This is a genomic window from Flavobacterium tyrosinilyticum (assembly GCF_023656565.1).
Taxonomy (GTDB): Bacteria; Bacteroidota; Bacteroidia; order Flavobacteriales; family Flavobacteriaceae; genus Flavobacterium; species Flavobacterium tyrosinilyticum.
Genome location: NZ_JAMOKG010000003.1, coordinates 115,343 through 230,685 on the forward strand (window position 1 = coordinate 115,343; position 115,343 = coordinate 230,685).

At 35.2% G+C, this 115,343-nt stretch carries 76 protein-coding genes (2 of these 76 running past the window's edge); 20 read left to right on the forward strand and 56 right to left on the reverse strand.

The window, feature by feature from the left end; translation table 11 throughout:
* The 27 genes from NCC77_RS15135 to NCC77_RS15265 form a co-directional block, all read right to left on the reverse strand.
* Positions 1–736: the beginning of a glycoside hydrolase family 78 protein gene (locus NCC77_RS15135; RefSeq protein ID WP_250836331.1), read on the reverse strand. Its footprint begins 2,015 nt before the window's first position; the window shows 736 of its 2,751 coding nt (coding positions 1–736); its start codon is at positions 734–736; the stop codon falls past the left edge of the window.
* Positions 737–907: 171 nt separating this feature from the next.
* A complete protein-coding gene (locus tag NCC77_RS15140) occupies positions 908–2,476 on the reverse strand; it encodes an MGH1-like glycoside hydrolase domain-containing protein (protein WP_250836332.1) in 1,569 nt (522 codons plus the stop codon).
* A gap of 360 nt (positions 2,477–2,836) precedes the next feature.
* Positions 2,837–5,287, reverse strand: coding sequence for a glycoside hydrolase family 95 protein (locus NCC77_RS15145; protein WP_250836333.1), 2,451 nt, complete (start codon positions 5,285–5,287; stop codon positions 2,837–2,839).
* A gap of 177 nt (positions 5,288–5,464) precedes the next feature.
* Positions 5,465–6,883: an acetylxylan esterase gene (locus NCC77_RS15150; RefSeq protein WP_250836334.1), complete on the reverse strand. Its 1,419-nt coding sequence runs from the start codon at positions 6,881–6,883 to the stop codon at positions 5,465–5,467.
* Positions 6,884–7,032: 149 nt separating this feature from the next.
* On the reverse strand, positions 7,033–9,813 hold the full coding sequence (locus NCC77_RS15155) for a glycoside hydrolase family 78 protein (protein ID WP_250836335.1): 2,781 nt from the start codon (positions 9,811–9,813) through the stop codon (positions 7,033–7,035).
* Positions 9,814–10,001: 188 nt separating this feature from the next.
* Complete coding sequence (locus NCC77_RS15160) at positions 10,002–11,867, reverse strand: exo-alpha-sialidase (protein ID WP_250836336.1); 1,866 nt, start codon at positions 11,865–11,867, stop codon at positions 10,002–10,004.
* 132 nt (positions 11,868–11,999) lie between these two features.
* Positions 12,000–12,917: a glycoside hydrolase family 43 protein gene (locus NCC77_RS15165; RefSeq protein ID WP_250836337.1), complete on the reverse strand. Its 918-nt coding sequence runs from the start codon at positions 12,915–12,917 to the stop codon at positions 12,000–12,002.
* 79 nt (positions 12,918–12,996) lie between these two features.
* Positions 12,997–14,565, reverse strand: a complete 1,569-nt coding sequence (locus NCC77_RS15170; RefSeq protein ID WP_250836338.1) for a glycoside hydrolase family 28 protein — start codon at positions 14,563–14,565, stop codon at positions 12,997–12,999.
* Positions 14,566–14,756: 191 nt separating this feature from the next.
* A complete protein-coding gene (locus tag NCC77_RS15175; protein WP_250836339.1) occupies positions 14,757–16,160 on the reverse strand; it encodes a glycoside hydrolase family 140 protein in 1,404 nt (467 codons plus the stop codon).
* A 156-nt stretch (positions 16,161–16,316) separates the two neighbouring features.
* Positions 16,317–19,469: a DUF6298 domain-containing protein gene (locus NCC77_RS15180; protein ID WP_250836340.1), complete on the reverse strand. Its 3,153-nt coding sequence runs from the start codon at positions 19,467–19,469 to the stop codon at positions 16,317–16,319.
* 260 nt (positions 19,470–19,729) lie between these two features.
* Positions 19,730–21,436, reverse strand: coding sequence for a polysaccharide lyase (locus NCC77_RS15185; RefSeq protein ID WP_250836341.1), 1,707 nt, complete (start codon positions 21,434–21,436; stop codon positions 19,730–19,732).
* A gap of 55 nt (positions 21,437–21,491) precedes the next feature.
* Positions 21,492–22,181, reverse strand: coding sequence for a DUF3826 domain-containing protein (locus NCC77_RS15190; protein WP_250836342.1), 690 nt, complete (start codon positions 22,179–22,181; stop codon positions 21,492–21,494).
* Between the two features lie 281 nt (positions 22,182–22,462).
* Entirely contained in the window at positions 22,463–24,175 is a 1,713-nt protein-coding gene (locus NCC77_RS15195; protein WP_250836343.1) for a polysaccharide lyase, read from the reverse strand.
* Positions 24,176–24,277: 102 nt separating this feature from the next.
* Positions 24,278–26,254, reverse strand: coding sequence for a RagB/SusD family nutrient uptake outer membrane protein (locus NCC77_RS15200; RefSeq protein WP_250836344.1), 1,977 nt, complete (start codon positions 26,252–26,254; stop codon positions 24,278–24,280).
* An 18-nt stretch (positions 26,255–26,272) separates the two neighbouring features.
* On the reverse strand, positions 26,273–29,665 hold the full coding sequence (locus NCC77_RS15205; protein ID WP_250836345.1) for a SusC/RagA family TonB-linked outer membrane protein: 3,393 nt from the start codon (positions 29,663–29,665) through the stop codon (positions 26,273–26,275).
* A gap of 668 nt (positions 29,666–30,333) precedes the next feature.
* Positions 30,334–31,116: a rhamnogalacturonan acetylesterase gene (locus NCC77_RS15210; RefSeq protein WP_250836346.1), complete on the reverse strand. Its 783-nt coding sequence runs from the start codon at positions 31,114–31,116 to the stop codon at positions 30,334–30,336.
* Positions 31,117–31,120: 4 nt separating this feature from the next.
* On the reverse strand, positions 31,121–32,107 hold the full coding sequence (locus tag NCC77_RS15215; protein ID WP_250836347.1) for a pectinesterase family protein: 987 nt from the start codon (positions 32,105–32,107) through the stop codon (positions 31,121–31,123).
* 201 nt (positions 32,108–32,308) lie between these two features.
* Positions 32,309–34,324 (reverse strand): aceric acid hydrolase, encoded by a 2,016-nt coding sequence (locus NCC77_RS15220; protein ID WP_250836348.1) that lies wholly within the window; start codon positions 34,322–34,324, stop codon positions 32,309–32,311.
* Between the two features lie 234 nt (positions 34,325–34,558).
* Positions 34,559–37,018 (reverse strand): pectate lyase family protein, encoded by a 2,460-nt coding sequence (locus NCC77_RS15225; RefSeq protein WP_250836349.1) that lies wholly within the window; start codon positions 37,016–37,018, stop codon positions 34,559–34,561.
* 15 nt (positions 37,019–37,033) lie between these two features.
* Complete coding sequence (locus NCC77_RS15230) at positions 37,034–39,439, reverse strand: DUF5703 domain-containing protein (RefSeq protein WP_250836350.1); 2,406 nt, start codon at positions 39,437–39,439, stop codon at positions 37,034–37,036.
* An 86-nt stretch (positions 39,440–39,525) separates the two neighbouring features.
* The gene (locus tag NCC77_RS15235; protein WP_250836351.1) at positions 39,526–40,950 is read right to left on the reverse strand and encodes a sialate O-acetylesterase; all 1,425 of its coding nucleotides are present in this window, start codon (positions 40,948–40,950) and stop codon (positions 39,526–39,528) included.
* Positions 40,951–41,224: 274 nt separating this feature from the next.
* Positions 41,225–44,680, reverse strand: coding sequence for a glycosyl hydrolase (locus tag NCC77_RS15240; RefSeq protein WP_250836352.1), 3,456 nt, complete (start codon positions 44,678–44,680; stop codon positions 41,225–41,227).
* Between the two features lie 277 nt (positions 44,681–44,957).
* Positions 44,958–48,287, reverse strand: a complete 3,330-nt coding sequence (locus tag NCC77_RS15245; RefSeq protein WP_250836353.1) for a glycoside hydrolase family 2 TIM barrel-domain containing protein — start codon at positions 48,285–48,287, stop codon at positions 44,958–44,960.
* Positions 48,288–48,485: 198 nt separating this feature from the next.
* Complete coding sequence (locus NCC77_RS15250; protein ID WP_250836354.1) at positions 48,486–49,613, reverse strand: glycoside hydrolase family protein; 1,128 nt, start codon at positions 49,611–49,613, stop codon at positions 48,486–48,488.
* A gap of 140 nt (positions 49,614–49,753) precedes the next feature.
* Entirely contained in the window at positions 49,754–51,430 is a 1,677-nt protein-coding gene (locus NCC77_RS15255) for a glycoside hydrolase family protein (RefSeq protein ID WP_250836355.1), read from the reverse strand.
* Positions 51,431–51,600: 170 nt separating this feature from the next.
* Positions 51,601–53,787: an alpha-L-rhamnosidase-related protein gene (locus tag NCC77_RS15260; protein ID WP_250836356.1), complete on the reverse strand. Its 2,187-nt coding sequence runs from the start codon at positions 53,785–53,787 to the stop codon at positions 51,601–51,603.
* A 433-nt stretch (positions 53,788–54,220) separates the two neighbouring features.
* A complete protein-coding gene (locus NCC77_RS15265) occupies positions 54,221–55,039 on the reverse strand; it encodes an AraC family transcriptional regulator (RefSeq protein ID WP_250836357.1) in 819 nt (272 codons plus the stop codon).
* A gap of 101 nt (positions 55,040–55,140) precedes the next feature.
* Between NCC77_RS15265 and NCC77_RS15270 the strand changes: the two genes are divergently transcribed.
* Entirely contained in the window at positions 55,141–56,352 is a 1,212-nt protein-coding gene (locus NCC77_RS15270; RefSeq protein WP_250836358.1) for an MFS transporter, read from the forward strand.
* Positions 56,353–56,683: 331 nt separating this feature from the next.
* Here the strand turns inward: NCC77_RS15270 and NCC77_RS15275 are convergent, their stop codons facing one another.
* Positions 56,684–56,887 (reverse strand): SymE family type I addiction module toxin, encoded by a 204-nt coding sequence (locus NCC77_RS15275; protein ID WP_250836359.1) that lies wholly within the window; start codon positions 56,885–56,887, stop codon positions 56,684–56,686.
* 163 nt (positions 56,888–57,050) lie between these two features.
* Here NCC77_RS15275 and NCC77_RS15280 point away from each other — a divergent pair, with 163 nt between their 5' ends.
* Entirely contained in the window at positions 57,051–57,260 is a 210-nt protein-coding gene (locus NCC77_RS15280; RefSeq protein WP_250836360.1) for a helix-turn-helix transcriptional regulator, read from the forward strand.
* Positions 57,261–57,279: 19 nt separating this feature from the next.
* Here NCC77_RS15280 and NCC77_RS15285 read toward each other — a convergent pair whose 3' ends face one another.
* The 4 genes from NCC77_RS15285 to NCC77_RS15300 all read right to left on the reverse strand — a co-directional run bounded on the left by NCC77_RS15285 (position 57,280) and on the right by NCC77_RS15300 (position 64,626).
* Positions 57,280–59,124: an ATP-dependent nuclease gene (locus NCC77_RS15285; RefSeq protein WP_250836361.1), complete on the reverse strand. Its 1,845-nt coding sequence runs from the start codon at positions 59,122–59,124 to the stop codon at positions 57,280–57,282.
* A gap of 201 nt (positions 59,125–59,325) precedes the next feature.
* Positions 59,326–60,906 carry a sodium:solute symporter gene (locus NCC77_RS15290; RefSeq protein WP_250836362.1) on the reverse strand — a complete coding sequence of 527 codons (1,581 nt, stop codon included), beginning with the start codon at positions 60,904–60,906 and terminating at the stop codon, positions 59,326–59,328.
* A complete protein-coding gene (locus NCC77_RS15295; protein ID WP_250836363.1) occupies positions 60,903–61,967 on the reverse strand; it encodes a Gfo/Idh/MocA family protein in 1,065 nt (354 codons plus the stop codon). The genes NCC77_RS15290 and NCC77_RS15295 overlap by 4 nt, the downstream gene beginning before the upstream one ends.
* A 151-nt stretch (positions 61,968–62,118) precedes the next feature.
* Positions 62,119–64,626 carry a right-handed parallel beta-helix repeat-containing protein gene (locus NCC77_RS15300; RefSeq protein WP_250836364.1) on the reverse strand — a complete coding sequence of 836 codons (2,508 nt, stop codon included), beginning with the start codon at positions 64,624–64,626 and terminating at the stop codon, positions 62,119–62,121.
* Positions 64,627–65,134: 508 nt separating this feature from the next.
* On the opposite strand from NCC77_RS15300, the gene NCC77_RS15305 reads away from it, so the two are divergent.
* Entirely contained in the window at positions 65,135–66,811 is a 1,677-nt protein-coding gene (locus tag NCC77_RS15305; protein WP_250836365.1) for a glycoside hydrolase family 28 protein, read from the forward strand.
* A 356-nt stretch (positions 66,812–67,167) separates the two neighbouring features.
* Here the strand turns inward: NCC77_RS15305 and NCC77_RS15310 are convergent, their stop codons facing one another.
* From NCC77_RS15310 to NCC77_RS15325, 4 genes are all read right to left on the reverse strand, one after another.
* The gene (locus NCC77_RS15310; protein WP_250836366.1) at positions 67,168–67,998 is read right to left on the reverse strand and encodes an amidohydrolase family protein; all 831 of its coding nucleotides are present in this window, start codon (positions 67,996–67,998) and stop codon (positions 67,168–67,170) included.
* A gap of 6 nt (positions 67,999–68,004) precedes the next feature.
* Positions 68,005–68,802 carry an SDR family oxidoreductase gene (locus NCC77_RS15315; RefSeq protein WP_250836367.1) on the reverse strand — a complete coding sequence of 266 codons (798 nt, stop codon included), beginning with the start codon at positions 68,800–68,802 and terminating at the stop codon, positions 68,005–68,007.
* Positions 68,803–69,119: 317 nt separating this feature from the next.
* Positions 69,120–70,133: a zinc-binding alcohol dehydrogenase family protein gene (locus NCC77_RS15320; RefSeq protein WP_250836368.1), complete on the reverse strand. Its 1,014-nt coding sequence runs from the start codon at positions 70,131–70,133 to the stop codon at positions 69,120–69,122.
* A gap of 170 nt (positions 70,134–70,303) precedes the next feature.
* The gene (locus NCC77_RS15325; protein ID WP_250836369.1) at positions 70,304–71,158 is read right to left on the reverse strand and encodes a fumarylacetoacetate hydrolase family protein; all 855 of its coding nucleotides are present in this window, start codon (positions 71,156–71,158) and stop codon (positions 70,304–70,306) included.
* 399 nt (positions 71,159–71,557) lie between these two features.
* Between NCC77_RS15325 and NCC77_RS15330 the strand changes: the two genes are divergently transcribed.
* The 7 genes from NCC77_RS15330 to fucP all read left to right on the forward strand — a co-directional run bounded on the left by NCC77_RS15330 (position 71,558) and on the right by fucP (position 79,512).
* The gene (locus NCC77_RS15330; RefSeq protein WP_250836370.1) at positions 71,558–72,706 is read left to right on the forward strand and encodes an ABC transporter substrate-binding protein; all 1,149 of its coding nucleotides are present in this window, start codon (positions 71,558–71,560) and stop codon (positions 72,704–72,706) included.
* A complete protein-coding gene (locus tag NCC77_RS15335) occupies positions 72,703–73,845 on the forward strand; it encodes a CaiB/BaiF CoA transferase family protein (RefSeq protein WP_250836371.1) in 1,143 nt (380 codons plus the stop codon). Before NCC77_RS15330 ends, NCC77_RS15335 begins: the two co-directional genes overlap by 4 nt.
* A 117-nt stretch (positions 73,846–73,962) precedes the next feature.
* Positions 73,963–75,102 (forward strand): CaiB/BaiF CoA transferase family protein, encoded by a 1,140-nt coding sequence (locus tag NCC77_RS15340; protein ID WP_250836372.1) that lies wholly within the window; start codon positions 73,963–73,965, stop codon positions 75,100–75,102.
* Positions 75,102–76,358 (forward strand): extracellular solute-binding protein, encoded by a 1,257-nt coding sequence (locus NCC77_RS15345; RefSeq protein ID WP_250836373.1) that lies wholly within the window; start codon positions 75,102–75,104, stop codon positions 76,356–76,358. Before NCC77_RS15340 ends, NCC77_RS15345 begins: the two co-directional genes overlap by 1 nt.
* Before the next feature lie 33 nt (positions 76,359–76,391).
* Entirely contained in the window at positions 76,392–77,465 is a 1,074-nt protein-coding gene (locus NCC77_RS15350) for a Gfo/Idh/MocA family protein (protein ID WP_250836374.1), read from the forward strand.
* 107 nt (positions 77,466–77,572) lie between these two features.
* Positions 77,573–78,013, forward strand: coding sequence for a MaoC/PaaZ C-terminal domain-containing protein (locus tag NCC77_RS15355; protein ID WP_250836375.1), 441 nt, complete (start codon positions 77,573–77,575; stop codon positions 78,011–78,013).
* 194 nt (positions 78,014–78,207) lie between these two features.
* Positions 78,208–79,512: an L-fucose:H+ symporter permease gene (fucP, locus tag NCC77_RS15360; protein ID WP_250836376.1), complete on the forward strand. Its 1,305-nt coding sequence runs from the start codon at positions 78,208–78,210 to the stop codon at positions 79,510–79,512.
* A 391-nt stretch (positions 79,513–79,903) separates the two neighbouring features.
* Here the strand turns inward: fucP and NCC77_RS15365 are convergent, their stop codons facing one another.
* The 4 genes from NCC77_RS15365 to NCC77_RS15380 form a co-directional block, all read right to left on the reverse strand.
* The gene (locus NCC77_RS15365; protein WP_250836377.1) at positions 79,904–80,389 is read right to left on the reverse strand and encodes a hypothetical protein; all 486 of its coding nucleotides are present in this window, start codon (positions 80,387–80,389) and stop codon (positions 79,904–79,906) included.
* 187 nt (positions 80,390–80,576) lie between these two features.
* Positions 80,577–81,983, reverse strand: a complete 1,407-nt coding sequence (locus NCC77_RS15370) for an efflux transporter outer membrane subunit (RefSeq protein WP_250836378.1) — start codon at positions 81,981–81,983, stop codon at positions 80,577–80,579.
* A gap of 18 nt (positions 81,984–82,001) precedes the next feature.
* On the reverse strand, positions 82,002–85,172 hold the full coding sequence (locus tag NCC77_RS15375) for an efflux RND transporter permease subunit (protein ID WP_250836379.1): 3,171 nt from the start codon (positions 85,170–85,172) through the stop codon (positions 82,002–82,004).
* Between the two features lie 5 nt (positions 85,173–85,177).
* Positions 85,178–86,332 (reverse strand): efflux RND transporter periplasmic adaptor subunit, encoded by a 1,155-nt coding sequence (locus tag NCC77_RS15380; protein ID WP_250836380.1) that lies wholly within the window; start codon positions 86,330–86,332, stop codon positions 85,178–85,180.
* Between the two features lie 264 nt (positions 86,333–86,596).
* On the opposite strand from NCC77_RS15380, the gene NCC77_RS15385 reads away from it, so the two are divergent.
* The 4 genes from NCC77_RS15385 (at position 86,597) to NCC77_RS15400 (ending at position 90,265) form a co-directional block, all read left to right on the forward strand.
* Positions 86,597–87,646, forward strand: a complete 1,050-nt coding sequence (locus NCC77_RS15385) for a sensor histidine kinase (RefSeq protein WP_250836381.1) — start codon at positions 86,597–86,599, stop codon at positions 87,644–87,646.
* Complete coding sequence (locus NCC77_RS15390) at positions 87,643–88,374, forward strand: LytR/AlgR family response regulator transcription factor (protein WP_095930718.1); 732 nt, start codon at positions 87,643–87,645, stop codon at positions 88,372–88,374. The genes NCC77_RS15385 and NCC77_RS15390 overlap by 4 nt, the downstream gene beginning before the upstream one ends.
* A 19-nt stretch (positions 88,375–88,393) precedes the next feature.
* Entirely contained in the window at positions 88,394–88,687 is a 294-nt protein-coding gene (locus NCC77_RS15395) for a DUF3861 domain-containing protein (RefSeq protein WP_095930719.1), read from the forward strand.
* 348 nt (positions 88,688–89,035) lie between these two features.
* On the forward strand, positions 89,036–90,265 hold the full coding sequence (locus NCC77_RS15400; RefSeq protein ID WP_250836382.1) for a PQQ-dependent sugar dehydrogenase: 1,230 nt from the start codon (positions 89,036–89,038) through the stop codon (positions 90,263–90,265).
* A gap of 134 nt (positions 90,266–90,399) precedes the next feature.
* Here NCC77_RS15400 and NCC77_RS15405 read toward each other — a convergent pair whose 3' ends face one another.
* From NCC77_RS15405 to NCC77_RS15435, 7 genes are all read right to left on the reverse strand, one after another.
* Positions 90,400–91,014, reverse strand: a complete 615-nt coding sequence (locus NCC77_RS15405; RefSeq protein ID WP_250836383.1) for a thioredoxin family protein — start codon at positions 91,012–91,014, stop codon at positions 90,400–90,402.
* Positions 91,015–91,020: 6 nt separating this feature from the next.
* Positions 91,021–91,500 carry a TlpA disulfide reductase family protein gene (locus NCC77_RS15410; protein WP_095930722.1) on the reverse strand — a complete coding sequence of 160 codons (480 nt, stop codon included), beginning with the start codon at positions 91,498–91,500 and terminating at the stop codon, positions 91,021–91,023.
* A 129-nt stretch (positions 91,501–91,629) separates the two neighbouring features.
* Positions 91,630–92,292 (reverse strand): Imm19 family immunity protein, encoded by a 663-nt coding sequence (locus tag NCC77_RS15415; RefSeq protein ID WP_250836384.1) that lies wholly within the window; start codon positions 92,290–92,292, stop codon positions 91,630–91,632.
* A 2-nt stretch (positions 92,293–92,294) separates the two neighbouring features.
* Complete coding sequence (locus NCC77_RS15420; protein ID WP_250836385.1) at positions 92,295–92,612, reverse strand: aminoacyl-tRNA hydrolase; 318 nt, start codon at positions 92,610–92,612, stop codon at positions 92,295–92,297.
* 97 nt (positions 92,613–92,709) lie between these two features.
* Positions 92,710–94,059: a DUF6138 family protein gene (locus NCC77_RS15425; protein ID WP_250836386.1), complete on the reverse strand. Its 1,350-nt coding sequence runs from the start codon at positions 94,057–94,059 to the stop codon at positions 92,710–92,712.
* A gap of 20 nt (positions 94,060–94,079) precedes the next feature.
* On the reverse strand, positions 94,080–94,745 hold the full coding sequence (locus tag NCC77_RS15430; protein WP_250836387.1) for an SMI1/KNR4 family protein: 666 nt from the start codon (positions 94,743–94,745) through the stop codon (positions 94,080–94,082).
* A 2-nt stretch (positions 94,746–94,747) separates the two neighbouring features.
* Entirely contained in the window at positions 94,748–95,449 is a 702-nt protein-coding gene (locus NCC77_RS15435; protein WP_250836388.1) for an SMI1/KNR4 family protein, read from the reverse strand.
* Positions 95,450–95,732: 283 nt separating this feature from the next.
* Here NCC77_RS15435 and NCC77_RS15440 point away from each other — a divergent pair, with 283 nt between their 5' ends.
* Positions 95,733–96,650, forward strand: a complete 918-nt coding sequence (locus tag NCC77_RS15440; RefSeq protein ID WP_250836389.1) for a DsbA family protein — start codon at positions 95,733–95,735, stop codon at positions 96,648–96,650.
* A gap of 142 nt (positions 96,651–96,792) precedes the next feature.
* Here the strand turns inward: NCC77_RS15440 and NCC77_RS15445 are convergent, their stop codons facing one another.
* Together NCC77_RS15445 and NCC77_RS15450 are read right to left on the reverse strand one after the other, a co-directional pair.
* Positions 96,793–97,488, reverse strand: a complete 696-nt coding sequence (locus NCC77_RS15445) for an SMI1/KNR4 family protein (protein WP_250836390.1) — start codon at positions 97,486–97,488, stop codon at positions 96,793–96,795.
* Between the two features lie 139 nt (positions 97,489–97,627).
* Positions 97,628–98,101, reverse strand: coding sequence for a CinA family protein (locus tag NCC77_RS15450; protein ID WP_250836391.1), 474 nt, complete (start codon positions 98,099–98,101; stop codon positions 97,628–97,630).
* A gap of 351 nt (positions 98,102–98,452) precedes the next feature.
* Here NCC77_RS15450 and NCC77_RS15455 point away from each other — a divergent pair, with 351 nt between their 5' ends.
* Genes NCC77_RS15455 through NCC77_RS15465 form a run of 3 tightly spaced genes read left to right on the forward strand, consistent with a single transcriptional unit; the run spans position 98,453 to position 99,684 of the window.
* On the forward strand, positions 98,453–98,941 hold the full coding sequence (locus NCC77_RS15455) for a hypothetical protein (protein ID WP_250836392.1): 489 nt from the start codon (positions 98,453–98,455) through the stop codon (positions 98,939–98,941).
* Between the two features lie 33 nt (positions 98,942–98,974).
* Positions 98,975–99,373: a hypothetical protein gene (locus tag NCC77_RS15460; RefSeq protein WP_250836393.1), complete on the forward strand. Its 399-nt coding sequence runs from the start codon at positions 98,975–98,977 to the stop codon at positions 99,371–99,373.
* A gap of 38 nt (positions 99,374–99,411) precedes the next feature.
* Positions 99,412–99,684: a PrgI family protein gene (locus NCC77_RS15465; protein WP_250836394.1), complete on the forward strand. Its 273-nt coding sequence runs from the start codon at positions 99,412–99,414 to the stop codon at positions 99,682–99,684.
* A 74-nt stretch (positions 99,685–99,758) separates the two neighbouring features.
* On the opposite strand, the gene NCC77_RS15470 is transcribed toward NCC77_RS15465, so the two are convergent.
* From NCC77_RS15470 to NCC77_RS15490, 5 genes are all read right to left on the reverse strand, one after another.
* Positions 99,759–100,127: a SpoIIAA family protein gene (locus NCC77_RS15470; RefSeq protein ID WP_095930732.1), complete on the reverse strand. Its 369-nt coding sequence runs from the start codon at positions 100,125–100,127 to the stop codon at positions 99,759–99,761.
* 535 nt (positions 100,128–100,662) lie between these two features.
* Positions 100,663–102,432, reverse strand: a complete 1,770-nt coding sequence (locus NCC77_RS15475) for a RagB/SusD family nutrient uptake outer membrane protein (RefSeq protein ID WP_250836395.1) — start codon at positions 102,430–102,432, stop codon at positions 100,663–100,665.
* 5 nt (positions 102,433–102,437) lie between these two features.
* Positions 102,438–105,719, reverse strand: a complete 3,282-nt coding sequence (locus tag NCC77_RS15480; protein WP_250836396.1) for a SusC/RagA family TonB-linked outer membrane protein — start codon at positions 105,717–105,719, stop codon at positions 102,438–102,440.
* Positions 105,720–105,790: 71 nt separating this feature from the next.
* Positions 105,791–106,714, reverse strand: a complete 924-nt coding sequence (locus tag NCC77_RS15485) for a FecR family protein (RefSeq protein WP_250836397.1) — start codon at positions 106,712–106,714, stop codon at positions 105,791–105,793.
* An 84-nt stretch (positions 106,715–106,798) separates the two neighbouring features.
* A complete protein-coding gene (locus NCC77_RS15490; RefSeq protein WP_250836398.1) occupies positions 106,799–107,323 on the reverse strand; it encodes an RNA polymerase sigma-70 factor in 525 nt (174 codons plus the stop codon).
* A gap of 264 nt (positions 107,324–107,587) precedes the next feature.
* On the opposite strand from NCC77_RS15490, the gene NCC77_RS15495 reads away from it, so the two are divergent.
* Both NCC77_RS15495 and NCC77_RS15500 read left to right on the forward strand, forming a co-directional pair.
* Positions 107,588–108,646, forward strand: coding sequence for a phosphatidylinositol-specific phospholipase C1-like protein (locus NCC77_RS15495; protein ID WP_250836399.1), 1,059 nt, complete (start codon positions 107,588–107,590; stop codon positions 108,644–108,646).
* A gap of 439 nt (positions 108,647–109,085) precedes the next feature.
* Positions 109,086–111,017 carry a metallophosphoesterase family protein gene (locus NCC77_RS15500; protein WP_250836400.1) on the forward strand — a complete coding sequence of 644 codons (1,932 nt, stop codon included), beginning with the start codon at positions 109,086–109,088 and terminating at the stop codon, positions 111,015–111,017.
* Positions 111,018–111,516: 499 nt separating this feature from the next.
* Here the strand turns inward: NCC77_RS15500 and NCC77_RS15505 are convergent, their stop codons facing one another.
* Positions 111,517–113,142 (reverse strand): glycosyl hydrolase family 18 protein, encoded by a 1,626-nt coding sequence (locus NCC77_RS15505; RefSeq protein ID WP_250836401.1) that lies wholly within the window; start codon positions 113,140–113,142, stop codon positions 111,517–111,519.
* A gap of 177 nt (positions 113,143–113,319) precedes the next feature.
* On the reverse strand, positions 113,320–115,343 hold the 3' portion of the coding sequence (locus NCC77_RS15510; RefSeq protein WP_250836402.1) for a beta-1,3-glucanase family protein. It continues 631 nt past the right edge of the window; only the last 2,024 of its 2,655 coding nucleotides appear in the window; its start codon lies beyond the right edge, outside the window; its stop codon occupies positions 113,320–113,322.

The following is a 115,343-nucleotide window of genomic DNA, read 5'->3' on the forward strand; positions in this document are numbered from 1 at the left end:
TGGTAAAAAAACGTCCGTTTCCTAAAATCGTTCCCAATGCATTTTTACCTTCTTTCAATTGTGAAGTCACATCAAAAACATTGTATTTTACATTCTTCGTATAATCTGTAGGAACGGGAGCTAAAACCTGATCGCCAATTTTATTTCCGTTAATATATAACTCGTACAAGCCCATTCCCATGATATAAACTTTGGCATTTTTGACCTTCTTTTTCAAGTCAATTTCTTTTCTCAAATATCTAGCTGATAATCGAGAATATTGCGAAATACTATCTCCTGGAGAAGTTTTCTCATAACCAATCCAACGAGTCGATTTCCAGTCGGCATAAGTTAAAATTCCGATGCTGAAATGTGCTGTTTCTTTTGATTGAATTTCTCCTTTATTAGTAAAAACTATTACTTTCCAATAAACATCTTGTCTGTCTCTTAGCTTTTTTCCGTTGTAAATTACATTTACAGATTCATCACTTTGCACTTTTCCGCTATCCCATAAATCTGCGTTTCCTGCATTTAATTTTTCTAAAGATGAAGAAGCTAAAATTTGATAATGAGTTTGTTTTACATCATTTATTTCTGCTTTTATTTTCCAGCTCAATCTTGGCTGTAAAACGTCAATTCCTTCAGGATTGGTCAGCATTTCGCATTTTAAGTCACTTACAATGATTTTGTTTTGGGCTTTCGCCGAAATGGTAAAAAGTGAAATGATTAAAGTAAAATGTAAAAAAAACTTTTTCATGATATTATTTTCAGTCCCAGAGGGACGATATATTTATAGATTTTATAATAATTAGTTCCATAAGCCCCAGCGGGGCGACATAATTTTCTATAGGTATCGCTCCGCTGGAGCTTTAATCATTTGGGTGTGTATTTTGCTATAAATATTATGCTTCTCTGAAGCAATCAAACTTTACTCCGAAATCACTCGCTCCAATTTATCAGAAACCGCAATTTCTTTTCCGTTTTTAAAGATTCTAAAACCTTTACCTTTTTTATATTTTTCTCCAGTTTTATCCCAAAGAATGGTGATAATATTTCCGTGATATAAAACATTGTCTAAACAAAACCAATCCCATTTTTCTTGTGGAATCAAAGGATTTACTTCAATCTTTTCATCTGCTCTCGGACGTAAACCAACTAATCCTGTAATTACTAAATCATTAAAAGTCGAATGATTGTAATAACGGCTTCTTTCTCTGTCGCCCATTAACCAATAACCTGTTGTCTCGTCTAAATATTCACCAAGATAAGGTTTCCCTCTGTAATATTGCGATTGAACATATAATTCCATTTGCTTGAAATAATCAGGTTTGGCTACAAAATTCTGATTATAATTATTCAAAACATTCGCCAAAGCCGTTAACGTCTGCGAACTTGCAAATGGCCAAATAGCGCCGTCCCATTCGCAGGTTCCTGTTCCGTGCGTTCTAAAACGCGGACTTCTTCTTTCTGCCGTTGTCAAACCAAACGGAGCCGAAAATCCTTTTTCATCCTTAATTTGCTCCCAAGCTTTTTCAAAACCTTTTCCTTTTTCAGGAAGGTTAAAATACCACGGAATAAATCCGATCGCTTCTCTAACTTGCGCTAATGTATCTTTTTCTGTGAAAGTTTCAAAGAACTCACTTTTCTTATTCCACAATTTCGTTTCTACTAATTGTTGTAAAATGTCAGCTTTAGCTTTGAATTTGTTTTCTGTTTCCTTATCACCTTTCAATTCAGCCATTTTAGAAATTGCTATAGCATTCCCGTACATATAACTGTTAATTGTTGGTCTTGCATTTTGCACTTTTCTTCCTCCGCTTAAGGATTCTTCCATTCCATCTTTTACATCGTGCTGCCAAAACAAACCATCTTTACGCTGACGGTCTTTTTCCCAAACTGCATAATCCGTAACCATATCTGGGTATAAATCCAATAGGAATTTTTCATCCTTATTTACTAAATAACGATTGTACAAAGCATCAGCTGTCCAACTGCTGAATTTATACAATTTATTCATCGGTTTTCCATCATTACCTCGATACCAAAGTTTCACATCCTGCTCAATATATTTAGGATCGTGAACCCATCTGAATTCGTTGATATGATGTCCCAAAGCACAACTGATCATATTGTATTTATCGGCATACGAACGATCTACCAAAAACTCTGTAATCGCAAATCCTTGTGGTGTATTTTTGATATGTTTTCTAACGCTCCACCATCTGAAATAATATATTTCCTCAAAATTCTGCTGTGGACATTCAAACAACGGAATATTCTTTTCCATCCAAGTCCAAGCACTGTCATTCGGAATAGCAAATTTTAAGTTTTCATCTTCCATCGTGTTGAAATAATCCACATAATGTTTGAAGTTTTCTGCTTTTAAAATAACCGATTTTCCTTTTTGAGAATAGTCTGCAGTCGATTTGCAACCGCTGTTTATACAAGCGATTAGTATTGAAAGTGCTATTATGTTATGTTTGAAATGTTGTAACATATTCTAATTATTATTTTAAAACTAATTCTTTGGGCGTGTCCCTCCGGGTCGTGCTGTCCGTTCCCGCTTTTTTTTATTCGGCTGAAAAAGCCTCACAAAAAAGAGCTCCACTTCCATCACTCACGCAAGAGATCTTTACGTTTTCTCACCCCTGCAAGGTTTCCAAAACCTTGTAGGTCTTTTTGATTATTCAATTTTCCGCATTTTTGTCATTTCGACGTAAGGAGAAATCACACTAGATTTTCCAAATAATTAAGCTTTTCTTTGTCGAGTTTCGTGTGTGATTTCTCGTTCCTCGAAATGACAAACTGTACGTAAACCCGACAGGTTTTAAAAACTTGTCGGGTTTAATTCGTTATATTAATTCCCCGAAAAAATATAAGTCTGCCCCGCTTTCATATTCACATCGTAAATAGTATAATTTGGCAATTGTACTTTAGGCAATTTTGCTTCATTAGAAATAATCGGTTTCTTCACTTCTACATCATAAAACAACGGATTCTGATTCTTTCCTTTTGCTTTTTTAAGCAAAGAGCCTTTCAACGTATTTTCTACTTTTAATCTACAGTTTCCTCCAATTTTTGAATAGATTTTTAACTCCGAAACTTTATTATTTTTCCACGTCATATCAATTACAAATCCGCCTCTGGCAACCAATCCTTTTACACTTCCATCTTTCCAAACCGTTGGTAAAGCAGGTAATAAATGAATCGCATCTTCTTGACTCTGCATCAACATTTCGGCAAAACCGGCTGTGCATCCAAAGTTACCATCAATTTGAAAAGGCTGATGCGCATCTAGCATATTCGGATACGTTCCGCCGCCTTTTCTTTGGTCAGCTGTTACCAAATGCAATTGATCCTGAATCAATTTATAAGCATGATTTCCGTCTAATAATCTCGCCCATAAATTCACTTTCCATCCCATTGACCAGCCTGTAGATTCGTCTGTTCTGTAAATTAAAGATTGTTTAGCTGCTTCAAATAATTCAGGCGTTTTAATTGCCGAAATCTGATTGCTCGGATACAATCCGTACAAATGCGAAACGTGTCTGTGATTGTCTTTCGGATTGTCCCAATCGTCCTGCCATTCCTGCAACTGATTGTGTTTTCCAATTTTCATTGGAGGCATTTTTGCCAAAGCATCGCTAACTTTTTTCACATAAACAGCATCTGGAGAAACCAAAGCCGAAGCTTCAATAACATGCGTAAACAAATCAAAAATCAGCTGATTGTCCATTGTAGTTCCAGAAGCAATTGTCGCTTTTCCTGTTCCGCCCGCGTGTGTGTTTTCTGGTGAACTTGAAGGAACAACCACTAAATATTTCGTATTTGGATCAATAACCATGAAATCCAAAAAGAAATCGGCCGCACCTTTCATGATAGGATAAATTTCTGCTAGGTATTTTTTATCTCCCGTGTATAAATATCTTTCCCATAAATCCTGACAAACCCAAGCACCACCCGTCGGCCACATTCCCGAAGCAGCTGAATCTACCGGAGCTGTAACACGCCAAATATCAGTATTGTGATGTAAAACCCATCCGTTTGCATTGTACATCATTCTGGCAGTTTCTGCACCAGTTACAGCTAACTCTTTTGCCATTTGCACAAAAGGTTCGTGCATTTCCTGCAAATTCGTTACTTGTGCAGGCCAGTAATTCATTTCGGCATTGATGTTTGTGGTGTATTTACTGTCCCAAGGCGGTGTTACCATATCGTTCCAAATTCCTTGCAAATTAGCTGGCTGACCGCCTGGCTGTGAACTTGAAATTAAAAGATAACGCCCGAATTGGAAATATAACGAAGCTAACTGCGGATCAAATTGTTTCGAAAAATCTCTGATTCTTTCGTTTGTTGGTTTCTTCACCAAATCATTTGAACCTAAATTTAGAGATACTCTATTGAAGAATTTTTGGTAAAAATCAACATGCGCTTTCTTTATTGTTTCAAAATCTTTTACTTCGGCTTTCGCTAAATAGTCTTTGCTTTTTGCAATTTCATCTCCTGAAATATCCTGATAGTTTTTAAAGTTGGTTGCAATCGAAATGTATAAAGTCACTTCATCAGCCTTATTGATGCTTAAAACGCCGTTGCTGGCATCGATTTCTCCGCCTTTGTTTTTAGCCGTTAATCGACCTTGAAATTTTACTTTTCCTTTTACACCTTCAAAGTTAGTTCCAACTCCCGAAAGGACAATCTGGTTTCCTTCTGTCGAAGTGACTGTTTTATCGATCGGACTGTTCATGAAAACATTACAAGTAATCTGTCCTGGCTGACTTGCAGAAAGTTTCACTACAATTACCTGATCTGAAAATGCAGTTAGAATTTCTCGTGTAAATTCTACGCCGTTTACTTTGTATTTTACTTTCGCAGTAGCGTTGCTGATGTCTAAATCACGGTAATAATCGGTATATTTTTGATGTCCTGCGAAGGAAATATAAACGCTTCCAAAAGTCTGATACGGCATTCCGTCATTCGTCTGCGACATAATATCCTGCGTAGCCAAATCCTGCGCTTCATCAAATTTTCCGTCAAAAATTAACTGACGAACAATCGGAAGTGCTTTAATTGATTTTGAATGTGCATTGCTGTTTGGAGAACCTGCCCAAATCGTTTCTTCGTTCAATTGTAAACGTTCTACCACTGGATCACCAAAGACCATGGCACCCAAACGTCCGTTACCCAAAGGCAAAGCTTCGTTCCAGATTGCTGCTGGTTTATCGTACCATAATTTCAGATCACTTTGAGCTGTTGCTGTCAAGGAAAAAATTCCAAGACATATTGCCGTTATTTTAATTTTTAACTTCATAGTATATATTTTTTTTAGCCACGAATTCACGAATTTACTCTAACTATTCTTTGCGCTTTATTTCTCTAATTTTATCGAAAAAGTTAATCCAATTAATTTTAAAGTAAAAATTGCGTATCGTTTATAAAAAATAAATTCGTGAATTGCTTCGCCTGTTCGCTATCGCTCGGGTCGTGGCTATTTCTTAACCTCGTAAACTTTCAGATTTTTTTCTCCGAACATTTCATATAATTTGTTGATATCTTTCAGTGCGTTTTTTGGCAGATTTTCAGCTTTGTTTCCAAAAACATATAATTTCTCATAAGGTTCAATTACACAAGTCGATTCGTCTATTTCGCCTTTTTCATTCTTCACTTTATTCAAATCAAGATTTAAATATTTCGCCATAAACGGATACAAAGCCATACGTTTCGAGATTCCGAAATCATGTCCTTCTTTTGCAAAATGAGCATTTTCGACTAAATCTTTCTTTCCGTACAATTCATACGTTCTTTGAATAAAAGGAAATTCTAATTCCGGAACTGCCAATGTCCAGTCTTTTCCGTCAGAAACAATCAATTGTGGTTTTGGTGCCATCATCGCAGAGATTTCGGCATTGTTTGTTCCGTTTCCACAAAGATGAATTCCACGACCACTTTCGCATGGACAACCACCTGAGAAATGAGACGAAACCATTACAACTGGAGCTGAAACTTTTACTCGATCGTCAATTGCGGCTAAAAACATCGTATGCGAACCTCCGCCGGAACCTCCAGTAACGCCAACTCGTGACATATCTGCATTTTTTACCGTTGCCAAATAATCCAAAAAACGAATTCCAGTTAAAACCTGAACCGTAGATGCGATGCTATTTCTATGTGTTTCTTCTGGAAATTGTAGTAACGATTCTCCCCAAGCAAATAAATCATAACCCACTACAATTGCTCCCATTTTCGCCATCATAGCACAACGGTACTGCTCGTCTTTTCTGTATCTTCCGTCGCCAAAATGTCCGTCTGGTGTTAAGATAACAGCTGCTTTTTTATTTAGCGGATAAGGTTTGTAAATCGATCCTGTTGCATAAACTCCAGGCAGAATTTCCAAAGCAATATTTTCTACACTGTAGTCTTTATAAATTCTCTTTGGAGTTAAAAGTGGTTTAGATTTCGGCGTAGGGGGCGCCTTATCCAAACCAAATGATTCAATCATACAAGCTTTTAACTCCTTTTTGCGTTTTTCCCATTCCTCTTTAGTAGAATAAAGGCTTTCTAAGTAAAACAAACGTTCTTTTCCTTTATCTACCGAAACTTTATGGTTTTCATACTTGCGTATGATGTAGGTTCCATCAGGTTGTTTGAAATACATTAATTCAAACGGTGCTAGAATATTAGTCAGCGAAAGCGGCAGATTTCCAGGTTCAATTCTCCAATCGGCATAGTCTAATTCTTTTCCTTTTAATAAACCTCTGTCATCGTTGATCGTAACATTAAAAAGAGTTTCTATTTTTTTCAATGTTTCTGATACTGGTTTTCTAAAATTAGTATCAGAAGTGCTTTGCGCATTGGCAAATGTCAAAGCAAAAATGGAAACTAAGAAGATGTATTTTATTTTTTTCATTTTAATATTGTTGTGTTTTTGGTACGCTGATAAAACGGATTCGCTATCGCGAAAACGCTGATTTAAACGGATTTTTTATTTGTTTTACTTAAAAAAAATCCGTGCAAATCCGCGTCTTTACGAAGTAAATCCGTCTCATCCGCGTTCCTTTATTTTGTGCATTCAATTGTATAAATTCCAGATCCTAACTCTAAAAAAGGCTTTTGGGCTTTTTCATCAAAACCTGCCCTAACCTTTTTATTGTCAATTTTTATTTCTGAATTTTTAGCAACTGGTAATTTTACTGTCGCTGTTGTATTCACCGGAATTTGAACCGTCAAAATAAATTTGCCATCTTTCTTTTCCCAAGAAGAAGCAATTTTTCCGTAAACCGATTGATAGTCCGCTTTCGCGAAAGTCATATCGCCAACCACTTCCGGCTGAATAAAGAAATGTTTAAATCCTGGTTTTTCAGGATCAGACATAATTCCTGCCAAACTTTGGTAAAACCATTCTTCGATTTGCCCTAACATAAAGTGATTCCACGAATTTCCTTTTCTCGGATCCCATTGCTCCGTTAAAGTGGTCAAGCCAAATTTAATCTGAAAACCATAACCCGGAGCATCGTAATGATTGTGCATTCTGTACATCGTTTCGTTTTCGCCATTTCTTGCCAAAGTCTGGAATAAATAACGATTTCCGACATCTCCCGTTGTTAAACAATCTCCTTTTTCTTTGATATCTGCTAGTAAATTTTGCATTACAGCTTCTTTATACTGCGGTTCTACAATATCCATAAAGATCGGAACGGCATTGCTAAATTGGCTGTTTGTTCCGTACTGTTTGGTTTCCTTGTTGAAAAATTCGTTGTTGAAAGCTGTTTTAATATCAGAAGCCAAATCATTATATTTCTCAAAATCTTCCGTTTTTCCTAATAATTTTGATGCTTTTGCTACTAAATAAGCTCCATAATAATAGTGCGAAGTCGCAGAAAGCGCAATCGGACTATTTTTAGAATATCCTGCTGGATGCGTTCCGTAATCGTACCAATCGCCTAATCCGTGTGAAACGATATGGTTTGTTGCTTTCGTTCCTAAATAATCCACGTAATTCTTCATTACAGGAAAATATTTCTCAAGTAATGAAGCATCTCCGTAATATTCATAATACATCCAAGGCAGAATCACGCCTGTAACACCCCATTCTGGCGAATCAGTAAAGTCGCCTCCAAAAATGACATATTCGGGAACTATTGTCGGAATTAAACCATTTTCTCTTTGTGAATCAGAAATATTCTGCATCGTTGCAGGAAGGAAAGTTTGCAAGTTATAATTGAACATTAATCCCGGCCCATTCAACTGAATTTCTTCGAGCCATCCTAACTTTTCACGTTGCGGACAATCGGTAAAAACACTTTGGAAATTACTTTTGATCGAGTTATTGATTAGTTCGTGTGTTTTATTGAAAATCTCATTTGAACAGGCAAAACTTCCAGCTTCTCCAGCCGAATTGTAAATGAAATTCGATTTTAAATCAACCAAAGTTGGAAGTTCCTTGTTCTTATCTTCTTTATAATTAATATTTTCAATCTGAACATATTGATAACCGTAGAAACTGAATTTTGGTGTCCATTCTTCTGTTCCATCTCCTTTTAAAGTATAATCATAATAATAAGGTTTTCCAGATCTTCCCTGCGCAATTGTACCTTCTTCATTTAAACCTTCAGCAACCCAAACACGAATGGTCTGTCCTCTTTTTCCTTTTACTTTGATGGTTGGAAATCCTGAAAGATTTTGTCCCATATCAAAAACATAGAAATTCGGTTTTAACTCTTTTACGGTTTTAACTTCGTATTGTTTCTGAATTGTAACTGGCGGAGCAGTCTGCGGTCTTAAAACTCCTTTTGGCGCTTCTTGAACCACAACTTTTTTCCAATCTCTATCTTTGAAACCTTTTCTGTTCCAACCTTTTTGTTCTAGATTGGCATTGTAATCTTCTCCTCCAAAAATACTATTGTACGTAATCGGACTTTTGCTGTATTTCCAAGTTCTATCTGACTTTATAATTTCTTCTGAACCATCATTATACTTGATTTTCATCTTAAAGAATAAAGTCGGCGGACCAAAACTCACGAAGAATTTCGTATATCGTTCTGCCAATGTATTGTACATTCCGTTTCCTAACAAAACAGCAATTATGTTATCGCCTTTTTGAAATTCTTTTGCGCTTAATTCGTAAACATTGTAATTAACCGTTTTATCATAATCTGTCCACAAAGGCGCAAATTGGCTGTTACCCACTTTATTACCGTTGATAGTCAATTCGTAATGTCCTAATCCTGAAATGTAAACTATAGCTTCTTTGACTGCTTTTTCAACTTCAAAAGGCTTACGCAACATAATACTTCTTCGTGCCAAGGAATCGGAAGCGTTGATAAACGAGTTCTTTTTTTCTCTGTTGAAAGTGGCTGTGTGATAATTTCTTCCTTCTGGTAAATGACTGTCAGCTTTGGTAATTGCACCAATCCAAGTCGGATTTAAATCGGATTCTAATGGAGCGGTTCTGAATGAAGCTGTTCTACTCCATTTTGAAACTTTCCCTGACTGATTCCACACTTTTACTTTCCAGAAATATTTGGTTTCGCTTTTTAATGGTTTTCCGTTATAAACGATATGAAGGTTTTTATCGGTATTAACTCTTCCGCTGTTCCAAATATCTCCGTCGTCATTGTTCAATTTTTCTTCTGATGAAGCTACTAAAATCAAATAAGCAACTTGCGATGCATCGGATTCTTTTGAAACCAACTGCCAGCTCAATCTCGGCTGATTTTCAACAACTGCTAATGGATTTTCGGCCATTTCTGTTGTTAGGCGTACAGGCAGAATTTGTCCATTTGAAATGAAAAAGAAAAAAACAAAAATGAAGGTTAATATGGATTTTGAAATATTCACTTTATAAATTTTTAATTTAACCATTAAGATATTAAGTAAATTAAGCTCATCATGTCGAAAATCTAAGCCTTAAATTTAGTTCATTAAGTCTTCCTTTACTTAATCTTTCGGTGTGAAAACTTTATGACCTCAAATAAGTCAAACTAAACATTCAGCTTAATTTACTTAATCTCTTAATGGTAAAATAATTATAACTTTTTAGTAATCAAAGATTCGATATTGAATACTGCCTCTGGAATTAATTTTCCGGTTTGAGGCAGATCGTCGTAATCGTCTGTGTCTGGCGCTGTGTCAGCATCTGGCGAATGTCTCTGTTCTCCTGTGCGGAACATAATTCGCTCGAAACCATCTGTTGGCGCATAAAATATCTTTGTTGATTCTTTTCCATCGTTTACTTTTATAGTATACTGACGGTTTTTAGCATCTAATTTAACTGTGATTGTATATGATTTGTTTGCTTCATATTTTGTAACCGAACTCAAACGCGCACCATTTTTTACCTTTAATTCTCCATCCGAATCAAAAATCAATCTTACCGATGGTAAACCTTGTTTGTTTTGGAATTCAATCTGCAATAAACCATGATTGTTTTGCTCTGGTTTAACTGTGAAAATGGCTTCCATTTTTGATGCAAAAGGAATAACTCTTTCAGCACGTGAATAGTCAAAATAATCCTGATCTCTTAAAGTCAGCCATTTTTTACCATCAGCTTTCTTTTCGATTTTTGTCGATGCCCAGGAAAGATCGTACGTATTCCATAATTTTAATTCTTGTCCGTCTGGAAGAGTATTGAAAACGTCATTTACATTTTCGGTAACAACCGAAGTTACTGGAACTGGAATCGAAGCCACCCAAATATCCTCTTTGTTCATACTGTAACCTACCCAGATTTTTCCGTCTGGTGGAGTTCCGTTTTTCTCTGTAATTCCGCGAACGTATTGAGGGCCTGCTGATTTGTAGTTTCCACCGTAACGCATCGGACTTACTTCTCCGTGAACTAATAATAAATCTTTATAATTCAATCCATCATCACTTGTTGAAATTGCCAAAGGCCAACGATATTCTGACGGATTATAAAGTGTCGCATAACGATTGTCTGACGTTTTTTGTCCCCAGATTTTAGCATTGCTGTTTACAAATCCCGGCGCACGCAATGGCATATAATCCCAAGATTTTCCTCCGTCTTTGCTGATCGAAGTTAAAGCATGTTTCCATAAACCGACTACGTTTCCGTTTGGCAAATGGTAATAACTAAAGGCTTTGTAAGGTTTCTGTAACGGAATCAATTCATCATCACGATCGGCTTCTTCCACCCATTGCTGTAAAACCAATGGTTCTGATAAAATTTCTTCGCAGGCTTTTTTCAAACCTTTGTCTTTTGATGTGGTATAAAATGGGAATTTCGATTTCGATTTATCCCAAGTTTTGTTGTATCTAATGAAATAAATTTCACCAAAACTTCCGTCTTTCTTGATTTCACGGATTACACGTCCAATTCCTTTTCCGTCGTTTGGATCGTCTTTTTCATCCATTGCGATTCCGTAATATGCTAAGGCAAAAAGTCTTTTGTCTTTTGACGTATAAAAGCCCATTCTTTGGTGCATAATTGCATCGAGGTTTTTGGCAACGCCTTCAACGCCTTCTTTTTTCCATCCGTCTGGAATTCGATAAATTGGGAAAATCACTTCTGGTTTAGTCCACGTGACACCGTCTTTAGAAGTCATTAATAAAGTTTGGCTTGGCGGAATATGCTCACCTGAAGGATCGCTTAAATAATGTAAATAAAAAGTATTATTCCAATACGCCACCATCGGCTGGTGGTTGTAAGTCCAGCCAAAACCATCAGCTTTCTCGGGATGTTCACGGCTTGCACGCATAATTTGCGTAGCGTGAACTCCAACCGCTGGACTTAACTGTCCGTGATGGTAATCGATGTTTGAAACTGTTTTGCCAACATAACGCACTGTGTCGTTTTGTGCATTTACAGCGGTGCAAGCCAATAAAATTGTGGCTGTGGTTATGATGTTGGTTTTTATGTTTTGGAAAGTAATCATTCTATATTTTTTTGTTTCACGCAGATTTTGCAGATTTTAGCTGATCAACGCAGATTTTTTCTGCTATAATTTAAAATAAAAATCTGCTTGATCTGCTTAAATCATTTTTAGATCTGCCTGAAATTTTTCTAACTATTTTTTTTCTATTAATCCCTTCAAAACGTCGTGAGAGATTGTTGTAATCGTTCCGTGTTTATGTCCTTCTGGAAGGCTTATTTTGGATGATACATCTTCAAAATGAACAAAATCTGTTGTGCTTAGGGCTTTATAATTTTTTGAACCGTAATTGTCATAATACAACAACCAGTTTTTATCGACTTTAACTACTGTCGGGCCTTCCGATAAATATTCAGTTAAAGGCTCTGAACTTTTTTGAAATGGACCTAAAGGAGATTTTCCGAAAGCTACTTTTATGTTTCGCATGGGTCTCGTATTGTCTTTCAAAACCAAAACATAATCTTTTTTGCTTTTTTTGACAATCACACAATCAATTACACTGAAACCTGCATCGTAATATAATTTTGTATCTGAAAACGTTTTGAAATCCTTAGTCGTTACATAATACATTCTGTGGTTGTTTTTCTCTTCTTCTACTCCTTTTGGATATCTAAACGGAATTGTCGATGCCCAAATAATGATATATTCTTTTTTTACATCATCATAAAAAATCTCAGGCGCCCAAACGTTTACCACTTCTGGTTCGTTTTTCATCACAGGAATATATTGTTGTTCTGACCAATGAATCAAATCTTTTGAACTGGCATAGCCAAAACCATTTCCACCTTTCCAGTCAGTTGTCCAAACCATATGATACGTTCCGTCTGCTCCTTTTGTGATTGATGGGTCACGCATGATTTTACTGGCTCCGATTTCTGGTTTTAAAAATGATCCTTCTAATCCCTTCCAGTTGTAACCGTCTTCGCTATATGCCAAATATAAACCTTCTGTTGCGGGTTCTCTAAACGACGTAAAAAGATATAAATCTTTCTTTTTCTGCGAATAACTCACAGCAAAAAGCGAAAGGGTTAGTATGATGAATATTTTTTTCATGATATAAAATTGAACACTAATTTCACGAATTATCACGAATTAAATTGGTGTAAATTCGTGAAATTAGTGTTATTATAATCTATTCTGTAATTGCTTTTTTATCTAAAGAAGCGCCTTTTTTGATTTTCGTTGTCACGTTGTTTAAAACATTATTTTTCAAGAAAATGTTTTTAGTGTCTTTTCCATCCGCTTCGATAAAAATATCGGTTGGATTGAATGGAAAATTATTATTAATCAACGCATTAGAAATATTATCTAATTTGATAACCGGAACGCCTTTTATTGGTGTTGAAGATCCAACATTATCTAAAATGATATTTTTTGAATCTGATATTTTGAAAGAAGAACCAACGGTTGCATTTACTTTTACATCGTGAAATTCAACATCTGTGGCTGTACTTACTGTAAAACCTTCTTTTCCATCCATATTGATGTTCGAGAAAGTGATATTTTGAATCGGCATTTCGGTAATTCCCAGAATCTGTCCAGCTTTGTTTACGTTTGAAGCTGTAATATTACTCATGTGAATGTTTCTGAAAATCGGCGTTTTTTCGGTTACTGGATCAACCTGAGTTCCTTTATCGTAGAAAAGACTTAAAACAATAGCTTCTTCTTTGATGTTTTTCATGACGATATTATCGACACGAATATCTTCTACAACACCGCCTCTTCCACGAGCCGATTTGATACGGATTCCGCGATCTGTTCCATCAAAAACACAATTTGAAATGGTGATTTTTTTGATTCCGCCAGACATTTCGCTTCCGATAACTACTCCGCCGTGACCGCTTAACATGGTGCAGTTTGTGATCGTTACGTTTTCTGTAGCTTTTCCATATTTACGTCCGTCTCCGTCTCTTCCTGATTTGATCGTAATACAATCGTCCCCAACGCTGATATGGCAATTTGAAATATGAACATTCGTGCAAGAAGAAGGATTGATTCCGTCTGTATTTGGCGAATGCGGATTGAAAATTGAAATTCCTGTAACGGTCACATTATCACAGAATTCTGGGTTAATGGTCCAGAAAGGTGAATTTTGAAACGTAACACCTTCAATTAAAATATTTTTACAATTGTAAGCCTGAAAGAAAGAAGGTCTGAAGAATTTCTTGTCCACCGTTCTTTTATAATACGGTTCTGTGTAAAGACCTTTGTTTTGCTCTTCCCACATGGTTTGGTATTTGGTTGGAGGAAGTGGTTCTTTAGCAGTTTCAATTCGGTACACTTCATTCCACCACGCTTTTCCCTGTCCGTCGATTATGCCTCTTCCTGTGATTGTGATGTTTTCTACGTCTTTTGCGTAAAATAAGGGTTGGAAGCTTTTCATTACAATTCCTTCGTAACGCATCTCTACATAAGGTAGAAAATCATCAAAGTTCTCTGAAAATTTCAAAAGTGCTCCAGAATCTAAATGAATCGTAATGTTGCTTCTTAGTGTTAAAGCTCCTGTTAAATATTCTCCCGCAGGAAAAAAGATAGTTCCTCCGCCGTTTTTAGATGCTTTTTCGATGGCATTTTGAATGGCTTGGGTACATTTTATTCCTTTGTTGTTTCCTCCTTCGTTTAAGATGTTTAGCCAGCCGTCGTTTGCGAAAGCGGTGTTTAATCCGGTTATGAAGCAGAGTATTATTAGTATATTTTTCATAGTTGTGTTTTTTGGATAATCGTACTTTTTGTCATTCCGAGGAACGAGGAATCTCACTAGAAATTCCGTAAAATAATTCGCCAATCTTTGTCGAGTTTCTTGTGTGATTTCTCCTTTCAGTCGAAATGACAAGATTGTGGTTACTGTGACCAGACCTAACAGGTTTTAAAAACCTGTTAGGTCTCTCGTTCCTAAATAGATCTCAAAATCAAAACCCAGTCATTACCATCTTCTTTTTTTCCTTCTGGCTGAAAATTTTGAGTTCCTTTATTGTCAAATGTTCCGATTTTGGTTTTCTTTCCAGTTCTTGGATTGTACCAAGTCGCTTCGAATTTATCTCCTGAAATTTTACCAAGTTTTACTTCTATTATTCTTCCGTTGTACGTGTATAATAAAGCGTATTTTTCTCCTCTTATAGCTGGAATATAATCGTATTTCTCACCTTGATTCACCACTAAAGAAACATCTGGAACTCCTTCTATAAATGGAAACTCTTCCATTAATCTTTTAATATAAACCATTTGTTTTGCTCCAGGCGCATTAATGGCTGATGTCCATAATTCTTTGTTTCCGTACGCTGGTTTATCTCCTTTTCTGAACATTTGCATTACAGCGTTATGTCCGTACGTATAACCTGCTCCGCCTGATAAAACCGACCAGTATCCGTAACGACGAACATCGCTTGCTGTCCATTTTGGCTGTAGAGTATCGTGCAAACCGTGCGGAATTCCTTCGTAAGATGGCTCTCCGTCAAGTGTAGGTTTTGTTGGTTTTAATTCGAAATCTCTTAGTACAAATTTGTAATTGTCTTCTTTAAAATTCGTTTTTGATGAATCCTGATCGTATCTTCTATGTCCGGATTGGAACATATTGAAATCCAGCCATTTTTCGTTGTGGAAGTTCTCTGAAGAATCAGTTCTTCCAAAAGGATGAAAAGTCACTAATTGGTTTGGATTATTGGTTTTTAAAGTATTTCCGATGGCATTCCAGATATCCTGAAATTCGTTTCCGTGCGTATCTCCTCCATTTAACCAAATTACGTTGGTTCTGTTTTTATAACGATTAGCTAAGAACTTCGCATATTCAGTTGCCTGTTCTTTGCTTACTTTATTTCCTTTTGAAACGTTTGTTCCCCAAACCGGAACCATGGCCAAATAAATTCCGTTTTTCTGAGCCACGTCTAGAGTGTAATCTACATGATCCCAATAATCGTATTGCTTCGCATCTTTAAAATCATTTCCTGCCGTAATTAAGGGTTTTGAAACGTCTTCGTTGATTAACGCTGCATCACCATAAACGTTAACGGCATTTATGTTATGTAAAACCATTACCTGAACAACATTGAACCCTTTGTCTTTTCTGTCTTTGAAATATTTCTCAACGCCTGCTCTATCCAGTTTTCCGAATGCCAGCCAGCCCGTGTCTCCTAACCAGAAAAATGGTTTTTCGTTTTCGGTAACAAAATAATGCTGATTTTTAGATACTTTGATTTCAGGCAGAGATGCTTTTGTTTTGGCAGATTGCGAAAATCCGCTTTGTGCTGTCAACATAAAGCTTATACAAAGAGCGTATAAAGATTTAATTTTCAGATTCATTTTGGTTTGTTTTTGAATTTATGTTTTTTGGTTTTTAGCCACGAATTCACGAATTATTTTTTTATAATCTTTGTGTTTTATTTCACGCAGATTTAGGTAATTAATCAGATTAATTCTTCTCAAAATTAATTCGTGAATTCGTGGCTATTAAAACTTTTATTTCTTTACTACAAAAAGCACTTTTTCTTTTATTTCGGCTTGTGGGATTGTCACTTGTTTTCCTCCGCTGATATTTGCTTTTTTCGTTATATTTCCTGTTGTTGCGTTGATTGCAAATACTTCAAATGTTCCTTTTTCGTTTGATAAATCGATTGTGATATCTTGGTCGTTTTTCAAATAAAAAAGATAGCTTTTTCCTTTGTTCTCCAATTTCCAAAGGTTATCTGAAAACGTATTTCCGTCAACTAATTTCATTTCGCTTAAAGCGGCATAAAACTGTGGTAATTCGATTTTTGGAATGTTTGGCAACGAAGCTCCAGCCATTAAAGCTGGCCATCCGAATCTTGAAGAACCGTCTGTTGAATATAAAATGACTTTTTCAGGATATTTTTCTCTGTATTCACGAACGGCGCGATATACCTGATTGTCGGTTTCTTTTCCGGTTTTTAGCTTTCTAGCGTGCTGTCTTGGTGCTAAATTTACGCCTCCTTGTGGAGCGTAAGCTGAACCGTCTTCTTTGTAATACCAATAACGAATGTCGATTACGTCAACGGTTTTTACTCTTTTAGCATCATTTAAAATAGCATCCTGAACATCTTTTGTGGCACTTAAACCAATTAAGCCTTTTTTTCCTGTTTCGTCTTTCCACTTTTGGGCTTGGTCTAACCAGAATTCCATAAAATGTAACGGACCTGTATATTCGGCACTTGTCAACTGAATTACGTTGCTGTTTTCCTGAAAGTTTTCGAATGATTTTCTGATGAAACCTTCGTGTAATTTTCTTCTTTGAGCATTCGTAATATCATAAAACTGCTCCGCCATAAAAATACGTTTATCTCCTGCATAAGGCGGTGGCTCAGGAAATCCTGTGCTGTTGATATTGTTTGCTGAACGCCAAGGTGAACTTGCCCAATGCGCTCCTGCCTCTAAAATATTGTGCTGAAAATATTGCTGATTGATTAACATTTGTCCGTTTGGTTCTGCAAGCGTTGCAAACTGCGCTAAACGACTCCAGTACCAATCGTTGAATTTTGTTAAATCATATTTACTTAAATGATCCCAAGCTAGATCTTGTCCGCTTCTTGCGAAAGGCTGTTCGTAAAACGGAGGCCAAACATCATCATCGATTCTTCGAACACGTTCGTGATCGTCCATTCTTCTGTCGTACCATAAACCGTAATTGTGTTCTAAGGAAACGATATTGTTTTTAGTTAAATAGTCTACAGTTTCCTGAACTTTATCGGTCAATCCGTTTCCAGTTCTTCCAGGTACAAAACGCGTAATGTGCGGTGTTGATTTGTTTACGAAATCATCGGTTAAATCGCCTCTCCACCATGCGACATTGGTTTGTTTTCCTGCAATTACTTTTCCTTCAAAAGTTAGCCAGCCGTTTTGAGTTGTTACTTTTGAAGCTGATTTTTCTGTTTTATTTGAAGCAACTTTTAAATCGTTTGCATTTTTTAAACCTTTACTGTCAGTATTAATCGGATTTGCTTTTGAAGCTTCTGCAATCCATTCTTGTAAACTTTTTGCGGTTGTAGCCGAATTTTTAGTCAATTCAGCTGCAACTTCAATACTCGGACTTGAAGATGGTTCTGAACCTAAATCGTAAATAAATGGCTGAACTGGAAGTTTTCCTAATCTAGCTTCTAACTGCGTGTAGAATAAACTTCTTGGACTGATGTGTCCGTTAACGTCTTTCCAATGTCCGTTTCCTCCAAATTGTCCCCAAACTCCAAAAGCCCAGTTTTGTGCTGTTGGCGGACTATAACATTCTACTTTTGATGCCGATGATTCCCAGATTACAGAATTAGCTGCTGTCCATCCTGCTCCTCTTCCGCCTTGTTCTCTGTTATTATAACTTAATGCTTTTCCGTCGATATTGGCAATGTCAAATAAAACTCCGGTTGCCCAGCTTCCGATTGCACCGCTGTTTTCGAATGGTAAATGTGATTCGCATTGTACGAAAGCATTTGGACCAGTTGTCCCGAATCCGCCCACAGCGAAATCATGATATCCAAATTCTGAATAACAACGCTGAAATAGAGTCTGCTGGCCTTCTGTATAAAAAGTATGTCTTCTAAATGAAGCTATTTCTGAAATTGGTTCTGTTGCCATACAATCTTCAACCGTAATTTGCTGACTTGTTTTTAAAATCGTAACGGCTCCGCCTGCAAAGTGTTTGAAATTCACTTGTTTTACCCAAGCATTTCTAGCGCTTTCAATGCTGATTGCCTGCCAGCGGTGTTCTTCATCTTTTAAATTAGAAGCATTATAAGTTGATTTTATTAAGATATTTTCAATTCCGTTATTTTCAATTCTTCCTGACCATGAATAAACGGTTACGTTTGAAGTTCCGAAAACATCATCTAATGACATTGTAATTGGAGCATTTACGGTTACTTCGTTTCCGTTGATTTTGGTAACGACACGATTCCAAGTGGTAATCCAGTCGCCTTTTTTCCAGCCAATCCAAGAAGTTTCTCCACCGAAATCCTGCATGTTTACTTCTTTAATGAAATTATCTGTTAAAGGTTTGCTGATTTCGATTTCTTCTCCAACTTTTAATTTTGAAGTATTTTTTAATTGGATTTTCTGAGTTCCAAGTGGCGTATAAGCGTTAGCGAATTCAAATGAATCTTTATACACTTTATCGTTTATGCCTACAATTCTAATTAAAGCTTCTCTTTCTAATCCGGTTCCTAAAAGTATGGTTCCGTTTTCGGAATTTCCGCTTCCTCTTAAAACTACTCCCGATTTCCTGATGTATAATGTTCCGCTGATTTTAAAAGTTCCTTTGTCTAACAAAACTGCTCCGCGAAATCCTGATTTATCTGGTTTTAATGCACTTACATAATCAATTGCGTTTTGGATTTTCTGCGTTGCATCATCCTCTTGTATAGAAACGAAAATTTTGTTGTCCAGATTCGGAATCGCAACTTCTGAGTTTCTATATCCTGCAAAAGAAAAATCAGGAATTTGATTTCCTTGATTATCTGTTGTGAAAGAAAGTTTTCCTTCTTTGTTTTTTATGATGTCTGGGAAATTGTTTTGAGCTGTGATGTTTCCGCTAATAAACAAAGTAATACACATTAAAGAAAATGTGTTTTTGAAAGAAGAAACGATATTTTTTAATTGATCGAAATTCACTTTTTTTCTTAATTTAAATTTCAGAGTTTAGATTTTTAAAATTAACCTTTTAAGGAACAATAAATTTATAAAATCCTATTTTCTCCAATCTTGTCATTTCGACGAAGGAGAAATCTTCGTTGCTAAATCGACAAAGATTGATATCCTTTGCGGAGTTTCTCGCGAAGATTTCTCCTTCGTCGAAATGACAAACTAAACGGATATATTACAGTTAAGAGACCTAACAGATTTTAAAAACCTGTTAGGTCTTCATAATTTTTCTATTGCAATAAAGACTTTAATTTCGCTAAAGTATCCGTATTATTTTCAATTTTTGTCCAATCTGTTTTACTGTTTGGGTCGATTCCGTTAAAATACTTTTCGATGTTGGTATATCCGTCTCCGTTTGCATCTTTATTAGCGTCTGAAGCATCATTCGGATTTAAACCATATTTCTTTTCCCAAGCATCTGGAATTCCGTCATTGTCTGAATCTTTATAGGCTTTTCCTTTGTAAGTTGGATATCCGCCAACTTGATCAGGATGTGTTATGATTCCTTTTTTATAAGAATCGGCAGGTAATCTTCTTTTGATATATTCTTTTCCGATATTATTTTCTAAACCGTCTTTTACTTCGATTTTTCCAGTTTTAACTTGTTTGATAATTCTTTCATCAACAGCATCTCTCTTTGGAATTGTTGCTCCAACATTCGTCAAAACAAAATCATAAGCTTCTTCTGCCGACATGATATTGAATTTTGGCATTGAGAAAGGTTTTGGCTGTTTTATCGCTGCCAAAAATTCTTTTGTTTCTGCTTCTGGAAGATTTTCCAATTGCACTCCGCCATTCCAGTTGTCTGCTGTAACTTCAGGCGAACCAACAATAAAGTTTCCTGAAACATACGCTCTTCCGTATTGTTTTGGTTCAATATAACCAGATTCTGGTTTCACAATTCTATGTGCAATAGGTTCGTTTTGTGGCGTAATTGGACCAGGTTTGAAATAATTGTTGATGATGTTTAACATCGAACGATAATCTCCGCCGTCAAGCGTACGATTCCACCAATTAAATACTACGTTATTCACAAAATTAAAGTCGCCATACATTCCTATAGAAGCATTTCTTGAAATGTTGTCAGCCCATAAGTTGCGCATAAAAGTACTATTTAATCCGCCGATTGTACTTCCGAAAGCATGATTATAAGTATCTAAACCTTCTGATGAAATAGTATTTTGAATCGTGATATTACAAGCTGGTAATTTTTCCAGTTTCGATTTTGCATTAGCTGCAAACTGATGTCTGTATAGCGAAATATTTTCATCTAATCCCCAGCTAACAGAACAGTGATCTACAATAATATTTCCCATTGGATTTCCTCCTAATGCATCATCTCTTCTCGTTACTTCTGTAGCTCCACGACGGAAACGCATATGACGAATAATAACGTCGTGAGTATCGATTTCTAACGTTTCTCCAGCAATACAAATTCCGTCACCCGGAGCGGTTTGTCCAGCAATGGTTACGTAAGGCGCACGCATGCTGATTCTTTTTTTCAATTGAATAATTCCTGAAACGTTGAAAACAATTGTTCTTGCTCCAACAGCTTCACAGGCTTCACGGAAAGTTCCTTTTCCGCTGTCTTCTAAACTCGTAACCACAAATATTTTTCCGCCACGTCCGCCTTGTGTGTAAGCTCCACCCCCTTCGGCACCTGGGAAAGCAGGAATATCTGCCAAAACAAAATCTTTAGGATATGAAGCCCAAGGCAAATATGGTTTTCCTTGTTTTGCCTCTTCTTTGATGATGTGAAGATTAGCATTCCAGATCTGGCTCAGCCTTTTTTCTTCATCAGCCAAAATAGCATCTGCTTTTTCCTGAACAGGTTTTGGAATTACAGGATATTGGGCATATGCCGACGATACAAGAGAACAAAATGACAACGCCATAAATGTTCTCTTTAAAGTATGTTTTGGGAAAATATTTTGCATTGAATTGTGTGTGGTTGTAGTTAATAGTTGTAATAGAAAATTTTAAAAGAGAAAATTATTCTTTTGCAGTAGAATCTTTTGTTTTACTCTTCTCTCTTTCTTCAATACGTTTATGCCAATCGGCACTTTCTTTGTTTAAATCATAACCTTGTTTTGATAAATAGTTGTTGATTCTTCCTTTGTATTTACCAAACCATCCGTGTTTTTCTTTAGAAGAACCAGCATCCATTGCGTGTTCTCTGGCTTCCACTAAAGCTTTATAGATGTAGTCTTTTTGTTCTGCTGTTAAGTTTGGAAGCATATCATTGTAACCGGCTACTGTAATTGGAAGCACACCATAAGTCATTCCATCTTTAACTTCAGTGATTTTATCTTCAGACAATTCTTTGCTTAATTTTTTGATATAAGATTTATGCAGTTTTGCAATTGATTCGTCTGCTTTTGCTTTCAGTTTATCAATCTTTTCGTTTTGCTTTTCTTTTGCTAAAGAAGTATCTTCTTTTACTTTTTTGATTTCAGCATCTCTTCCATCCTGAATTTCAGTCAAATCTCTGAATTGTTGCGCGATGATGTTTGAAACTGCTTTTTCTTTAGCTTCGTTTTTTAAATCTAATTTGGTAACGATTTTTGCAGCTCTTTCGTTGGTAACTTTTACATATTCAGGATCTAAATGCTGTTGTGCATTTAAACTTGAAAATGCAAAAACTAGGGATAATAAACCAGCGTTTAATCTATTTAGTGCCATTCTTTTTCTTTTTAGTGAAGTTTCAAACTCAATTAAAAGGCCAACGGCCTTTAAGCAACACCATAGGATAACATCCTATGACTCACAAATCATGTAGCCATAGCCCTGAAAGGGCGTAAGTCTTTATCCATTTCCTTTAATTGCTTTCGCCCTTTCAGGGCTTTTTTCTTTCATTATTCTATACATAGGACGTTGTCCTATTTTAGTGCTTTGAGCCTTTCAGGCTCTTTTTTGAAAACATTCCTGCCTCTTAAAAACAGGAATGTTTTCAAAAATTGTACCTATTTTATATCTAATAAAGGTCTAACTAATGTTTCTTTGTTATTAGCCAAATCTTTCCAGTCTACTTTTATCGCAGGATTTACACCGTTGATGTAATCTTCAATATTAGTGTATCCGTCTCCATTCAAATCTCCTTGTGCATCAGATGGATCGTTCGGGTTTAAACCGTATTTTTTCTCCCATGCGTCTGGCATTCCGTCTTTGTCAGTATCTACATAAGGTTTTCCTTTGTATTCTGGATATCCTCCAACTTGAGAAATATCAGTGATAATACCTTTTTTATAAGAATCCATCGGTAAACGTCTGTGTTCGAATTGGTAGAATTCTTTTTTCTCTAATCCTTTTGCATATTCTGGAACTCCAGTTTTTACAGTTCTTACGATTCTTTCGTCTACTTTATCTCTTATTGGTAAAGTTGCTCCAACATTTTTAAGAACAAATTCATATGCTTCATCTGCTTTCATGAATGGACGGAACCATGGCATTGGGAAAGGTTTGTCTGTTTTCATTTTAGCAAAATATTCTTTTGCTTCATCGTAAGCCATTAATTCGCCTTTTTTATTTTCAAGCTGAATACCGCCGTCCCAATTGTCTTTAGTCACTTTTTCGTTTCCGTTAATAATATTTCCGTTTACGTAAGCTCTTCCGAAAACCACATAAGGCAATTTACTTCTTCCCGATTCTGGTTTCAAGATTCTATAGCTGATTGGCTGCGTTAAATCGGTTACAGGTCCTGGTTTGTAGAAGTTGTTGATGATGTTGTAATTAGCAGTATAATCTCCACCATCTGTAGATCTATTGTACCAGTTGAAAACTACGTTATTTACAAAATTGAAAATTCCGTTCCAACCGATAGAAGGGTTTCTTCCTGCATTGTTAGCCCACATATTTCTCATGAAAGAGCAATTTTCTCCACCTAAAGTACTTCCGAAAGCGTGATTGTAAGTATCCAAAGCTTCTCCGAATAAACTGTTTTGGATGGTAATATTTACCGTTCCTACTTTAATGTCTGGATAACCTGGTCCTGGATTGTACATATGTCTGTAGATTGACATGTTTTCGTCTAATCCCCAAGTTGCAGAAACGTGATCGATCATGATGTTTCCAACAGGATTTCCTCCAATAGCATCATCACGACGGCCTACAAAAGTTTCTCCACGACGGAAACGTACGTGTCTGATAATTACGTCATGCGTATCTATCCAAGTTGATTCTCCAGCAATACAAACACCATCGCCAGGAGCTGTTTGTCCCGCAATTGTAATGTAAGGTGCACGAATAATCAACGGACTTTTTAATCTGATAATTCCAGCAACGTTAAATACCACTATTCTCGCTCCTCCTTGTTCACAAGCTTCACGTAAAGTTCCTGGTCCGCGGTCCTCTAGACTTGTTACCGTATAAACTTTTCCGCCACGTCCTCCAAATGTGTACATTCCACCACCTTCAGCACCTGGAAAAGCAGGAATTTCTGCCTGAGGTAAATCTGTTGGTCTTGCTGCCCACGGAATATAAGGTTTTCCATGTTTTGCTTCTTCTTCAATAACTACTAAAGCTTTTGTCCAAGCTTCATCAGAAAGTCTTTGAGCTTCTTCTTTAATTGCTTTTTCTTGAGCCTGAACTTCTGGACTTATCTTCGGATATTGAGCAAAACATTTTGCACTTCCTAAAAAAAGCAGAGATGATGCGATAAATAATGCGGAATTTTTCATGTTAATTTGTAGTTGTGGTAATTCTTTTTAAACAAATCACCTGTATCTTTTGACGAATACAGGTGAAAAGCTTAGTAATATTTCTGTTTTTTAAATAAAAATCTATTCTTGATAATTGAAAGTGCCTAGTCCACCAAAGTTATCATTCCAACCAATAGTTTGTAATAGCCAAGGATTTGCAGTTAAAGCTGTATTATTTAAACCATTAATATAATAGTTAGGATTAAATTTGATATTAACCGGCGCTCCATTAAAGTTATCCATAGGCGTAACTAATGCTGTACGGATAAAGTTTGTATTATAAAATGTTGCCAACGTTGCTAATTGAGCTTGGAAATTTGCCGCATCTGGATCTGCTACTACATTTGCACGAGCACTAGCCAAAGGATCTGTAGTTGCTGAAGATGTTGAAACTCTATATTGTAAAAAGTTACCAGTACGTTTTGTTCCGTTAATTGGTGTTAAACCTAATTTACTTACAGTACCTCCTGTAACTCCAGGCAATACTTCATTATCATATAACATCCATCTTTGAACATCCCAAAAACGTTTTCCTTCGTAAGCTAATTCTACTCTACGCTCATATAAAACAGCTTCAATTGCTTGATACTTATCAGAAAGGGTTCCAATTCCGTAATTGTTTGCTGAAGGAATACCAACACGATTTCTAATTCTTCCTAAATAAGCTATAGTGTTACTAGTTTGACCTAAAGCGGCATAACATTCTGCAATGTTTAATAATAATTCAGCATAGCGGTATTCAAAAATATCTGTACCAGAATACTGGAAGTTCGTTTCTTTACTAGCCGCAGTATTCGTCATTTTTCTTACGAATGCTGGACTTGATATTGCAGTATTTCCATCTGAAAACCCTGCTTTATTTGAACCATCTAACCAACGGTAAGCCCAAAGAACGCTATTTGGAGTTTCTTTGCTTCCCCATTTAGAACCAGAGAAGGCAAAAGTTCTGTAAAATCTAGGATCTCTGTTTACGAAGAAAGTAAAATCATTGTAACCATTTGCTGCAGTTGGTCTACTACCATTTGCCATTGGGAATAAATCAATCATTTCTTTTGGAGCAGCAACTCCTCCACCTGTTCCACCTAAACTCAATAAACGGATTCCTTTTTCCCAAGAGTTATTAATTGCTTGAGAAGTAACACCAAATCCGCAAAGTTGTACTGTGATTGCTTCTGAACAGAAAGCGTTATCAATCAAGAACATTTGCTCCCATTGTTTTGCAGTGCTTCCATATAATCCATAACCGTCAGCAGTCAATTGAGCTTCTGCTTCCAATCCAGCTTTCAAAGCCGCTTCCCAACGTTCGTTTGAACCGTCCCAGTTTTTATTAAATAAAGGGCTTGCAAATGTTAAAAGTACTCTAGACTTTTGAGCCATCGCAGCTCCTTTAGTAAAACGTCCGTAAGCTGCAGCTCCCCAGTTACTAGGTAATAAACTTGCGGCCATATCTAAATCGCTAACGATTTGTGCCACAACTTCAGAAACTTTTGCTCTAGGCAACTGAATTGAAGCATCAGTAGCCGATGCATCTTGAACAGTTGTTACAATAGGAACACCTCCATAAACACGCATTAGATCAAAGTACTGCATGGCACGCATGTAATACATCTGTCCTTTTGCTTGGTCACGAAATGTTTTATCCAAATTTGAACCTTTTACATCAATGTCTTCTAAAAAGGCATTACATTCTCTAATTCTGTTGTAAGGATGGTTATTGATACTAGTTGCTAATTTAGCTCCATAATAACCACTTGCATCAGCCGAGTTTATAAGTGTTTTGTTTGGATTGATAAAATCTTGTGTTCCACCTAACTCTTCTGTCAATCTTGAATTTGCATCTGTATAAGAACCAATAATTGTAGCAGTTGGCGACTTATAAGCATTATAGAAATCATAATATTGATTGTCTACATAGGCTTGTGCACGCTCTTGGGTTTGGTAGAATGTATCATCGTAAAAGCCATAACCTTTCTTATCCTTTAGAAAATCATCACTACAAGAAGCAGCACCTACAGCAAGCAATAGTGATAGTGTTATATATTTAAATGGTGTTTTCATAGTTTCTTTTAATTTTGATTAGAATGATACGTTAAAATTAAGCGACCAAGTTCTAAGTGTAGGATAATTTACAGAAGAATTATCATACATATTTCTATAATGATCTGGATAAGGATTGTATAAATCCCAAAGATTATTACCTGTTACTCCCAGCGTTATAGCAGCAATTTTTGTATCTGCAAAAACTTTCTTAGGGATATCATAGTTAAGACTTAAGTTTCTAACAAAACAACGGAAAGTGTTTAGCTGCCAGAAATCTGATGGACTAGACATATAGGTCCATTGTGCTACGTTTGGATATTTACCATTTGGATTATCCTCAGCATCATACATATCTCTCCAGAAACTCTCACGAGACCACATATTGTTTGCAGATGATGTACCTTGATTTACTAAGTCTACAAAATTAGCTCCTCCCCAAGAAGTTGCGATTTGAGTTCTCAAAGAGAATCCTTCATATTTAAAACCTAAATTGGTTGTAAAACCGTAAGTTCTACTGCTATTAGCCAATTTCACATAATCATTCTCTTTCATGATTTGTCCGTCTGCTGGTGCTAATGTTCCATCTGGATTAAGTTGTCCAGCAACATCTTGATAAGCCAAAGATCCTTTTCTCATTCCAGAAACAGAGTTGATATCAAAATATCTTGGCACTCCTCCAACTGCTGTAGCACGTTCTGTTAAATATGCCCAGTAATTTGCAATATCTTCATCTGTACGTAAAATACCATCTCCTGTCGAAGTTCCTTTCCAAACTGCAAATCCCCATACTGGATTAAATGATGAATATCCTACACGTGTCGTATTACTTGACGGAACAAGATTTCCTTGATCTGGATATTTTTTGATTTCATTATTATTGTAGCTAAAGTTGATTCCAATATTGTAACTCATGTTACTTTTTATCTTATCGCTCCAGTTAATAGAAAATTCATGTCCCCATGCGTCAATTTGACCATAGTTTTGTTCAGCATAAGCTCCTCCTACAGAAATTGGCACACCTACAGCACTGCTCATGTCTGTTAACATATCTGTATTTTTATCGTAATAAAAATCATAAGTAAAGTTTAATCTGTTTTTCAACAAATTAATATCAACTCCAACGTTGTTTTTTATAGTAGTGTCCCATGTTACATTTCTATTTGGATTTACTCTAGGAGTCAAACCATTTCCATTAAATCCACCACCACTCGTTGCTGTACCAGGTCCAAACTGAAAACCTTTGTCTACGATAAGATCATAATATTGCTCCCATCTCCAAGGCTGAATATTATCTTTTCCTGTTTTACCAATAGAGTAACGAATTTTAAAGAAGTCAACCCAAGGCAATCCTTTTTCAAACCAATTTTCTTTAGACATTACCCAACCCACTTGAACAGATGGGAAAGTTCCCCAATAATTCTCTGGTGCAAATTTTGTCGAAGCATCACTACGTAAAATAAACTGGAATAAATATTTTTGTTTAAAGCTATAATTTAAACGTCCAAAATAAGATAACGTTCCTCCTTCAACTTTTGTAGCCTGGCTATTAGAAAGGCTTAATGTACCAGCTGTACGATAATCTCCTAAATAATCTTTACCTGTTTGCTCATAAGCCAAACGTGTAAATGTATTGTATACTTCAGAAGCTTCACCACCTACCATGGCACCAATTTGATGATCTCCAAAAGTTCTGTCATAGTTGATCATGAAATCTCCTTGAGTACTTTTACCGTCTGTATTGTTATAATACACTCTCGAGTTTCTTACATTCGTCTCTAAAATATAACTACCTGTTGGATTTGTTGTTGCATTATAAAAACTAGGATTAGCAGCATTTGCTAAGTGTTTGTCTTGAAGTTGATAATCTCTAATTCTAACTAAATCATAAGGCAATTGAATTTGCTCTGTATAAGCTGAACTTTGATTTCTTGAATACGTAACTTTGAAAGATAATCCTTTAACTGCAGCCAATTTATAGTTTAAGGAAGCATTTACATTGAATGTATTATCATCTGTAACTTGATGTGAACCATTATTTAAATTGGCAAAATAGTTCCATCCTGCAATATTATTGTTTGCATTTGCGCTTCCGAAGTTTTTGTTTGAATTTGGAAATGGAGAAACATAATAATTTTTACCATCTACATTTGTTTCCCAAGGCACGTGTTGTGGCATATGTAACAAGAATCCATAATCTGCCTGTTCTCCACCAGCAGCAGAAGCATAACTACCATCACTAATATTTGATGATGCTTTAGTGAATGATTTATCAACTGTTCCAACGTTTCCAGAAACAGAAGCAGAAAAATCTAAATTCTTAGCAATTTTCGCGTTGATACCTGTACGGAAGTTCCATTTATCATATTTTTGATTTCCTAAGTTTGCGTCTTGTGTCAAATAAGTTGCACCTGCAAAATAGGTAATATCTTCAGTACCTCCACTCACATTGAAAGAGTGTTTTTGCTGAATAGCTGGTTTCCAAGCTTCTTTTAGCCAGTTATAATTTAATCCTTTCATTTGCTCCAATTCGGCATCCGAATAGATAGTAGCCGGGTCAATAACAGCAGGCGCTGCTACTCTAGATTTAAAAAATCTGTTGCTAAAAACTCCAAATTCATAAGCATCCAATACTTTACTATGGCTAACTGCATCATTTATTGCAAATTGGCTATTGTATGAAAACTTTGCTTTACCAGCTTTACCACGTTTTGTTTTTACAACAATTGCTCCTTGTGAAGCACGCGAACCGTAAATTGCAGCAGAACCATCTTTTAATACCGTAATACTTTCAATCTCTGAAGGATCTAATCTGTTGAATTGCTCTAATGTAGGCTTACCATTACTTGGATCAACCTGAATCATATCATCAATGATGATCAAAGGTGTACTAAAACCTCCATCTTTAGATAAACTAAAAGTTTGACGAATTTGAACACTTCCTGCATCACCAGGACGACCAGTTCCGCTAGTAACAGTAACACCAGGAACTAATCCTTTTAATGCATCAGATAAATTGGTTACGGGTAAATCCATTAAGTCATCTGCCTTAATAGTAGCAATCGCTCCAGTAAGTTCCTTTTTCTTCTGACTACCGTAACCAACTACAACAATATTTTCTAATTGATTAAAATCGTCTTCCATTTTTGCATTAACAATAGAACGATTATTAAGAGGAATTTCTATTTTTTTCATTCCGATGAAAGAAAATACTAATGTTCCTCCACTTTTAACTTTAATCTGATACTTTCCATTGTAATCTGTTGTCACTGAATTTTTGGTAGATTTTTCAGTTACGTTAACTCCAGGTAATAGTCCACCTAAATTGTCTGTAACGGTTCCCGTTACTGTAACTTGATTTTGAGCATAACTCAATACACTCATCAGTGCAAACAAAAGAAAACTACATCTTTTTATAAGTGCTTGTTTCATAAATGTTTTTTTTGGTTAGGTTATTAATTGTTAGTTAGTCATGTTTAATGCGCCTCTTCTATTAACAAAATTTTTCTTAATGGGATCTTAAATTAATTTTATTAAATGTTTAAAACACATTTATTTTAATATTCCAAAAATATGACGATGACACATTAGAACCGTCCTGCTCTATCCTGTTTTAATCATGTTATTTCAAAAAAAAACACTCAAAAAAAACAATATTAATAAAAAACGAATGGAAAAAATAGACGAACCCAAATATTTAAGACAAATGTTTGCTTATAACAAAATTTAAAAACTCATTTTGACTAAAAAACAATAAGATTGTTATCAAAAATAAACATATAGTATATATTCTGCAAAACTAATTACTATCACTGCTGATAGATAATAGCTTAGAAAATACTAATTTTTACGAAAACGATAGAGATAAATACTCTCAGTATATTTATTTCAGATTAAAAAACTTACAAAAGCATTAACAGGACACTAACAGGATACTCAAAAAAAATCCTTAATTTATTTTACTAAAAAAAAATATTTTTAAACGTAAATTCTGACCAACAAATTGCAAATAGCTTTTTTTTTGATTTTTGTGATGAATGGAAAGCACAAAAAAGCCCGCTAAATCCAATCATTAGCGGGCTTACCTTATTTTTATAAACCTATAATTTCTTCAGTGCATTAAAAACCAATCGAGCAACTTCAATTCCGCCCTGAGTTTGGAAATGTGTATTGTCTTTTTGTCCCTCTGGAAAAGCAGGAAACTTACCCGCTTCAAAATTCATAAAGTAATTCGTAGTGACATATTCCTGGCCTTTTGAAGAGAAAAAATCCATCGAAAGTTCATTCAGATCAATATATTTCACCTTCAATTCCTTTGCAACCTCAATAGCCGCTTGCGGATAGTCCCCATGAACATTTGAAAGTTTTCCATCTTTCCAAGGGTAATTTCGAGCAACTGGAGTAAGCACAATGGGTGTTGCACCTTTTTCTTTGGTCTGATTAATAAAAAGTCGAAGGAACTCTTTGTAACCTTCAATATTTACATAACGTTCCGTTTTCTCTACAGAAGCATCATTATGACCAAACTGCATCATGACAACATCTCCTTTTTGAAGTGATTGGTAAACCGAAACCCAGCGCCCTTCCTGAAAAAAAGTCCTCGTGCTTCTACCACCTTTTGCACGGTCATCTACTTTTACTTCTTTTGCAGAACCTAAAACATTAGAAACCAATTTTAAACTGTCTTTTTGAAAAAAAGGCTGAAAAACCTGTCCCCAACCAACCTGCGGAAACTTTTTAGTTTGATAATTTTCTTCTAACGAATAATCGGCAACGGTAGAATCTCCAATTAAATAAATGGTTGTTACTTTCGACTTAAAACTAAAAGCGCTCAGTATTAAAACCGAGCACAATGTTATTGCAAAAAATCTAAATTTCTTCATGAGTTTATTTTTTTGGATTCCATCCGTTAAAAACTAAATCTATATTATATTTCTGTACATCCTCTTTTTTTAACTGATGCGACCAAGAAACACGTGAAGACAAATCTTTTGCACTCGAGCCTTTACTTCCATATTCAGCATAATAAGCGGTTTTATCTTTATCTGGAAAACGAGTATCAATCCAAGCATTCCAACCTTCTGGAATAATGTGCGAACCTAAATCTGTATTAATGAAAACGGTTTGGGCATAAGGTCTCCAAGGTCTTCCCAGAAATACTTTATCTACCGATTTGTCTTTTGCGGTAAGCTTACAATCAACAAAAACAAAACCGTAAGCTTGCCCCTGCGGAGTTGAAGCCGCTGTAATATAGGAATTGACTAAACTTTCGATAGTACATTTATAAAAATAAGCCGTTGCAGCGCCGAAAATAAAATCGGTTGTACCATTGATAAAACAGTTTTCAAAATAAGTTCGAGTGTTTCCTTCCGACAAATAAAGCGTATCCTGATTGGCTAAAAGATTGCAATTTTTTACCATAATTCTATCGCCTTTAATATGAAGTGCCACTGCCTGCCCTACTCTTCCTGCTGTGTTCTCGACAGTAAGGTTTTCTAGCGTACAATCATTTCCTTTAATTATAAAAGAATATGAAGTTCCTGTTCCAAATTCTTTTTTACCTGATGGATCTGGTTCCCGAAGCGGTTTCCCAGAATAATCATCAAACGAAATAATCGTCTTATTTCTATCCGTCCCCTTTAAAGTGATGAACGTTTTAGAAACAGGAATTTCCAATTTCTCAACATACTTTCCTGGCTTTATAGTAATTACCACACGTTTCTCCGAATTATCTTTTACATTATTCACCGCTTCCTGAATGGTCTTAAAATCGCCTGATCCATCTTGAGCCACGGTTAATGCTAATTTGTTATCGAGCGTTTGGGCTGATATTGAAAGTGTTGTAATTAAAAATAAAGCTAGAATGTATTTCATATGTCTTTCAATTTATTTGTTCATCTTGTTTTGTCATCTTGACGAAGGAAAGATCACACTAGAAACTCCGCAATCTAAATCGCCATTTTTTGTCGATTCTCGAGTGTGATTCCTCGTTCCTCGGAATGACAAACTGTTGGGTTAAAATCCGCCTTAATCCGCGTTTTGCCAAGGGCAATCCGTTTCATCCGCGTCCAAAAATTAATGCGACATCCAAACCGTCATTTCTCCTTTTCCTTTATTTCCCCACGCAAAATAAGGAATTAATTTTACTGGAACTACTGTTGCATCTTTAGAAGAAAGCGGTTTGTACAACGTTTTATTCCAAGAATTATTCGAATTTATAACAGCTTCGGCATCAATGCTTACTAAATTTCTATTATTCAATGTAAAATTATTTGTTGCGAAATTTGATTTCAAATTCAAAGCCACATCATTTACACTAATTTTAGCAGGAAGCTGATCTGATTCTAAACAATACACTAAAGGTCCTCTTTTTACAGCTACCTGATTTTTAACTTCTTCCACCAACGGATTGGCTTCCATCAATTCTACCGGCATTGGAAGATTCAACTCTATCACATCTCCTCTTTTCCATTTTTGATTTAATTTCAGATAAGTTCCAGAAACGATTTTATCAGTAATCTTTGCATTATTTACCGAAACTTCCGCATTCTGACTCCAGCCAGGAATTCTTAAAAAGAAAGTCTGTAAATCTTTGGGTGCTTTTACAATTTTCAACGTTATTTTTCCGTCCCAAGGATAATTCGTTTGCTGTTCAATCTCGATTTCTTCTCCATTTAAAGATTTTGTTTTCAATTGATTACTTCCGTATAAATTTACATACAAACCTTCTTTCGAAATATTGTACGCATAATTTCCAACTTCGGCAACAGTTCTCGTTACGTTTGGAGCGCAGCAATTTGATAAGGCGATATAACCTTCACGCTCATTTCCCCAACGCTGATGAAATGGTAAATCATTAGAAACATTCAGCGGATTATTATACAGGAATTTTTCTCCTTCTAAATCCATTCCCGAAAGTACACTGTTATACAATGCCAGTTCCACAATATCAGCATATTTAGCATCTCCGGTAATTTGAAGCATTCTCCAGTTCCATAACACATTTCCAATATTGGCGCAGGTTTCGGTATGAGCTGTTGCATTTGGTAACTGAAAAGGTCTTCCGTAAGCCTGATGAATTTTCTGCACTACAGTTGGATCATAAGAGGTTCCGTCTGGCGAAACGCCATCGTACAAAGATCCGCAACCTCCAGTAATGTACATTTTACGATACGTTACATCATCCCAAATTGATTCTAAATTGTCTAATAATTTCTTTTCTCCTGTTTCGGCGTACAAATCAGCAACTCCGGCGTAAAGGTAATTTGCTCTTACAGCGTGACCCATTGCGGTTGTCTGCTGTCTAAACGGAATTCGATCCTGATTGTCATCGGTTCCGTCATTTGTAGTTCCTCTAATGTCAATTAGATTATTGGCTAATTCTAAGTATTTCGGGTTTTTAGTCGTTCTGTACATTTCGACAATTCCCATATAATGTGATGGACAAATGGCATTTCGAGCCAATTCTGGTGAAGCTTTTTTGTAGAAATCATATAAGAAATCGGCAACACCTTTTGCAATATTCAGGAAGTTTGTTTTTCCTGTGGCACGATAATGTATGCAAGCTGCAGTCATTAAATGTCCCATATTGTATTTCTCAAAACCCAATTGTTTTTTTACTTCTTCTGGGCCTAAAGTTCCCCAGCGTTCATCGATTAAAACTGGCGTATGGATATAACCGTCTTTGCGCTGTACTTTCGCGAAAAGCGCAATAGCTTTATCCATTTCGGCATCCAGTTTTTTATCTTTTGTTACGGCATACGTTGCTGCCATTCCTTCAAAAATCTTGTAGAAATCGCCATCATGAAACGAAGGTCCTTTGAAAGTTCCTTTGCTTAAACCTGCAGCAATTTCGAAGTTTTTATAAGCATGCGAAGTTTCATTATGATACAAATCCCACATGTAAGGCAAAGTATTTTTGGTTTCTACATCAAATTGTTCTTTCCAGAAACCGTTTGTCCATTTTACATCTTGCAAGCCTACGCTTTGTAATTTAGAATACGGACTTTCTGAATTCGCAACCAAACCTTTGTTCTGCGCAAAGATTACGGTTGAAAGAAACAAACTTGAGATGATGATATTCTTTTTCATTTTGATATTAATTTTATCTGCCCGATCTGCTAAATCTGTGAGAGCTTAATTTTTCACGCAGATTCAGCAGATTTTAGCAGATTATTTTTTTCTTTAATCTATTATAATCTCCTAATCTGATTTTTTTTTCACGCAGATTTTGGAGATTTTAGCAGATATTTATTGATTTTATTCTTAAAAAAAAATCTGCGCAGATCTGCCTAAATCAGCCAAAATCTGCGTGAAACCTTTTTTTTATTTAATAAAGAAATTAATGGTTCTGCTCATTGAATCTCCGTCTGCATCTTTTACCGCTATGACGAAAGAAGCAAATCCTTTTTCAACAGTTGTAAACTGAATTTCTTTTCCTTTTAAAACTACTTTTCCATTTTTAAGCTCTGAGAACGTATACACAGGTTTCTTTTCATAACCTTTGAAATAATCTGCAGCACTTAAAATCTTTTTCTCCCCAGAATTTACAAAATAATGAGGCTGAGCCAACCAGTCTAAATAATTATCCAGCTGTGTAAATCCATCTTTATCAGTATCTTGATTTGCATCTGAGAAATCTCCAGCAGGCGAATTTTCGTTTAACCCAAAAGCTTTTTCCCACCAGTTTGGCAAACCGTCATGATCTGTATCCCAGTCTGCTGGACGAGTTTCTGATACAAAATTTGGCCATCCTCCTGCATCTTGTTCGTTATCGATCATTCCACCTAAACCGCTTTTACTTCCTTTGTACGTGAAAGTTCCTTTTAAAGTTTCATCAATAATTCGGTTATCGTGTTTGTCAAAAAACGGTTGATTGGCACCAACATCTGAAAGTACATTTTTATAAGCCGCTTTCGCTGATTGTGTTTCTACGTAAGAAGGAAAAAATGGTTTATCTACGAAAGTTTCATACTCCACTTTCTCTTTATTTGTTGTAGTAAATTTTCTGCCTTTCTCCTGAGATTTTTCATCAAAATAACCCGGCATAACATTTCCGTCAAAATAATAACGTTGCATACCTTTTCCAACCCCTTCATGCTGTGCATTCAGCGCCACAAAAATTGCAGTTGAAGCACCTGGTTTATAGTAATTATTTACAAAATTCACTTCGTTTGCACCGCCGTCTGTTGCTCTTTTTCCCCAATTGTACACCACATTATTTGTAATATCCAATCTTCCAGTGTAGAATCCGTCACCACTTAAACCACCGCCAATACTCCAGTTACGTCCATAATTGTGAGCTAATAAGTTATGATGAAAACTTCCAATATCGCCGCCAATTGTCGCTGCATAACCGTGCATTTTTCCAGCTTCGTATTTTCCGTGTCCCGCAACATTTAACGCTTCAGAAATTAAAGTTCTCTGTAATGTAATGTGATGCGCTCCTCGTGAACTAAACGATTCATCAATTGTCCAGCTAATCGAGCAGTGATCGATAATACTATAATCTGCACCCGTTAATCCCATTCCGTCAAACGTTCTACCGCCTCCAATACGAACTTTTAAAAATCTCATGACTCCATCATTTCCGGTCAAACCTATTGGAGCTCTGCTAATGGTAATTCCTTCACCAGGAGCAGTTTGTCCTGCAATAGTAATATAGGGCTGATTTGCCACTAATCTAGATTCCAGTTTTATATTTCCCGAGACAGTAAAAACAATCGTTCTTGGCCCAATTTCCTGATTGATGGCATCACGTAAACTTCCTGGTCCATCATCATTTAGATTAGTCACTTCAATTACTTTTCCGCCACGACCTCCAACTGCGTAACGTCCATAACCTTCAGCGCCTGGAAACGCTAATTGTGCAGGTTTAAACGACCAAACATTACCTTGAGTTACTTCGCCTTTAGTATCGACTTCATCTACTCTCCAGTAATAAGTGGTTCCGCTGTATAAATCCGAAACTGTAAAGTTTTTATCCGTCAATTTTCCTTTAAACTCTTTTGAAGATTCAGTTGCATTTTCTACTGCATTTTTATCTTCACCAAAAAACAACTTATGAGACACAACACTTTTTGGAGCGTCCCATTTCAAAATCACATTTTTAGTTACTTCCACATGTTCGTCCCTGTTTTTTGGTTCTGGAGTTCTGGCCTGATTCATTAAGTTTGGGGTATCAATTTCAAAACCGTTGATTACAATCTGTTTTACAATATCAGGATTCGAAGTTGAATCAATTTCAAAACGAACAATTACCTCCTTACCTTTCTCAGCATTAAAAGTAATATACGCCATCGAAGCATCAATTTTAGCATTGGCTCTCTGACTTGCATTTACGGTTTCCTGAAGTTTTCCGTTTACATAGATTTTGACCGGAGAAAAAGTTTTTCCTGTAATCACATCAAAGGCATTATGAAAAGTCAAAAGTGTATGTTTTCCAGCTTTCAATCCGCTGATTTTCAATTCTAAATGTTCAGCCGTAACCAAACCGTCACTTCCCAATTTGTTATAATGAGGCGCACTCATTCCAACCTTGTACCATTTTGAAGTAAAATTCCCTTTTAATTTAAAAGACACATTATTGAAAGATTTGGCATCTTCTTTTCCTTCATTAATTACCCACGAATCATAACTTGGGTCATGAACTTCTTCTAGTCTTCTTTGAAAAAAGTCAAAGTCCACTTTTACAACTTGTTTATCAGTATTTGCGACTGATTGTGCTTGTCCATTTGTGGTCAAAAGCATGGACAAAACCGCAGCACTTATTAATTTCTTTATCATTATAGTTGGCAATAGTTAGTTTAATTTTGTTTTCTCTGCTTCAGATTTTCCTAACAGATTTATAATGTCTTTTTTTCTTTCTTCTGGAATTACTTTTAAAACCTTCAATTCTCCATTCACGAGTTCGGCTTCAATTGTTGTATTTTGTTTGGCATGCAATTTAAAATGGACGTTCCATTCTTTTGGCCAAGCTGGGAAAAGATAAATCTTCTCGTTTGCTTCTTGTAAAAGCATTTCCTGCATACCAATCATTCCCGATCCGCCCCAATTATGATCTGGAACCCAGTCAAATCCTGGTCCCCAAAAAGCTGGAAAACGTCTTTCTGAATTCGCCATTTTTAACGTATTATATTTTGCCGCTTCTTCGGTTAAACCCAAACGAGCCGAGAAAATATTATCCTGTTTCCATCCAATATGACTTCTGAATTTTAAAGCATCTGGATCATATTTCCATGTATTTAAAGCCGTTCCCAAATCAGGTTTTCCAACACCATAAATTCCCCACGGATAAACGGGATACAATTGCGGAACTTCAGAATTATTAATCCTTTCCCATGTTTTAGCAGGAAGTAGAACTTTATGATTTTCAATCTGCCCGAAATTTAAAGGCGGAATTCTTGATTGAAAATCTATTAAATATGCCGCGTCTTCGACTGATAATTGATTCCCTGAAAGGTTTAAAAGACTTTCTGTAATTACCTGTAAAGCTGAAATAGTGCTATTCGAATTATTTGTCATTTTATACGTTTCTGCTCCCGAACCCGGAAAAAGAATTAATTTCCCGTTTCCGTCCAAAGATTTTCTGCCTCTTTGTTTGGCTAAATATTGATAATGCTCATCGAAAAAACGAAGACAGCTTATAATAAATTGATTGTATTTTTGAATGTCTTCTCCAGCATATTCTTTCTGCTGCAACATCATTTGGCAGAACTCTAAAACGGTATCCCATTCGTATTCCAGCCACGCATTATATTCCATTCCCGGATCGTAATCTGCGGGACGTTTCCATTCGTATTCTGCTGGATTTGGAAGTCCAAAGTTTTCTAATTGTTCTGTGAATGATGCACCGTTATGATTCCAATACACTTTGCTTCTTAACTCAGCATTTTTTTGAAGACTTATGTAATAATCCAATTGCGATTTCATCATATCAAAATCGCCGCTTTTTACCATCGGAAAATAAACCAATCGCTGATTTTGAGCTGTCATAGTTCCTCCTCCCCAATTTCTGAAATCGGGTGTAAAATCTAAATCCTTATTCGTGTAAACAGGATCAACGGTAAAAAGTCCGCCGTTGAATTTCGTTGGATATTTTCCGTACGCATTGCATCCGAGCATATATCGGAACAATTGATAATTCTGCCCGATTTGATACACCAAATCTTTCTCAATCGATTGATTTTTCTGAGTAAAAATAAAACTGCGATTCCAGAAATTATTCCACCATTTTTGAGTGTTTTTTTCAGCTTGTTTTACTGTATTTTTATTCGAAGAAATCAGACTTTGCAATCCATTATTCCAAGTATAAAAATCAGATTGATTGGTGTTTAAATAAATTTCTAAAGAATGTTTTTTAGATGGTTTTATGCTTGTTAAATTAAAACCTTTAAAATCTGTTGACTGGTATTTTCCTAAATATGTTCCATCAGGTTTTAAATTATCGCCTTTCATGAATCCGCCAAAAGTTAAATTCGCAATTGGATTCAGCATTTGGTCTTTAACCGATTCCATTTTCTGCTGTTTTACGGCTACATCAAAAACAGTATTTTCTCTATTTCTATGATAGAATTTAACTCCATTATTTTCAAACGAAATAGAATCTTTATACGTAATAAGTTCTCCCTGAGGCGCCCATTTATAGGAATTGGCGTTGTTTTCTTTTCCTTTCAGATAACGATTTTGATAACGCCAGCTTTCATAAGAAGCCTTCATTTTCAACGGATTTTTACTTTCTAAATCGACATGAATAATCGGTTTAAAAACATCCACCCAAAGTTTAATCTTAGTATCATTTTGGCCAACTAAAACATATCCGTCTTTCAGTTTTAACTCCTGACGAAAACCTGTTGCACCTTCAAACGGATTCGGATTTAAAGTCACCTTCACACGTCCTAATTTCAGTAAAGTATTATGTTCGTCGAAAGTTCCGCTTCGCGAAAAATAGAAATACAAATCGCCTTTCTCAACCCAGACATTCATACCAATATCACCGCCTCCTAAAGGCATAGATTCTGATGAATTGTTGCTTTGCGTTGTCCAAACTTGATTGTAATTGTCAAGCATGGGAATTTGCGCTTTAAGGCAAAGCGTTGTGAAGAGAAGTATAAATAGTATATTATTTTTCATCGTTTTCTTTCCTGCAAGGTTTCCAAAACCTTGTAGGTATTTATTTTTAATTTTATCTCGCAGATTTATTCTCATTTTTGTCAGAAATGACAAACTAGTCGTTAAACTCGTACTTCAACATACCTACAAGGTTTTGAAAACCTTGCAGGAGCGTCTGTATATTACCACTCATCCGTTCTAAACGAAGAAACTGGCAATCCGCCCGCACTAAACAATTCCGCTTTAGCGAAATCTTTCCATAAATATCTTACTGCAACTGGATTTTTTACTTTATCTGAAGTCAGAACAACTGATTTCCTTCTTACTACCGTTTTTGCGGGATAGAAAACTTTGTCTTCTCCTGCTATTTCAAAACCTAAAACTTCTTTATCATACGATGTAATTCCGTTTGCTACGTCATCAAAAGAAACTGTTACTGCACCGTCTTTTATTTCCATCGATTTGTATTTTGGACTTTCAAATTCGAAACCTTCAATTCCGTACGTTCTTGCCAAAGCTTGAAAAGCCAATCGGTTTCCTCCTTTTTCTTTATCCATTGGATGAATGTTATTTTCTTCTCCAACATCCATTAAAACTGCCATTGCCGAATTTGGAATTTCCTTTGAAGCTTTCAACTGTGCTTCTCTGATGTAAGCCGAATTGTATTTTTCTAAATAATCTTTTGGATGAAAAGAAGCATAATTAAAAGGCGCAATCTGAGCGAAATAAAAAGGAAAATCTCCCTGATTCCACAATGTTCTCCAACTGCTGACCATATTCTTCATCAAATCCGTGTATTCATTTGCTCTTTCGTAATTCGATTCTCCCTGATACCAAATACAGCCTTTAATTCCGTAACCAATTACAGGAGAAAGCATTCCGTTAAATAAAGTCGTCGGAACACGATTTGGGTCTTTTGCCAATTCTTCTTTTGTGGTCGGAATTTTAGCGCTCGCAAAATCTTTCAGCATTTCCTGATTCATCCAAGCTTCCATACTCGAACCTCCATACGAAACATGAATTAATCCCACAGGAACATTTAAAACTTCCTCTAAAAGAGACCCGAAATACCAAGCCGTAGCACTAAAATTGGATGTCGATTTTGGAGAAGCTTCTTCCCATTTCCCTTCAAAATCTTGTAAAGGTTCTAAAACTGTTGCTCTTGGAATCGTGATTAAACGAATGTTTTTATTGGTTGATCTTACGATAATTTCGTTTCCGTTTTTAACAGGTTGTCCTTGAAATCCTTTTAACGGCATTTCCATATTCGACTGACCTGAACAAAGCCAAACTTCGCCCAACAAAACATTTTTGATGGTTACTTTTTCGTTTCCTTCAGAAACTTCAATCGTGTATGGGCCACCAAATGAAACCGTTTTTAATTCTGTTTTCCATTTACCTGAAGCATCTGCTTTTACCTTATAGGTTTTAGAATCCCAAGAAGTTTTTATTAAAATGTTGGCGTACTTTTCTGCCCAACCCCAAATGGGTGCGTTCGATTTTTGCTGCAGCATCATATTGTCAGTAAACAATGCTGGCAGTTTAATTTTGGCATTGATTTGAAGACTCGCTAAAATCGTTAATAATGCAATAATTGATCTTTTCATTTTTTTGTTTTTTTTTTGCCCCAGATTAAAGGATTAAAAAGGATTATTAATCTGTGGGAATCCTTTAATCTGTGGCGAATATTTATTTTTCAATTGCCTCCAGCTTTAGCTGGAGGGATATTAAATGTTTATTTTCAATGGGCTTTAGCCAAACTAACTTTTGGCTAAAGCCCAATTCTCATCTTCTTCTTAACCTCCAACTAAAGCTGGAGGCAACTAACTTCTTTCTTTGTCAAAAAAAAATCCTTTTAATCCTTTAATCTGTGGCTAACTTTTATTTTTCTTTTATGATGCTTACTGGTCCAAATAATCCCGCTTTCAACAAAGGTTCTCCTTCTAAACGAAACGGCGCTGTTGTCCACGTTAATCTTTCTTCTTTTGGCAATTTTTGATCGCCAATTAATCTATTTGCCCAAGTATTTGTGACTTTAATTTCTATTGAATTTTTTCCTTTTTGTATAGCTTTTGAAATATCTGTTTTGAAAGGGAAAGTCCAAAGCGTTCCGCAATCTTTTCCGTTGATTTTGATTTCAGCGATATTTGCAATTTCACCTAAATCTAACCAGGTTTTATTGGTTTCTTTTCCTTTAAAGATAAACTCTTTTTTGTAAATAACAGTTCCTGAATAATACTTAATCTGATCATTTTCAGAAGTGCTCCAGTCAAAAAGTTTGTTGGTTTTTACAACCTCTTTTGGACCTTTAAATTCAGAATCAAACCGCAATTCCCAATTTTCATCTAAAGTCTGTACTTTTTCAAATTCAGAAGATTTTCCTTGAGCCAAAATCTCTTTTGTTTCCTCTTTAAAAATTACAAAACCAGATTCGTTCGCATCTAAAGCTATCGAAACAATTGTTCTTCCGTTTTCTATTTTCCAATTGGCGAAAGCCGAAGTTTGATCTGTTACAGGATTGTACCATTGCGGAACTTTTCCAACTATTCTAAAAGATGCATCAAATGAACGTTTTTCTCCTTTTTGATTGGAAATGAAATAAATATCTTCGGTATCTGATTTGCGATGTGTCCAAGCAATCGTTTCAGAATCGGCTCTGTTTAAATTTGGAAAATAAACATCTTGAGAAATTCCGATGGAAGAAAAATCATTTCCTAAATAAGGCAACTTTATAACTGTTCCTTTTCCTATTTTCCATGTTGATAAATAGGCATTATTCCAAATTTCATCAATTATATTCTGCCATTTCTTTTGATCGGCTTCTGATTGAATTCCTGGCTGAATATTGGGCTTTTCATCTACAAAAATAGTTGCTCCGTTTTTTAGCAATTGCAATATTTTTTCGGCGGAAGCCAAAGATAAAATCTTATTTGGTGCCATTTTATGACTTCCTGGAAAGAATAAAGCGCCGTATTCAATTCCACCTTCAAATGTCACTTTTCCGTTTATCACTTTCGCACGGTTAATCAAAACATCAGCATTAAAGGAATCATATTGATAGCCATTTAGCGGATTAATCCATTGTGACAAATCGGTTATGTTTTTAGAATAGGTAACTTCTTTTGGCATTTTAGCCGTTGGCTGACCTTCATTTTCTAAACGGATTTTCTCGCTTTCCAATCTTTCCTTTCCGAAAACATTTGGAATAAACGGCACCAAACGATCTGGAACAAAAGAACGAGAAGGAAAATCTTCGCCAATAAAAACGGCCAAGTCAATTACAGGTTTTCCTTTTTGCAATTGAAACTGTACTCTTTGGCAATAATCAAACCAAGCTTTTCCAGGTTTCCACCAAGTTTGGTCTCTCTGGAAAAAAGTTCCGATATCGTCTAAAGTCATTCCCGGTTTTCTATCCGTCCACGGATTATGTACAAAAACGTGATAAAATAAACGGTTAATTCCTAAAGCATAATTACGATCTGCCGTTGTTTTTAGATTCCCCGGATGTTCGTCCCAATCCATTCGCAGAGCCGTAAAAGATTCTGCCTGAATAATATCTTTTCCGTAAATATGACCACCCGAAATGGCATCGACCATATCAAAAGGTTTGTCGTGTGTGGGGCTTTTCAGCCAAAATTCTCCACCTGGATAATCGACATATTTATAGTGTAACAAAGCGTCACTCATCATGGTTGGTGCGACGTTTTCTGAACTTAACTTAACGTTATATTCTTTTGCAATTTGAGCGACAGTTCCGTAGAAATTATCAGCTACTAAATCGGCAATTGTTTTACGGACATCGTATAAAACTTTCTCAGAGAAATCGGCACTTTCTATTGGAATTCCGGCCATAGCAGGAAGATATTCTACAAGATCGTAGCCACGTCTCTTTTTAAATTCGGCCTGAAAAACCGAAGACCAGTTTTGGCTTCCGCATTCCCAGCTATCAAAATGAAGAATTTCTAAAACTTTTGAAGCCAATTCTGGCCCAGCCGAACGAACAGCTTCTCCAAACCAATGATCTAGCTGAAAACGAATTAATTCTGGATTAAATTTGTCTACTTCCAGTCCTTTTCCTGCTCCGCCAGTTGCATTCTCATGTCCTGTAGAAGTATGTCCCATTCGGATAATTTTCCATTTCCCTTTAGGTGCTTTCCAGTTCATGTTTCCATCAGCATCAACAAAATTCGAAATATTGATAATTTCTGATTTTTTAAACGCGTCAGAATTTGGTACTTCTTTTTCTGTAGTCTGAGGAGTCAAACGCCAGATTGCTCCAGATTTTCCCTCGTAATTATTAATCAGAGATTGATTCGAAAGTGTAATTTTACTCACTTTCAGATTCTGTTTCCACTTAGCAAAATCCAAATCTTCTGCTCCGGGCTCTGTTCCTTTTGGATCATAAACAAATCTGAAATATTTTGCTGTAACCGGCGTAATAGTATGCGTATTTGGAAAATCCATATCCTGCCAGCCGTGACGCGGCGCGATCATTCTTTCGTGGAATCTAAAATTAACTCCATCATCACTTACTTCTACAATCAGACGCTGTGCTTGAAAATCTCTTCCTTTAGTTTCTATTACAATAGATTTACAGGCAAAAGGCTGTGCAAATTCATACTGAATCCAACCTGCATCTGCAAATTTGAAGTTTTCATCTTTTTTAGGATCAGCCAAAAACGAAGCATCTGTGTTGTTTGATGTCGTCACTTTTGGCAGTTGCATCTGTGAAGTTATTTGGTATTCTTTAATCGGAATAGCAAAAGTGGCAATATCTTTATAATAATCTTTGTAATGTACTGGAACTGGCAATTTCGACGCAACTTTTTTTCCACCTAAAATTTCAGTCGTTGACCAGACTACTTTCTGCATCGACATTTCTGGTGTAATCCATGGTCCGCCTGCAACGGCAAATCCGTCAGCTCCATGAAAAGCCAGTTTTAATCCTAAACGATCTGCTTCCTTAAAAGCCCAATGAATAATATCCCAAAATTCAGGCGTCAACTGTAAAACTGGCGGATCTATCAATGGCGGATTTGCTGGTCCTTTAATAGTCATTAAATAAGCGCCTGCAATTCCGGCTTGTTTCATCGCTTCTAAATCGGTTGTAATTCCGGGTTTAGAATACGCCGATTTCATCCAATACCAATACACCCAAGGTCTTGAGGATTCTAATGTTGGCTGAAAAGATTCTTTTTTATGGATTTCCTGTGCAGAGACGAAACTCGCCAAAAGGAGGATAAAAAAGAGGTGTTTTTTTTGAAACATTATTCTTTGTTTTATTTCGTTTGTAAAACCGACGGGTTTTTGAAACTTGTCGGGTTTGATATGTGGCATTTTTTTGTCATTTCGACGAAGGAGAAATCTCCACAAGTAGCTCCGTAACGAAAGTCCAATCTTTGTGGAGTTTCTTACTAAGATTTCTCCTTCGTCGAAATGACAAACTGTATCTTTAATTTCTAATTGATCTTACAAATCTGCCTAATCTGCAAAATCTGCGGGAAAAATTTACTCTCGCAGATTTTGCAGATTTAAGAGATTATTTTTATTTAACTTTTAGTTCTTAATTTTAAAATTATCAATTATCAATTATCAATTATCAATTATCAATTAACTAATACTTAAATTTCTTCAAGCTACTTTCCAATTCATTTTTTGAACCGTTAAAAGGCGTCAAATAAAAACTATATTGATAATCTCCAGATTTAATTTGATATTGTTCTAATGGCTGTGCAACAATCGTCCAGCTATCATTTCCTCCCACTCCCATTTGAATTAAATCGATGTTTACAGTCAGGAATCCTGGCTCTTTCAAATCGTACGTATGACCTGATGAACTTAGATTTTCCTGTGTATACGGCCAAGCACTCATGCTTAAAACTTTAGAATCATTTACCACTAAAAACCCATTATTTTTCTGCGGAGTACTTAATGCCATCCATCTTACATCACATCTGTTTCCATTTTCCTGTGGTTTTGGATAATGTTCAACAAAATCATTTATTGGAAGAGAATATTTCCCAACAAACGAACCGAAACTTCTATCACTGTAATTTTCCAGTTCTCCTTTTCCGTACCATGAAATTTGGTCGAATTTTCTCTGAACCCCCATCTGCATTCCGATTTTTGGAATGTTTGGCAGTTTGTTTGAAGCCTTTAAACTATAATCTACTTTTATTAGTCCTTTTGGTAAAATGTTGTAAACTACTTTTACGCTTGCACTGTCTTTTATAATTTCGTAATCACTTGTGATTTTAATTTCAGAAGCTGATTTATCAATTGAAATGTTAACCAATTTTGGTTTTGCTTTGTACCATTGTTTCAACAACTTTTGCGATTTCCAACCACGTTTATCATTGTCTGTAAGTGGTCTTACAAAGTTTGGCAATAGCGGTGCAAAAACTTGTTCTTCTCCGTTAAAAATATAAGAACTCAAAGCTCCGTTTGTTTTTCCAATCGTAATATCAAAAGTTTTTCCTTTGATTTTAAAATCAGAATCGGATTCAGAAACGTTTAAAGTTTCTTTTTTAGATTCTGGAGAAACAACTTCTTTCTTTTTCAATATAAACTGATCTTCCGCGACAGCGTAACCTTTTGAAGCCCACAATTCATCCTTTGAAAGCTGGAATTCTATATTTAAAATATATTCAGCATCAGCTTTCATTTTTGGAAGATAAGAACTGATATCTAATGTTGTGGATTGTCCTGCTTCTACTTTAAATGGTTTTAAAATCTGAGTTTTGATTACGTTTCCGTTCTCCAACACTTTTAAAACCGGAATATAACCTTCTAAAGATTTAACTGCCTGACGATTTTTAATTTCTAACTGATTTCCGTTTAAAGTTGAAATCGCTGGCTGATAGACCCATTTGTTTTCAAAAATTGAACCTTTTGGTTTTCCGTTTGAATCTACAATTCCTTTTGTATTGAAGTTTCCGTCATGGTATTTTTCTCCAAAATCTCCTCCGTGCGCAAAATAATTCTGACCTGATCTGGAATCAAATTTCACGATTCCCTGATCTTTAAATTCCCAAATACAGCCTCCAATAACTCTTGGAAGCGAACGGAATTCATCCCATAATTCTTTTAAATTTCCAACTGAATTTCCCATCGCATGCGAATATTCAACGAAAATAATCGGACGTGTATCTTTCTTTTGATCTACTAAAAATTTCGGAGTGAAAACGCCCGGATAAAAACGGCTGACCATATCAACATACGAATCATCCTGCGGGTTTTCGAATCGATAAGCGTGATCGATTGTTTTTGGATATCCTGGATCAAGCGGATCAATATATCCGTCTAATTTGGCATTTCCCTGCGCTGGTTCGTAATGTACGGGACGTGTGATATCAAAATCGTGAACCCAACCTGACATAGCAGCGTGATTTGGTCCTTTTCCGCCTTCGTTACCCAAACTCCACATTACGACCGATGGATGGTTTTTGTCTCTTTCAACCATTCGAATCATTCGTTCCATATAAGCATTTGTCCAAAGCGGATCGTTGCTTAATTTTCCGCCAATTCCGTGTGTTTCCTGATTGGCTTCGTCCATCACCATGATTCCGTATTGATCGCATAATTCGTAGAAATAAGGATCGTTTGGATAATGGCTTGTACGTATAAAGTTGAAATTGAACTTTTTAATTGTGGTAATATCTTGTTTGATATCTTCTCTCGTAACGGCTTTTCCTCTTGTCGGATGATGATCGTGACGATTTACGCCATATACATAGGTTTCTTTTCCGTTGATGAGCATTTTTCCGTTCTCCTTGGAGAATTCAATCGAACGGAAACCTACTTTACAGCTTTTGGCTTCTGTAACATTTCCGTTTTTGTCTTTTATCGAAATGACCATCGTGTATAAATTTGGCTCTTCTGAACTCCATTTCTTTGGATTTTTAATGGTTTCCTGAAAGAATCCGAAGCGAACATTATCCAAACGCGGATAACTTTCGTTAATCAAATCGATTACAGGTCTTTGAAGCGGTTCTTTGAACATAGCAGTATTATTTGCATCGTACAACTGAACATGCATAGTATAATCTTTGATTTTTGCTCCAGTCAGATTCTCTACTTTTGGACGTAATTTGAAAATCGCATCTGTATATTGTTTGTCTAATTTGGTTTGAACAAAGAAATCCTGAATACGCAATTTCGGCTCGGCCATAATAAAAACTTCACGCTGGATTCCGCTCATGCGCCAATGATCCTGATCTTCTAAATAAGAACCATCTGTCCAACGAATTACGCGAACAGAAACTACATTTTCTCCTGCTTTTAAATAAGGTGTAATATCAAATTCTGATGGCAGAAAACTGTCTTCGCCATAACCTAAAAATTCCCCGTTTAGCCAAACTTCAAAACCTGAACTTACGGCTCCAAAATGTAAAGTCACGGTCATATCTTTCCAGTTTTCCGGAACAGTAAAACTTTTTTGGTAAGAACCAACTCCGTTATAATCTTTAGGAATATATGGCGGATTTATGGGTCTAAATGGATAAACGGCACTTTTGTAAATTGGGTTATCGTATCCTTTCATTTCCCAGTTTGATGGCACTTCTATTTTATCCCAGCCTGAAACAGTATTTTTATAAAAATCTTTTGAAGCTTCTTTTAGATTTACAGCATATTTAAAATCCCAATCGCCGTTTAACATCTGGATTCGGCTCTTGGTTCTGTCGCCTTTTAAAGCATCTTCCACACTTGCGTATGAATATGAAGTTGCTCTTGAAGGCTGTCTGTTGATACTTGTGATTGTTGGATCTTCCCACGGAGCAAATTCGTATTTTTTGTGAAGTTCTGGAATTCCCGCTGGCTCTCCTGTTACGGATTGGGCGTGAGTTATGCTTATTGTAAAAAGTAAAATGAAAAATGTGAATACCGATTTTGGTATCGAAAATCGAAACCTTGAAAAGTTATTATTTTGAATTGACTGAAACATTATTTTATTTTTAGTTTTTTTGTCATTCCGACGAAGGAGGAATCACACTCGAAATTCCGCAACTATAATCGATAATCTTTGTGGTTACGAGTGTGATTTCTCGTTCCTCGAAATGACAAACTGGGTCTTTATTTATTTTGTGTAATTAAACCTGACAGGTTTAAAACATATTTTATCTTAATACTTTGTACTTTAGTCTTAATTCTTCTTTGTCTTTTTCTCCGGCGGTGCCACAAAATTCAATTTGCTTTTTCCCAGATCTTTAGAAGTTGCAATGGCAATTCCTCTTTGTTCTGCTTTATTTACGGCACAATAAAAATGATAGACTATACCATCATGTTTTACCACAAATGACTTATGCGCAAACATATCATCATAAGGTTCAGATGATTTAACTAAATCGTCGCCTTTCCAGTCGGTCCAGTTTACTAAATCATTTGAAACGGCAAAACGGTTAAATGCACCTTGATTCCAACCCGTCCAAAAAGCTCCAAAATAGAACATTACCCAAGTATCATTAATTCTCTGAATATAAGCATCTCCTGAGATTCCTTTATGATGATTAATTAATGGTTTGTCGCCATAACGCTTCCACTCTTTCATATCGTTTGATACTGCCATCGCAATGCGCTCTGCTCCTTTAGCAGGATTGATACTATCGCCACGGGCGTTATAATACATGATAAAATTGTGTCCTGTCAATTTATCCTTATCACGAATCACGCTGTTTTTGTACATCGTACTATTGTCCCACCATTTAGCGTTTTTGTCTTTTGGCGTTAAAACCGGATTTTCTAATCTTTGAAATTCGTGCGGTTTTGTCGGTGCTTCTTTGGTATAAGCCATTCCGATCGATAAAACGCCTGCTTCATAACCTTTACTGTCTCCGCCAAAATAACTCATCCAGTATTTGTCATCGTATTTTTCCCATTCGTAGCTTCCGCCCCAAGTTGGATCTTGTAACGAAATATAACCTGCTTTTTGGTTGACGTCCCAATGTTTTTCGTTTTCTGAGAACGACATTACCTTTCCTAGATGTTTCCAGTCTAATAGATTGTCGCTTTCTGCCAACCAAGTTTCGTAACCTCTTCCATCATAAATTAAATACGTCATGTACCATTTTCCGTCTTTTCTAAATACACTCGGACAATCCATTTTGTATGAGGTGTCGGTAGGAACCATTACCAAACCGTATTTATAAGGCGTTTTGATTTCTTCGTAAATCTCCTGCATTACGCTGTCTGTAATTTCTCTTTTCTTGTATTTAGTTGCACAGCTGGTTATAGCAAGTGCTGAAATGGTTAGGATTAGGTATTTAATTTTCATTTTTATGTTTTTTTGCCACGAAGGCGCTAAGGCTCTAAGTTTTTCATTTTTTGTTTCACGCAGATTTTACAGATTTAAGCAGATTATTAATTGATTTTTATCTGCGTTAATCAGCCAAAATCTGCAAAATCTGCGTGAAATTATTTTTTTAATTCCTTTAAACGTGATTCCATTACATCTTTATTCAGTTTTACTTTTACCATTCCTGTTGGATGAAATCTTCTTTTCAAATCGATTGCATTATACACTATTGTGTAAACATCATTTCCTTCTGGGATTAAACACAAAGGCGTTCTCATAATATCCCACCATTTATCAACTTTGGTTTCTATTGGAAGATAATGCGCTTCTTTCCAATTAATTCCGTCTGCTGATAATGAATACGCAATCATATTTGGTAAATGATGTCCCCAGCCGTCTGGACCTCCATCGAAAATAGCAATGTACATTCCGTTTGGTAATTGACTTACAATTGGATTTTCTACGAATAACGGATGCATGGTTTTAATTGGTTCCAGACCTTTGTTCATTCTCAACCAAGGACCTTCTAAACTTTTGGATTCGGCTAAAGCCACAAACCAGCCTTTTCCTGATTTCTTCGGATAATCTGCCCATGAATTAAACGGATACGCACCGCTGTAAAATCCGAAATATTTATCGCCGACTTGATACGGAAAAAACGAAGCAACACCTTGACGTCCTTCCCAAGGCTGAGAATCTAATCCAGGTTCCATAATGATTCCCATATCTTTATAAGGTCCACCGATTCCGTTGATTCCTTCAACAGTCGACTCGCAACGCCATATTCTTCCGAATGAATGATTTGGCTCTATTTCTTTACTAACGGTGTAAGCCAAATAATAGCCGTACCATTTATTTGCTTTTTCATTAAAAACAGGCATATAAGACCAAATGGCTGCGCGACGATCATTCATTGGATTATCGTTCTCTGTAACGGCATAAACACCACTCGCTTGGTAGATTGTAGATTCTCTTTTCCAATGGACGGCATCTTTACTTGTCCAATGTCCGATTTTGGTTTTTACACGATCGTAGTAATAATCAACTCCTTTTTCACCAGCTCTTTCCGTTGGAAACATATGATATGTATCGCCTACTTTTACCACACGTCCGCCTTCAAAACCACCTTGAATTCCTTCTGTTCCTGGCATTCCTTCATCAATAACGGGTTTATTTTCTCCGCCGATAATTTCGAAAAGCGGTTTTTCATCTGAAAATCCTTCAACGATAAAAGTTGGGTTCCAAAGTTTTCCGTCTGGGAAATTGGCATTTCTTGGTTCAAGTTTTTCAGAAGCTTTTACAACCCCTAAAACGGCAAATAATCCTTTTCCAAGATTTAAAGTTTGTGTTCCTTTTGGAAATGAAACTGCATAAACATTTACAGGAGGTAAACCTGTAATTGTAGCTCCGTTTTCTAAAATTAATTTGGCATTTTGAAGTTTATCAGTCTGAAGATATTCATCATTTTTATCCTGAAAAACCGCAACTAAAACCGTAACAGATTCTTTAAACTTTAACTGCAAAGGAGCATTAGTTCCATTTTTATATTTATCTAAAGGAAGTTCAATTCCCGTTAAACCTTGTAATTCTGGAGCTAAACGAACAATATTGTGTTTGCTTCCTGAGAAAACATGAGCATATTGGGTGGTTTTGAAAGTTTTGCAATTGGATTTTACGATTTCAAATGATGCTGGTTTCCATGCGGTTGTTTGTGCTGTGGCTTGGATGCAGACGGTTAATAGCATTAAGAATGCTGTTTTTAATTTGAAGTTGTATTTTTTATTTTTTGAAAACATTGGTTTTTTATTTTTTTGATTTTTTTGTCATTTCGACCGAAGGGAGAAATCGCACTAGAAATTCCGCAACTATAGTTGACAATCTTTGTGGTTACGAGTGTGATTCCTCGTTCCTCGGAATGACAAACTGAACGTTATAAACTATCGACTAATCTCTCATAACTCATAACTCACAAAGCCTTATAACTCACTTTATACTCTACATTCGGTTTTACAATCAACTGATATTTATTTTTTGCTAATTCTGTAATTGTTCCTGAATTTGTTTTTGGTTTGCTTGAACTTTCGATAATCAATTTTCCTTCTCCTTCGCCTGCTTTTACTTTAATTTCTTTGGTACTGCAATAGATGGCAACTTCGCCGTTTGGTGTTGGCACTTTTCCTTCCATCCATTTTAAACCTCCTAAATTTGGTTTGATTTCGTATTGAGAATAGCCAGGAGCCGTTGGTTTTACACCTAAATAATATTTCCCTAATAAGTAAATCGGACTTGCTCCCCAGGCGTGGCAAAGGCTTTTTCCGTAAGGACGACCATACATCGCTAAATGTTCCATTCCTTTTTTATTTGGATTGTACTCTTCCCAAAAAGATGTCGCACCCTCATTCAGCATGCCGCCCCAATAGTCTTTCATTTCTTTTAAAACATAATCCTGCTCGCCCATTGCGCACAATGCTTCCAACTCGTAAAAACGCATGTATGGAGTTGTGATTTGAAGAACATCTTTATTAAGCAGCACTTTATTTTTTACGCTTTGTTTTTGTTCTTCATTAAAATAATTGAAGAAAATACCGAACATATTAGCGTATCTGGTTACAATATTTTGCATTTTACCGTCGATGCGCTGGTGCTTCATGACATTTTCTTTTTTATCCCAAAAAACATCAAATAATTTGGTTTTTAAATCATCACCTAGTTTTTGATATTGTTTTTGGTCTTCGGTTTTGCCAGCAATTTCTGCACTTACAGCCATAGCTTCAAGGCTTCTCGCTAAAAGCATTTGTTCAAAACTCACTTCTCCTGTTTTTGGAAGTCCGTCTGCCCAGTCAATAAAAACCCAATCGCCTTCTAATGGTTCAAGGAATCCGTTTTTATTTCTTCTTTCTAAACAGAAATCCATAAGCGATTTCATTCTTGGATAAAAAGTTTTGATGAATTTCGTGTCGCCCGTATGCAAGTAGTAATCATAAACACCTACAAACCAATACAACGAATAATCCATGATGATATTTACGTGAGCCGTTACAGGATCTTTTCCACGAAGTGCTAACAGCGTTCGTTCTACCGAAGCCGAATCAAAGAACAAATAATAATTCATTAAATAACTTTGATAAGCGTCGCCAGACCAAACCCAGCGGTCACGTTTGATTCCGTCTATAAAAAATTCACGAGAGGTTAAATGCATCGTGTAAGCCGACACATCCCAAATTTTATTCAATTGTTCATCCGAAGATTTGAATTCGCCACGATAATCTAATGGCAAATATTCATACAACATCGAAATAGAATCGTATTTTACACCTGCATCTGCTTGAACTTGAACATAACGAAATGCTTTCGATCCGTCGTGTGTATAGGTTTCAGGCTGTTTTCCATCAAAAGATAAATGATCTAAAGTTTCGCATTTGGCAGAATCCAAAGCTTCTTCACGAGATTCTCCATAATACAATGCTAGTTTGCCTTTTCCTTTTAAACCGTGAATTTTAATGTAACCAAAAGTTTCTTTCCCAAAATCTACTAATTGACCTGCTCCTACTTTTTCTGTTTTTTTGGCGCTTAAAGGTTTCGTTGTAAGTTTAAACTCAGAAGGTTTATTTTCTGGCGAATTAAAATTCCAAGAACCAACAGGAACCCAAGGCGTACCAGATTGTTGTGCTTTTCCAGTTTCATCAATCCAAAGTTTATCTTCGTTGGTTACTTTCCACGAAGCATCAGATTTAACGTATTGACCTGAAATATAAATAGCTGGCAATACTTCCTGATTATAAACTTTAAAGGAGATTTTGTGTTTTCCAGCAGGAACTGTAATTGATTTTGGCTGTCCGTAAATTTGAACGCCATCTAAAAGTAATTGAAAAGGTCCTTCTGAGAAGATTTTCACTTCGTCTGGCTTTGGAATATCTACTTCTGTCTGAAAAGTAACCAAGGCATACGGACTGTAATATTGCCAAAGTGGAGGAAATACAGCTTCGCGTTCTGTACGCCTTACCTGCATTTTATTGCTTAACCAAACTTCAAAATCTCCTGGATACCAGATCCATGTAGCTTCTTTTTGTTTTTCTTGTGCTGATGATAACGAACAACAAAAAAGGGCAACAAAAAGAAGTAAAGTCTTAAAAATGGAAAAGCGGTTTAGCATAGTTAGTGTATTTTGGGACTAAAGATAAGTGTTATCTTTACATTTCACAACCTGCACTATCCTGCTATTTCATAAAAAACAGTACTTTTTGATAATTTTTTAAGGGAAAAATTATGGCTTATCACTTTTTTAGTACTAAAAAAAATGATGTTACAATTTTATGGGACAGTGATTAGACGGATTCGCTATCGCGAAGACGCGGATGAAAACAGATTTATTTTTTTAACACATAGAAACATAGAATTACTTTGTCTATAAAAGGCGTTTCACTTTCATGAATACACATAGCTATGTGTTAATGACTAGTCATTTTTTATTCCCTATTTCGCTAAGTAAAAAAACCTATGTTTCTATGTGTTTAAAAAATCTGTCCAAATCCGCGTCTTCGCGATAGCGAATCTGTATTATCCGCGTTCTAATTTAGACTAACAATCTAAGCAATCATCCTTTCAGATTCATTTTCATCTTCTAAAATATAATTAGAAGGCGTTTTGCCCAAATGCTTCTTAAACATATAAATGAAAGCACTTGTAGTTTCGTAACCTAAATTAAAGGCGATTTCTTTGATCGATTGTTTTTCACCCAAACGTTTTATCGCTTCCAATAATTTTAAACGTGTACGCCAGTCGCTGAAATTCATTCCTAATTCTTTTATGAATAAGCGAGACAAAGTTCTAGTGCTCATAAAAGAAATTTCGGCGTAATATTCTATCGTGTTTTTGCTGGCAATATCTTCCATTAAAAGCTCTACAACTTTTTGAAGTCTTTCATGATTGGTTGTTGGCAAGAAAGTCGCACTTGGTTCTATTAAAGCCAATTCATCCAAGAAAACAGAAATTATTCTTTTTTGTGGCGGAGTGAGATTTCCTTCTATACCAAAAGAAATGATTTTAAAAACCAACTGTTTTAAAAACATCGGAATATCAAAGGAAAAACTATTTGTCGGCAATCCTTCCATTGCAGATGGATCGATAAAAACGCTGTAGTAATTAACGTCTTTCTGAAAAGTAACCTGATGCTCTACTCCGCCCGGAAGCCACAAGCCCTGCAACGGATTCACAACCCAAATATTATTACCAACTACAACGTTCATTACACCACGCGTGGCATAAATAAGTTGTCCACGTGGATGTGAGTGCGAAATACACATTTCGTTGGTTACCATTTCGGTATAGCCAATAACAGGTATTGATGGATCAAGTCTGTATCCATGCTCCTGCGCCATTCGATATGTCCGAATCTGGTTATTCATTGTCCAAATATAGCAATTCTGACATTAGTATTCTTTTAATCTTTGCAAAAAATAATACAGCTGTTGTTTTTTAACCTAATTTAAAAATCAAAAAATATCTCATGGACACTATCAAAGCAAATCCTGACATAGTTAAAAAAACCACTTATTCGATCTTATTCATCATCAGTTTTTCTCATTTAATTAATGATCTTTTACAAGCTGTTGTTCCTTCTATTTATCCGCTTTTAAAAGATAATTTTAGTTTAAGTTTTACTCAAATTGGTATTATTACTTTGACTTATCAAATGGTAGCGTCTATTTTACAGCCATTTGTGGGAATGTATACCGATAAAAATTCTAAACCATACTCGCTTATTGTTGGAATGTGCTTTACAATGATCGGATTATTTTTGGTTTCTATTTCCACTAATTTTACTTTTTTACTACTTTCAGTAAGTTTAATCGGAATTGGATCTTCTATTTTCCACCCAGAATCTTCTCGCGTAGCCCATTTAGCTTCAGGCGGAAAAAAAGGTTTAGCCCAGTCTATCTTTCAATTAGGAGGAAATGCAGGAAGCGCTATCGGTCCTTTATTGGCAGCGTTTATCATTATTCCACACGGACAGAGTTTTGTCGCTTGGTTCTGCATTATTGCTTTAGTCGGCATTTTTGCATTGTATAAAATTGCGATTTGGTACACGGCACATTTGTCCGAGAGAAATGCTAATAAATCGGCATATAAAGTTGAAACGCATCATTTATCAAAAAATAAAGTTATTGTTTCGTTAGTTGTTTTATTGATTCTGATTTTCTCTAAGTTTTTCTATATGAGCAGTATCACAAGCTATTATACTTTCTTTTTGATTGACAAATTCCATATTTCAATTCAGCAGTCGCAAGTCTATCTGTTCTTGTTTTCAGGCGCAGTTGCAGCAGGAACTTTGATTGGAGGTCCAATTGGTGATCGATACGGCCGAAAATATGTAATCTGGGTTTCTATTTTAGGCGTTGCTCCGTTTACTTTAATGCTACCTTACGTTTCTTTATTCTGGGTTGGAACTTTATCTGTAATTATCGGATTGATTCTTTCTTCGGCGTTCTCTGCGATTTTGGTTTATGCTACTGAATTAATGCCCGGAAAAGTCGGACTTGTAGCGGGTCTTTTCTTCGGATTTGCTTTCGGAATGGGCGGTTTAGGTTCTGCTATTTTAGGAAAAATTGCCGATGCTACAAGTATTGAATATGTATTTAAGATCTGTGCGTTTCTGCCTTTAATTGGCGTTATTACTGGGTTCTTGCCTAATTTGGAGAAGAAAAAGAAGGTTGAGTGATTTTTTTTATGCCACAAAGTCGCTAAGACGCAAAGTTTTATTTTTAATTTAAGATTTTAATTGCGTCCCGATAAATCGGGATGAAAAATAATAGAAAGCTCAAAAGGCTTTAGCCAAAATATTTACAATTTGGCTAAAGCCTTTTTCTATTCTTTTTACATAGACCTCCAGTTAAAACTGGAGGCAACTTATAAAATAGCCTTGCTTTATTTGCAATCTTTTTCAAAACATAGCCCGTGGTTTCAACCACGGGAAACGTATTTGATAAACGTAATGTTATATATTGCGTCCCCGTGGTTGAAACCACGGGTTATGTTTAAATTGATGATTTTTATTTCGTTTCAACTTCATTGTTGGTTGTAATAATGATTTTATTTTGCTGATGTTCAATCGTTACGAAATTCCCGTAATTAAAACCGATTTTCTGAAGCCATTTTCCGCAAAGACGAATTTCTGGAAATATAACGTATCGATGATATGATCTTGCAATATGTTTTGGCTGTATTTTTAATCGTCTTTTCGCTGATTGTTTCATTTTATTTTTATTTCATCGAAACAAAAATAGTGAAAATTATACTACAAATAATATTTTTAAGACAATAAATTATTGTTTTAGAGCAATTTTAAGTATTTTAAGTATTCTTTTTATTATATTTAAATTATAAGATATTTGCATGAAATGTCAATAAATCAACATTGTGTCGAAACTTAAGTTAAATAGAATAAAAGTTGTTTTGGTTGAAAACAATCGAACTAGCAAGGAATTAGCCAATCATTTAGGTAAAACGGTATCGACTGTTTCTCGTTGGTGTACAAATGAAGCTCAGCCTTCTATTGAAACGCTTTATGAGGTTGCTAAATATTTGAAGGTTGATATTCGGGAGTTGTTGGTTTCGACTGCACAGTGATTAAACGTTTTTTATATAATTAATCAATAAATATCTTCTTAAGTGTTTCAAAGATTGGTTTAACATTTTTTAAGTCTTCAACAGTGCATTCATTTTTTATTTTTGTTGCAAAAGTTACTTTGTCTCCAATAAATTTTATTAATGAACCTCCACCCACTTGTTGTTCAATATTAAAATTACTCTTTACTATAGGGATTTCATGAAATAACAATTCAATTGGCATATGTGAGTTATTTTCAAAATTCTCAGTAGAATTTTTAACAACTTGCTTTTTAATATCATTGTCGGGAACAGGCAAAAGCATAACATAAGCATTATCTTTCTTACTCTTTTTTAACAATCCTTTAAAAGGATCATTTTCAACAATTTCGTAATCTTTAAAAGAACTCCAAGCATCAAACCCTTCTTTATCAAAATCAAAAATTGCTATAAATTTTTTAGTTGGATAATTAGCAAATATTTCTTTTCTGGAAAATAAGTTTCTTAAAAATGATGCATCAAAACAATCTTGAATATCAAAATTTGGATCTGTTTGTTCTAATTTAACCCACGCTGATTCTAAAATTATTCTATCTGTTATTCCCTCTGTTAACAATACACAATCCGATGCTTTACTAATATTATAACTAACTTTTAAATCAGTTTCATCTGTTGTTAAAGATGCAAATCCTTCAGTTAAAATATTTAATGCGTCTTTTTTACTAGACTTAATTATTCTATCCTCTTCATTTTTATTCATAACATATATAGAATTTTCAGGCGCAAAAGCAACGGTACTAGGCGAATGTGTAACTAAGACAACATTCATATTATCATTTTTCACAAATTGACTTTCTATAACATCTAATAATATTTTTGACATTGAAGGATGCAATGATGCATCAATTTCATCAAGCAATAATAATTTTGGAAATTTTTTATCTATGATTGATTTGTAAATACATGAAACTAATGCCATCATAATTTTTTCACCAGATGATAAATTTTCAAATTCTACAACAACATTACTATCTTTTGTATTGATTAATTTTAGTTGAAATACATGCCCACGTTCTAGTCCTTCTGGATTATTAACTTTATACTCTAGATTACCAAATTTTTGCAAAATCTCATTAATTATATCCCAAGGTTTTTTACCATAGACTTTTTCAAATTCATCGTTTGTAAAAACGGTTCGCGATTCATTGTACTTTTCATTTCTAAAAGAATTATAATCATTTTCTTCAATTTTTTTCCAATAATCAGTAAATATCCTTCCTAATTCAACTATTAAAAAGTTGTTTTTGTGTTTTAGTGGTACATGAAAATTATCTAATTCATCCCGTGTTAATTGTTCTATTGGTTTTTTAAGAAATGATAATAGTCTAGTTAATTCTTGGGTAGTATAAGATCCTGTGTTATTATTATTAATTAATTGTTTTGTATAATTTAAATAATACTCATATTGTTTAAATAACTCTAAATGATCTAAATTTTTGAAATCATTTTCAATTAATTCATAAAAAGAACAATTATTATCTACACAATATGAGATAAGTTGATCCATTATAGGATTCAGATTATTCAAATGATGGTTAATTGCTGTTTTTAATTTCTTTTCAATTACATCAAACATATTTTTTCTTTCCTCTTGAACTTTGAACATAGAAATTTCAGGTTCAATATCGAGAGCAAACGTTACGTTATTAAAATCAACTATTTCATTATGCCTTACATTTTCAATTCTTACTGCACCTTTTGTTAAACTTTTTAAAAAATGAGTTTTTCCAACACCATTCAAACCAGTTAATACTGTAAATTTAGGAAGTTCAAAATCATTAAACTTTGTAATAGAAAGGTAATCTTGTGAGTATTTTAATTTCATAAATTAAGTATTAAATGATTTCTAAATTTGCAAATAGTAAAAGAATTTAGGTTATAATAGCATACATCGACTTTCTCATACTCTTCAAATATAATAGATTCACACCATTTTATTAATACCCTTTTTAATTTCGCATAAAAAATAAAAACACTTCCATGGAAGAAAGTGTTTTTATTTTTTAAGAAAGCATTTTAAACTATTTTAATTCCCATTAAAAACCAAATACAAAACCAAAATCGTCAATCCCAACAACCCAAACAAAAGCTTTACCTTTTTACTAGTTTTAGGAATATCCGTTTCATCTGAAACATTCACTTCAGGATTTTTATCGGTTAAAGAAATAATAACGGCTGTAATTAAAAGCACAGCAAAAATGTAAAACGAAATCAATAAAAAGTGAGGCCAAGCTGGATATTTATCGGCAGGGAAAATCCATAGATATAAAACCCCTACAAACAAACTAAACGCAGAACCCCAAGAAAGCGTCGCATTTACGGCTTTTTTAGTCGTGCGTTTCCAGAAAACACTCAAAAGGAAAACAACAGATAACGAAGGCGCCAGGAAACCTAAAACCGCCTGAAAAATATTGAATAAATTCTGTCCTTTGATATTGTCAATTGCCACAGCAATCAGAATTGCAAAAACACATCCAGCAGCAATTGTTAATCGGCCAATTTTAATTTGATCCTGAATAGTTGCCGTCGGGTTGATTTTCTTCACATAAATATCATTTGTAAAAACAGTACTCAAAGCATTTAACGAAGAACCAATTGTTCCCACCAAAACCGCAATCATCACGCAGATTACCAAACCGTTCATTCCGCTTGGGAAAAGATTCGTAACCATTGTCATATAAGCCAAATCAGAATTACTTCCTAATTCTGGATATAACGCATAACACAAAATTCCGGGAAGAATAAACAACGGCAAAGCCATAACTTTTAACCAACCAATAAAGTTTACGCCCAATTGCCCCTGCTCCAAATTTTTGGCCCCCAAAACACTCTGCACCATCGATTGATCGGTACAGAAAAAAGCAACTGCCGCTACAGGATATCCCAGTAAAATAGCTGGCCAAGGATAATGCGCATCATCTGAAGGACGGACTAAATTCCAAAAATTATAAGGTGTTTTAGCAATTAAAACATCGATTCCGCCTAGTTTTTGTAAACCTAAAAAGGAAAGCGTTAATGAAACTACAATCAACAGAATCATCTGAAAAACATTCACTTTGGCAATCGCTTTTAAGCCTCCGGCAAACGTAAATATTCCAGAGAAAATCACTAAAACGGTAACGCTCTGCCACATCGGGATTCCCAAAATCTGACGTACTAAAACGCCTCCGCTGAATAATCCTAAAGACAGCCAGCTTACTAATATTTTTACTAAAGCATACCAAGCCAAGATGTTTTGCGTACTATCGCCATAGCGTTTTCCCATATATTCGGGCATCGTGCTTACTTTGCTCGCAATATATCTTGGTGCAAAAACCATTGCCAAAAGCAGTAAAAATACAAAAGCGTACCATTCGAAATTTCCCGCTACAATTCCCGTAGCATAACCAATACTCGCAAAAGCCAATAATGACGAAGGCCCAACATTGGTTCCCCACATATTAAACCCGATGCTGTACCAGTTTAAGGAGTTTCCGGCCAGAAAAAGCGTTTCGTTTTTCTTTCTCTGTTTCATACTTACCACATATCCAATGACTAATAAAGCCACTAAATAACCTGCAACAATTACAAAATCGAGCGTGGTTAATTTATCGTAGATACTGTTCATAGTCCGTATTCGTTAAGAATATCGGCAATTTTAACCGGCATTCCAGTTTGCAAAGATTTATCCATTGCTTGCAATAAAGCCACGGTTCCAATTCCTTCTTCCATGTTTGGATAAGCTTCGAAACCTTCTTCGATGCTATCTACAAAATATTCTAAATAATTCTGATATTCCCCGCCATGATGACTTTGTCCTTCAAAACGGAAATAATATTTTATTGTGCTGTCGCCCCAAGTAATTACTTTTTCTTCTCCAGTTCTATCTGTAACGGCATAACGTAATTCGTGATAATCAGCCTGACTTGCTCCTTCTGTTGCTCTTAAAATTGTACTCATGCCGCTGTCACGTTGCGCTGGCTGAGTCGGTGAAGTATACACACCGCTTACACGAGCAATTCTTCCATCGGTTGCTTTAAAGATAAAATGCATGGTATCTTCATTCTTCAATCCTGCATTTTGTCCGTTACTGCTAATCATTCCGTAACCCATTACTTCCTGAATATTTGGCAAATACCATCTGATAAAATCTACAGGATGACTTAAACCTCCGTACAACCATTTAAACGATTGCAAAAGCGACCATTCTTTCTTTAAAAACCATCTGTGATCAGCATGGTATTGGGCTTCAATAGTAATTAAATCTCCAATTAAACCCGCTTCATAATCGGCTCTTTGTCTTTTGGCTGGTTCGAAAAAACGGGAACTTTGTCCAATGAAAACTTTCTTCCCTGTTGATTTGCTTAATTCTAGCAATTCTTTAGCATCCGAAAGATCATCGATAAACGGTTTTGTGCAAACGACGTGTTTTCCATGCAACAATGCTTGTTTTACATGCTGTGCATGCAAGTGATCAGGCGTATAAATCGCTATAATATCAATTGACGAATCGTTTAATAAATCGTCGTAATTGGTTGTGTAGGAATGAAAATCGAATTCTTTTGCTCGCTGTTTACACAATTCTTCGTTTCGGTCGCATATTTTAACAAGTTCTAGTTTCGAACTTTCTATAGCAGCCGACATTGTGCTTCGTCCTTCTCCAAGTCCCAGAATGGCTATTTTTAACATTGGTCTTTATTTTAGGTTTTTGATAGTTTTTTTTGCCACGAATTCACGAATTATGTTTTGAAAATCTGTATGTTATATTATTCGAATTAATTCGAAAAAATAATCGCAAAGATTTTCAAAACATAATTCGTGAATTCGTGGCTATCTCTTTTTATTTCGTTTCAACTTTATTCAAGAAAATCCAGGTTTCATCTGGTTTTGCGCCTTCGATTCCGCTTTGATATTTTTTCATCAAGACATTCCAATCGTCTACACGAGGATTATTTTGTGTTGTCTTTGGATTTAGTTTATCAAGATTTTCTCCTTTCGGAATACTGATTACCAAGATTAATTGCCTGTCTTTTTTGAAAACCTGCAATTGCTGAAAATCGGCATTACAGAAACCTTTTGCTACTTCTGGCCATTTTTCAAATTGTGTTTTATGATACTCAACGTATTCTTTTTGCAGTTTTTCATCAGCAGGAAGATTTGCTGTTAAAACCACATTTTCCCAGTCTGATGCTGGTTTTGAATCTTTACATCTTTCGAAGTTTTGGAAATCGTAAACCAAATCATCATAGATTTTAATTTCAAAAGAAGGAAAAGCGCCCGCCAGTTTTCGTTTCGTTCTTTCTGGCTGATTCATTTTTCCGTAAATCACCAAATGATTTTTCCATTGATACAATTCTTGACCTACTATTCTAAACCCAACCAAAGTCGATTTGATTTTTTCGATATCAAAATCAGAACCTATCAATTCGATTGCATACGGTTTGGGCATTTCCTGCAAGCCCCATTTTTCATCGATAACGACTTCTTTTTCTAAATGTTTGTAAGGCGCTCTGATTCCGGCTGCATCTTTAATTTTAGTACTTACATACGGATCATTGTGTTCCCAAATATTTCCTTTGGGACCATTATGGTTTTTAAGAATTTTCTTTTCGGCAATCCAGTTGTTTTTAATCGTAAAACCTTCACTTCCTTCATCAGTATATAAATACAGCCATAAAAATGGATCGTGCGCATACGGACTGTTGTAAACTTTGTCGATATAATTTTCTTCGATTCGGCTACCAGGCTGAGCCGAAAGTGTGTAAATTCCAGCAACATCGTGTAAATGTTTCGCATAATGATGGATTTTATTTGCCAGAATTTTATTGTTCTGCATCACGTTTGGCGTATGCGTCCAACCCCAGCCCATTGCCATTCCAGAATATGATACATCCGAAATTTCGTTGTGTTCAATTGTGATGTTTCTAACAAAACCTGCGCTGATTCCTAAAGTTCCCCAATCTTCATTGGTTACGTTGGTGATTAAATTATCCGAAATCACTTCATCAGAACACATTTCTCTTTCGTCTTTTATAACTAAAGGCAAATGCGCTTCGAAAGCTTCTTCTGAGAAAACACCAACGTTGATGGCACTTCCGCCAATATCTTTAAATAAATTTCCTTTTACGGTATTGTGATTTGTTCCTTTATTTAAATCTAAACCAGTCGAAGCCAAATGCTCAAAACGACACGATTCAAACTGAATATTATTAGCATAATTTACTTCAACCGCAGAACGAGGTCTCCCAACCCAAGCCTGATTTTCTAAACTCGCCTGATTTGGCGTTCCCGGCTGTTTCAATTTATAAGCGTCCAATAAATACATGCCTGACTGCAACGGAACATGACCTTGCTGTGAAGGACGAAGCCAGTTGCTGTATTGAAACGAAATTCCTTTAAATCTAAAATGACTTACAGGAGAATCGATTGTTCCTTTTACTTCAACTAGATTTTCTAAAACGGGAGCGGTTACAACTGCCGAATTAATCTCTTCTCCAGCTCTCGGAATATAATATATCTTAGCATTTTTCTTGTCCAAATACCATTCTCCAGGTTCATTTAACAGTGAAAAAGCATTGTTCAAGAAATAAGCTGAGTTTCCGTTATTTTTAGAAATCCACGGTGCAGGCCACGGATGCTCACTTTGAATACGACTTTCTGGCTCTTCAAATGAAAGTTTGGCGCTGTCTTTGTGAACTTCAATATTTTTGATTCGAAGATTAGCATTCGACCACCATTGCACAATAAACATTTCCATTCCAGGCTCAAACTTAACCGATTTATCTTTAAACGGAATCCAGCAAGTTTGTTCCTCGTGATTCCAAGATAAAATACGTTCCATTGTGGTTCCCGCAGTATTTTTGGCTCTAACGGCTTTTTTACCATTTACCCACAATTGTCTGTAATCAATCAGACTTCCTGCTTTTTTAGGAGCATCGACTACCCAAACGGCACCTTTTTTAAGTCCGTTAATAACGGTTGTCGATTTTGTCCAGTTTTTAATTTCGATTCCACCGCTTATAATGGGTCTTGCATTTACATCCGCTTCAATTGTTGTTAGGCTTTCTGCTGTTCCAGAATCTTCTGGTCGTACAAATAAAGGTTCGTTTAAATAATACGTTCCGTTCATTACTATGATTCGGATTCCGTCTTTTATCGATGGATCTTTTAAACGACGAAGTTCTCTGGCTTTTCGCATTGCCATGTGAACCGTTGCCAACGGATTTGATTTTGTTCCGATGTTCGAATCTTTTCCTGATGGTGAAACCCAGATTTCAGCACCACTTGCAGAAACTGTGAATACCATTAAGAAAACAATTAGTAATTTGTTGAAAGGAATTAAACGCATTATTTATAGTATTGATTTTTTTCTTGAGCTAAAATTACGAGGCATTTATTTAAAGCGCTATAATTTTTACAAATAATTGTATTTTTAACACTTTTACCAAATAACAGGGACAATTTAAAAGAATATAAAATTACGAGCATCCTGTACCCTCCTGTAATATTGACTTTAAGGTAAAACACCCCAAAAGTTTCCTTTTTATTATTTTCTGATTTCGTAATCAAAAAAAGTTAAATTCATAAAAAATCTGTGATAAACCGCCAAAAACTGGTATTTCATAATATTTTTTTAATAGATTTGTGTAATCGATTACATTAAATATTTCAAATTTAAAATGCATAATTTTATTTATTGAATAAAAATTCATAGCATAAAAAATTGAATTACCAGTAAATTGAAAAAAAGTTCCTAAGACACTAAATCACTAAGGTGCTAAGTTTCTCACTTGAATCTTAGCATCTTAGCCACTTAGAACCTCAGAATCTTAAAAATAAACTATAATATTATACGAATGAAAACTAACCGAATTAACCTTTTATGTGTAGCTCTCGCCTCTTTTGCTTTGAGTTTCAATACAGTTTCTGCACAAAAATCTGCTGATACTTATAAAAATATTGAGTTTAAAATGGCTGAAGTCCAAGAACCTGTAATTCCGAATTACAGTGTGAATCTAAAAGACTTTGGAGCTGTAAATGGCGGTTACGTTTTAAACACAAAAGCTTTTGCTGATGCTATAGATGCCCTTTCTAAAAAAGGTGGAGGAAAATTAATTATCCCACCTGGGATTTGGCTCACGGGACCAATCATTCTAAAAAGTAATATTGAGCTTCATGCAGAAAAAGGCGCTTTAATCAAATTCAGTACCGATAAATCTTTATATCCAATAATCGAAACAAGCTTCGAAGGTTTAAACACTTGGCGTTGTATCTCTCCTATTTATGGAAAAAACCTAGAGAATATTGCGTTTACCGGAAATGGTGTTTGGGACGGATCTGGCGAAGCTTGGCGACAAGTTAAAAAGAGTAAATTGACAGATGAACAATGGAAAAAATTTGTAGCTTCTGGCGGGGTTTTAAATGAAAAGAAAGACAGCTGGTATCCTTCTGAACAATATTTAAAAGGGGCTAAAGGTGCAGATCAGAACATTCGTCTTGACTTGAAAACGAAAGAAGATTTTGAAGCTATTCACGATTTCCTACGTCCAGTTTTGGTAAGCATTCAAAATAGTAAAAGAGTGCTATTTGACGGACCTGTTTTTCAAAATTCTCCAGCATGGAATATTCACCCGTTATTAATTGAAGATTTAATTGTTCGAAATATAACCGTTCGTAATCCATGGTTTTCTCAAAATGGTGACGGTCTTGATGTGGAATCTTGCAAAAATGTAGTAATTGAAAATTCTAGTTTTGATGTGGGAGATGATGCCATCTGTATCAAATCTGGAAAAGATAAAGACGGACGTGACAGAGGTGTTCCTTGCGAAAATATTATTGTAAAAAATAATATCGTATATCACGGACACGGCGGTGTTACGGTTGGAAGTGAAATGTCTGGAGGAGTAAAAAACCTGCACGTTTCTAACTGCACTTTTATGGGAACTGATGTTGGACTTCGTTTCAAAAGTACTCGCGGGCGTGGCGGTGTTGTAGAAAATATTTACATCTCAGATGTTTTTATGACTGATATTCCATCTCAGGCAATTTCTTTTGATTTGTATTATGGAGGAAAATCAATCGCTGAAACTTTAGCTGAAGGTGGAAATACAGTAAGCACAAAAGCAATTCCGGTAAACGAAGAAACACCTCAGTTCAAGAATATCGTAATCAAAAATATTACGATTAAAGGCGCTCAGCAAGCCATATTCTTACAAGGGCTTCCTGAAATGAATTTAGAAAATATTGAAATCACAAATCTTATCGCGAAAGCACAAAAAGGTTTTTCTATAATTGATGCTAACGGAATTAAAATCAGCAATGCACAATTAGATATCGAAGCTAAAAATGCTTTCGAAATTTACAATACTAAAAACCTTTCGCTGAAAAATATCGAGTTTAACCCTTCTTCATCAAATGCAATTACGATTAATGGTGAAGCAAGTAAGAATATTGATTTAAGTGGTTCTAAAATTAATTTTTCTAAGACGACAACTGTTGATAAAAACGTTCCTAAAAAAGCGGTTAAGTTTTAATTCGAAATTTTGAAATTTCAAACATAGCCCGTGGTTTCAACCACAGGGACGCAAGATTGTCACGTATTGCATTGCTCGCATTGTGTCCCATGGTCGAAACCAGATATATGTTTCTGTACCTTTTTAAAATAGGCCAAAGGCCTCAAAGCATCACCATAGGGCAACGCCCTATGAATTGATATAGACCGCCATAATAAAGCCCTGAAAGGGCGTAAGCGATTACGTGATTATTAATGCTTACGCCCTTTCAGGGCTTTTTTATGTGCCGTCTTCTTCATTATCACTGGGCGTTGCCCAGTGTTGATGATAGGAGCCTTTCAGGCTCTTTTACTTTCCGAGCTAACTTACATCATAACTTATAAGTTATAAAACTCATTCGCATTCTCAAACCAAATCTTATTCTGGTCTTCAATAGAAAACTTCGAAATATAATCTTCCAAAGTTTTTACAACTTCATTATAATCAGAAGCTACATTTAAAACTGGCCAGTCTGAGCCGTACATTAATTTATCAACTGGAAAGTTTTCAAAAATTACATCTAAATACGGTTTTAAATCTTCTGGCTTCCAGTTTTTCCAGTCGGCTTCTGTGACCATTCCTGAGATTTTACACCAAACGTTTTCGTATTTTGCAATTTCCTCAATGCCACTTTTCCAAATATAAATAGTTTCTGATTTAATATCTGGTTTTGCAATATGATCGATTACAAATTTTTGGTTTGGAAAATCTTTTACCAAACTTATCGCTGCAGGTAATTGGCGTTCGAAAATCAGAATATCATAAGTGTAACCGAATTTCTTTAAAGCTTGAATTCCATTTCTAAATGCTTCTCCAAACATAAAATCATCCGCTTCGCCTTGAACAACATGTCTAAAACCTTTTAATTTTTTTTGATCTGAAAAGAATTGTAAACGTTCTTCGATATTCTCATTTCTCAAATCTATCCAGCCGACAACTCCTTTTATAAAATCATTTTTAGAAGCCAAATCCAATAAAAAACGAGTTTCTTCTTCCGATTGGCTTGCTTGAACCGCCACACAGCCTTCAAACTGGTTTTCTTTTAATAAAGGTTCTAAATTCTCAGGAAGAAAATCTCTTTGGATATTCTGCATCGTTTCGTCAATCCAGCTGTCTCTAACGGGATCAAACTTCCAAAAGTGCTGATGGGAATCTATTCTTTTACTCATAACTTTTTAATTAACATCGCTGATTAAAGCACGGTCTAAATGTACGTAACCTCCATCCACATAAACAAATTGTCCTGTAGTATGCGATGATTTTTCTGAAATGACGAAAAGTGCTGTATCTGCAATTTCTTCTGTTTTCGTCATACGACTCTCTAACGGAATACTTTTATTGATTTTATTCAAAACCGTTTCACCATCTGGCAATGTTTTGATCCAATCTTCGTAAGCCGGCGTATAACTTTCAGCAATAATAATCGCATTCGAACGAATTCCGTACTGAATCAAATCTACTGCCCATTCTCTCGTTAACCCCAGAACTCCTCCTTTTGCAGCAGCGTAACCAGAAGTTCCTCCCTGACCAGTTAAAGCCACTTTTGAACCGATATTTAAGATATTTCCTTTTGATTCTTTTAAGTATGGAAGTGAATATTTAGCTAAAAGAAAATAACTTACAACATTCAATTTCAAAGAATCCATAAATTCCTCGTAAGAAGCATCTAATCCTGCACCATCATTTACTCCAACATTATTAATTATAGCATCGATTCTTCCGTATTTTGCTCCGATTACTTTTACAGCATTTTCTATTGCAACAGGATCTGTTACATCAGTTTGTACAAATAAAGAATTAACGCCTCTTTTTTGAAGTCTTTCTACGTATTCGAAACCTCTTGCATTTCTGTCAACTAAAACCGGAATTGCGCCTTCATCTGCCAATCTGTTCACGATTGTTTCTCCGATACTGCCTTCTTTTCCAGCCGAACCAGAAACGACAACTATTTTATTTTTTAAGTTTAAATCCATTTTTTGTGGGTATTTAAAGTTTAATAGTAGTTAGATTTTTTAAACACATAGAAACATAGTTTTTAAAACCACTTAAAAGGCGTTCCACTTGCATTAACACACATAGCTATGTGTTAAGAACTAGTTTCTTTTTTATTCTCTTTTACAAACAATAAAAATCTATGTTTCTATGTGTTTAATATTTATTCAGCATTTTTGTCATCCTGCGAAGGAAGGATCACACTAGAAATTCCACAATCTAAATCGTCAATCTTTGTCGATCAACTAATGCGATCCTTCCTTCGTCAGGATGACAAACAGTACTTCACAATATACTTTTAGTCTATTTCAATTAATGCCTTAATCACATTGTTTTTAGGATCAATCAAGTTTCCAAAATTATTAATCATTTCAGCAAAACTTGTTCTGTGCGTGATGTATTTTTTCGGATCAATTTTTCCTTCTTTCAAACATTTCATTACATATTCGAAATCTTCGATCGTTGCATTTCTACTGCTCATTAAAGTCGATTCTCTTTTATGGAAATCAGGATGACTAAAACTTAACTCTCCCTTTTGAAGTCCGACCAAAACAAATCTTCCGCCATGCGAAATATAATTAAAAGCGCTGTTCATCACTTTCTGATTTCCAGTCGCATCAATCACCACATTTGCCATGTCGCCGTTTGTTAATTCAGCTAATTTTTGCGCAACATCATCGTTTAACGGATTAATCGTTTCGTCTGCATTTAATTCTGTTTTACAGAAGTTTAATCTGTAATCGTTGATATCCATTACGATTACTTTTGCTCCGGCAATTTTAGCAAACTGAATCAAACCAATTCCAATTGGTCCTGCTCCCATTACCAAAACGGTGTCCGTTGGTTTTACAGCCGCCCTTCTAACTCCGTGCGCTGCAATTGCCAACGGCTCAACCAAAGCCAGTTCATCATAATCTAAACCTTGACCATGCAATAAATATTGTTCTGGAATCGACACATATTCAGCCATTCCGCCGTCAATGTGAACGCCGAAAACTTTAATATTTACACAGCAGTTTGTCAATCCGTTTCTACAAGCCACACATTTTCCGCAGTTGAAATACGGAATAAAAGTTACTTTATCGCCAGGCTTGAAACCTTCCGCATTTCCTTTTACATATTCCGCAGCCAATTCGTGACCTAAAATTCTTGGATATTCAAAATACGGCTGAGTACCACCAAAAGCGTGAATATCAGTTCCGCAGATTCCGATTCTTTTAATTTTCAATAAAACTTCCCCCTCTTTTGGTTCTGGAATACTGGTTTCTTTTAGTAAAAATTCCTGCGGTTTTTCGCAAACAATATATTTCATTTTTTGTTTCGTTTAAATTTCTAATTGGACTCGGATGATACAGATTCGCTATCGCGAAGACACGGATTAAACGGGTTCTTTATTAACTTTCTTACATATAAAATCCGTTCTAATCCGCGTTTTTACGAAGTAAATCAGTTTTATCCGCGTCACAATAACAGATAGTTATATTACTTTTTATATACTACAGCTTTTTGCTTACTAGTTCCTAAACCTTCAATTCCCAATTCAACAACATCGCCAGCTTTAATGTAAATAGGTTCTGGTTTTATTCCTAAACCAACTCCAGGAGGTGTTCCCGTGCTAATAATATCACCCGGAAGCAAAGTCATAAACTGACTTAAATAATGTACCAAATAAGGAATTTTGAAAACCAAATTTAAGGTGTTACTATCTTGGTACTTTTTACCATTTACCGTCAGCCACATTTTTAAATTGTCCACATCTGCGATTTCATCTTTTGTAGCCAAAAATGGTCCAAGAGGCGCAAAAGTGTCACTTCCTTTTCCTTTTGCCCATTGTCCGCCACGCTCCAGCTGAAAACCTCTTTCACTGTAATCATTTAGCAAAGCATAACCAGCCACATAATCTAAAGCTTCTGCTTCTTCAACGTAACTCGCTTTTTTACCCACAATAAAAGCCAATTCAACTTCCCAGTCTGTTTTTTCACTATTTTTCGGAATAATCAAATCATCATCTGGTCCGCACAAAGAGGTAGTTGATTTAAAGAAAATAATCGGTTCTGTCGGAATTGGAGCATTTGTTTCTTTACAATGGTCAATATAATTCAATCCAATGCAGATAATTTTTGAAGGACGAGCAACAGGAGACCCCAAACGTACCGAAGCATTAACTTCTGGCAAAGTTGGATTGTTTTCTAATGCTTTTTGTAATTTCTCTAATCCGTTTTCTTCAAAGAAACTTTCGTTAAAATCGGTTACAATCGAAGAAACATCATATCTCTTTTCTCCAATTAAAACTCCTGGTTTTTCTTTTCCGATTTCTCCAAAACGTATTAATTTCATAATCGTATATTTTTAATTGTTAGTTTATTTTTTCAGATGAAATGAGTTCACCAATTGTATATTATCGCAACAATTCTGCTTTTTTCAATTTCGAAATTCATCAAAAGAACAAAGTAAAATTAATAAATGTAAAAAATACAATTACAAAAATACTTTTTAAAAATTAATATCCGAGATATATTTCGTTTTCCTATTCTTAAAATGACTAAACTTTAAATTTTTATAACATTTTTTAGATGGTTTGTAGAAATTATATCACTAATTAAGCTTTTCTAGAAAAAGATTCTTTAATAAATAAAGGATTTCTTGTTCATTTAAATCTTATTTCTACTTTTGTAATTGTATTTTTTACATTTATTATTTCAAACGATTTCACTACTCAAAAATTCCTATACAAAAATGATAAAATTAAAAGGCATAACTTGGAATCATACAAGAGGTTTACTTCCAATGGTTGCTACATCGCAGCGTTTTACTGAACTACATCCTGATGTTGAAATTTCTTGGGAAAAGAGAAGTTTACAAGAATTTGCCGATGCTTCTATTGAAGACCTAGCCAAAAGATTTGATTTATTGGTAATCGATCATCCTTGGACAGGTTTTGGAGCTCAAACCAAGGCGATTCTTCCGTTATCTGATTATTTATCAAACGAATATATTAAAGATCAAGAAATTAATACGGTTGGCAAATCGTACGGAAGTTATGTTTTTCACGACAAATTATGGGCTCTTCCTATCGATGCTGCAACTCCGGTTGCTTCTGCCCGCTTGGATATTTTAGAAAAAAATAATTTAGAAGTTCCCAAAACCTACGAGGATTTATTGGCTTTAGCGAAAAAAGGTTTAGTCGCTTTTGCTGGAATTCCGGTAGATGTTTTAATGAGTTTTTATATGTTTTGCTGCAGTTTAGGCGAAGCTCCTTTTCTTTCGGAAGAAAAAGTGATTTCTGAAACTACAGGAATCAAAGCGCTTCAAATGTTTAGAGAACTGGCGCAGTTGATTGATCCAGCTAACTTTAACCGTAATCCAATTCAAGTTTACGAAGCAATGGTCAATTCAGACGAAATCGCGTATTGCCCTTTTGCTTACGGTTATTCTAATTATTCTCGCATTGGCTACAGCCAAAACCTTTTACATTTTTATGATTTAGTAAAACTGAATGAGAATCCGATGATTTCTTCTTTGGGAGGAACTGGATTGGCTGTTTCTTCATTCAGCGAACATATTGAAACCGCCATAAAATACGCCGAATTTACGTGTTCATCACAAGTACAGCAAAATATTTATACCGATAATGGCGGTCAGCCAGGACATTTACAAGCTTGGAAAAGCGAAAGAATTAATGGCGTGACGCATGATTATTTCAAAAATACACTTCCTGCGTTAGAACGTGCTTTCCTTCGTCCGAGATATTACGGTCACATGTATTTCCAAGATAACGCGGGAGATGTGGTTCGTAATTATTTGATGAATGGCGGAGACGAATTAAAAGTATTGGAAGAAATGAATTCGCTTTACGCGGAATCTCTAAAAATTCAGACGGTATGAGACCTTTAGAAGGATTAATTGTTCTGGAATTCTGCCAGTTTTTAGCAGGACCTTCAGCTGGATTAAAACTAGCCGATTTGGGCGCACGCGTTATCAAAATTGAGCGTCCTGTAAAAGGTGAAGCTTGCAGACAATTGAGCATCAAAGATTTATTTGTAGACGATAGCAGTTTGCTTTTTCATACGATAAACAGAAATAAAGAATCTTTTGCAGCCGATTTAAAAAATCCTGACGATTTAGTTTTGATCAAAAAACTGATCGAAAAGGCGGATATTATGACACATAATTTCAGACCCGGAGTGATGGAAAAAATCGGTTTAGATTTTGAAAATACGCTTTCTATTAATCCGCAGCTTATTTACGGAACCATTACAGGTTACGGAAATGAAGGTCCGTGGGCAAAAAAACCGGGACAAGATTTATTGTTACAATCGCTTTCTGGGTTAAGCTGGCTGAGCGGACGAAAAAGTCAAGGCCCAGTTCCTTTTGGATTGGCGGTTGCCGATTTAATGTGCGGAAATCATTTTGTGCAGGGAATTTTAGCAGCACTTCTAAAAAGAGCTAAAACCAAGAAAGGAGTTTTGGTCGAAGTGAGTTTACTGGAATCTATTCTCGATGTACAATTTGAAGCGATTACTTCTTTCTTAAATGATGGCGGTCAATTACCTGAGCGTGGCGACATTAAAGGAAGCGCGCATGCTTTTTTAAGTGCTCCCTATGGAGTTTACCAAACACAAGACGGTTATTTATCTCTTGCAATGGGCGATTTGCTCTTTATTGGAAAAACATTAGGTTTGGATTTAAACGCTTTCGCCGATAAACATCTTTGGTTTGAAAAACGCGACGAAATCAGAACGATTTTGAGTGAAAGAATTAAAACTCAAACTTCTGATTATTGGATCGAAATCTTGCAGAAAGAAGGCATTTGGTGCGGAAAAGTTTTTAATTACGAAGAATTAGACAATCAGCCTTTTGTAAATGAATTACAGCTGAAACAAACCGTAAAAAATACCGAAGGCGAAACTTTGGTAACCACCAGAAGCCCCATTCAGTTGGACGGTGAAATTTTACTTAGCGAAAAAGCAGCACCAAAAGTGGGACAAGACAATTTGAATATACACGAACAGTTTATTCGCTAGATTGTTGAATCGTTTATTTGTTTAATCGTTTAATCGCATTAAACAAATCGACAAATTAACGGTTAAACAAATACAACGATTAAACGATTAAACCATAAAAAACGGTTAAACAAAAAAATGAAACCATTAGAAGATTATTTAATTGTAGATTTCAGTCAGTTTCTTTCGGGGCCGTCGGCGAGTTTGCGTCTGGCCGATTTGGGAGCGCGTGTCATAAAAATTGAAAAACCGGGAACGGGAGACATCTGCCGTACTTTATATACTTCCGATTTGATTATGAACGGCGAATCATCGGTTTTTCATACCATCAACAGAAACAAAGAATCTTTTGCGATTGATTTTAAACAACCAGAAGAGCTTCAAAAACTAAAAAAACTATTAGCCAAAGCCGATGTTGTGATGCATAATTTCAGACCTGGAGTTATGGAACGCATTGGATTGAGTTATGAAGAAGTAAAAAGCATTAATCCAAATGTGATTTACGGATCAATTTCAGGTTTTGGAGAACATCCAGATTTGAAAGATTTGCCGGGACAAGACTTGCTTTTACAATCTTTAACGGCACTAACTTGGTTAAGCGGCAATCAAGAAGATGGACCAGTTCCGATGGGATTGTCAATTGTTGACATGCTTGCTGGAGCGCATTTGGCACAAGGAATTTTAGCCGCTTTATATCGAAAAGCAACTCATAATATTGGCGCACAAGTACAAGTCAGTATGCTAGAATCGGCATTTGATTTTCAGTTTGAAACAATTACTACTTTCTTTAATGACGGAGGCGAATTGCCAGTTCGAACTAAAACGAATAATGCACACGCATATTTAGGCGCGCCATACGGAATTTACAAAACCAAAAATGGTTATTTAGCACTAGCAATGGGCTCGATTCCTGTTTTGGCTTCTTTGCTGAAATGCGATGCTTTATTGGCTTTCCCTGAAAATAAATTTACGCTTAGAGACGAAATCAAAAATATCCTTGCCGATCATCTGCAAACGCAGGAAACACAGTTTTGGTTAGATATTTTAGAACCAGCCGACATTTGGTGCGCAGGAGTTTTAAACTATCAGCAATTATTTGCTGAAGATGGATTTAAGGTTTTAAATTTTACGCAGCAAGTCGAAATGCTTGACGGATATACGTATAAAACAACACGCTGTCCGATCAAAATTGACGGTGAATATCTGACTTCTGGAAAAGGTTCGCCGAAACTGGGTCAGGACAATGAAAAAATTATTAAAGAATTTATTGACTGCTGATGGAAAAAATTAGAATCGCTATTCGAAAATTCGATCCGTTCGAAAGTACACTTCAAAAGTTGTGGGATGCATTTTCAATTCAAAACAATATAAAAATTGAAGCCGAAATGGTTGCATTGGAACTTCATGATTTATATGAAACCACAATTTCAGATAAAGGTCTAAAAGAAGGAAAATGGGATATTGCTCATATCAATACCGATTGGATTTTTGATGCTGCAAACGAAAATGCGGTTCTTAATTTGTTTTCCTTAATTGGAGAAAATCCGCCAGAAAACTATCCATTTGGGTGGCATAAATCGCTTTTGCATTTACAAAAATTAAGTAATGGCATTTTCGGACTTCCGTTTCACGATGGCCCAGAATGTCTGATTTACAGAAAAGATTTATTCGAAAACGAAACAGAAAAAGAGAATTTTAAAAAACAGTTTGGTTACGAACTTGCTACGCCAAAAACGTGGCAGGAATTTTCAGAAATTGCCACATTTTTTAATCGTCCCGAAAATAATTTATACGGTGCCGTTTTTGCGAATTATCCAGACGGACACAATATGGTTTTTGACTTCTGTCTGCAATTATGGACACGCGGCGGTTCTTTATTAAACAAAAAAAATCAGATTGATATTCATAACGAAGCAGCGATAAAAGCATTGGATTTTTATCGAAAAATAGTCAATGACAAAAATGCTGTTCATCCTAAATCGAGAGAATTTGGTTCGGTTGAAGCAGGTTTGGCTTTCGCCGAAGGACAAGCAGCAATGGCAATCAACTGGTTCGGATTTGCTTCTATGGCAGAAGTAATTGAAGAATCGAAAGTGAAAGGAAAAATCGATATCACTTCCCTCCCATCCGATCCTAGTCACAAAACAGCTTCTTTAAATGTATATTGGCTGTATACCATTGGCTCTGGAAGCAAACACAAAAAACTGGCTTACGATTTTTTACGCTTTGCCACTACGCCAGAAAGTGACAAATTATTGACCACGGAAGGTGGAATTGGGTGCCGAAAATCAACTTGGAAAGACGCAGAAATTAATACTTTAATTCCGTTTTATCACAAACTGGAAATGCTCCATGAAAATGCATTGACACTGCCTCAAACGCCAATCTGGCCAAAAGTAGCTGAACTTATTGACGGCGCAGTTTTAAAAGCTATTGAAACCGATATTTCATCGGCAATAGTTTTAGAGGAAACTCAGAAAAAAATTAGAGAATTAAGTCAAGGAACAACATTACACGGCTCTGTCAAGAATTAAACTTGACAGGCTTAATTTCAAAATATAGAACAAATGAATATTCCCTATAAACCTTTACTTCCCCAAACAGAGCAACCTATTGTAATTATTGGAGCAAGCGGAATTGTAAAAGATGCGCATCTTCCTGCTTACGAAATGGTTGGTTTTAAAGTTTTTGGTATTACCAACAGAACGATTTCGAAAGCGTACGATTTACAGAAACAATTTAAAATCGATCATGTTTTTGAAAGTGTTGCAGATGCGGTTAAAAATGCGCCCTCAAATGCTGTTTACGATATTACAGTTTTACCAGATCAATACATTGAAATTTTAGAACAATTGCCAGACGGAGCTGCGGTTTTGATTCAGAAACCAATGGGAAATGATTTGGCTCAGGCACGTGAAATTGTAGCAGTTTGCGAAAGAAAAAATCTGGTTGCTGCCATCAACTTCCAACTGCGTTTTGCTTCTTTTGTAAGCGCTGCAAGATATTTAATTGATCAGGGAATTATTGGCGAATTATACGATTTAGAATTCAAAGTTACCGTAAATACGCCTTGGGAATTGTTTCCTTTAATAAAAGAACACCCAAGATTGGAGATTCTTTTCCATAGCGTGCATTACATTGACTGTATTCGATCTTTTCTGGGAAATCCGAAAAGCGTAATGGCAAAAACAGCCAAACATCCGCTTAAGAAATTATCATCGAGCCGATCTACTATTATTTTAGATTATGGCGAAGATAAACATGTTGTCATCAATACGAATCACGATCATCATTTTGGTCCAAAACACGAAGAAAGCTACATAAAGTGGGAAGGAACAAAGGGCGCTGTTAAAGCAAAAATGGGCTTATTGATGAACTATCCTGACGGTCTTCCTGACGTTTTTGAATATGCTTTAGCAAAAAAAGATAACGAAAAGGAATACGAATGGACAGAAGTGAAACTGGAAGGTTCTTGGTTTCCAGAAGCTTTTATTGGCGCAATGTCTAATCTGATGCGCTACAAAGAAGGTTCTGACTCAACATTATCTGCCAGCGTTCAGGATGTTTTAGGCACAATGAAGGTTGTGGAAGCTTGTTATGTGAGCAGTAAAAATGGCGGAATTTCTTTTGATGAAGTGTAATTAAAACACTATATTTCAAAACCAAAAAAAACAAATTTAAGCCTACTTTAAAACGAACGTTATTTTGACATTTATTTTAAGTAAGGCCGATAAAAAATATCAAGATTATGTATTTTAAATCGACTTTTTTCGAAGATTATCAAATCGACGATAAACGAATAACTTTAGGCAGAACAATCACAGAAACTGATTTTGTGGTTCACGCCGGACACACGGGAGATTTCTTCCCGCACCACATGGACGAAGAATGGTGCAAAACACAACCTTTCGGACAAAGAATCGCACACGGAACTATGGTTTTTGCCATCGGAATCGGATTAACAGCTTCGGAAATAAATCCAGAAGCTTTTTCTAGAGGTTACGACAAAATGCGTTTTGTAAAACCGGTGCATATTGGTGACACTATTCATTCTGAAATTACTATTTCTGAAAAAGGAGAAGCCAAAAATCCAGAAATGGGAACCGTAACCGAACATGTAGAAATCATTAACCAGCGCGGTGAAGTCGTTTTGGTATGTGATCACTTACTTTTAGTGAAGAAAAAATGATTTTTCTTCAAGTGACAAAGATACAAAGTTGCAAAGGCACAGAGGTTTCTAAACTTTGAACCTATGAATCTTTTGCCACTTCGAATTCGATAAAAACAAAGAAGATTGGACAAATCGACAAAATTTTAAAAAACTTTTAACCTTTGTCTCTTTGTCACTTTGAACCTAAAAAATAACAAAAAACTATCTAAACAATGCAAATTACAAACCAAGCCGGCGATCAACACGAAGTGCCGACAGAAGGCGGAAAAGGAAATCAGTACCTTTTGCCTTTTATTCTAGTTACATGCCTATTTTTTCTTTGGGGAATGGCCCACAATTTAGATTCAGTTTTGATTCCGCACTTGAAAAAAGCGTGCGAATTAAACAATCGCCAATCTACTCTAATTGATACTTCTGTATTCTTTGCTTACTTTATTATGGCGATTCCAGCTGGAATGCTGATTAAAAGATTTGGCTATAAAAACAGTATTATTACAGGATTGTTAGTTTTTGCTGTTGGAGCATTTTTATTTGTTCCTGCCGCTAATACCAGAACTTACGAATTGTTTTTATTTGCTTTATTTGTGATCGGATGTGGATTAACGATTTTAGAAACCAGCGCAAATCCGTACGCTGCGATATTAGGACCAGCAGAATCTTCTTCTAAAAGATTGAATTTAGCCGCTTCTTTCAACGGATTAGCAGCCATGGTTGCTCCTATTGTAGGTTCGTTGTTTATTCTTTCAGGAACCAATCATACGCCAGAGCAAATGGCAGCAATGCCTGAGGCAGAAAAAGCGGCTTATTTATTAGGCGAAGCGGCTTCTGTAAAAATGCCTTACATAGTACTGGGAAGTATTTTGGTTTTGGTTGCAATTGTTTTTTACTTCGTACAATTGCCTTCAATGAAAGCCACACATACAGAAGCTGAAATTAAACCAGGTTTTTTCTCTGTTTTAAAATTCAGACATTTAAGCTGGGGCGTTGTAGCTCAATTTTTTTATGTTGGAGCTCAGGTTTGTATTACTAGTTTCTTTATCAGAATTGCGCAGCAAGGAGCTGGATTAGACGAAAAAACGGCTGGATATTACTTAGGAATTTATGGTTTCCTTTTTATGGCGGGACGTTTTATTGGAACATTCTTTTTACGTTTTGTAAAAGATTATGTTTTATTGTCAATCTACTGCGTCATGAGCGTTTTACTATGTTTAGTAGCTATTTACGGTTCTGGAATTGTAGTAATTTACGCTCTTGGAGGAATCGGGTTCTTTATGTCAATTATGTTTCCAACGATTTTCTCTTTAGGAATTAAAGGTTTAAAATCGAATACAGAAACGGGTTCTTCATGGTTAGTAATGTCAATTGTTGGAGGAGCAATTATTCCATACGGAATGGGAACTTTAATCGATATGAATCATGATGATATTCAGTCGGGATATATTATTCCGTTGGTTTGCTTTTTGATTATTCTTTCTTTTGGGGCTTTTGGACATAAAGTAAAAGCTGTTTCTGAATAGTTTTTTAGCCACAACCCGAGCGATAGCAAACGGGCGAAGCAAATTGCACGAATTAACACGAATTTTTATTTTTAAAATATCAATTGCCTCCAGCTAAAGCTGGAGGTTTTTTGTTTGCTGTAAATAAAACACACATCTAAATAAAGCTCCAGAGGAGCGAAATATTTATAGCAAAAATTCCCAGCGCAAGAAAAAAGCTCCGGAGGAGCGACATATTTATAGCACCTGAGGAGCGACATAATATCATCACAATACGTTTCCCGTGGTTGAAACCACGGGCTATGTTTGAAATATATAATCAATATATATTCTCCTTAGATAATATAATTTCATCAATGACATAAAATCAAAAACGCCTCCAATTGGAGGCGTTTTCTTTTAGTCATGTTTATTAATGGTGTTTGCCATTACCGTGATCGTGGTTCTTGTCTGACTTATTTCCTTTGTTTTTTCCTTTATTATCTTTATCATTTCCGTAATGATTTCCGTTGTTGCCTTTCGGTTTTTCACCTCTGTTTTTTTGAGGCTTTCCAACGTAACCTTTTGGATACTCTTTCATATGTTTAGTATGATAATAATAGGGTGCATCTCCTCTATAATCGGTCAAAACTACTTTATAGCCTGAATACAAATCATAGTTTCTATATCTTGACGGAAGTCTTTTTTCACGCATCCATTTTCCGCTATTGTCGTAAATAAACACGCTTTGATTTACATCATAATACACATCGATGTCTGGCAAATAATAATATCTGCTGTTATCGTAACCTTGTGGTCCCCAATTTGGAGGAGTACCAATATTTACATTTACTGATACCTGAGCTTGAGCAAAAAATGCACTCATAAAAAGCATTGAGGCGAATACTAACTTTTTCATGTCTTTAGAATTTAAATGTTAATCTTAATAGATAATAATCGAAATTAATGCCAAAAATTTGCGTGTTAAGCATTCATTATACAAAATTACTAAACTAATCGACGAATAGTGTTTTTTAAACGATGTACTTTTCAAAAAAAAAAAAACCGTCTCAGATTTTGAGACGGTTTTTTATCATTATAAACAATTATTTCCAACCACCACCCAACGCTCTGTACAAATTAATGACAGCTTGCAATTTTTGAAGATTATCATTAACTCCGCTTAATTGCGCTGCTAAAAGATTTTGCTGTGATGTTAATACATCTGTATAGTTAGTTGCAGAACTGTATTCTAAAAGTTCTTGCGTAAAGTCTACTGCTTTCTCTAAAGCTGCAATTTGTTTCGCTCTAGAATCTTCTTTTTCAACAGCCATTTGATACGCATACAAAGCATTTGAAACTTCCTGACCTGCTACTAAAAGACTTTGCTGGAAATTATTGTATGCTTGCAATTGTTGTGACTGAGCTGTTGTTAATCTCATTTTATTTAAGCCATTATTGAATAAAGGCTGTGTCAATCCTCCAATAATCGAATAAAAAATAGAATGGCTAAAGAAATCATTCAACTCTAAATTTGAAAATCCTGTGCTTGCGGTAAGCGTCAGACTTGGATAAAAATAGGTCTTAGCCAAATTAGTTGATTCAAAAGCAACTCTGAAATTAAATTCCGCTTGACGGACATCAGGACGATTATTCAATAACTGAGCAGGCATTCCGATTGCAATTTTTTCAGGAATAATCTGTGTTCCTAAAACGCCTCTATCAATTGGCCCAGGCCCTTGTCCAAGTAAAATGTTTAGAGCATTTTCGGTTTCACGAATGCTTTGTTTCAAATCTGGAATTAAAACTTCTGCCGCATGCTGATTGGCTTCACTCTGAACAACCGCTGCACCTGTAACAATTGCTCCTTCTTTTAAAGCTTTAATCGTTTCAACGTTTTCAATACGAGTTTTTAACGTTTCTTCCGTAATTCTTAGCGATTCATCATACGATAATAGTAAGAAGTAATTATTGGCAATATCGGCAATCAATTGCGTTTGAACTGCTTGTTTCGCAGCATCGGAAGCTAGATAGGTTGCCAAAGCCGCTCTTTTAGAACTGCTTAATTTTCCCCAGACATCAATTTCCCATGAACTGCTAACGCCTAATTTGTAAGTGGTAGTTAAGGTATTAATATTGATTCCAGCCGGAAAGTTTAATCCTGCCTGAGATTGTTTGTTATGCGTTACATTGGCATCCAATTGCAATGATGGGTAATAAGCCAATTTACTCTGGCGTAAAGAAGCTCTTGCCTGAACAATATTCTCAATTGCATTTTTCAGATTTAGGTTCTGTTCTAAACCTTTTTGAATTAATGCGTTTAACTTTTCATCTTTAAAAACGGTATTCCAAGGCATGTCTGCAATTGTAGTCGAATCGGTTGTAGACTGATCACGGTACAATTGATCTGTTTTTAAAGTAGTGGGACGTTCGTATTTCTTGGTAACAGAGCACGCACTAATCAGTGCGGCTGTTATTACCAGTAGAATATATTTATTTGAACTATTCGTCATTTTTCTTGTAATTAAATTTTACTCTTTGTGAGCTTCTATTAAATGAATTTCGTCTTCATCGTCGTCTTCATCATCATAACCATCTTTCGCTGGACCGCTTATTTTTTCTTGCAAGTTTTGGAAAATGATAAACAGAACCGGAATAACAAATACTCCCAAAATAGTTCCAATTAACATACCTCCAACAGCTCCAGTACCAATCGATTTATTACCAACAGCTCCAGCTCCAGAAGCAAACATTAAGGGAACCAATCCTAAAATAAAGGCAAATGATGTCATCAAAATTGGACGTAAACGCGCTACAGCCCCTTCAATTGCAGCTTGTACAACTGGCAATCCTTTACGCCTTCTGTCCAAAGCAAATTCGACAATCAAAATACCATTCTTCGCCAGAAGTCCGATAAGCATGATTAAGGAAATCTGCAGGTAAATATTACTATTTAATTTGAAAATAATCGAAAACAAATAGGCTCCTGCCAGTCCAAACGGAATTGATAATAATACGGCAAATGGCAGAATGTAACTTTCGTACTGTGCACTCAACAAGAAATAAACGAAAACCAAACATAAAATAAAGATGAAAATCGTCTCACTTCCTGATGCTAATTCCTCACGCGTTAAACCTGAGAATTCGTAACCATAACCTGCAGGAAGATTCTCTGCCGCTACTTCCTGAATAGCTTTAATTGCATCTCCCGAACTGTAACCTGGTTTTGGCGCCCCTGTAATCGAAATTGACGTAAATAAGTTAAATCTCGAAATAGATTCTGGTCCAAAAACTCTTGTCATTTTTACAAACTCGGTAATTGGCGCCATATTTCCTGCGCTATTACGAACGAATATCTTATTCAACCCTTCTGTATTTGCTCTAAATTCTGGAGCTGCCTGAACCATTACACGATATTGTTTTCCGAATTTGTTAAAATTCGAAGCGTACAATCCTCCGTAATAACCTTGCATTGTTGACAGAATCGTATTGATAGAAACTCCCGCATCTTTCGCTTTCGCTAAATTAATATCCATCATATACTGAGGGAAACCAGGATTAAATGGCGTTGTTGCGTATTGAATTTCTGGACGCTCCGCTAATTTTGCTAAGAACTCATTATTCACTTTATAGAACTCAGAAGTCGTGTGTCCACCTTTATCCTGCAATTGGAATTCGAATCCACCACTTTGTCCAAAACCTTGAATCGTTGGAGGCGAAATGAAGAATATACTTGCTTCACGAATACCGCTTGTTTTAGCAAAAAGCTGTCCGATTACATCATCAACGCTAAGATCACGCTGATCCCAAGGATATAATTTTACAATAACCATACTGTAGGCACTACCAGCTCCAGCGGTAAAATTCTGCCCCACAATACGAAGTGTATTTTTAACGCCTGGAATTGTCTTTGCAATACTATCTACTCTTTTAGCAATAATATCCGAACGCTCCATAGAAGCAGATGGCGGCAAACTAATATTAGCAAAAACGGTTCCCTGATCCTCTGAAGGAACGAAAGCTGAAGGCGTAGTTTTCATCATGTAAACTAATGCCACACCAGCAATTATAATTGAAGCTAATGCAATCCATTTTTTTACAGAAAGGAAACTTACTGAACGTTTGTATCTAGCGGTAACGTTATCAAACGCAACGTTAAAGGAAGTATAAAAACGCTGTAAATAACTTTTATGTTTATGATCGTCTGCATGCGGTTTCAATAAAAGCGCACACAAAGCCGGACTCAAAGTCAAGGCATTTACTGCCGAAAGAATAATCGCAACGGCCAGTGTAATACCAAACTGTTTGTAAAAAACCCCTGTAGATCCTCCAATAAAAGTTACCGGAATAAATACCGCGGCCATTACCAATGTAATCGAAATAATTGCTCCAGAGATTTCGTCCATCGCATGAATTGTCGCTTTTTTAGCCGATTTATATCCGTGATCGAGTTTGGCGTGAACGGCCTCGACGACGACAATTGCATCATCGACCACAATACCAATGGCAAGAACCATCGCAAAAAGCGTCAATAAGTTGATCGTAAATCCGAATAAATTCAGGAAGAAAAACGTACCCACAATCGCAACCGGAACTGCAATTGCCGGAATTAAAGTTGATCTAAAATCTTGAAGGAAAATAAATACTACGATGAAAACCAATATAAAAGCTTCAACCAAAGTATGAATTACTTTTTCGATAGAAGCATCTAAGTTTTCGTTAACGTCCACCATAATAGTGTACTTCATTCCTTTTGGAAAACTTTTTGCCGCTTCTTCAATCAGTTTTTTAGAATTGATAATTACGTCACGTGCGTTTGATCCAGGCGTCTGGCTGATTGCCATCGCTGCCGATTCTACACCGTTTGTTTTAATGGTTGACGAATAACTTAAAGATCCTAATTCTACTTTAGCAACATCTTTAAGTCTCAGCATCTGTCCATTTCCAACAGATTTTATAACAATGTCCCCAAATTCCTCAGCACTTGTTAAACGTCCTTTATATTTAATTACATATTGAAATGCCTGATTTCCGTTTTCACCAAATTTACCTGGTGCCGCTTCGATATTTTGCTCGGCTAAAGCTGCCGAAATATCACTTGGAATCAGTTTATATTGTTGCATTACATCTGGTTTCAACCAGATTCTCATCGAGTAATCTTTTGCACCAAAAACGGTTACGTCTCCTACCCCAACAACACGCTGAATTTGTGGTACAAGGTTAATCTTTGCATAGTTTTGAAGAAACGTCTGATCGTAAGCTTTATCATCGCTGTATAAAGAGAAAATCAATAAGTTACTACTCTGGCTTTTGGTTACCGTAACCCCAGCCTGAGTTACCTCTACAGGCAACAAACTTGTTGCTCTAGAAACCCTGTTCTGAACGTTTACCGCTGCTAAGTCTGGATTGGTACCTACTTTAAAGAAAACTTTGATAGAAGCATTACCATCATTGGTTGCTGTAGAAGTCATGTAAGTCATGTTTTCTACACCATTAATTTGTTCTTCCAACGGAATAACGATACTTTTCAGTACCACGTCAGCATTAGCACCAGTATAGCTAGCTGCGACGTTTACGGTTGGAGGCGCAATATCTGGATATTGCGATATCGGTAACTCAATTAGGCCTAAAACACCTAAGATGACGATAATAACAGATATTACCGTCGAGAGTACGGGTCTTTGTATAAATTTTTTAAACATTTTCTTTATTTTAAATCGGCGTAAACTGCTTCTTGGCTTTGATTATTAGGTTTAATTTCAGTTCCTTCTTTTAAAGAGGCTACACCTTCTAATACAATTTCATCTCCAGGATTTAATCCGCTTGAAACTACATAATAATTACCTGCTGAATTGTCAAGTACTGTGATATTTGCATTTCTTGTTTTCTTGTCTTTACCTACAACTACTGCAAACATTTTATCTTGTAATTCAAAAGTGGCACTTTGAGGAATGATTAAGGCCTCTTTTACATCAGTCGGAATACGAACTGTTGTGCTGCTTCCGCTTCTAATAATTCCTTTTGGATTTGCGAAACGTGCTCTAACGTTTACCGTACCAGTTTCAGTATTGATTAATCCGTTTACTGTTTCGATATTTCCTTTTTGATCGTATAATGAACCATCCGAAAGCAATAAAGAAACTGCTGGCATACTTTTGATTTTTTGATTTAATGAACCTCCTGCATCTTTGGTAAAATTTAGCAATGCTTTTTCATTCATTGCAAAATAAGCGTACACATTACCAATACTTGAAACTGTCGTTAAAGGTTCTGCATTATTAGAACTTACCAAACTTCCTAAACGGAAAGGAATTGAACCTACTACTCCATTTACTGGACTTGTAACTGTTGTATATCCTAAGTTAACTTTAGCATTTACTAAAGCCGCATTTGCCTGTGCTAAAGATGCCATAGCAGACTCGTAAGTATATTGAGCCGATTCTAAATCGTATTTGCTGATAATTCCTTTTTCAACCAATGGTTTTACTTTATTCACAGCCAATTTTGCTGAACTTACCTCTGCTTGAGCACTTTTAATGCTTGCCGTTGCAGTACGAACTTGCTGCTCATATTCTGGAGCACTGATTTTAAACAATGGCTGTCCCGCTTTTACTACTGCTCCTTCATCAACATAAATCTTATCGATATATCCTTCAACTCTTGGGCGGATTTCTATATTTTGCTGTCCTTGAATACTAGCCGGAAAATCACTGTTTAACGTAGCTGATTCTGGCTGTAATGTAACAGTCTTATATTCTTTAATCTGCGGAGCTCCTCCGGCCTGTGCCGATTTATCATTTTTACCGCAAGAAGCGATAATAAGGGATGCTGCAAGAATGCTTAAAAATGATTGCTTATTCATCTTGAAAAATGTGTAATTATCTATTATATGACAACAAAAGAACTAAAATATAACATGCAAAAATTTTCAAATAGACGAAGAGCCCGATATAATCGATAAAGGTAAGATGACAACCGATGGATTTTTTTTAAATATTAAACAAGTGTTTAATTTTTATCCCGTCGGCTCTAAAATGCTTTTTAGAGACTCTAAATCGGGGTTTAGCGATTGCCCAATTTTCATATTCAAATAAAATGTAATATTGCCTTAAAATCACAAATTATAATGGCACCGAACTTTTTTAGACCTTATCTATTTACTGGACTACACATTCTTGGCTGGTCGCTATTAGGGTATCTTATGCTGTTTTATATTCCGCTGACTTGGAATGTTGTGCTTCCGCAAGCATTCTGGCTTTGGCAGAGTATTATATTGTTTTTATTAATGATTCTTTTTTATTCTACAGCAAAAAAAATAGTTCCAAAAACCATCATTAAAGACAATACTTCGGCATTTTTAATTTGGGCATTTGCAGCAATTATTGCCATGCAATTAATCGCTTATTTTTATACCTCACAAACCGATCTTCATACTCAAATCAGCAAGGCTATTGGCTTTAAAAAATATAAAAATCCGTATTTTGATAATTACGTATTTACTTTGACATTATTGGTTTTAGGAATAAGCACCAGTTGGGCAATGTTAACGCATTGGCAAAAAGCCGCACAGCATAAACAGAAACTAGAACAAGACAAAACAATGGCAGAATTGGCCATGCTGAAAGCACAAATTAATCCGCATTTTTTCTTTAATTCTTTGAATAGCATTTATTCTTTGACTTATACTGATATTGAAGATTCTAGAAATGCGCTGCATACTTTAAGCCGAATGATGCGTTACTTGCTTTACAGCACAGAAGGCGAACGAACGACATTACTTAAAGAGGTAGAATTCTTAAAAGATTTTATCGCTTTGATGAAACTACGTGCCAATAGCAAATTGACTATCAACACAGAAATTCCCGAAAAACTGCACGATTATCCGATTGTTCCGATGTTATTACTACCTTTAGTAGAAAATGCGTTTAAGCATGGCGTTCATGCAACCGATAAAAGTGAAATACACATTAAACTTTCGCAAAACAATACACATCTAGAATTTGAAGTAGAAAATACTTTTTTCGAAAAAACATCGGTTTCAGATGAAGGCGGAATTGGTTTAACCAACACCAAACGCAGATTGCAATTGATTTATCCAAATCAGCATTACATATCTTTTGGAGTTACCGATCATGGAACATATAACATTAAACTCAAAATAACTTTAGAGCAATGACCGTATTAAAATGTATAGCAGTAGATGATGAACCATTGGCTTTAAAACTGGTAGAAACGTTTATACAGCAGACTCCTTTTTTAGAATTAATAACAACTTGCGATAATGCTGTAGACGCGATGGGCATCATTAGAGAAACAAAACCCGATTTGGTTTTCTTAGACATTAATATGCCTAATTTAACTGGAATGGAATTGGCAAGACTTCTTCAAGATCAAGCTGGACCATTGCCTAAAATCGTTTTTACAACAGCTTACAATCATTATGCAATTGAAGGTTATCGCGTAAACGCTGTCGATTACCTTTTAAAACCTTTCAGTTACGAAGAATTTCTACGTGCTTCAAGCAAAGTTTTGCAATTAACCGAAGAAGCTAATAATACCTTTACCACAATTGCTGCAGATGACGAATTTATCTTTCTAAAAGTAGAATACCAATGGGTTAGAATTTCTCTAAAAGACATCACTTATATCGAAAGTTTAAAGGATTACGTAAAAGTACATCTTGAAGATTCTCAAAAAGCTTTAATGTCTCTTATTTCGCTTAAAGCATTAGAAGAAAAACTGCCTTCGTCAAAATTTATGCGCGTTCATCGTTCGTTTATTGTTTCGCTTGACAAAATAAGTGCTATTAGCAAAAACTCCATTTTTATAGATAAAATAGAAATCACAGTCGGCGAACAATACAAAGAAGCTTTTAAAACATTGGTTGAAAAATGGCTGAAATAAAATTAGAATTACAAAAATCATGGAAAAAAGATCAAACAAATATTATCTTACTTTAAGTCTTAAGGAATATTCAAATGGTGAAACCGAACCAGCAAAAGAACTCGGAATCGAATTTGATAATCACGACGAAATCTTTGGAATTATCGAAAGAATAAAGTCTAAAAACATTTTTGCAAACGAATCTGAAGCAGTTCAATTTGCTTTAGGGTTAAAATTATTTAGCGAAATCAAATTAAAAAACCGCAAAAATCCTCTTTTTGAAGAATTAAATGAAGTTTTTCCGGTCTTCATGAAAAAATTAAAAAGTCTTTAACATCCTCTTTAAAAATAAGACTTCAGCCCTATTTTTATTGAAGTTTTGAATGTTAAATTTCTGCTACGAAAAAAACAATACAATTCCTACTGGCAATATTTTGTCACAATTTTCCGTTCCAATTAGGCATGTCCCACTAAATGCTTTTTCCAAAAGAAGTTTAATTTCTGTTTTGAAATTCTTCTGCTTCATACAAAATGGCATAAGCATTTAGGCATTCTTAATTGAAAACAGAGCGTTCATTTGAAACTGACCATTTCAAATTTACTGAATCTCTACTCATAATCTTCTCTTTCGAAATGTTCGATAATGCAAAAATTATTTTTTAACCATTAAAATGAAAGCATTATGATAATTCAAAAAAGTATTTTTCTTTTGGCCACCATTCTTGTTTTGGGCAGTTGTTCGAATAACGACAATACTGATCCAGACACCAATCCAGGACCAACTGGCCCACCTGTAGAAACTGGTACAGCCAATACCACTTATCAGCCCGCATTTTCTGGACAAACACGAGCAGGAAGCATTCAAACTACCACAGAATATGAAGCTAAAATAATCACCAGCGGTTTAAGCGCTCCTTGGGGAGTTGCATATCTTCCTGACGGACGTCTTTTGGTAACCGAAAAATCGGGTAAAATTAGAATTGTGACTCAAGCTGGAGTTATTGGTGAGGCATTAACAGGCGTTCCTGCTGTAAATCCAGCAGATCAAGGCGGATTATTAGGTATTTGCCTAGATCCAGCATATGCCACTAACCGAATGATTTATTGGGCTTTTTCTGAAGTTGTTGCTGGGGGAAATATTACCGCTGTCGCGAAAGGAAGAATATCTGATAATGAAACTGCAATTGAAAACGTAACAGTTATTTATCGTTCGAATACGCCAAACGCAAGCACGCTGCATTACGGAAGCCGCATTGTATTTGACAAAACTGGAAATTTATTTGTAAGTATTGGAGAAAGATCTGTTTTACAAACTCGTCCGTTGGCACAAGCTGTAACGAGCAGTTTGGGTAAAATTGTACGCATTACAACAAGCGGACAAGCAGCACCAGGAAATCCATCTTTTACACAAACGGGGGCTTTGCCAGAACTTTATACTATTGGTCAGAGAAATCCGCAGGGCTTGGCTGTTCATCCAACAACGGGTGACTTATGGGAAAGTGAACACGGCCCAAGAGGCGGTGATGAAATTAACCGAATTACAGCTGGAGCAAATTACGGCTGGCCAACAATTACTTACGGAATTGAATATAGTGGTACGAAAATTGGAGAAGGTATTACACAACAAACTGGAATGGAGCAACCGGTCTATTATTGGGATCCTGTAGTGTCACCAAGTGGTATGACTTTCTACGCTGGAAACCGTATTCCAGAATGGCAAAATAACCTTTTTATTGGTTCATTGAGCGGCATGCACATTATACGTTTAGTTTTTAAAGACAATAAAGTAGCTGGTGAAGAAAGAATATTAGCAGGACAAGGTCAAAGATTTAGAGATATCACGCAAGGAAAAGATGAAGCATTATACGCCGTTACCGATCAAGGAAGACTTTACAAAATTGATAAAAAATAGAAAGTAAACTTGTTCACCATACATGCCAAAAACGCCCCAAATATGGGGCGTTTTTATTTATGTTTTTTTTGTTTCAGGTTTCAAGTTTCACGTTAAACGCAGCGGAATAAAACATGAAACATGAAACAAAACAATTAAGCTTTTGCTTTTCTTTTTACCGTACAGCCAATTTCTTTAGTTTGTGTAATTGCTGGTTTTTGACCACTTTTTAATGACGCAATTACATCTTCTGCATATTTTATTTTCTGCGGATTGTTCCCTTCTGGATCATTGTCGATTGCTCCTACATATTCTACTACATTACCTTTTGAAGTTTTAGAAACGATAAAGATGTGAGGCGTGCGTTTTGCACCATATTCATCCGTGATTTTTTGTCCTGGATCAAATAAATATGGGAACGAATATTTTTTCTTTTTTGCCAAATCCTGCATTTTTGCAAAAGTATCTGCATTAGAAGCCTCGGGATCGTTCGGATTGATTGCAATTACAGGATATCCTTGAGATTTGAATTTTTTATCCAAATCGATAATTCTCTGCTCATATCCAATTGCATATGGACAAGTGTTACAAGTAAAAACAACGATATATCCTTTTGCATCTTTAAAAGTTCCAAAAGAAACGTCTTTGTTGTCCACATTTTTCAGTTTGAAATCTGGAGCTGCATCGCCCGCTTTAAGTGTTACAGCATTTTGTGCATGAGATAGAAAAGCAGAAAATGCTAATGCTAGTAATAAGATTATTTTCTTCATAATGGTTTACAGTTTTTTATATTCAGTTAATAATTGTTCGTATGTAAATTCGCTTTCAACAAATTTTCTTTTATCATTTTTAATAAAAAGCGTCGCCGGAATACTTCCTGACCAGCTTGGATCAATTCGATCAATAAACTCTTGAGGATTACTTTCGTTTAAAAGAAAGACTTCATTCTTTAAATTTTTCCTTTTCACAAACGGAATTACATTCGATTGCAATTTGGATTTAAAATCTAAGCTTACCAATAAAACAGCTACTTTCTCTGATTTATGTTCTGCTCCCAATTTCTCGAAATGTGGCAATTCTTTTATGCATGGTGCGCACCAAGTTGCCCAAAAATTGACTACATAAGTGCTGTCTTTTCCGTTTTTAATTCTTTCGTTGAGCTGATTTATATTTAAAAGCTTTACGTTCTGATTGTATCCTTTTACGGAAAAAAGTAGAAAAAGAAGAAAGGAAATTTTTAAAAGTTTATTTTTCATAGACCTTTTGATCTTAAAATTAATTTGTTTCCTACAAATATAAACTAATGCTCAATTAGATTTTGTTAATGAAAATTTAATGAGTGTTTTAAGGAACAAAGGTTCAAAGTTGCAAAGAAACAAAGTTGCTTATCGTTGCTCATTTATAAAGGAAAACAAAATCTTATTTAATATTGTTACCTCTTCTTTATAACGTGGATAATCTGTTATGTTTCTTACGCTATGATTTTCCGTATTTGTCAATCCAATGTCATTTATTTCTAGAAATGGAGACTGCATTACCAATCCATTTAAAATGCAATCTGAGATATATTCTGAATGTGCTTCAAACTTTGGAATCGTGTTCAAATGTTTTAAAATAACGGGTTTTAAAATCGCTTTCTGATCACCAGAAATTCCAGTCATGGGTAGAAAAAGAAGAAACAGATTAGGATATTTTTCAAAAGACAATAATTCATCCAAAGTAAAAAACCAAGCTTCAAAATGTCCTCCTAAATTTCCTATGTAAATATCATTCAGAAAAAAATTGATTTCATATTCGGCAAACTCAACTGCAAAATTTAAATTATCATTTATTCTGCCTGCAACATATCTTGGATTTTCTTCTATATCATCATAATTAAAAAATATCCTTTCCCATTCATAAGCTTCTGTTTCATTAATTTCTACAACTTCTAGAGCTTCATCAATATTTACTTCTTCTTTCTCATCAAAACCTCGTGACCAGCAGAAATAATACTTCCAGAAAAAGGTATTATGGCTGAGTTCTTCGATTTGTATTGCTGTATTCATAATTACAAATTATCTTGAGGTGTCCACATTCTAAAAAATTTAAACATTTTAGAGTATTCTTCCCGTGGTACAAATGCCATACAAACTTCTCGGTTATCTAGTGCTGACTCGGTTAAAATAATATGGTCCGGTTCTTTTCCTGCATTTATAAATTCTGTTTCAGAAACCACGCAGACCACTTTTTTAAATATTCCGTTTACCCATTTCTGCATATTTTCGTTTTGCTCAAATTTTCTAAAACAGGCCAAAGATGCGTGGGCAGTTATTACCGGAACCAATTTGTCTGGAACGTCCTGTTTTACTAAAATGTACATTTTCATATTAAATCTTATTTCCTTTTTTGGGCATTATATCTATACTGCAAATATTTCTAACTACTTTTTCGTTTGATCTCAGGTTATAAACTACTGAAATTATTTAGAACAACTTTTCAAATAGTATTTTTTGTTCGTCTGATAATTGTCTGGCAATTTTAGCAAAATCTTTACTTTGCCCAAAAATGGTATACATAATGCTTTCCCAACAATAATCTGCCATTTCTTGAGGATTATCTCCACCATTTGAATATTCATTTAAATCTTCTTCGGTAAAATAATCCGAAATAAAATTCTCCTTACTATCCAACAATAATTTCAAATTCTTTTCATTTGTAAAATAAGAAATAAAGGTCTTATTATGCGGATGTTCCTGCATGGATAAAGCAGCATTGATAAAGACTTTTATCGATTTTTCGGTTATGCCGAATTTCTCCAAAAATACAGGCGTAAATTTGGCATGAACAGACTGATGTTCGCCATCAACTGTTTTATAATACTCAATTAGCGTATCAAAATATTCTTCGTCTTGTAATCCTAAAGCAAAAACGGCAAAAGTCGACGGCATGGCACAATTCTCGTCTTCAAGATTGTTGTACCATTCGTATTCTTTTTTAGCCAGATTAATATATTCTAAAATGTCCTTATGAAGGTTTGGATATTGAACAGCTCCAGCAAATAGATAGTTCTGTCCGCATTTTGGAAGTCCTTTTATCGGAAGCAACTCTTTGTTTTTGGATGAAAATGCGATTTCATAGCTTTTAGGAAAATCCGTCTTCAGAAGATTATTTACAAAATGTAATGCTTTTCTATAACTTTCTTCAGTTTCTGTAATCAGTTTTATATTGATTGTTGCAAAAACATCATTGGCTTTAGCTGTTAAATCACTGTCTTTGTACGCAATAAGTTCTTTGGGAAGTTTTCCTGTTCCGTTTTTCTTAAGCTGTTCTACTTCATCAGAACCTAATTCTGTTACAACATCAAAATATTCGTTTGCAGTAACCGTGGCATAACTTGGGCCGTATTTAATATGAGAAACGGCAATATAGCATATAAAACTTAAAAGCTCTTTTTGCTCTTCCGTCAATATGGGTTCTGGAATCTCTTCTGTTGTTTTGGGTATAAAAATCTTGTATTTGCCTTTTTTTACTCTTTCAAAACTATTAAAAACCAATTCGTCTGCTTGCAATCCTAATGTATAACGATAACTATCAAATCCAGTAAGTTTTCTAAGTTTTTCGACAAATGAAATATAAAATTCTTTTGAGAAAGGTCTGCTCTGGAAAAAATATTCGATTATGGATGATAGTAGAAATTTTTCACCCGAATCTAATACATAAGGATTTGGATACGATTTATCAATTGTAATTGTATTGTTATCAATCGCTTCAATGAATTTTTCTAAAAGCGATTCGTTACCTTCTATTTTTACTAAATAGTTTAATTCTCTCATTATATTTTTATTCGTTTTTCCTATAATTTCTTTAAATCCTCTTCGATTCGTTTTTTCCAAATCAGAAAAGTTTTTAAATCAATTTTTCCTTTTGATTTATTGTCTTCTAGTTCCTTTAATTCATGGCGGAGATCTCTGTATCGAATCTCATTTTCTGATGGTTCTTTTTGAGGATAAAGCACATCCAGCTCATCTTCTACATTTGTGGTTTTACTCAAGACTTCTTCTAACGAGTTTCCTAAAAACACCCAACAGTCATCATCATATCCAAGATTTCCAGCAGGAATGAGAATGATCGGGAACCCCTCGTTTTCTCTGAGATCATAAGCATAAAACTTCCCTCCACCATTAAAAGCTATTGGAAGAAATGCCGGCGCCCAAATTGGAAATCCGTAATTTATATACATCTGGCGAATTTCTTCTAACGAAAAAAAGCCAAATTCACGTTCGCCATTTATAATTCCACCACCGTTTGAATACTGCAAAAGTTCGATATATTCTTTTGGAAGCCTAAGCTGTTGAGGAATGCGGAAATATTTTGGATCTCTACCATTTGGATACAAACTCTCAATATCAGGAAAATTGTCAAACTCATCCTTTGAAAATAATTTGGTAAAGAAATCTTCTGAAACCGATTCTGTTAAAGCTGATTGCTTATCGAAAAAAGTAAATTTACTGAACCACATATTTATTCGGTTTTATCACCTTCATAAGCTTCTTCATCATCATACGAAAGATATGACCAATCGATATCAATATTCTCCAGAATGGCATCAAATCGTTCCTGATCGCTTGATCCAATAAAAGCTGCCGTACAATTGTTTTCCTGATCGAATGACAAACTGATTACTACATAAAAACCATCTGTATATACCTTTTGATTTTCTCTGCTGATTTCAGGAACAAGCGCATAATTTTCTTCAACCAGCTTTACAATTTCCGAATTAATTCCTCCAAAATGATTTCCATTAAATTGAAGTCCGCCCAATGTACCGCTGAAAACTGCCATTAGTAGAAAAAAGTTCTCCGTTGTTTGAGTTTCGATTTCCCAATCCGATTTTTCGATTGTATCGTAATTGCCGTAAACTGGAGGATTTTCCTTTGATAAATCTTCCTTTTTAATTCCCCAAAAAGCAACATTTTGATTTTCTTCGTAAAAAACCAGAAAATCATCATCTGAAAATCCGATTTCATTTTCAGGTTTCAAAAGTCTGTTAAAACTGTAATTGAGGTTTTCTTCTTTCCCTAATTCCAAATAGTATTCTTTGAGTTTTAAAGGAAGTTTACTCTCTAATGTTTTCTCAAGATCAAGGATTTGATTTTCTGAAAATCCGTAGTTTTCATTTTCAGACAAATTGTAAAGGCGTTTAATTTTTTGAATGTAATTCATTTTGGCTGTAGCTTTAATCAAATGTGAAAATACACAAAAACGGTGTAAGATTGCAACTACTTAATACTAGAAGTTTATTTTTTTTTTGAGAAGAATGAAGAATTGGTAAGAATTGTTTTTTTCTAGTCACTTTTTTTTGACTAATTGACTGGCGATGATATTCGGCTGAACTTTGCAGTAAATTCAAAACTCGGGAGTCATTTTAAAAATTTCTATGAAAATACTGTCGCTACTATTAATCCTGATTTGCAGTGTAAGCTGCCAGTCGCAAACAAATTTAAAAATGAGTGAAGACAAAACAAATCCGCTAATGTGTGATCCTGTTAGCGGAATGTGCGAGATGCCTGTTGGCGAAAAATCAAATGAAAAAACAGCTATTCCAACAGAAAATAAACCTGTAAAAATTATTTACTATACCGATCCTATTTGTTCTTCTTGCTGGGGAATTGAACCTCAGCTTAGAAAATTAAAACTTGAATATGGCGATTATTTTGAAATTGATTACCGAATGGGCGGTTTATTACCTGATTGGAGTTACAACAGTGGCGGAATAAGCAAACCTTCTGACGTTGCACATCATTGGAATGAAGCGAGTTTGTATTACGAAATGCCCATTGACGGAAATGTTTGGATTGAAGATCCGTTAGATTCTTCTTATCCTTCTTGTATTGCCATGAAAGCGGCTCAAATACAGAGTAAAGAAAAAGCTGTAAAATTTATGCGTGTTCTACGCGAAGAATTATATCTAAACAAAAAGAACATTGCCAAATGGGAAAACATAGCAGAAGCAGCAAAAATTGCTGGTTTGGATGTTCCAAAACTAAAAACCGATTATGATGGAGATGCCAAAAAACTTTTTCAAGAAGATTTAAACTTAGCCAAAACGCTTGGAGTACGAGGTTTCCCTACCTTATTTTTAGCCGATGCTGATAATAACCAATTAACGGTTTACGGTTCTAAACCTTATGCTTCTTATGAAAATGCTTTATTAGCATTATTTCCCGATGCAAAAAAGAAAACCATTAAAAATGAAAATCCGTTAGATTTGTTTGAGATTTTCCCAACATTAGCTCCAAAAGAGTATGCTGTAATTCAAAATATTTCAGTGAATGATGCCAAAATAATTTTAGAAGAATTTTTTAATAAGGGAAAATTAAATAAAAAAACGATAAAGAATGGTTCAATTTATAGTATTAAGTAATTTAAAAAATGTTCTAGCGGAACATGTCGTCGGTAAAAAAATAAATGCGGTTGTGAGTTTCGTCCCATAGGGAGGTTTCAATTTCGAAAATTAATTATAAAAATGCCATTTATTCTAAAATAAAAACAATAATCATTCACATTTAAAGTTGTGATTTGATCATACTAATTATTTTATCAGCTTCATGCTTAAATTGTTTTTGATATTTAGCTCTTATTGAACTTTTGTAAATTTTATCAAAATAGATCCAACCACCAATTTTTTGAATTATATATTTGGGTTGTGCATCAAAATTGTAACATTTATCTACAGGAAATTTTAATAAAAAATTTTGTAAAACTATATCAAGTAAGGATTGATCTAAAAAATTATTTTTTACTAAATCTATATATTCGAATTCACAATTATAATTCGAATCAAAATAGAGCTCACCTTTCAAATCATACGTGATATCATAGTATTCAATTAATTTTTCAAAACTTTCAAATGAAATAAGTTTTTCTGAATGACGTGGTAAAATTACAAATGGTTTTTCTCTGTCGTCAACTATTGAGATTATATCTCCATCAATTGTTGTTGCAATAGTTAAAGAATTTAAGGTAAGTTGTATTTCTTCATCCGTTAAATCCCATATATCCATATATTCTCCGAAATTTGATTTAACATAATTCTCATCAGGATAAAACATAATTATTAACTCAGTTATATTTCCTAATCCATAAGTAAATAAAAATTCTTTATAATCTGATGGTAATGTAAAATAAACAAGACTATCAATCTTTAGAAGATCAATTTTCTTTAAAGGTTTTATTTTTCCAATAATGTAAAACTCTTCCATAATACTTTATTTTTATTTAACACAATAAATACTTCATAATTCAAAGTAAAATTATATTAATATAAATTCAGAGAAGGACAATAAAAGTTTTTAAAGTATTATTTTAAGCTTAAAATGAATTACGAGGTTTTTAACAACCTTAAATCTCCTTCAAAATCAAATCGGCTACAACATCTATTGCCTGATTAATAATCTCTTCTGGATTTCCTTTAAACTCAAAACGTTTGGCAATTTGTATCTCACCAAAAATGATATGGATAAAAATGGTCCCAACAGGTTTAGACTCACTTTCGCTTCCGCCAGGTGTCGTTAATCCCGTTAATCCAACACAGATATCAGAATTAATGTAACGGTAAAAGTTCTGTGCCATTAACTTGGTAACTTCTGCAGATTCAGCACTGTATTGTTCAATTGTTCCCCACGGAATATGAAGCAAATCTTCTTTCATAGACGAATGATAACAAACCATTCCCCCAATCAGAATTCTTCCAGAATTAAAAACTGTTGAAAATTCATAACACATTTTTCCTGCCGAAGCACTTTCTGCAAATGCTATTGTTAAATTCTTTTCTATTAAAGCCTTACAACATGCCGTTACCTTATCTGATGCCATATCGATTAAATTTAATTGCAAATTAATTTCATTTCAAATGTAGATTGTTTAAACACAATTGCCTTACATAATTTCTTACAACATTTATAATATAAATAACTGTTAATTATGCAACTATAATGTTTTTTTCTATAAGGTTTCTGATCTATTTAGAGGGTAATTTTGTAAATACAGCTTTTCTTGGTGACCTTATAAAATTATAAGCCAGAAAAAATTAAAAGCCGAAAATAGGTCATTTAAAGAAAGCTCAAGGACAGAAATTACAGTGAAAACTATTGTAAAGATTTTTAAAGGTCTTCGTTGTGAAGATTCAATATTGAAAATAAAATAACAAATCAAAAAAACACTATTATGGAAAAGCAACATAACCATAATTATGGTCAATTTGATCCTGATTATATCGAACAAAACACCCTTGTAGATGGTACTTATTCTAATGAAGACGAATTTAAACAAGTTTTGAAAAAAAATGATAACCGAGAATTTGGCGAAAGCGATCCCGATTATTACGAACAAAATACGCTAGTTGATAATGACAATTATGCGCGAGATGAGGATCCGTATCAATATCAGGAAGAGTTTATTGAAGATCCTACGCGCCTAACAGGTGATTGTGAGTCTAATACCGCTATTCGTTCAGAAAATATTCCGAATCAGGAAAGAATCATCAATGAAGATGATGCCATTACAAACGACGGCACAGAAGATGACTTAAACGATGACTATGATCCGGATTTAGATTACGAAAAAGATCGTGAAAAAGAGGAAGATTTGGATAAGGATGAAGAATTGGATGATTTTGATGCAGAACATTATCCCGAAAACCATCCTAGAGAATAGCAAAAATTATCGTAAATTGTAAAGCATTAATTTATGTCAATAGCAGTTCAAATTGTCTGGCTTTTTGTATTAGCAATTCCGATTGCCTGCATCAGCTGGACTGTCACACATGAAGAGATTTTTAGAGAACCGCATGAATGGTGTGTCAAACATTCTAAAAATGACAAATTTATACTGTCAAGAAAATTTTTCTATCTCCTTACCTGTGAATATTGCTTTAGTCATTATGTTACAATTGCCTTTCTGATTATCTGCGATTATAAACTTTTGTTAAATGATTGGAGAGGATATATTTTGGCAGGGTTTTCTCTAGTTTTTATGGCAAATGTTTATATGAGTCTTTTTGCTCTATTGCGCCAAGCTATAAAAAAGGAAAAGGTCGAAATTGAGAAAATTGAAAGTGAAACTGACACTGAAAACAGTAAAAATTAAAAAATAACAAATAAGTATAATTAAAATTAATTGGCATTATGGAGAATTTAAATTTTATAGACCCATTATTACACGGAATTGAACCTCAAAAGCAACCGTTAAATCTGTCAGTAAAACAAATGGTTTGTGCTGGTGTCGGTGCTCTTGTTGCTGCGGCAGTTTTAAAACAAACGGGACATAAAAAAGTAGGCGCTGTTGTAGGCGGTCTTGCATTACCAATTTTAGCATCGGCCTGTTATAAAAAATACAGTCAAGTATCTAAAGAAAAAATTGATGCGCAGGCAAGCAGCGGTATCGAATACAATCATTAAACGTTTAAATAAATTATCATAAAAAAGAGTGCTTATTACTTTATAAGCGCTCTTTTTATTTTGATTGGATTGAATTAAGAAATATTGCCTTCAACCCAATTTAATGCTTTATTAAAATCAGCCTTTTTATAACCACGAAATTCACCTGGAACAATATAACTAAATCCATTTGTAAAGGAGATAATTTCTTCTGTATCGGTAACAATTGCAGCTCTATTCCATTTTCCTAAATGCTTAAGTCCCAAAAGCCCATCTTCTAGCCATGCTCCTGGTGTAAAATTTTTAATGTCTGTATCTAAGACCAATAAAAAATTAATTTCATTGACTTGTTTTACCAAATGCTCAACCGCTGGAGTTACTGTAGTCAAAAAATCTTCTTTTGTTACTTCTGCCAATGCTCTAAAGGCAACAATATTATCTGTGGTATCAATTTGATGTATCATGATTTTTATTCTTTTTGAGTTATTTTATACTGTTCATTTTTAAACATTTTAAGAATGTTCAACACATACTCAAATATACTCATTATCAATCAGATAACACTTACATTTAACTATTCGTTTATTATATTTTTTTAAGGTGCTAAGGTTCTGAGTTGATAAGGTTATAAGGTTTATATACTTTGTGTGTTAGATGCACTGCTGTGCATCTCTACGATTCTGTGATAAATATAAACCTAGATTATCGTATAATTTAATTACCAAAGATTTTCCGTAGAGACGCACTGCAGTGCGTCTAACAATTTGTGAAATCATACAGAAAATCAAATCGGAAAGACTTTGCGTTAGATGCACTGCAGTGCATCTCTACAGTTCTGTACGGAATATCATTATCTAAAAAGCCTTTGCAACTTTGTAACTTTGCAACTATAAACCTTAGAATCTTAGCATCTCAGAACCTTAGCGTCTTTAAAAGAAAAGCCTGCTTTTTGAAGCAGGCTTTTTGAAAAAAAAATAAAAAATAAACTAACACACAAACTTAATTGTATCCTTGATTTTGTTTGAATTCCTTAGTCACGTCGATAGTGGACTGCGGAATTGGGAAAACTCTTCTATATGGTTCTGAAGCTGGTTTTGCTGTTCCTGGAAGATCAAATTTCCCGAAACGAATCATTTGTGGTCTTCTGTATAATTCCCAGTATAATTCGAAACCAATTTCGTTATATAAAACAGTCTGATCGATTGCAGTCAAAGCTTTACCTGGAGTGCTTCCGTATAAAGATTCTCTTTTTCTACTTGTACGCAATTTGTTCAAATCATCCATTGCCTGACCCGTATTTCCTTTTCTGAAATAAGCTTCGGCTCTCATCGTGTAAATTCCTCCTAAACGGAATAAAGGAATATCAACATTACTGTTTCCGTTTCCTCCTTCTGGATCGAATTCATATTTGAAAATACGTGCTCCCTGATTGATCTCGTTCTGAGCAAAAACTGCCTGAGCCGGATTTTTGAAAGTCAAAGAAGGCGTAAAATCCATTCTTGTAGTTGTGCTTTTTTCCATGTATAACGGAGAAACTTTAATACGTCCGTTAACCATTTCTAAAGAACCAGATGACAATAAGATTGGTCCGTATTGAGGTCCAAATTCAATTCCTCTATTGAAGTGGAACCAAGGTAAATTAGCACTTTTCGGAACAATATCTGTTGCTGGAACACTTACATCTGTACCATCATTTTTAAACCAAGTTCCGTCAGCGTATTGGTATTTTTGTTGAAATCTCGGATCATCGTGATTTCCATTCCATGTTGCAAAAAACTCAGGAGTTGTGCAAGCCGCGTTTGTTCCTCTATTGGCTGCAGATGTTCTCTGGTTACGCTCCATACATACATAAGCAAAACTGTTAGAACCGTTTCTGATGTAATCTATCTTCTGAGAAATAGCAAAAATTAACTCTTTTCCTTTATCATTGTCTCTTGCGAAGTTTTTGAAATAATCGCTTTCTAAAGAGTACTTTCCAGAATCAATCAATAATGAAGTATAATAAATTACACGATCCATATCTGTTCCTGTACCCGTTGTGGCAGCTTCAGTAAAATTAAAACTTGAAGCCGCATTAAAACGATCTTTAAAAACCGCACGATTCAAATACATAGTTGCTAAGAATCCATAAGCTGCTTCTCTTGTAAATCTTCCGTGATGTGTTTGCTGTGTTCCCATTTCTGCTAAATCTGGCAATAAAGCTTCAACATCTTTAATTAATTGATCGATTTGCGTATCGGCTTTTAAAATCTGTAAAGGCGCATTTGGATTCATCGGATCTCTGTAAGGCGCTTGTCCGTACAAATCTAAAGTTGTGTATAAATAATAGGCTAAAAGTCCTTTCGCTTCCGCTAAAAACAATTTCTTCTCGGGAATTGAACTTTCTTCCACTGATTGAATTGCAGTTAACGAACGCGTAATTCCGTTTGTCAATTTGTTCCAGTTATCCACTACAACAGCATTATCAGATTTCCATGTAAACTCATGCATATCTCTCCATTTTCCGCCATCTCCCCAGTCACTTCCTCGTGTTGGCAAAATTGCTTCGTCTGTCGTGTATTCCTGCAAAGAAAAAATACCGCCGTGATCTACAAACGTTCCGTCTCCTAAACGGTCGTAAGCAGCCGCAAGAGCTCCAGCAGGGTTTGAAGCATCTTCTCCTAAAACCTCATCCAAAACAACTTCGTCAAGGTTAGTACAGCTTGCAAAAAGCCATATAAAAGAAAATATAGCTAATGTTTTTATATTAAAAATTGTATTTGTCTTCATAATAATTATAGTTTTAAAGTTGCTCCAAAACTGAATGTTCTAGAAGTTGGATAACTTGCATAATCGATACCAATAGATTGGTTTCCTCCATTTGATTTTGGACTGTTAATTAACGGATCGTAACCTGTATAATTGGTAATCGTAATTAAGTTCTGACCTGTTATGTAAAGCGTTAATCCGTTGATCCAGTTTAATCCTTTCAAATCGAAGTTGTAACCAATACGAGCTGTATTTAATCTAATAAAATCTGATTTTTCTAAGAAAAGTGTTGACAAGATTGGTGAGTTTGCAGCATTTGCCCCAGACTCATAATAACCTGTTGCCACGTTACGGTCTGATGCTAAGTTGTTTATATTTAATGCATTTAAACCTGTATTATTCAATAAATAACCACCTGTTTGTCCGATGATAGAGAACGAAAACGTAAAGTTTTTGTATCTCATGTCACTATTAAATCCGTAGTAGAAAGTTGGAAGTGCGCCTTCAATAATAATTCTATCGCTGTTATCAATTTTGCCATCTCCATTCTGATCTTTAAAAATATTTCCTCCATTTGCATCAAAACCAATGTGCTCCAATAAATAGAAAGATCCAGCTGCATAACCGCTTTTGTAAATATTTGCATTTACTCCAGATTGTCCAGGTCCTGAAATTGTTCCTGTTAAGATTTCTGAAACTGGAAGATCTTCAATCTTGTTATTTAATGTTGCTCCGTTCATGTCAATATTCCAAGAAAAGTTCTTAGTATCTACTATTTTTGAACCTAACATAAACTCAATACCTTTATTGATAATTTTACCGTCAATATTGGTCCAGATTGTAGTGGTTGGACTCAAAGCTTGAGAAGGAACATTCAAAATAGCATCTGTAGTGGTTTTATTGAAATAATCTAACGTTCCGTACAATTTGTCGTTCCATAAATTGAAATCTAAACCTACGTTAAATTGCGTCACAACCTCCCATTTCAAATCAGGATTTGGTGTTCTATTTACCGAAACTCCATTTACTAGATTTAAATCATCATATAAATAATATCCATCAGCTCCAGACAATGAATAACTTGCCTGCGTAATTTTATTTTCAACTTCTTGGTTTCCTGTCTGTCCCCAGCTTGCTCTAAGTTTTAAATTGTTTAATGTTGAAGATTCTTTTAAGAAACTTTCGTTAGCAATATTCCATCCTAAAGCAAATGATGGGAAATAACCGTATTTGTTGTTTTTACCAAAGCGAGTAGATCCGTCACCTCTCATAGAAGCTGTTAGAAGATATCTATTATCGAAATTATAATTCAACCTTCCAAAATAAGACTGTAATTCGTTTTCCTGCGCATAACCTGTCGTTCCAGATTGAGTACCTTTAAAACCTGGATTTATGGAAGGAGGAACTCCTTCACCTTGGTTTGAAATTCCGTCAATACTGAAGCTTGTTCCTGATCTTTCAAATTTTTGATATGAAAAACCTCCTAAAGCTTCAATTTTATGTTTATCTAAATTTAAATTGTAAGTCAGATAATGCTCTACCAAAGAGTTTTTAGAATCTAAATTATTCTGAACATATTTCCCTTTCGGATTCAAATCTGTTAAGTTTGGAAAAATAGTAGTATTTCGCTCTGACATCGAACGATCGATACCAAGGTTCAATTTATACTCTAATCCGTTAACGATTCTAAAAGAAGTTTCAAAGTTTCCTAAAACTCTTAAAGTACGAGTTTGATCAGTATAAATGCTTAATAGATATGCTGGATTATAGTGCGCATTCATATTAAAATTGGTATAATTTCCATTTGCATCAAAAACCGATCTAGTTGGGTTTGCCATTAATGTGTGAACCAACAATTGTCCATTAGAACCTCCATCATCACTTGTAGGAACACCATCGTCTTTGGTTTCACTAGCCGTAAGATTAAATTTTAATTTTAAACGTTTATTGTCTAGAAATGACTCAGCAGCATTAATTCTTCCTGTCAAACGCTTAAAATTGCTGTTTCTAATAATACCTTCTTGATCCAATTGCGACACAGAAGCATAATAATTTCCTGATTCTGTTTGTTTAGAAAATGCTAGCGAATTACTTTTTGTAATAGCCTCTCTAAAAATAACATCTTGCCAATCTGTATTCCCACCGTGATCAAAAGCTTTATCTTTAATTGCACTTCTATATTGACCTGCACTCAAAACATCTAATTTATTAGCTACAGTAGAAATTCCTAAAGACGAATCAAAAGTTAGAGTTCCATCTCCTTTTGCTCCCTTTTTAGTCGTTACCAAAACAACTCCGTTAGACCCTCTTGCTCCATAAATTGCAGAAGCAGATGCATCTTTCAAAACTGTAATCGATTCGATATCACTATTATTCAAAAAGTTTAAAGGGTTTTTAGCTTGCGAACTTCCAAAACCAACATTCGTTCCAGATGGGCTCACATCGTCATTAGACAACGGAATTCCGTCAACGACAAACAAAGGCGTACTTCCGCTTCTAATAGATCCAACACCTCTAATAGTTACGTTTACTCCCGCTCCAGGCTCACCGCTTGTACTAACCACACGAACACCCGCAACTTTTCCTTGAATTAAATTATCTGGCGAAATGCTTACTCCTTGTTTAAAGTTTGCCGCTTCCAATTGCGTAACTGCTCCCGTAACGTCTTTTTTAGATTGTTTTCCGTAACCAACAACCAAAACTTCATTTAATTCTGCAGTAGCTGGCTCTAACTGAATTGTCATAAAACCGCTCTGTGCAGGAACCGTTTTAGATTTGTATCCTACATACGAAATATTGATTGTTTTTCCTTCTCCTACAGTAAGTTCAAAAACACCGTCAAAATCGGTCACTGTTGAGTTTGAAGTGCTCGTTTCTATTACAGATGCACCTGGAATAGGCAATTTATTTTCATCTACAACTTTTCCTTTTATTTTAATTCTCTCAATAGCTTTGGTATTTACTGCTTTTGGCTCAGCTGTTTTTTGAATTAAAATTAATTTACCATTAATGTTATAATTGAAATTGGCTTTTTTAGAAAGGTCATTCAAAATCGCCGTAATAGATTCTGAATTAAAATTTACTGTATAAGCCGTATTATCAGCAATTATGGCTTGTCCGTAACTAAATTTGTAGTCGGTCTGCTTTGTTAATTTTGAAAAAATAGAGACAAGAGTCGCTTTTTCTATTTTATTTGCTATTTTTGACTCTTTTAATAAAGTTTTACTATAACCGCTCTGAAAGGCAAGTAAAGCTAGAACTAAAAAGACAAAACTCTTTAGATTTAAATAAGAAGGTTTAAAATACATGATTTAAGTAATTGTTTTTACGATGCTTAATTTATTAATGGCAGTTGTTCCCGCAACTGCTTTTTTTGTTTTTAATCCACTTTTACTATTTCGCCATAGACTTTGAATTTTAGGTTTGTGATATAATTTATTTGTTCCAAAACATTTTCTAATGTCGCGTCCTTCTTAATGAATACCGTTAACGGCGTTGCTAATACGTGTTTATTGTTATACTCAAATGAAACTCCGTATTTATATTGTAAAATGGTGATTACTTGTTTTAAAGTAGTTTGATCTAAAGTAACATCTTCATTATACCAATTCACCAAAAATGCTTTATCGGCCAATTGTTTGGTTAATTTTTGACCTTCAAATAAAGCTTCCTGATTCGGTACTAAATCAACGCTCTGCCCTTTTCCAGACACATTTACTTTTCCGGTTACTACAATTACCTTACAGTTTAATTTTGATAATTGAATGTGAAATGAAGTTCCTACAACTCTGGTTTTTATTTCGCCAGAATGAATAATAAAAGGATGTTTTTTGTCTTTGGCGACTTCAAAAAACGCGTTTCCTTTTAATAAAGAAACCGTTCTTTGATCGCCTGCAAATTTTTCAGGATACTGAAATGATGAGTTTGCTGCCAGATAAATTTTCGAACCGTCACTTAATTGGATAGATTTGGGAATCGATGACGTTTTAAATGTGATTTGTTTTTGGTTTAAAACATTTGGTCTCAAGAAAAATCCTAAACCAAGCAGAAAAAGAATGCTGGCAGCAGCTATATATTTTAAATAAGGAAGGAAAGATTTCTTCTTTCCAATTCTTAACTGAATTTCATCGTACATATTTTGAGACTCGATTTCAGGATTTCCCATAAAATCATTATCCCATTTTGATTCTTGATATTCGCTGAAAGCAAAATCATGTAATAAATTTTCTTCTGCCGATGAAGTTTTTCCTCGCGAACTTTTATCCAGCAAATACTCTAAACTATGTTTGATTCTTTTTATCATAAATACTTATTGTTATGAATAAGTACCAGAATCTCGAAATCGTACTATCGCCAAATATTATGAAAACATCAAGCGAAAGTTATTTTAAAATTTTTGATTGAAAATAATAAATGGAGCTAGCCAAGCCAAGTCTTTTAAGCCTTCGCGAAGTTGTTTTACCGCCGATGAAATCTGATTTTTTACGGTTTGTTTCGAAATTCCAAGTTCTTCTGCAATCTGATCGATTGTCATATCTTGAAATTTATACATCAGCAAAACTTCTTTTCTTTTCTCTGGAAGTTTGTCTAATAGAGCATAAAGCAGATCCATCACTTCTGGATCAATTGTCGAAAAATTGTCGATAATGTAGTCTTCGAATTTTTCTTCTAAAATCGTCTTATCAAAACGATTGTTCTGATAATGTTTAAAGACTTGATTTTTTACGGCGCGAAACAAAAAAGGTTCAATCGCCTGAATATTCAGCTCTTCTTTTCTTTCCCATAAATCCACAAAAACATCCTGAACGATGTTCTGCGCCAAGTCTTTATCCTGAGTCATCGTATAAGAAAATGCGTTAAGCTTTTTCCAATATTGATTATACGTTTGTTCAAAAATTTCAGGATTATTCATATTATAATTACAGGCTTTTTAATATCGTAAAATAATAAAATGAAAAGCCAATGCTTTTTGTGTCAAGGTTATCTTTAAATTAATAAATAAACACGTTTGTTGTATTAATACTACTTTTTTATGGATAAAAGAGGAATGTCTTTGCGATTTCTTTTTTTTAATCTAACATAAAACCCAAAGGCAGATTTTAACTTAGTGCCTTTCAAAAAATGCAATTTTCTTTTGATGCGTCCCAATCAACAGTATCAATTACATTTTAGAATTATGAAACCATTTTTGTTCACTTTATTATTAGCAGGAGCTTTAAGCGCCCAGACCCAAAACGACAATCTGAAAATAAACCAGATTCAGGTTATCGGATCGCATAACAGCTATCGTCACGCGATCGAAACCGACTTATACAATACGATTCAAGCACGAGATACTTCTCGTTCGCTTAAAGGCCTGCAATACACTCACATCAGTATTACAGATCAATTAAACAAAGGTCTACGCAATCTGGAAATTGATATTTTTGCTGACGCGAAAGGCGGAAAATATACTCATCCGAAAGGTTTAGATATCGCAAAATCTGAAGAAGCGTACGACCCAGATGGATTAATGAAAAAACCTGGCTTTAAAGTTTTCCACATGCCGGATATCGATTTTAGAACTTCTTGCTACACTTTTGAAATCTGTTTGCAGGAACTAAAAAAATGGTCTGATGCCAATCCAAATCATGTTCCCGTTTTTATCACTTTAGAACCAAAAGACGGCGATGCTAATTTCTTCGGAACAAAACCAGAAGATTTCACTGCATCCGTTTTTGATGAAATGGATAAAGTAATTCGAAAAGAATTAGGAAAAGACAAATTGATTACGCCAGATATGGTACGAGGAAAATATAAAACACTCGAAGAAGCCGTTTTGCATGACAACTGGCCAACTTTAAAAGAAGCAAAAGGACGATTTTTATTCTTATTAGATAATAACGGCGCAAAAAGAGATTTGTACGCATTGAATCATCCGTCCCTTAAGGGACGCGCCATTTTCATTAACGCCGAACCCGGAAAACCAGAAGCCGCAGCATTATTCAGAAATAATTCTGAAGATCCGCAAATTGAAGATTTAGTTAAAAAAGGATACTTAATAAGAACAAGAGCCGATTCTGATACCAAAGAAGCACGTGCTAACGATTATTCGCATTTTGAAGCAGCTAAAAAATCAGGCGCACAAATTATCACAACCGATTATTATCTTCCAAGCACTTTCTTTAATTCGCCATATCAGATTAAATACGATGATGGAAGTTATGTGAGAAATAATCCTGTTACTGGAAAATAGTTTTTTTTTTGTTTCAGGTTTCAAGTTTCAAGTTATTTCTGGAACGGGAAACCTGAAAATTGAAACAATAATAATTTTAACCGCAAAGAGCGCAAAGAGTTACGCAAAGTTCGCAAAGATTTTTATTTAAGGTTATGTTTATAAACGCAAAGTTCGCAAAGCTTTATGTATGTAGTTTGTAAATATAGCCCGCGGTTTCAACCGCGGGAACGCTCAGGAAGAAAACATGCATGATGCTCGTTTAGAAATGTAGAGAGGGCAATGATATACATTGTGTTCCTGCGGTTGAAACCGCAGGCTATGTTTGATAATTATTCTTTTTAAAAACATAAAATCCACAAAGCTTTGCGACCTTATTTATTTTATAAATCATGCTCAAAAATCTTTGCGAACTTTGCGTAAATCTTTGCGCTCTTTGCGGTTAAAAAAAACAAACCCTATGAATTCAAGATATACAATATTATACATGTTAGCTTTCCTAGTTTTTTTTAATAACGTAGCATCAGCACAAAAAGCAAAAAACCTCAACGGAACGCAAATCGCATTTCTATCAGATGTACATCTACAGGATTTATTCGGCCAGTTTTCAGATTCAGATTATAAAGGCGTTTTGAATCCGAAAACGGGAGAATATGTTTTGGTGCGAACGATGTCATCTCAGCTGCATTCTACTCGAATATTCAATGAAAATTATTTCGCCTTTATAGCAGCTTTAGAAGATATCGCTAAACGAAAAATCAAATATGTAGCGCTTCCCGGAGATTATACAGATGATGGTCAACCAATTCACGTTCGCGGATTAGCCAAAATATTAGAACAATACACCAAAAAGTACGGAGTAGAATTCTTCATAACCACAGGAAATCATGATCCGGTTGGGCCATTTGCTCAAGAATCTGGAAAAGAAGATTTCTTAGGAAAAGAAGGTAAAAGTCAACCCATTTATAGCAAAGAAGGCCTTTATAAGCCCAATTTAAACATCGAACATCCAGTAGTTGTTACCGCCGACATTGCTAAAATGGGTTATTTAGGAATTACAGATCAGCTTCATAATTTTGGTTTTCATCCGAATAAAAAACACAAATTCTGGGCAACTCCATTTTCTACTTATTCAAGTGAAAATTATACATTCGAAAAGGCTTTAGAAAGTGCTAAACTAGAAAATCGTGTTTATGAAGTCACACCTGGTTACGAAGTTCCAGATGTTAGTTACATTGTAGAACCAATCGATGGACTTTGGTTAATGGCAATTGACGGAAATGTTTATATTCCGAAGAAAAATGCTTCTACAGAAAAAGATTCTAAGAATTACAGCGAAGCCAGTACAGGTTACAATAATGTACTTTTTAACAAAAAACATCTCATAAAATGGGTTGAAACGATTTCGGCGGAAGCCAAAAAACAAGGAAAAACTTTAATCGCTTTCAGTCATTTTCCAATGATTGATTTTAATGATGACGCTTCCGTGGAAATTAAAGAATTACTTGGTCCAAACAAATGGCAGTTAAATCGTGTTCCTGTTGAAGAAGTAGCACAAGTATTTGCAGATGCAGGATTGAAGATTCATTTTGGAGGTCACATGCATATCAACGATACGGGTGTAAGAACTTCTGCAAAAGGAAATACTTTGGTTAACATTCAGACACCATCTTTAGCAGCTTATATTCCCGCCTACAAATTATTGACTTTCAAAAAAGATAATCTTGTAGATATTCAAACCATTACTGTTGATGATGTTCCGAGATACAATGAACTTTTTGATTTATACAAAATGGAATATAAGTTTTTGGAAAGTCAGAACATGCAAGACATTTGGAATATTGATATTTTAAAAACGAAAAACTATCATGATTTTACCGATTTTCATTTAAAAGAATTAGTTCGCCTTCGTTTCTTAAAAGACGATTGGCCTTCTGCTTTCAAAGATTTTATATTAAATGTTTCTGCAAAAGATTTATTGGTTTTAGCTAATATGCAATCGAATCAAGATTTTGATTTTATTTTTAAAAATAAAGAACAGTTTCAAAAAGAATGGAATGAAGCTGAAGCTAAATCAGAAAAAATCCTAGCTCAAAATAATCTTAAAAAAGAAAACTTCAATTGGACTGGTTATGATCTTCTGGTAGATTTTTATCGGTTTAGAAGTGCCGATGAATTGGCTCTTGCCGATGTTGGAATTCAGAGAGCAAAAGAATACAAAGTTTTGTCAAATTTATTTTTAGAAGGTTCTAAAGCTGATCTTTCAAAAGATAATCCGCTCCAAAAACAGATGAAGTTATTCCTAATCATCTTCAATAAATTTATGCGCGAAGTTCCAGCAGATCATTTTACAGTTGATTTGAAAAATGGCGCGATTAAGAGCGTGAAGTGATTTTTTTTTTGAGGATGTTTTTTTTAACGCAAAGAGCGCAAAGGTTTTTCGCAAAGTTCACAGAGTATTTTGAGTAAGATTTTACAAATCAAAGTTCGCAAAGCTTTATGAATTCTAGATTTACAGAAAAAATAATTTTAGCAAAATAAATTTTAACATAGCTCGCGGTTTCAACCGCGGGTACTTACGGATAGGCAATATGCATAGTGTTCCTGCGGTTGAAACCGCAGGCTATATTCACTAAGCTCCAAAAAAGATATCCGTAAAGCTTTGTGCCCTTTTATATTTTTCAAAATTTAGCTCAAAAAAACTCTGCGAACTTTGCGTAAAATCTTTGTGAACTCTGCGTTACAAAAAAACGCCTTTAATGAACTCTGCGTAAACCTTAGCGCTCTTTGCGTTAAAAACAAAAAAAGGCCGTCCAAATAGACAGCCCTTTTCATCACATTAAAACCTAAAATTTAATGTATCTAAAACCATTATGGCAAATGGGTTAGGGTTATTTTTTAATAAAACGTCTTACCGTTTTGATTCCGTTTTTCTCTACCGAAATCAGATAAATTCCTGTTTTTAAAGTCGAAACATCAATGCTGTTATTGTTTACAGTTTGAGAAAAAACAGTTGCACCACCTTCTGTGTTAATGACATTTACATTTCCGCCAGAAACCTCTGTGCTAAAGAAAAGCTGACTTTCAGTCGGATTCGGGTAAATTTCTAAACTCGCAATGGATTGTTCTGAACTCGCAGGAGCAGATTTAGCCGTTGAACCCGATTTTGTAATTCTAAACCAATTTATATTAAACCCTGTGTTCTGAACATATATCCCGAAATTGTACGTTCCAGCATTTACATTTACGGTTTGAGTAATCGTCTGCCAGTTTTGCCAACCACCAGTATTCGGAACATTTACGGCACCAAGCTGAATCGTTCCAGCATTTAAATCAGATGATAATCTTCCGCCTGTAACGGCACTTGCAACTCGATATTCTATTTGATAAGAGCCAGAAGTTGGGAAATTAATATTGTAATAAGCCATCCAATCGCCTGTATCACAATATCCAACGTTTAGTCCACCGCCTGTATCGGTTGTAGCTTCGGTTTGAACACCACTCATCGTATTATAATTTTCAGCCTGAATTGTAGTTCCAGTTGCCGGAGGATTACTTCCTGTAATTACCTGATTAATTGCTGTTAGTAAAGATTTTGAGCCTGTTGCATCTTGAGATAATTCCCAAATCATAACTCCGCCTGCGTTCTGAATCGCAAAAGTCGTTTTTTGTTTGATGGTCGGAATCCCGTTATAATAAATGGTGTTTCCAACTTGATCTAAATTTTCAGCTCCTGGATATTGAGCTACAATATTAGCATAAGAAATTCCCTGATTGGCAGAAGCTCCAAAACCATAGCCATAAAACGGAAGACCGATGATAGCCTTACTTGCTGGCAATCCTCTTCCTGTCCAGTAATTAAACTGATTTACCGCCATGCTGTAAGGAGAATGCTGACCCGGATTGTTTGGCGCCCAAGGCCCAGTTGCATCATAAGCCATGATATTGATCCAGTCGTAAGCCGCAAAAGTAGATGAAGGTACATTGGCACCACCATATCCTTCTGAAAGTGCTGCTGAAATCAATTTACCGTTAGCATGCAGTTTATTAGCCAGAGCAATTACAAATCCGCCATAATCTCCATTAATTGCTGGACCTTCTAGATCAACATCTACTCCATCAAAATTATGAGCTACGACATAATCATAAATCTTCTGAATAAAAGCCGTTCTATTGGCCGGTGTAATTAAATTGAAATAATTATCACGAATTGCTCCGCCTTCAGAAACAGAACCACCTCCAAGCGATACAAAAACTTTTACGTTTTGAGCATGTGCAGCATTTATTATTGCATTACTTCCTGAATTAAAACTTAGATAACCATTTGCATCAGGATTTTCAAAAGCAATATTAATGTGCGTTAATTTACTGTATTGAACAGTGCTTGAAAAAGCATTCAAATCAATCCAATTCGGAATGTAAGCTATCACTTTTTTCTGGGCTGTCGCTAAATTAAAAGCACCCAACACTAAAATAATCATGCATTTCTGCAGCATTCTTTTGTAATTGTTTTTCATAATAATTGTTTTAATAGATTAATAAACTCGTAAACATGGGACGGTTATTTGAGTTGTATATTTTTTAATTTTAGATTTCAGACTTTAGATTTCAGATTTGATTTGTAATCTAATTTCGTTGAACTAACACTACTTAATTATTATCTAAGATCTAAAGCCTGAGATCACTTTTTAAAACTATTTTTTTATGAAACGTTTGATTGTTTGTTTGCCATCTTTCTCAAAAACTATAAAATAGATTCCTTTTCTAAGATGCGAAACATCAAAACTATTGTTGTTGATTTTTTGAGATGCTACAGTAGATCCTGTTTGTGAATCGACTATTTTTACACTTCCTCCAGAAAGATCTGTTGTTACATACAACGTATTTTCAACTGGACTTGGATAAACATTTAAAACTGTTTCAGCTGGTTCTTCAACAGTTTCAACTGAAGACATTCGTGCAGTTCCTCCCGCTACTTTTGTAATTTTAATCCAGTTGATATTCATTCCTGTATTCTGAATGTAGATTCCGAAATTATATGTTCCTGCATTTACATTTACAGTCTGCGAAACGGTTTGCCAATTTTGCCAACCTCCAGTATTCGGAATATCAACATTTCCTAAAAGAATTGCTCCAGCATTAAAATCAGAAGATAATCTTCCGCCCGTAACACCGCTTGCTACTCGATATTCAATTAAATAAGAACCAGTTGTTGGGAAATTAATATTGTTATACGCCAGCCAATCGCCTGTTTCTGTATAACCAACGTTTGAACCTCCACCTGCATCTGTAGTCGCTTCGACTTGAATACCGCTCATTGCTGAATAATCTTCTGCCTGAATTAATACAGAAGTTTGTGAACTTGTAGCTGGAACTAACTTCCATTGTCCACAAGTCTGATTGTTATTATCCCATTGCTGTACAATTGCCCCAGAAGCTGTACTTGCTCCTGCCACCTCAACAATTCTTCCGCTATGACGGGCAACAATTTTATAATAGCCATCGCCTGTTGCAACCAAAATAAACTGCTGATTTGTTGTATCATTGTATGGATACTGTTCTACTCTTGCGCCATTTGCTTTATTGAAGTTATTAATGTCCATTGACATTCCGCTATGGTTGGCAATAATTTTATACATTCCATCACCTAAATGCGTAAAAGTAAATTTCTGATTGTTTCCAGAATTCAAAGCGCCTTGATTGATTCCTGCTCCGTTTGACATACTAGAATTCCAAACGTCCATATATAAACCACTATTTCTGTTTTGAAGAAAGAAAGTCTGGTTTCCTAAAGTTGCCGTTCCGTTTGCAATAATTCTGATTGAACTTACTTTATCATTCCAAGTGGTATTCAAACAAGAATTATCAGAATTAATTACCGTTGAAGCTCCGCCGAAATTATCATCTTGATATAAAATCGCCTGATAACCTTGAGTTATTTTAAGTGAAGAAATGTCATCATTTAAAACTCCTAAAGAATTTAAACGAGCCAGATTATAATCTCCAATTGTTAATCCGCCAGAAAAACCTGTGTAGTTACAATCTTTGTAAACTGTGATTACATCTGTTGTAGCTGGAACTGAAGGCGTAGTAAGTCCATAATAACCTCCAAATGTTGCAATAACTTTTGTTGGCTGTGGCGAGTGAAGTGATGGCGATTGATCGGCAACATCATCATACGCAAATCCGTAAGCCAAATTATCAATATTGATTCCTGGTAAATGCCAGAATTTAGAATAATGATTGGTTGGGTTTGTTTGATAATATTTTGAAGCATCGTACCAATTTTGCTGTCCCGGATTTGCAGTTGTTGTATTTACAACATGTCGGTTAATCGCAGCCGTTAATTGTGACTGAATTACAAGATCTAAATCTCCATCAACCAATCTTCTATCCAAAACGCCTTTTCCTTCAAGAGCTTCCTGAGTTGTTGGTCGGTTTTGAACACGTCCAGTTCTTCCAACAAAAGCACCAGATTGTCCCACCATTTCTAATTGCTCACCAATAACTCTTCCTTTAAAAACTCCTGCATCTCCTGCATAAAAGATCAGATCTTCATTTTTGTATTTATTCCAAATCGCATCGATATACGATTTTAAATAATTGGCGTATGGTCCTGATCCTTCAGCGTAAGCTGCAGTTTTAGAAGGTGCTGTAATTTCGCCTGTTACATCATTGACACAGCCTTGAAATTCTGCTGGAACATTCGCTTTAAAAG

Coding starts and splice junctions, on each gene's coding strand:
- NCC77_RS15420 (WP_250836385.1), bottom strand. CDS start 92,612: ATGAAAATGTACATTTTAGTAAAACAGGACGTTCCAGACAAATTGGTT.
- NCC77_RS15185 (WP_250836341.1), bottom strand. CDS start 21,436: ATGCAAAATATTTTCCCAAAACATACTTTAAAGAGAACATTTATGGCG.
- NCC77_RS15435 (WP_250836388.1), bottom strand. CDS start 95,449: ATGAATTACATTCAAAAAATTAAACGCCTTTACAATTTGTCTGAAAAT.
- NCC77_RS15140 (WP_250836332.1), bottom strand. CDS start 2,476: ATGTTACAACATTTCAAACATAACATAATAGCACTTTCAATACTAATC.
- NCC77_RS15175 (WP_250836339.1), bottom strand. CDS start 16,160: ATGAATCTGAAAATTAAATCTTTATACGCTCTTTGTATAAGCTTTATG.
- NCC77_RS15505 (WP_250836401.1), bottom strand. CDS start 113,142: ATGAAAAACAATTACAAAAGAATGCTGCAGAAATGCATGATTATTTTA.
- NCC77_RS15380 (WP_250836380.1), bottom strand. CDS start 86,332: ATGAATAAGCAATCATTTTTAAGCATTCTTGCAGCATCCCTTATTATC.
- NCC77_RS15370 (WP_250836378.1), bottom strand. CDS start 81,983: ATGACGAATAGTTCAAATAAATATATTCTACTGGTAATAACAGCCGCA.
- NCC77_RS15255 (WP_250836355.1), bottom strand. CDS start 51,430: ATGTTTTCAAAAAATAAAAAATACAACTTCAAATTAAAAACAGCATTC.
- NCC77_RS15410 (WP_095930722.1), bottom strand. CDS start 91,500: ATGAAAAATAAACTTTTAAAAATTTCCTTTCTTCTTTTTCTACTTTTT.
- NCC77_RS15145 (WP_250836333.1), bottom strand. CDS start 5,287: ATGAAGTTAAAAATTAAAATAACGGCAATATGTCTTGGAATTTTTTCC.
- NCC77_RS15295 (WP_250836363.1), bottom strand. CDS start 61,967: ATGTTAAAAATAGCCATTCTGGGACTTGGAGAAGGACGAAGCACAATG.
- NCC77_RS15395 (WP_095930719.1), top strand. CDS start 88,394: ATGGAAAAAAGATCAAACAAATATTATCTTACTTTAAGTCTTAAGGAA.
- NCC77_RS15335 (WP_250836371.1), top strand. CDS start 72,703: ATGAGACCTTTAGAAGGATTAATTGTTCTGGAATTCTGCCAGTTTTTA.
- NCC77_RS15200 (WP_250836344.1), bottom strand. CDS start 26,254: ATGAAAACACCATTTAAATATATAACACTATCACTATTGCTTGCTGTA.
- NCC77_RS15300 (WP_250836364.1), bottom strand. CDS start 64,626: ATGCGTTTAATTCCTTTCAACAAATTACTAATTGTTTTCTTAATGGTA.
- NCC77_RS15190 (WP_250836342.1), bottom strand. CDS start 22,181: ATGGCACTAAATAGATTAAACGCTGGTTTATTATCCCTAGTTTTTGCA.
- NCC77_RS15250 (WP_250836354.1), bottom strand. CDS start 49,613: ATGAAAATTAAATACCTAATCCTAACCATTTCAGCACTTGCTATAACC.
- NCC77_RS15385 (WP_250836381.1), top strand. CDS start 86,597: ATGGCACCGAACTTTTTTAGACCTTATCTATTTACTGGACTACACATT.
- NCC77_RS15290 (WP_250836362.1), bottom strand. CDS start 60,906: ATGAACAGTATCTACGATAAATTAACCACGCTCGATTTTGTAATTGTT.
- NCC77_RS15430 (WP_250836387.1), bottom strand. CDS start 94,745: ATGTGGTTCAGTAAATTTACTTTTTTCGATAAGCAATCAGCTTTAACA.
- NCC77_RS15305 (WP_250836365.1), top strand. CDS start 65,135: ATGAAAACTAACCGAATTAACCTTTTATGTGTAGCTCTCGCCTCTTTT.
- NCC77_RS15210 (WP_250836346.1), bottom strand. CDS start 31,116: ATGAAGAAATTTAGATTTTTTGCAATAACATTGTGCTCGGTTTTAATA.
- NCC77_RS15450 (WP_250836391.1), bottom strand. CDS start 98,101: ATGGCATCAGATAAGGTAACGGCATGTTGTAAGGCTTTAATAGAAAAG.
- NCC77_RS15465 (WP_250836394.1), top strand. CDS start 99,412: ATGGAGAATTTAAATTTTATAGACCCATTATTACACGGAATTGAACCT.
- NCC77_RS15400 (WP_250836382.1), top strand. CDS start 89,036: ATGATAATTCAAAAAAGTATTTTTCTTTTGGCCACCATTCTTGTTTTG.
- NCC77_RS15195 (WP_250836343.1), bottom strand. CDS start 24,175: ATGAAAAATTCCGCATTATTTATCGCATCATCTCTGCTTTTTTTAGGA.
- NCC77_RS15320 (WP_250836368.1), bottom strand. CDS start 70,133: ATGAAATATATTGTTTGCGAAAAACCGCAGGAATTTTTACTAAAAGAA.
- NCC77_RS15240 (WP_250836352.1), bottom strand. CDS start 44,680: ATGCCACATATCAAACCCGACAAGTTTCAAAAACCCGTCGGTTTTACA.
- NCC77_RS15150 (WP_250836334.1), bottom strand. CDS start 6,883: ATGAAAAAAATAAAATACATCTTCTTAGTTTCCATTTTTGCTTTGACA.
- NCC77_RS15500 (WP_250836400.1), top strand. CDS start 109,086: ATGAATTCAAGATATACAATATTATACATGTTAGCTTTCCTAGTTTTT.
- NCC77_RS15165 (WP_250836337.1), bottom strand. CDS start 12,917: ATGAAAAAAATATTCATCATACTAACCCTTTCGCTTTTTGCTGTGAGT.
- NCC77_RS15315 (WP_250836367.1), bottom strand. CDS start 68,802: ATGGATTTAAACTTAAAAAATAAAATAGTTGTCGTTTCTGGTTCGGCT.
- NCC77_RS15350 (WP_250836374.1), top strand. CDS start 76,392: ATGAATATTCCCTATAAACCTTTACTTCCCCAAACAGAGCAACCTATT.
- NCC77_RS15265 (WP_250836357.1), bottom strand. CDS start 55,039: ATGAATAACCAGATTCGGACATATCGAATGGCGCAGGAGCATGGATAC.
- NCC77_RS15455 (WP_250836392.1), top strand. CDS start 98,453: ATGGAAAAGCAACATAACCATAATTATGGTCAATTTGATCCTGATTAT.
- NCC77_RS15485 (WP_250836397.1), bottom strand. CDS start 106,714: ATGATAAAAAGAATCAAACATAGTTTAGAGTATTTGCTGGATAAAAGT.
- NCC77_RS15205 (WP_250836345.1), bottom strand. CDS start 29,665: ATGAAACAAGCACTTATAAAAAGATGTAGTTTTCTTTTGTTTGCACTG.
- NCC77_RS15355 (WP_250836375.1), top strand. CDS start 77,573: ATGTATTTTAAATCGACTTTTTTCGAAGATTATCAAATCGACGATAAA.
- NCC77_RS15275 (WP_250836359.1), bottom strand. CDS start 56,887: ATGAAACAATCAGCGAAAAGACGATTAAAAATACAGCCAAAACATATT.
- NCC77_RS15495 (WP_250836399.1), top strand. CDS start 107,588: ATGAAACCATTTTTGTTCACTTTATTATTAGCAGGAGCTTTAAGCGCC.
- NCC77_RS15415 (WP_250836384.1), bottom strand. CDS start 92,292: ATGAATACAGCAATACAAATCGAAGAACTCAGCCATAATACCTTTTTC.
- NCC77_RS15390 (WP_095930718.1), top strand. CDS start 87,643: ATGACCGTATTAAAATGTATAGCAGTAGATGATGAACCATTGGCTTTA.
- NCC77_RS15405 (WP_250836383.1), bottom strand. CDS start 91,014: ATGAAGAAAATAATCTTATTACTAGCATTAGCATTTTCTGCTTTTCTA.
- NCC77_RS15375 (WP_250836379.1), bottom strand. CDS start 85,172: ATGTTTAAAAAATTTATACAAAGACCCGTACTCTCGACGGTAATATCT.
- NCC77_RS15230 (WP_250836350.1), bottom strand. CDS start 39,439: ATGAGAATAAATCTGCGAGATAAAATTAAAAATAAATACCTACAAGGT.
- NCC77_RS15285 (WP_250836361.1), bottom strand. CDS start 59,124: ATGAAATTAAAATACTCACAAGATTACCTTTCTATTACAAAGTTTAAT.
- NCC77_RS15330 (WP_250836370.1), top strand. CDS start 71,558: ATGATAAAATTAAAAGGCATAACTTGGAATCATACAAGAGGTTTACTT.
- NCC77_RS15345 (WP_250836373.1), top strand. CDS start 75,102: ATGGAAAAAATTAGAATCGCTATTCGAAAATTCGATCCGTTCGAAAGT.
- NCC77_RS15475 (WP_250836395.1), bottom strand. CDS start 102,432: ATGAAGACAAATACAATTTTTAATATAAAAACATTAGCTATATTTTCT.
- NCC77_RS15235 (WP_250836351.1), bottom strand. CDS start 40,950: ATGAAAAGATCAATTATTGCATTATTAACGATTTTAGCGAGTCTTCAA.
- NCC77_RS15270 (WP_250836358.1), top strand. CDS start 55,141: ATGGACACTATCAAAGCAAATCCTGACATAGTTAAAAAAACCACTTAT.
- NCC77_RS15310 (WP_250836366.1), bottom strand. CDS start 67,998: ATGAGTAAAAGAATAGATTCCCATCAGCACTTTTGGAAGTTTGATCCC.
- NCC77_RS15170 (WP_250836338.1), bottom strand. CDS start 14,565: ATGAAAAATATACTAATAATACTCTGCTTCATAACCGGATTAAACACC.
- NCC77_RS15425 (WP_250836386.1), bottom strand. CDS start 94,059: ATGAGAGAATTAAACTATTTAGTAAAAATAGAAGGTAACGAATCGCTT.
- NCC77_RS15365 (WP_250836377.1), bottom strand. CDS start 80,389: ATGAAAAAGTTAGTATTCGCCTCAATGCTTTTTATGAGTGCATTTTTT.
- NCC77_RS15490 (WP_250836398.1), bottom strand. CDS start 107,323: ATGAATAATCCTGAAATTTTTGAACAAACGTATAATCAATATTGGAAA.
- NCC77_RS15480 (WP_250836396.1), bottom strand. CDS start 105,719: ATGTATTTTAAACCTTCTTATTTAAATCTAAAGAGTTTTGTCTTTTTA.
- NCC77_RS15160 (WP_250836336.1), bottom strand. CDS start 11,867: ATGATTACTTTCCAAAACATAAAAACCAACATCATAACCACAGCCACA.
- NCC77_RS15470 (WP_095930732.1), bottom strand. CDS start 100,127: ATGATACATCAAATTGATACCACAGATAATATTGTTGCCTTTAGAGCA.
- NCC77_RS15260 (WP_250836356.1), bottom strand. CDS start 53,787: ATGCTAAACCGCTTTTCCATTTTTAAGACTTTACTTCTTTTTGTTGCC.
- NCC77_RS15325 (WP_250836369.1), bottom strand. CDS start 71,158: ATGAAATTAATACGTTTTGGAGAAATCGGAAAAGAAAAACCAGGAGTT.
- NCC77_RS15445 (WP_250836390.1), bottom strand. CDS start 97,488: ATGGAAGAGTTTTACATTATTGGAAAAATAAAACCTTTAAAGAAAATT.
- NCC77_RS15460 (WP_250836393.1), top strand. CDS start 98,975: ATGTCAATAGCAGTTCAAATTGTCTGGCTTTTTGTATTAGCAATTCCG.
- NCC77_RS15245 (WP_250836353.1), bottom strand. CDS start 48,287: ATGTTTCAGTCAATTCAAAATAATAACTTTTCAAGGTTTCGATTTTCG.
- NCC77_RS15340 (WP_250836372.1), top strand. CDS start 73,963: ATGAAACCATTAGAAGATTATTTAATTGTAGATTTCAGTCAGTTTCTT.
- NCC77_RS15225 (WP_250836349.1), bottom strand. CDS start 37,018: ATGATAAAGAAATTAATAAGTGCTGCGGTTTTGTCCATGCTTTTGACC.
- NCC77_RS15440 (WP_250836389.1), top strand. CDS start 95,733: ATGAGTGAAGACAAAACAAATCCGCTAATGTGTGATCCTGTTAGCGGA.
- NCC77_RS15220 (WP_250836348.1), bottom strand. CDS start 34,324: ATGAAAAAGAATATCATCATCTCAAGTTTGTTTCTTTCAACCGTAATC.
- NCC77_RS15215 (WP_250836347.1), bottom strand. CDS start 32,107: ATGAAATACATTCTAGCTTTATTTTTAATTACAACACTTTCAATATCA.
- fucP (WP_250836376.1), top strand. CDS start 78,208: ATGCAAATTACAAACCAAGCCGGCGATCAACACGAAGTGCCGACAGAA.